The 115,343-nt window shown below is 41.8% G+C and carries 112 protein-coding genes, 5 pseudogenes and 4 riboswitches (2 of these 121 running past the window's edge); of the genes and pseudogenes, 69 read left to right on the top strand and 48 right to left on the bottom strand.

The annotated features are described in order from the left end of the window. From paaC to paaX, 10 genes are all read left to right on the top strand, one after another. Positions 1-391: the end of a 1,2-phenylacetyl-CoA epoxidase subunit PaaC gene (gene paaC / locus BW986_RS09945; RefSeq protein ID WP_076367472.1), read on the top strand. The gene continues 410 nt to the left of window position 1, outside the view; 391 of the gene's 801 nt are visible here — the last part of the coding sequence; its start codon lies off the left edge, out of view; the stop codon is at positions 389-391. A 24-nt stretch (positions 392-415) separates the two neighbouring features. Beyond that, a complete protein-coding gene (gene paaD / locus BW986_RS09940; RefSeq protein WP_076367470.1) occupies positions 416-913 on the top strand; it encodes a 1,2-phenylacetyl-CoA epoxidase subunit PaaD in 498 nt (165 codons plus the stop codon). Between the two features lie 20 nt (positions 914-933). Continuing rightward, on the top strand, positions 934-1,239 hold the full coding sequence (locus tag BW986_RS09935; RefSeq protein ID WP_076367468.1) for an EthD family reductase: 306 nt from the start codon (positions 934-936) through the stop codon (positions 1,237-1,239). Continuing rightward, positions 1,236-2,012 carry an enoyl-CoA hydratase/isomerase family protein gene (locus BW986_RS09930; RefSeq protein ID WP_076367466.1) on the top strand — a complete coding sequence of 259 codons (777 nt, stop codon included), beginning with the start codon at positions 1,236-1,238 and terminating at the stop codon, positions 2,010-2,012. Before BW986_RS09935 ends, BW986_RS09930 begins: the two co-directional genes overlap by 4 nt. A 10-nt stretch (positions 2,013-2,022) precedes the next feature. Beyond that, positions 2,023-2,796: an enoyl-CoA hydratase-related protein gene (locus BW986_RS09925; RefSeq protein WP_076367464.1), complete on the top strand. Its 774-nt coding sequence runs from the start codon at positions 2,023-2,025 to the stop codon at positions 2,794-2,796. A 23-nt stretch (positions 2,797-2,819) separates the two neighbouring features. Continuing rightward, the gene (locus BW986_RS09920) at positions 2,820-4,340 is read left to right on the top strand and encodes an aldehyde dehydrogenase family protein (protein ID WP_076367462.1); all 1,521 of its coding nucleotides are present in this window, start codon (positions 2,820-2,822) and stop codon (positions 4,338-4,340) included. Between the two features lie 117 nt (positions 4,341-4,457). After that, positions 4,458-5,330 carry a 3-hydroxyacyl-CoA dehydrogenase gene (locus BW986_RS09915; RefSeq protein ID WP_076367460.1) on the top strand — a complete coding sequence of 291 codons (873 nt, stop codon included), beginning with the start codon at positions 4,458-4,460 and terminating at the stop codon, positions 5,328-5,330. Next, entirely contained in the window at positions 5,327-6,538 is a 1,212-nt protein-coding gene (locus tag BW986_RS09910) for an acetyl-CoA C-acyltransferase (RefSeq protein ID WP_076367458.1), read from the top strand. Before BW986_RS09915 ends, BW986_RS09910 begins: the two co-directional genes overlap by 4 nt. Positions 6,539-6,600: 62 nt before the next feature. Continuing rightward, the gene (locus BW986_RS09905; protein ID WP_076367456.1) at positions 6,601-7,380 is read left to right on the top strand and encodes an enoyl-CoA hydratase-related protein; all 780 of its coding nucleotides are present in this window, start codon (positions 6,601-6,603) and stop codon (positions 7,378-7,380) included. Between the two features lie 85 nt (positions 7,381-7,465). Then, positions 7,466-8,347, top strand: a complete 882-nt coding sequence (gene paaX / locus BW986_RS09900) for a phenylacetic acid degradation operon negative regulatory protein PaaX (RefSeq protein WP_142244574.1) — start codon at positions 7,466-7,468, stop codon at positions 8,345-8,347. Between the two features lie 76 nt (positions 8,348-8,423). On the opposite strand, the gene BW986_RS09895 is transcribed toward paaX, so the two are convergent. Beyond that, positions 8,424-8,936 (bottom strand): gamma carbonic anhydrase family protein, encoded by a 513-nt coding sequence (locus BW986_RS09895; protein ID WP_076367452.1) that lies wholly within the window; start codon positions 8,934-8,936, stop codon positions 8,424-8,426. An 80-nt stretch (positions 8,937-9,016) separates the two neighbouring features. Here BW986_RS09895 and BW986_RS09890 point away from each other — a divergent pair, with 80 nt between their 5' ends. Together BW986_RS09890 and BW986_RS09885 are read left to right on the top strand one after the other, a co-directional pair. Beyond that, a complete protein-coding gene (locus BW986_RS09890; RefSeq protein WP_142244562.1) occupies positions 9,017-9,982 on the top strand; it encodes an NAD(P)H-dependent flavin oxidoreductase in 966 nt (321 codons plus the stop codon). A gap of 315 nt (positions 9,983-10,297) precedes the next feature. Next, complete coding sequence (locus tag BW986_RS09885; protein WP_076367448.1) at positions 10,298-10,909, top strand: DedA family protein; 612 nt, start codon at positions 10,298-10,300, stop codon at positions 10,907-10,909. A gap of 45 nt (positions 10,910-10,954) precedes the next feature. Here BW986_RS09885 and BW986_RS09880 read toward each other — a convergent pair whose 3' ends face one another. After that, entirely contained in the window at positions 10,955-11,098 is a 144-nt protein-coding gene (locus BW986_RS09880; protein ID WP_076367446.1) for a YjcZ family sporulation protein, read from the bottom strand. A 216-nt stretch (positions 11,099-11,314) separates the two neighbouring features. Here BW986_RS09880 and BW986_RS09875 point away from each other — a divergent pair, with 216 nt between their 5' ends. From BW986_RS09875 to BW986_RS09860, 5 genes are all read left to right on the top strand, one after another. Beyond that, positions 11,315-12,058 (top strand): metallophosphoesterase family protein, encoded by a 744-nt coding sequence (locus BW986_RS09875; protein ID WP_076367444.1) that lies wholly within the window; start codon positions 11,315-11,317, stop codon positions 12,056-12,058. 99 nt (positions 12,059-12,157) lie between these two features. Next, a complete protein-coding gene (locus BW986_RS30645; RefSeq protein WP_260320808.1) occupies positions 12,158-12,292 on the top strand; it encodes a hypothetical protein in 135 nt (44 codons plus the stop codon). A gap of 209 nt (positions 12,293-12,501) precedes the next feature. Then, complete coding sequence (locus BW986_RS09870; RefSeq protein ID WP_076367442.1) at positions 12,502-13,428, top strand: cation diffusion facilitator family transporter; 927 nt, start codon at positions 12,502-12,504, stop codon at positions 13,426-13,428. Positions 13,429-13,702: 274 nt separating this feature from the next. Then, complete coding sequence (locus BW986_RS09865; RefSeq protein ID WP_076367440.1) at positions 13,703-14,392, top strand: response regulator transcription factor; 690 nt, start codon at positions 13,703-13,705, stop codon at positions 14,390-14,392. Further along, positions 14,382-15,812 (top strand): HAMP domain-containing sensor histidine kinase, encoded by a 1,431-nt coding sequence (locus tag BW986_RS09860; protein WP_260320832.1) that lies wholly within the window; start codon positions 14,382-14,384, stop codon positions 15,810-15,812. Before BW986_RS09865 ends, BW986_RS09860 begins: the two co-directional genes overlap by 11 nt. Positions 15,813-15,866: 54 nt before the next feature. On the opposite strand, the gene spx is transcribed toward BW986_RS09860, so the two are convergent. Then, positions 15,867-16,262: a transcriptional regulator Spx gene (gene spx, locus BW986_RS09855; protein ID WP_034314875.1), complete on the bottom strand. Its 396-nt coding sequence runs from the start codon at positions 16,260-16,262 to the stop codon at positions 15,867-15,869. Positions 16,263-16,509: 247 nt separating this feature from the next. Between spx and modB the strand changes: the two genes are divergently transcribed. The 3 genes from modB to BW986_RS09840 all read left to right on the top strand — a co-directional run bounded on the left by modB (position 16,510) and on the right by BW986_RS09840 (position 18,161). Next, positions 16,510-17,163 (top strand): molybdate ABC transporter permease subunit, encoded by a 654-nt coding sequence (modB, locus tag BW986_RS09850; RefSeq protein WP_076367436.1) that lies wholly within the window; start codon positions 16,510-16,512, stop codon positions 17,161-17,163. Between the two features lie 110 nt (positions 17,164-17,273). After that, positions 17,274-17,765: a hypothetical protein gene (locus BW986_RS09845; RefSeq protein ID WP_076367434.1), complete on the top strand. Its 492-nt coding sequence runs from the start codon at positions 17,274-17,276 to the stop codon at positions 17,763-17,765. A gap of 198 nt (positions 17,766-17,963) precedes the next feature. Continuing rightward, the gene (locus BW986_RS09840; protein WP_028393295.1) at positions 17,964-18,161 is read left to right on the top strand and encodes a cold-shock protein; all 198 of its coding nucleotides are present in this window, start codon (positions 17,964-17,966) and stop codon (positions 18,159-18,161) included. 41 nt (positions 18,162-18,202) lie between these two features. On the opposite strand, the gene BW986_RS30135 is transcribed toward BW986_RS09840, so the two are convergent. The 4 genes from BW986_RS30135 to BW986_RS09825 form a co-directional block, all read right to left on the bottom strand. Beyond that, positions 18,203-18,370 (bottom strand): hypothetical protein, encoded by a 168-nt coding sequence (locus BW986_RS30135; RefSeq protein WP_179086038.1) that lies wholly within the window; start codon positions 18,368-18,370, stop codon positions 18,203-18,205. A 120-nt stretch (positions 18,371-18,490) separates the two neighbouring features. Beyond that, positions 18,491-18,910 carry a flavodoxin domain-containing protein gene (locus BW986_RS09835; protein WP_260320807.1) on the bottom strand — a complete coding sequence of 140 codons (420 nt, stop codon included), beginning with the start codon at positions 18,908-18,910 and terminating at the stop codon, positions 18,491-18,493. After that, positions 18,900-19,952: a ribonucleotide-diphosphate reductase subunit beta gene (locus BW986_RS09830; RefSeq protein WP_034314867.1), complete on the bottom strand. Its 1,053-nt coding sequence runs from the start codon at positions 19,950-19,952 to the stop codon at positions 18,900-18,902. Before BW986_RS09830 ends, BW986_RS09835 begins: the two co-directional genes overlap by 11 nt. A gap of 45 nt (positions 19,953-19,997) precedes the next feature. After that, positions 19,998-22,295 carry a ribonucleoside-diphosphate reductase subunit alpha gene (locus tag BW986_RS09825; RefSeq protein WP_076367430.1) on the bottom strand — a complete coding sequence of 766 codons (2,298 nt, stop codon included), beginning with the start codon at positions 22,293-22,295 and terminating at the stop codon, positions 19,998-20,000. Positions 22,296-22,433: 138 nt separating this feature from the next. Beyond that, positions 22,434-22,614, bottom strand: a riboswitch (cobalamin riboswitch). A 292-nt stretch (positions 22,615-22,906) separates the two neighbouring features. Between BW986_RS09825 and BW986_RS09820 the strand changes: the two genes are divergently transcribed. Then, positions 22,907-23,836 carry a manganese-dependent inorganic pyrophosphatase gene (locus BW986_RS09820; protein WP_076367428.1) on the top strand — a complete coding sequence of 310 codons (930 nt, stop codon included), beginning with the start codon at positions 22,907-22,909 and terminating at the stop codon, positions 23,834-23,836. A gap of 97 nt (positions 23,837-23,933) precedes the next feature. Here BW986_RS09820 and BW986_RS30130 read toward each other — a convergent pair whose 3' ends face one another. Then, on the bottom strand, positions 23,934-24,077 hold the full coding sequence (locus BW986_RS30130) for a hypothetical protein (RefSeq protein WP_179086037.1): 144 nt from the start codon (positions 24,075-24,077) through the stop codon (positions 23,934-23,936). Between the two features lie 85 nt (positions 24,078-24,162). Then, the gene (locus tag BW986_RS09815) at positions 24,163-25,620 is read right to left on the bottom strand and encodes a SulP family inorganic anion transporter (protein WP_076367427.1); all 1,458 of its coding nucleotides are present in this window, start codon (positions 25,618-25,620) and stop codon (positions 24,163-24,165) included. Between the two features lie 387 nt (positions 25,621-26,007). Between BW986_RS09815 and BW986_RS09810 the strand changes: the two genes are divergently transcribed. After that, the gene (locus BW986_RS09810; RefSeq protein WP_076367425.1) at positions 26,008-26,343 is read left to right on the top strand and encodes a hypothetical protein; all 336 of its coding nucleotides are present in this window, start codon (positions 26,008-26,010) and stop codon (positions 26,341-26,343) included. A 536-nt stretch (positions 26,344-26,879) separates the two neighbouring features. Continuing rightward, positions 26,880-27,050 (top strand): hypothetical protein, encoded by a 171-nt coding sequence (locus BW986_RS30125; RefSeq protein WP_179086036.1) that lies wholly within the window; start codon positions 26,880-26,882, stop codon positions 27,048-27,050. Positions 27,051-27,267: 217 nt separating this feature from the next. Beyond that, a riboswitch (cyclic di-GMP riboswitch) is annotated at positions 27,268-27,358 on the bottom strand. Positions 27,359-27,546: 188 nt separating this feature from the next. On the opposite strand, the gene BW986_RS09800 is transcribed toward BW986_RS30125, so the two are convergent. Continuing rightward, positions 27,547-27,795, bottom strand: coding sequence for a hypothetical protein (locus BW986_RS09800; RefSeq protein ID WP_142244561.1), 249 nt, complete (start codon positions 27,793-27,795; stop codon positions 27,547-27,549). Between the two features lie 48 nt (positions 27,796-27,843). Continuing rightward, positions 27,844-29,048, bottom strand: a pseudogene (locus BW986_RS09795) (MFS transporter). A 201-nt stretch (positions 29,049-29,249) separates the two neighbouring features. Here BW986_RS09795 and BW986_RS09790 point away from each other — a divergent pair. Both BW986_RS09790 and BW986_RS09785 read left to right on the top strand, forming a co-directional pair. Next, the gene (locus BW986_RS09790) at positions 29,250-30,557 is read left to right on the top strand and encodes a CitMHS family transporter (protein ID WP_076367419.1); all 1,308 of its coding nucleotides are present in this window, start codon (positions 29,250-29,252) and stop codon (positions 30,555-30,557) included. Positions 30,558-30,725: 168 nt separating this feature from the next. After that, the gene (locus BW986_RS09785; protein WP_076367417.1) at positions 30,726-31,358 is read left to right on the top strand and encodes a superoxide dismutase family protein; all 633 of its coding nucleotides are present in this window, start codon (positions 30,726-30,728) and stop codon (positions 31,356-31,358) included. Between the two features lie 300 nt (positions 31,359-31,658). Here the strand turns inward: BW986_RS09785 and trhO are convergent, their stop codons facing one another. Further along, entirely contained in the window at positions 31,659-32,624 is a 966-nt protein-coding gene (gene trhO, locus BW986_RS09780; RefSeq protein ID WP_076367415.1) for an oxygen-dependent tRNA uridine(34) hydroxylase TrhO, read from the bottom strand. A gap of 140 nt (positions 32,625-32,764) precedes the next feature. Between trhO and BW986_RS09775 the strand changes: the two genes are divergently transcribed. Both BW986_RS09775 and BW986_RS09770 read left to right on the top strand, forming a co-directional pair. After that, entirely contained in the window at positions 32,765-33,781 is a 1,017-nt protein-coding gene (locus BW986_RS09775; protein ID WP_081395561.1) for a nitronate monooxygenase, read from the top strand. A gap of 17 nt (positions 33,782-33,798) precedes the next feature. Further along, positions 33,799-34,254: pseudogene (locus tag BW986_RS09770) on the top strand (GNAT family N-acetyltransferase). A gap of 263 nt (positions 34,255-34,517) precedes the next feature. On the opposite strand, the gene BW986_RS09765 reads toward BW986_RS09770, so the two are convergent. Then, on the bottom strand, positions 34,518-35,096 hold the full coding sequence (locus BW986_RS09765; protein WP_076367413.1) for a GNAT family N-acetyltransferase: 579 nt from the start codon (positions 35,094-35,096) through the stop codon (positions 34,518-34,520). 103 nt (positions 35,097-35,199) lie between these two features. On the opposite strand from BW986_RS09765, the gene pdxR reads away from it, so the two are divergent. Next, the gene (pdxR, locus tag BW986_RS09760) at positions 35,200-36,591 is read left to right on the top strand and encodes a MocR-like pyridoxine biosynthesis transcription factor PdxR (RefSeq protein WP_076367411.1); all 1,392 of its coding nucleotides are present in this window, start codon (positions 35,200-35,202) and stop codon (positions 36,589-36,591) included. 68 nt (positions 36,592-36,659) lie between these two features. On the opposite strand, the gene BW986_RS09755 is transcribed toward pdxR, so the two are convergent. Both BW986_RS09755 and BW986_RS09750 read right to left on the bottom strand, forming a co-directional pair. Next, positions 36,660-37,079 carry a MarR family winged helix-turn-helix transcriptional regulator gene (locus BW986_RS09755; protein WP_076367409.1) on the bottom strand — a complete coding sequence of 140 codons (420 nt, stop codon included), beginning with the start codon at positions 37,077-37,079 and terminating at the stop codon, positions 36,660-36,662. A 355-nt stretch (positions 37,080-37,434) separates the two neighbouring features. Continuing rightward, positions 37,435-37,638, bottom strand: coding sequence for a hypothetical protein (locus tag BW986_RS09750; protein WP_081395583.1), 204 nt, complete (start codon positions 37,636-37,638; stop codon positions 37,435-37,437). Between the two features lie 128 nt (positions 37,639-37,766). Between BW986_RS09750 and ytvI the strand changes: the two genes are divergently transcribed. Then, positions 37,767-38,810, top strand: coding sequence for a sporulation integral membrane protein YtvI (gene ytvI / locus BW986_RS09745; protein ID WP_179086035.1), 1,044 nt, complete (start codon positions 37,767-37,769; stop codon positions 38,808-38,810). 339 nt (positions 38,811-39,149) lie between these two features. Here the strand turns inward: ytvI and BW986_RS09740 are convergent, their stop codons facing one another. Then, positions 39,150-40,502 carry a hemolysin family protein gene (locus tag BW986_RS09740; RefSeq protein WP_076367405.1) on the bottom strand — a complete coding sequence of 451 codons (1,353 nt, stop codon included), beginning with the start codon at positions 40,500-40,502 and terminating at the stop codon, positions 39,150-39,152. 615 nt (positions 40,503-41,117) lie between these two features. On the opposite strand from BW986_RS09740, the gene BW986_RS09735 reads away from it, so the two are divergent. From BW986_RS09735 to uptA, 4 genes are all read left to right on the top strand, one after another. After that, positions 41,118-41,690 (top strand): YitT family protein, encoded by a 573-nt coding sequence (locus BW986_RS09735; RefSeq protein ID WP_311316538.1) that lies wholly within the window; start codon positions 41,118-41,120, stop codon positions 41,688-41,690. 93 nt (positions 41,691-41,783) lie between these two features. Further along, a complete protein-coding gene (locus BW986_RS09730; RefSeq protein ID WP_076367403.1) occupies positions 41,784-42,497 on the top strand; it encodes a FixH family protein in 714 nt (237 codons plus the stop codon). Between the two features lie 92 nt (positions 42,498-42,589). Then, the gene (locus tag BW986_RS30120; protein ID WP_179086034.1) at positions 42,590-42,754 is read left to right on the top strand and encodes a hypothetical protein; all 165 of its coding nucleotides are present in this window, start codon (positions 42,590-42,592) and stop codon (positions 42,752-42,754) included. 162 nt (positions 42,755-42,916) lie between these two features. Continuing rightward, complete coding sequence (gene uptA, locus BW986_RS09725; protein ID WP_076367984.1) at positions 42,917-43,546, top strand: undecaprenyl phosphate transporter UptA; 630 nt, start codon at positions 42,917-42,919, stop codon at positions 43,544-43,546. A gap of 56 nt (positions 43,547-43,602) precedes the next feature. Here the strand turns inward: uptA and BW986_RS09720 are convergent, their stop codons facing one another. The 4 genes from BW986_RS09720 to BW986_RS09705 form a co-directional block, all read right to left on the bottom strand. Next, complete coding sequence (locus BW986_RS09720) at positions 43,603-44,934, bottom strand: hemolysin family protein (RefSeq protein WP_076367401.1); 1,332 nt, start codon at positions 44,932-44,934, stop codon at positions 43,603-43,605. A 281-nt stretch (positions 44,935-45,215) separates the two neighbouring features. After that, entirely contained in the window at positions 45,216-46,325 is a 1,110-nt protein-coding gene (locus BW986_RS09715; RefSeq protein WP_076367399.1) for a histidine kinase N-terminal domain-containing protein, read from the bottom strand. Positions 46,326-46,560: 235 nt separating this feature from the next. Next, positions 46,561-47,448: a cation diffusion facilitator family transporter gene (locus tag BW986_RS09710; RefSeq protein ID WP_142244560.1), complete on the bottom strand. Its 888-nt coding sequence runs from the start codon at positions 47,446-47,448 to the stop codon at positions 46,561-46,563. Between the two features lie 433 nt (positions 47,449-47,881). Then, positions 47,882-48,406: a universal stress protein gene (locus tag BW986_RS09705; protein WP_076367395.1), complete on the bottom strand. Its 525-nt coding sequence runs from the start codon at positions 48,404-48,406 to the stop codon at positions 47,882-47,884. Between the two features lie 315 nt (positions 48,407-48,721). Here BW986_RS09705 and BW986_RS09700 point away from each other — a divergent pair, with 315 nt between their 5' ends. Further along, positions 48,722-50,740, top strand: a complete 2,019-nt coding sequence (locus tag BW986_RS09700) for a transglycosylase domain-containing protein (protein ID WP_260320806.1) — start codon at positions 48,722-48,724, stop codon at positions 50,738-50,740. A gap of 192 nt (positions 50,741-50,932) precedes the next feature. Here BW986_RS09700 and BW986_RS09695 read toward each other — a convergent pair whose 3' ends face one another. Beyond that, positions 50,933-51,241 carry a hypothetical protein gene (locus BW986_RS09695; RefSeq protein WP_061461953.1) on the bottom strand — a complete coding sequence of 103 codons (309 nt, stop codon included), beginning with the start codon at positions 51,239-51,241 and terminating at the stop codon, positions 50,933-50,935. 193 nt (positions 51,242-51,434) lie between these two features. Between BW986_RS09695 and iadA the strand changes: the two genes are divergently transcribed. The 7 genes from iadA to BW986_RS09660 all read left to right on the top strand — a co-directional run bounded on the left by iadA (position 51,435) and on the right by BW986_RS09660 (position 60,504). Next, positions 51,435-52,610: a beta-aspartyl-peptidase gene (gene iadA, locus BW986_RS09690; RefSeq protein ID WP_076367391.1), complete on the top strand. Its 1,176-nt coding sequence runs from the start codon at positions 51,435-51,437 to the stop codon at positions 52,608-52,610. 481 nt (positions 52,611-53,091) lie between these two features. Then, on the top strand, positions 53,092-53,556 hold the full coding sequence (locus tag BW986_RS09685; RefSeq protein WP_076367389.1) for a hypothetical protein: 465 nt from the start codon (positions 53,092-53,094) through the stop codon (positions 53,554-53,556). A gap of 400 nt (positions 53,557-53,956) precedes the next feature. Further along, entirely contained in the window at positions 53,957-55,045 is a 1,089-nt protein-coding gene (gene pdhA / locus BW986_RS09680) for a pyruvate dehydrogenase (acetyl-transferring) E1 component subunit alpha (RefSeq protein ID WP_076367982.1), read from the top strand. Then, complete coding sequence (locus BW986_RS09675; protein ID WP_076367980.1) at positions 55,045-56,028, top strand: alpha-ketoacid dehydrogenase subunit beta; 984 nt, start codon at positions 55,045-55,047, stop codon at positions 56,026-56,028. Before pdhA ends, BW986_RS09675 begins: the two co-directional genes overlap by 1 nt. Before the next feature lie 29 nt (positions 56,029-56,057). Then, entirely contained in the window at positions 56,058-57,332 is a 1,275-nt protein-coding gene (locus BW986_RS09670; protein ID WP_076367387.1) for a dihydrolipoamide acetyltransferase family protein, read from the top strand. Next, positions 57,333-58,757: a dihydrolipoyl dehydrogenase gene (gene lpdA / locus BW986_RS09665; RefSeq protein WP_076367385.1), complete on the top strand. Its 1,425-nt coding sequence runs from the start codon at positions 57,333-57,335 to the stop codon at positions 58,755-58,757. It abuts the gene before it with no gap. A 367-nt stretch (positions 58,758-59,124) separates the two neighbouring features. Beyond that, positions 59,125-60,504, top strand: coding sequence for an amino acid permease (locus BW986_RS09660; RefSeq protein WP_076367383.1), 1,380 nt, complete (start codon positions 59,125-59,127; stop codon positions 60,502-60,504). 93 nt (positions 60,505-60,597) lie between these two features. On the opposite strand, the gene hisC is transcribed toward BW986_RS09660, so the two are convergent. Continuing rightward, a complete protein-coding gene (gene hisC / locus BW986_RS09655) occupies positions 60,598-61,710 on the bottom strand; it encodes a histidinol-phosphate transaminase (protein WP_142244559.1) in 1,113 nt (370 codons plus the stop codon). A 173-nt stretch (positions 61,711-61,883) separates the two neighbouring features. Here hisC and BW986_RS09650 point away from each other — a divergent pair, with 173 nt between their 5' ends. Continuing rightward, positions 61,884-62,351, top strand: coding sequence for an Lrp/AsnC family transcriptional regulator (locus BW986_RS09650; RefSeq protein ID WP_076367379.1), 468 nt, complete (start codon positions 61,884-61,886; stop codon positions 62,349-62,351). Between the two features lie 91 nt (positions 62,352-62,442). Here BW986_RS09650 and BW986_RS09645 read toward each other — a convergent pair whose 3' ends face one another. Next, positions 62,443-62,838 (bottom strand): carboxymuconolactone decarboxylase family protein, encoded by a 396-nt coding sequence (locus tag BW986_RS09645; RefSeq protein ID WP_076367377.1) that lies wholly within the window; start codon positions 62,836-62,838, stop codon positions 62,443-62,445. 118 nt (positions 62,839-62,956) lie between these two features. Here BW986_RS09645 and BW986_RS09640 point away from each other — a divergent pair, with 118 nt between their 5' ends. Beyond that, positions 62,957-63,385, top strand: coding sequence for an Lrp/AsnC family transcriptional regulator (locus tag BW986_RS09640; protein WP_076367375.1), 429 nt, complete (start codon positions 62,957-62,959; stop codon positions 63,383-63,385). Between the two features lie 154 nt (positions 63,386-63,539). Further along, positions 63,540-64,472 carry a catalase family peroxidase gene (locus BW986_RS09635; RefSeq protein ID WP_076367373.1) on the top strand — a complete coding sequence of 311 codons (933 nt, stop codon included), beginning with the start codon at positions 63,540-63,542 and terminating at the stop codon, positions 64,470-64,472. A 257-nt stretch (positions 64,473-64,729) separates the two neighbouring features. On the opposite strand, the gene BW986_RS09625 is transcribed toward BW986_RS09635, so the two are convergent. Both BW986_RS09625 and BW986_RS09620 read right to left on the bottom strand, forming a co-directional pair. Beyond that, positions 64,730-66,400, bottom strand: a complete 1,671-nt coding sequence (locus BW986_RS09625) for an ABC1 kinase family protein (protein ID WP_076367369.1) — start codon at positions 66,398-66,400, stop codon at positions 64,730-64,732. A gap of 15 nt (positions 66,401-66,415) precedes the next feature. After that, positions 66,416-66,718: a phasin family protein gene (locus BW986_RS09620; protein WP_076367367.1), complete on the bottom strand. Its 303-nt coding sequence runs from the start codon at positions 66,716-66,718 to the stop codon at positions 66,416-66,418. A 243-nt stretch (positions 66,719-66,961) separates the two neighbouring features. Here BW986_RS09620 and BW986_RS09615 point away from each other — a divergent pair, with 243 nt between their 5' ends. Beyond that, positions 66,962-67,711 carry a glucose 1-dehydrogenase gene (locus BW986_RS09615; protein ID WP_076367365.1) on the top strand — a complete coding sequence of 250 codons (750 nt, stop codon included), beginning with the start codon at positions 66,962-66,964 and terminating at the stop codon, positions 67,709-67,711. A 1-nt stretch (position 67,712) separates the two neighbouring features. On the opposite strand, the gene BW986_RS09610 is transcribed toward BW986_RS09615, so the two are convergent. Then, the gene (locus BW986_RS09610; protein ID WP_222620127.1) at positions 67,713-67,919 is read right to left on the bottom strand and encodes a hypothetical protein; all 207 of its coding nucleotides are present in this window, start codon (positions 67,917-67,919) and stop codon (positions 67,713-67,715) included. 87 nt (positions 67,920-68,006) lie between these two features. After that, positions 68,007-68,798 carry a TIGR00266 family protein gene (locus BW986_RS09605; protein WP_076367363.1) on the bottom strand — a complete coding sequence of 264 codons (792 nt, stop codon included), beginning with the start codon at positions 68,796-68,798 and terminating at the stop codon, positions 68,007-68,009. A 191-nt stretch (positions 68,799-68,989) separates the two neighbouring features. Here BW986_RS09605 and glpK point away from each other — a divergent pair, with 191 nt between their 5' ends. Together glpK and BW986_RS09595 are read left to right on the top strand one after the other, a co-directional pair. Then, positions 68,990-70,480, top strand: coding sequence for a glycerol kinase GlpK (gene glpK, locus BW986_RS09600; protein ID WP_076367361.1), 1,491 nt, complete (start codon positions 68,990-68,992; stop codon positions 70,478-70,480). Between the two features lie 74 nt (positions 70,481-70,554). Continuing rightward, entirely contained in the window at positions 70,555-71,022 is a 468-nt protein-coding gene (locus BW986_RS09595; protein WP_076367359.1) for a CBS domain-containing protein, read from the top strand. A 53-nt stretch (positions 71,023-71,075) separates the two neighbouring features. Here the strand turns inward: BW986_RS09595 and BW986_RS09590 are convergent, their stop codons facing one another. The 4 genes from BW986_RS09590 to BW986_RS30115 form a co-directional block, all read right to left on the bottom strand. Continuing rightward, entirely contained in the window at positions 71,076-73,190 is a 2,115-nt protein-coding gene (locus BW986_RS09590) for a peptidoglycan D,D-transpeptidase FtsI family protein (protein WP_081395558.1), read from the bottom strand. A gap of 354 nt (positions 73,191-73,544) precedes the next feature. Then, the gene (locus BW986_RS09585; protein ID WP_076367355.1) at positions 73,545-73,898 is read right to left on the bottom strand and encodes a hypothetical protein; all 354 of its coding nucleotides are present in this window, start codon (positions 73,896-73,898) and stop codon (positions 73,545-73,547) included. Between the two features lie 74 nt (positions 73,899-73,972). Further along, entirely contained in the window at positions 73,973-75,091 is a 1,119-nt protein-coding gene (locus tag BW986_RS09580) for a DUF2515 family protein (protein ID WP_076367353.1), read from the bottom strand. Between the two features lie 84 nt (positions 75,092-75,175). Beyond that, positions 75,176-75,349 (bottom strand): hypothetical protein, encoded by a 174-nt coding sequence (locus BW986_RS30115; protein WP_179086033.1) that lies wholly within the window; start codon positions 75,347-75,349, stop codon positions 75,176-75,178. A gap of 515 nt (positions 75,350-75,864) precedes the next feature. On the opposite strand from BW986_RS30115, the gene BW986_RS09575 reads away from it, so the two are divergent. The 3 genes from BW986_RS09575 (at position 75,865) to BW986_RS09565 (ending at position 80,012) form a co-directional block, all read left to right on the top strand. After that, the gene (locus BW986_RS09575) at positions 75,865-77,616 is read left to right on the top strand and encodes an ABC transporter ATP-binding protein (RefSeq protein ID WP_076367978.1); all 1,752 of its coding nucleotides are present in this window, start codon (positions 75,865-75,867) and stop codon (positions 77,614-77,616) included. After that, positions 77,613-79,631 carry an ABC transporter ATP-binding protein gene (locus tag BW986_RS09570; RefSeq protein WP_076367351.1) on the top strand — a complete coding sequence of 673 codons (2,019 nt, stop codon included), beginning with the start codon at positions 77,613-77,615 and terminating at the stop codon, positions 79,629-79,631. The genes BW986_RS09575 and BW986_RS09570 overlap by 4 nt, the downstream gene beginning before the upstream one ends. A gap of 132 nt (positions 79,632-79,763) precedes the next feature. Continuing rightward, entirely contained in the window at positions 79,764-80,012 is a 249-nt protein-coding gene (locus tag BW986_RS09565) for a type B 50S ribosomal protein L31 (RefSeq protein WP_076367349.1), read from the top strand. An 86-nt stretch (positions 80,013-80,098) separates the two neighbouring features. Here the strand turns inward: BW986_RS09565 and metC are convergent, their stop codons facing one another. Both metC and BW986_RS09555 read right to left on the bottom strand, forming a co-directional pair. Next, complete coding sequence (metC, locus tag BW986_RS09560; RefSeq protein WP_076367347.1) at positions 80,099-81,280, bottom strand: cystathionine beta-lyase; 1,182 nt, start codon at positions 81,278-81,280, stop codon at positions 80,099-80,101. After that, positions 81,277-82,389: a methionine biosynthesis PLP-dependent protein gene (locus tag BW986_RS09555; protein WP_076367345.1), complete on the bottom strand. Its 1,113-nt coding sequence runs from the start codon at positions 82,387-82,389 to the stop codon at positions 81,277-81,279. The genes metC and BW986_RS09555 overlap by 4 nt, the downstream gene beginning before the upstream one ends. 85 nt (positions 82,390-82,474) lie before the next feature. Continuing rightward, positions 82,475-82,588: riboswitch (SAM riboswitch) on the bottom strand. Between the two features lie 324 nt (positions 82,589-82,912). Here BW986_RS09555 and fumC point away from each other — a divergent pair. Together fumC and BW986_RS09545 are read left to right on the top strand one after the other, a co-directional pair. Beyond that, positions 82,913-84,295 carry a class II fumarate hydratase gene (fumC, locus tag BW986_RS09550; protein ID WP_076367343.1) on the top strand — a complete coding sequence of 461 codons (1,383 nt, stop codon included), beginning with the start codon at positions 82,913-82,915 and terminating at the stop codon, positions 84,293-84,295. A 108-nt stretch (positions 84,296-84,403) separates the two neighbouring features. Beyond that, positions 84,404-84,646: a hypothetical protein gene (locus BW986_RS09545; protein WP_076367341.1), complete on the top strand. Its 243-nt coding sequence runs from the start codon at positions 84,404-84,406 to the stop codon at positions 84,644-84,646. 152 nt (positions 84,647-84,798) lie between these two features. Here BW986_RS09545 and BW986_RS30640 read toward each other — a convergent pair. The 3 genes and pseudogenes from BW986_RS30640 to BW986_RS09535 form a co-directional block, all read right to left on the bottom strand. Continuing rightward, positions 84,799-84,938 (bottom strand): annotated as a pseudogene (locus BW986_RS30640) (transposase); the annotation flags it as partial. 378 nt (positions 84,939-85,316) lie between these two features. Beyond that, positions 85,317-86,462 carry an ABC transporter ATP-binding protein gene (locus BW986_RS09540; protein WP_076367339.1) on the bottom strand — a complete coding sequence of 382 codons (1,146 nt, stop codon included), beginning with the start codon at positions 86,460-86,462 and terminating at the stop codon, positions 85,317-85,319. A gap of 124 nt (positions 86,463-86,586) precedes the next feature. Then, positions 86,587-87,474: a PucR family transcriptional regulator gene (locus BW986_RS09535; protein ID WP_260320831.1), complete on the bottom strand. Its 888-nt coding sequence runs from the start codon at positions 87,472-87,474 to the stop codon at positions 86,587-86,589. Positions 87,475-87,652: 178 nt separating this feature from the next. On the opposite strand from BW986_RS09535, the gene BW986_RS09530 reads away from it, so the two are divergent. Beyond that, positions 87,653-88,717 (top strand): NAD-dependent epimerase/dehydratase family protein, encoded by a 1,065-nt coding sequence (locus BW986_RS09530; protein WP_076367335.1) that lies wholly within the window; start codon positions 87,653-87,655, stop codon positions 88,715-88,717. A 99-nt stretch (positions 88,718-88,816) separates the two neighbouring features. Here the strand turns inward: BW986_RS09530 and BW986_RS09525 are convergent, their stop codons facing one another. The 3 genes from BW986_RS09525 to BW986_RS09515 are packed head-to-tail and all read right to left on the bottom strand — an operon-like array spanning position 88,817 to position 91,364. Beyond that, a complete protein-coding gene (locus BW986_RS09525) occupies positions 88,817-89,638 on the bottom strand; it encodes a MetQ/NlpA family ABC transporter substrate-binding protein (RefSeq protein WP_076367333.1) in 822 nt (273 codons plus the stop codon). A 54-nt stretch (positions 89,639-89,692) separates the two neighbouring features. Beyond that, complete coding sequence (locus BW986_RS09520) at positions 89,693-90,361, bottom strand: methionine ABC transporter permease (RefSeq protein ID WP_076367331.1); 669 nt, start codon at positions 90,359-90,361, stop codon at positions 89,693-89,695. After that, complete coding sequence (locus BW986_RS09515) at positions 90,348-91,364, bottom strand: methionine ABC transporter ATP-binding protein (protein WP_076367329.1); 1,017 nt, start codon at positions 91,362-91,364, stop codon at positions 90,348-90,350. Before BW986_RS09515 ends, BW986_RS09520 begins: the two co-directional genes overlap by 14 nt. A gap of 68 nt (positions 91,365-91,432) precedes the next feature. Next, positions 91,433-91,537, bottom strand: a riboswitch (SAM riboswitch). A gap of 295 nt (positions 91,538-91,832) precedes the next feature. On the opposite strand from BW986_RS09515, the gene BW986_RS09510 reads away from it, so the two are divergent. After that, entirely contained in the window at positions 91,833-92,657 is an 825-nt protein-coding gene (locus tag BW986_RS09510; protein WP_076367327.1) for an MBL fold metallo-hydrolase, read from the top strand. Between the two features lie 102 nt (positions 92,658-92,759). On the opposite strand, the gene BW986_RS09505 is transcribed toward BW986_RS09510, so the two are convergent. The 6 genes from BW986_RS09505 to BW986_RS09480 all read right to left on the bottom strand — a co-directional run bounded on the left by BW986_RS09505 (position 92,760) and on the right by BW986_RS09480 (position 98,310). After that, positions 92,760-92,948, bottom strand: a complete 189-nt coding sequence (locus BW986_RS09505) for a hypothetical protein (protein WP_076367325.1) — start codon at positions 92,946-92,948, stop codon at positions 92,760-92,762. An 85-nt stretch (positions 92,949-93,033) separates the two neighbouring features. Then, positions 93,034-93,237, bottom strand: a complete 204-nt coding sequence (locus BW986_RS09500) for a YheE family protein (protein WP_076367323.1) — start codon at positions 93,235-93,237, stop codon at positions 93,034-93,036. Between the two features lie 63 nt (positions 93,238-93,300). After that, positions 93,301-94,497: a YheC/YheD family endospore coat-associated protein gene (locus tag BW986_RS09495; protein ID WP_076367321.1), complete on the bottom strand. Its 1,197-nt coding sequence runs from the start codon at positions 94,495-94,497 to the stop codon at positions 93,301-93,303. Further along, a complete protein-coding gene (locus tag BW986_RS09490; RefSeq protein ID WP_076367319.1) occupies positions 94,494-95,861 on the bottom strand; it encodes a YheC/YheD family endospore coat-associated protein in 1,368 nt (455 codons plus the stop codon). Before BW986_RS09490 ends, BW986_RS09495 begins: the two co-directional genes overlap by 4 nt. 3 nt (positions 95,862-95,864) lie before the next feature. Then, entirely contained in the window at positions 95,865-96,935 is a 1,071-nt protein-coding gene (locus BW986_RS09485; RefSeq protein ID WP_076367317.1) for a YheC/YheD family endospore coat-associated protein, read from the bottom strand. 16 nt (positions 96,936-96,951) lie between these two features. Next, the gene (locus BW986_RS09480; RefSeq protein WP_076367315.1) at positions 96,952-98,310 is read right to left on the bottom strand and encodes a YheC/YheD family endospore coat-associated protein; all 1,359 of its coding nucleotides are present in this window, start codon (positions 98,308-98,310) and stop codon (positions 96,952-96,954) included. Between the two features lie 165 nt (positions 98,311-98,475). Between BW986_RS09480 and BW986_RS30635 the strand changes: the two are divergent. The 5 genes and pseudogenes from BW986_RS30635 to BW986_RS09460 all read left to right on the top strand — a co-directional run. Continuing rightward, positions 98,476-98,620, top strand: a pseudogene (locus BW986_RS30635) (DUF445 domain-containing protein); the annotation flags it as partial. 232 nt (positions 98,621-98,852) lie between these two features. Next, a complete protein-coding gene (locus BW986_RS09475; protein ID WP_081395556.1) occupies positions 98,853-99,035 on the top strand; it encodes a DUF445 family protein in 183 nt (60 codons plus the stop codon). Between the two features lie 73 nt (positions 99,036-99,108). Then, positions 99,109-99,465, top strand: a complete 357-nt coding sequence (locus tag BW986_RS09470) for a YlbF/YmcA family competence regulator (protein WP_076367313.1) — start codon at positions 99,109-99,111, stop codon at positions 99,463-99,465. A 146-nt stretch (positions 99,466-99,611) separates the two neighbouring features. Further along, on the top strand, positions 99,612-100,478 hold the full coding sequence (locus BW986_RS09465) for a Cof-type HAD-IIB family hydrolase (protein ID WP_076367976.1): 867 nt from the start codon (positions 99,612-99,614) through the stop codon (positions 100,476-100,478). Between the two features lie 115 nt (positions 100,479-100,593). Next, positions 100,594-100,866 carry a transcriptional regulator SplA domain-containing protein gene (locus BW986_RS09460; RefSeq protein WP_260320802.1) on the top strand — a complete coding sequence of 91 codons (273 nt, stop codon included), beginning with the start codon at positions 100,594-100,596 and terminating at the stop codon, positions 100,864-100,866. A gap of 473 nt (positions 100,867-101,339) precedes the next feature. Here BW986_RS09460 and BW986_RS09455 read toward each other — a convergent pair whose 3' ends face one another. Beyond that, positions 101,340-101,789, bottom strand: coding sequence for a DinB family protein (locus BW986_RS09455; protein WP_076367311.1), 450 nt, complete (start codon positions 101,787-101,789; stop codon positions 101,340-101,342). Between the two features lie 237 nt (positions 101,790-102,026). Here BW986_RS09455 and BW986_RS09450 point away from each other — a divergent pair. From BW986_RS09450 to BW986_RS09440, 3 genes and pseudogenes are all read left to right on the top strand, one after another. Then, positions 102,027-102,644: pseudogene (locus BW986_RS09450) on the top strand (urease accessory protein UreH). Positions 102,645-102,813: 169 nt separating this feature from the next. Beyond that, positions 102,814-103,209: a hypothetical protein gene (locus tag BW986_RS09445; RefSeq protein ID WP_076367309.1), complete on the top strand. Its 396-nt coding sequence runs from the start codon at positions 102,814-102,816 to the stop codon at positions 103,207-103,209. Positions 103,210-103,308: 99 nt separating this feature from the next. Beyond that, positions 103,309-103,794 (top strand): HIT family protein, encoded by a 486-nt coding sequence (locus BW986_RS09440; RefSeq protein WP_076367972.1) that lies wholly within the window; start codon positions 103,309-103,311, stop codon positions 103,792-103,794. A 129-nt stretch (positions 103,795-103,923) separates the two neighbouring features. On the opposite strand, the gene BW986_RS09435 is transcribed toward BW986_RS09440, so the two are convergent. Then, positions 103,924-104,802, bottom strand: coding sequence for a dimethylarginine dimethylaminohydrolase family protein (locus tag BW986_RS09435; protein WP_179086032.1), 879 nt, complete (start codon positions 104,800-104,802; stop codon positions 103,924-103,926). Between the two features lie 387 nt (positions 104,803-105,189). On the opposite strand from BW986_RS09435, the gene BW986_RS09430 reads away from it, so the two are divergent. Together BW986_RS09430 and BW986_RS09425 are read left to right on the top strand one after the other, a co-directional pair. Further along, the gene (locus BW986_RS09430) at positions 105,190-106,806 is read left to right on the top strand and encodes a long-chain fatty acid--CoA ligase (protein ID WP_076367307.1); all 1,617 of its coding nucleotides are present in this window, start codon (positions 105,190-105,192) and stop codon (positions 106,804-106,806) included. 92 nt (positions 106,807-106,898) lie between these two features. After that, the gene (locus BW986_RS09425) at positions 106,899-107,696 is read left to right on the top strand and encodes an enoyl-CoA hydratase (RefSeq protein WP_081395555.1); all 798 of its coding nucleotides are present in this window, start codon (positions 106,899-106,901) and stop codon (positions 107,694-107,696) included. A gap of 340 nt (positions 107,697-108,036) precedes the next feature. Here BW986_RS09425 and BW986_RS09420 read toward each other — a convergent pair whose 3' ends face one another. Then, positions 108,037-108,225, bottom strand: a complete 189-nt coding sequence (locus BW986_RS09420) for a YhzD family protein (protein ID WP_034314725.1) — start codon at positions 108,223-108,225, stop codon at positions 108,037-108,039. Between the two features lie 333 nt (positions 108,226-108,558). Here BW986_RS09420 and cysK point away from each other — a divergent pair, with 333 nt between their 5' ends. The 5 genes from cysK to BW986_RS09395 form a co-directional block, all read left to right on the top strand. Next, positions 108,559-109,482 carry a cysteine synthase A gene (gene cysK, locus BW986_RS09415; protein WP_076367305.1) on the top strand — a complete coding sequence of 308 codons (924 nt, stop codon included), beginning with the start codon at positions 108,559-108,561 and terminating at the stop codon, positions 109,480-109,482. 177 nt (positions 109,483-109,659) lie between these two features. Further along, on the top strand, positions 109,660-110,871 hold the full coding sequence (locus tag BW986_RS09410; protein ID WP_076367304.1) for a metallophosphoesterase family protein: 1,212 nt from the start codon (positions 109,660-109,662) through the stop codon (positions 110,869-110,871). Between the two features lie 21 nt (positions 110,872-110,892). After that, positions 110,893-113,922: an ATP-binding protein gene (locus BW986_RS09405; RefSeq protein ID WP_076367302.1), complete on the top strand. Its 3,030-nt coding sequence runs from the start codon at positions 110,893-110,895 to the stop codon at positions 113,920-113,922. A gap of 31 nt (positions 113,923-113,953) precedes the next feature. After that, positions 113,954-114,361 carry a hypothetical protein gene (locus BW986_RS09400; RefSeq protein WP_260320801.1) on the top strand — a complete coding sequence of 136 codons (408 nt, stop codon included), beginning with the start codon at positions 113,954-113,956 and terminating at the stop codon, positions 114,359-114,361. Positions 114,362-114,689: 328 nt separating this feature from the next. Continuing rightward, positions 114,690-115,343: the 5' portion of an ABC transporter ATP-binding protein gene (locus BW986_RS09395; protein ID WP_076367298.1), read on the top strand. 171 nt of this gene lie beyond the right edge of the window; the window shows 654 of its 825 coding nt (coding positions 1-654); its start codon is at positions 114,690-114,692; its stop codon lies off the right edge, out of view.

Here is a 115,343-nt window from a genome sequence, read left to right as displayed (position 1 = left end):
AGTGGCACAAAAGGTACAGATGGAACTTTACTATCATTTGATGCACTGGAAAACATGGTTCGTCCAATTGCTGGGATCTGGCCACTTGGAAGCGGTTTCGAGAATGAAAGCGGCGATTGGGAAAACGATGCCGGATTTTGCCGGCGTATTTTCACTTGGACAATATGGAGAGGAAATGGTGGAGCTTGGCTTGATAGAAGGCGAAGCTGATTTACAGAAAAAATGGATCGAGGCTATCACCCCGATTTTTGAAAGTGTGGGCTTAGCAACAACTATTGAAATAGGCATGGCAAGAGGTGATGGTCGTAATGGCCAGCATACGGAAGATTTGGAAAAGGCTCTTGAAACGTTAAGTGAAGTGTACGCAACCGATAAAGCAGCTTCATGGTGAATCAATGGAAAGGGGAGGGGTACCATGTCGACCATACAGTTAAACACAGAAGAAATTTATAAGCTCCTGGAAGACGTTAAAGATCCCGAAATCGATACAGTAAGTATCCTGGATTTGGGGATGGTTGAAGACGTGACGATTTCGGGCAAGGACGTTTCGGTAAAAATGCTGCCAACTTTTCTTGGGTGCCCGGCATTGTCGATCATCCAAAAAAATGTGGAAACAGCCCTTCGTCAGCTGCCTGCCGTAAAAAATGTAAATGTGGAATTTTTACGTTCCCCTTCGTGGACATCCGATCGAATCACGGAAAAAGGGAAAGCTGGATTGAAGGTTTTCGGAATCTCCCCTCCTCCTCGACAAATGAAAAGTGATGGATCATGGCACGTGGATTGCCCATATTGTGAATCGACATATGTCACGATGGAGAATATCTTCGGTCCAACGGCCTGCCGCAGCATTTTATATTGTAAAGCATGCAAAAATCCGTTCGAAGCGATGAAACCGATGATAAAAATAATCTAATATAATGGAGGTTCTATAAAATGGTAAAGTTAATCGCCCTATACAAACAACCTGAAAACAAGGAAGAATTCGATGAGCACTATTTCAATGTACATGGTCCGATAACGGAAAAAATTCCAGGTCTTCAAAAAATGGAGGTCACTAAAATTGTAGGGACCCCAATGGGCAAAGACTCCGAGTATTACATTCTTTGTGAAATGTATTATGAAGACCACGAAGCATTGCAGCAAGGAATGCGTTCACCGGAAGGAAAAGCATCAGGGAAGGACCTAATGGGCTTTGCCGGGAAACTTGTAACGATGATGATCGGCGAAGAAATAAGATGAATGCCCTTCAATTCATTGAAACGTCAATCGCGGAAGGCATTGGTTATATCTTCTTAAATCGGCCGAAGCAACTGAATGCCCTTAACAGGAAAATGGTTAGGGAAATAGTTTCAACCATGGAAGAATTCGACCTGGACCCACAAGTGAAGGTGATCTTGCTATCGGGTAATGGAAAAGCATTCTCCGGTGGAGCTGATATTGACGAGATGGTGAACGACAATCCAATCAGTATGGAGTTAACGAACCAATTTGCTGATTGGGACCGAATAAGCTTAGTCAAGAAGCCTGTGATTGGTGCAGTGAAAAGTTTTGTATTCGGTGGTGGTTTTGAACTTGCTTTATCCTGCGATTTCCTGATTGCCGCCAGCGATACCCAGTTTTCCTTTCCGGAAGTGACACTAGGGGTCATGCCTGGTGCAGGAGGAACCCAAAGGTTGACCAAATTGGTAGGCAAGACGAAGGCACTTGAATGGATATTGACGGCAGAAAGGATAAAGGCAAAGACAGCCCTGCAATATGGTTTCATTAATAAGATCGTGGCACCTGAATTGTTAATGGAAGAAACGGTTGATTTTGCTAGAAAGATAGCAAAGCAACCCCCGTTAGCGGTGAGGCTGATCAAAGAATCTGTTAATAAGGCAGTTGATTATCCCTTAAATGAGGGCATGCAATTTGAACGGAAGAACTTCTATATTCTTTTTGCATCAGAGGACCAAAAAGAAGGAATGAAAGCATTTGTTGAAAAAAGGGAGCCGAAATTTACAGGCGGATAAGGGGTGCTCTATGTACGAAACGATTAAATATAGGGTTGAAAATGGAGTGGCTTGGCTTACTTTGAACCGTCCTGATAAACTTAATGCCTTTACGTCCCAAATGAATAAGGAAATACGGAAAGCGATCAAAATATCTGCGGGGTCAGATGAAGTACGGGCCATTATCATTACAGGGGAAGGCAGGGCCTTTTGTTCGGGGCAAGATTTATCGGAAGTTGATGAGGACATGAATTTAGGCCAGATGCTGCGCGAAGACTACGGTCCGATGATGGAGCAATTAGCAAGCTGTGAAAAACCGATCATTGCAGCAGTCAATGGAGTGGCTGCAGGGGCTGGCTTCAGCCTGGCACTGGCATGCGATTTCCGGCTTGTTTCTGAAAAAGCCAGTTTTGTAAATGCTTTTGTCAATATCGGCTTGATACCTGATTCGGGGAATCTGTATTACCTTTCGCGAATCGTTGGTCATGCGAAAGCCTTGGAATTATCTTTATTAGGGGAAAAGGTTCCGGCTAGCGAGGCGAAAAATATCGGGCTCGCTACAAAAGTGATCGGTGTGGAAGAATGGAACGAGGAATTGAAAGCCTTTGCAGAGAATATCGCGAACAAGCCAACTAAAGCAATCGGGTTAATTAAAAGATACTTAGAGGCGTCCTATCACCTTTCATTGGAAGAATACTTAAAAGAAGAAGCGGAGGGGCAGCGAATTGCTGGCTTAACGAAGGATTATGCAGAAGGTGTGGCAGCATTCATTGAAAAAAGGAAGGCTCAATTCATAGGCAAGTAATATAGAAAAGGGAGTGGGATTACATGGTAAGAGTTCAAGAGGCGGCATTTGAAAAAGCGGAAATGAAGCGTGATTATTATCATCTGATCATAAATGGAGAAAGAGTGGAAAGCTCTGGTGGTTCCACGATTGATGCGTACAATCCTGCGACGGGTGAAATCATTGCCAAAGTTGCAAAGGCAACAAAGGAAGATGCAGAAAAAGCCGTTCAAGCTGCACGTGAAGCATTTGATAATGGGAAATGGAAGAGAACTCCGATTAATAAACGTTCTCGTGTATTGAACAAAATTGCAGCAATCATGCGTTCACGCTTTAATGAATTGGTTGAATTGGAAGTTCTGAACAGCGGCAAATCCATTTCTGCAGCACAAGGTCAAGTCATGCAGGCAATTGAAGATTTCGAATTTTATGCAGGCGCTTTAGTTGCACACCGCGGATCTGTCAATAATGTACCTGGTCAATTCCATAACTATACGGAAAAAGAGCCAGTAGGTGTTTGTGCTCAAATCATCCCTTGGAATTACCCTATGATGATGGCGGCGTGGAAAATTGCACCTGCAATTGCAGTTGGCTGTTCTGTCATTGTTAAGCCAGCTTCGTTAACGCCATTGACGGCAATTGTATTAGGGGAAATCTGTTTAGAAGCCGGTGTTCCTTCCGGCGTGGTCAATATCATTCCAGGTCCAGGATCGGACGTAGGGAATTACCTTGTCGAGCATCCGAAAGTGAATAAGGTTGCCTTCACGGGTTCTACGCCAATCGGCAGGGATCTCATGGGCAAAGCTTCACAGACATTAAAAAGGGTGACATTGGAGCTTGGCGGGAAGTCCCCTAATATTGTCTTTGAAGATGCGGACCTTGAAGCAGCCATCGATGGATCATTATATGGCATATTCTACAATACTGGACAATCCTGCGAAGCTAGATCCCGTTTATACGTACATGAAGACATATACGACGAATTCGTTGCCAGATTCGTGGAAAAAACGAAAAAATTGAAATTGGGCAATCCACTCGACAAAGAAACACACGTCGGTGCAGTCATCGATCAAGGGCAATTGGATGTCATCGACAATTATGTGCAATCTGCCATTACTGATGGAGCGAAAATCCTGACAGGGGGTAAGCCAGCTGTCATTGAAGGTTTCGAAAACGGTTTTTGGTATGAGCCGACGGTCATAGCGAATGTCAATCATGAAATGGATGTAGTGAAAGAGGAAATATTCGGACCGGTCGTTGTCATAATGAAATTCAAAGATGAAAAAGAAGCCGTGAGACTCGCAAATGATACGGAGTTCGGTTTGGGTTCAGCCCTATGGACAAAAGATGGCGGGCGTGCGACTAGAGTGGCCAATCAAATAGAAGCGGGAATCGTCATGGTGAATTGCCCATTCTCCGCATTTCCTGGAACACCTTTCGGAGGGTATAAACAATCAGGATTCGGCCGGGAACTTTGTATTGAGACACTTGATCTTTATACAGAAACGAAAAGCATCATTTCCTATCATGGAAGCCGTCCCTTAAATCCCTTTGGAATTCAATAAAACATAAAATAGGCGGCTGGCTGAATCGGTATGTCGGAAAAGTAATTCAGGAATGGATGAATGCTGATCTGATTCATCGTGGCCAGCCCTATTTATTTTTGAAGGAGGAATGAACGAATGATTAGAAATCTGGTGATTGTCGGATCTGGTGTCATGGGCAGGGGAATAGCTTATGTAGGAGCAACAGGAGGCTTTAATGTAGTACTGGTGGATGTGAATCAGGATGCTTTGGAAAGTGCAAGAAAAGAGATCGATGAAATTTTTGAGAAGGGTGTACGCTACCAAAAAATCACCCAGGAAGAAGCGGCAGCTGCAAAAAGCAGATTCTCCTATTCTTCCAATTTGAAAGAATCAGCAGCATATGCGGACTTGATCATAGAGGCAGTTCCGGAAAAGGCGGAAATTAAGAGGGCAGTCTTCGAAACGATTGAAGTCCATGCAAAAGAAGACTGTTACTTTGCAACCAATACTTCCACGATGAGCCCTACTGAAATTGGTTCTTATGGAAAGCGTCCTGAAAAAACGATTGCCATGCATTTTTTCAATCCTGTACAAAAGATGCCGCTCGTCGAAATTGTACGTGGTCTTGAAACCAGTGATGAAACGGCAGCCGTAATAAAAGAGGTAGCCGGAAAAATGGGGAAAGAAACCGTGGTCATTAATGAATTCCCTGGTTTTGTAACCAGCAGGATCAGCTGTTTGGTTGGTAATGAAGCGTTCTTTATGCTTCAAGAAGGTTTAGGTACACCAGAAGAAATCGATAAGGCAATAAAGTTAGGGCTGAATTACCCAATGGGACCATTTGAGCTAGGTGATTTGGTGGGATTGGATGCCCGTTTGAATAATTTAAAATATTTACATAGTAAACTTGGTGAGAAATACCGCCCGGCCCCTCTTCTTGAACAGTATGTTAAAGCTGGCAGGCTCGGCCGCAAGACAGGTAAAGGTGTGTACGATTATACAAAAGATGGCGAGTTGGTGAAGAAGTGAAGGATGTTGTGATTATTGATGCTGTGAGAACACCAATCGGAAGATATAAAGGAGCTTTGAAAAGCGTTCGTCCGGATGACCTCGGTGCAATTGTAATCAAGGCGCTGACCGATCGCAATCCAGAGCTGCCGCCAGATCAAATTGAAGATGTCATCTTCGGGAATGCAAATCAGGCAGGAGAGGATAATCGCGATGTGGCCAGGATGTCCGCCCTTTTAGCTGGTCTTCCGGTAAATGTGGCTGGAACGACAATAAATCGTTTGTGTGGATCAGGATTGGATGCCGTCATGTATGCTGCACGCTCCATTGCTGTAGGTGAAGGCGATATTTATATCGCAGGCGGTACCGAAAGCATGACAAGGGCGCCGTACGTCATGGCCAAACCTGAGAGTGAATTTCCGCGGGGTTCAATGGAGCTTCAGGATACAACGATCGGATGGCGCTTCACGAATGAGAAACTTAAAGAAATGTATGGCACGGATTCGATGCCTCAAACGGCTGAAAACGTTGCCCGGCGTTTTTCGGTTTCAAGGGAGGATCAAGACCAATTCGCGTATCAAAGCCAGCAAAAAGCAAAAAAAGCAGTGGACAATGAGCGTTTCATTAATGAAATCGTACCTGTTCGATATACGGATCGTAAAGGGAATGAAGTCATTATCGAGAAGGATGAACACCCTCGTCCTGACACGACGATCGATAAGTTGGAAAAACTCAAACCGATCTTTAAAGATGGCACTATAACGGCCGGTAATGCTTCAGGCGTAAATGATGGAGCCTCGGCATTACTTTTGATGAGTGCAGAAAAAGCACGGGAGCTTGGATTGAAACCCCTTGCCAAATATGTTGTAGGGGCGGTAGCGGGCTTAGAACCGTCCATTATGGGCCTTGGCCCGATTCATGCCACTAAAAAAGCATTGGAAAGGGCAAACTTGACGATTGGAGACATCGGGCTAGTGGAATTGAATGAAGCATTCGCTTCCCAATCCTTGGAGTGCATCCGCCAATTGAAATTGGATCAGGAGAAAGTGAATGTCAACGGCGGGGCAATAGCGTTTGGCCATCCGCTAGGTGCAAGCGGGGCGCGCATTTTAACAACGCTCGTCCACGAGATGAAAAAGCGGAATGTCCGTTATGGACTTGCGACGATGTGTGTAGGCGTTGGCCAAGGCATTTCAGCCATTATAGAAAATATTGAAAAAGAATCCTGATGGGGCCGGCCCTTATTAGATTTATCTGCATAAGGGTCATTTTTTTTAGGGGGAGAAGACTCATGTCCAAGATTATTTATAAAGTGATAAATCAAATCGGTTATGTAACAGTGAATCGGCCCGACGTATTGAACTGCTTCGACTATGAGACACTATGTGAACTGCAGGAAGTCATCGATGCGGTTTATTATGACGGCGATATCCGTGTCGTCATTTTCACCGGTGCAGGGGAAAAGGCCTTCAGCGCGGGCGCGGATTTGAAAGAAAGGAAGTCTTTGAATGATGCGGAAGTAAGAAGGAACGTTAAAGCGATTCGCGATGTTTTTAATAGTATCGCAGGGCTTCCGCAGCCAACGATAGCTGCCGTCAATGGATATGCATTGGGGGGAGGATTTGAATGGCTGCTTTCATGTGACTTTGCAATTGCTGCTGCCGAAGGTGTTTCTTTGGGGCTCACTGAAACTAGCTGGGCCATTATTCCTGGGGCAGGCGGTACTCAGCGGCTGCCGAGATTGATTGGGGAAATGAAAGCGAAGGAATTGATCTTCACTGCTAAAAAATTGACTGCAGAAGAGGCATGTCAATTAGGGATCCTTTTGAAGGTCGTGCCAAGGGATCAACTGATGTCAGCCTGTGAGGAATTGGCAGCCAATATCATGAAAAATGGGCCGATTGCAGTCAAACAAGCCAAATATGCGATTGACCAAGGACTGAATACGGATTTGCAAACCGGAATGGCCATAGAGGGAAAAGCCTATGAATTGACCATCCCGACTCAAGACAGATTGGAAGCGCTCCTGGCATTCAGTGAACGGAGAAAAGCACGATTTACTGGTGAATAATATTGCGCTTTCTTTTTAAAAAGATATAATAATTATTATGTCTTCCGTGTGAAAATAGTAACAATGTAAGGGCGAGGTGAGAAAGATAGGTACTAACACTCAATCCATGATTTTTACGATATACGGCGATTATATCCGTAACTATGGAAATAAAATCTGGATAGGCAGTTTAATTCGTTTATTAAAGGAATTCGGCCATAATGAGCAGGGCGTACGTGTTGCCGTTTCACGAATGGTCAAGCAAGGATGGATTCAGTCAGAGAAGCAGGGAAATAAAAGCTATTACTTTTTGACTGATCGCGGTGTGCAGAGAATGGATGAAGCGGCAAATCGCATATATAAGATGAAACCGAATGAGTGGGATGGTAAATGGCGTATCTTAATGTACACGATCCCTGAAGATAAGCGGCAATTACGGGATGATCTCCGTAAAGAATTATTATGGAGCGGGTTTGGCAGTTTTTCAAGTGGTTGCTGGATTTCACCTAATGATTTGGAGAAACAAATCAATCGCTTAATCGAGAAATATGACATCAAAGAATATGTTGATTTTTTCATTTCGGAGTACAAAGGTCCAAAAGAAAACCAATCGCTTGTAGAGAAAAGCTGGCATTTAGAAGAGATTGAAAATAAATATGAAGAATTCATCGAGAAATACAGCAAACAATTCATCGTTCATCAAAGCATCATTAACAGGGGCGAAATGTCCGATGCCGATTGTTTTGTGGAACGAACGAACTTGGTGCATGAATACCGTAAATTTTTATTTATCGATCCGGGCCTGCCAAAGGAACTTCTGCCTTCAAAGTGGAATGGGAATCATGCTGCTCTTTTATTTAGCCAGTATTATCAAGTCTTGGCTGAACCAGCAAGCCGTTTCTTTGAAAGCGTATTTCAGGAAAACAATGATTTATGCCGGAAAGACGAAACCTATGATGCCAAGGACCATCCACTTATCATTAAGTGAAAAAGAGCTTCAGCCAGTCGCTAATGACGACTTGCAGAAGCTCTTTTCACATTATCATTTTCGACTTCTGCAATAATTAATCAAGTATCCCTTTGAAGTCTTTCCCTTTTTGAACATATGTATCGATAGAAAGTTGGATCAATTCAAGGTCTTTATTATTCAATCTGCGAACCACTTTCCCAGGGGAACCAATAACCAGTGAACGTGGAGGTATGATTTTGCCAGAGGAAATCAATGTGTTCGCTCCGATGATGCATTCTTCGCCGATCTCTACATTATCCAATATCGTTGAACCCATTCCAATAATGGACCGTTTGCCTATTTTACAACCATGCAGGATAACATTGTGACCAACCGTCACTTCGTCTTCAATTACAACTGGGCATCCTTCGAATAAATGAATGGTGGAGTTATCTTGTATACTGCATTTTTCTCCTATTGTAATTGAATCTTCATCACCGCGCAGTACTGCATTAAACCAAATGGTAGAGTCTTTCCCAATCGAAATATCACCGATTAAATGAGCGCCAGGTGCCACGAAAACAGTATCATCAATGGATGGTTTTTTATTATTATACGGAATAATCATAGTCTCGCTCCTTTTTGAAAAGTCAGAATTGTTTTTCTAATGAATATAGTATAACATTAAATTGACAGGGAGGGATGAAAGTGAAATATATTTGTGAACTTTTTGCGATAAAATATCCCATTATACAAGGCGGCATGGGGAATATAAGCAATGCAAGTCTTGCAGCTGCAGTATCCAATGCAGGGGGACTAGGAACAATTGGGTGCGGTACCATGAATCCTGAACAGGTAGAAGCCATCATTCTCGAAACTAAAGATAAAACCAATAACAATTTTGCGTTGAACATTCCAATAAACGTTAGTCCATATACTGATGAGTTAGTGAATCTTGTCCTGAAGCATGATATACCTGTAGTTTCCTTATCTGCAGGAAATCCTGCGCCTTTCATTCCACTATTACAAAAAAAGAATGTGAAAGTGATCGCCATCGTTGCGTCGGTCAAGCATGCGCAAAAAGCTCAAGCCGCAGGGGCTGATGTGTTGGTCGCAGAAGGGTTTGAAGCTGCCGGCATCAATTCGAACCTGGAAATGACGACCTTTACACTCATTCCGCAAATCAGCAAGCATGTGACGCTTCCAGTTTTGGCTGCTGGCGGGATAGGAAATGGACAGGGTTTGGCAGCGGCATTGATGTTGGGGGCTTCAGGAGTCCAATTAGGGACCAGGCTGATCGCTACACAAGAAGCACCGTTCCATCCGTCATATAAACAGAAACTAATCGAAGCGATGGGCAATGATACGGTAATTCTGGGCAGAACATTTGGCCAGGTCAGAAGAGTATTGAAGGACCCATATTCCGAGAAGGTCCTGGATTTGGAAAAACAGGGACTGTCTCCTGTAAATTATCGTGAAATGACCTCTGAAGTCCATCATATTAATGGGGCGATGAACGGCGATGTTAACAATGGATTCATGAACAGCGGCCAGGTCGCTGGATTGATTGACGATATACCCACGGTAAAGGAATTACTTGATGGCATGATGAAAGATGCGAAAAAACAAATGGAGGATGGATTGAGCAGGCTCTCTGCCCCTTTTATGATTTGAGAGCGGAGGGAGCCAATCTTGTCATTAGTTCATGGGTCTATTCCTTTGTAAACTACCGAAAGCTTGAGGTCAATTTGTCCTCAAGCTTTTTTCCTTTCTGGACCTTCTGAAATTATATGATCATTTTTCAAATCTATAGCCCGAAAACATAAAATGGACTCCATGAGGTACATTGTTTTAGGATAACATTTTGGGAAAATGTGATTGAACTTGTGATACAATGGAAAATGTCCTATTTGAAATCAAGGGGTGCCCAGAATCAGTCTGGGAGCACCCCTTTTATATGTAATAAAAGTTAGAAAAGGGGAAACCTCTATGGAAACTTTAATAATGGATATGATTGAAGCGTTTAAATCTTTATCCTATTTCGGTGTGTTGCTAGCTTTGACTTTTGAATTCATTCCTGCTGAAATCGTTTTGCCACTGGCTGGATACTGGGTTTATCAAGGTGATATGAATTTATACTTGACGATCCTTGCCGGTTCGTTTGGTGGGGTAACGGGCCCATTGACGCTATATGCTTTAGGCAAGTATGGAGGGAGACCGCTTGTATTAAAGTTCGGGAAATACTTTTTGATCAAAGATGAGCAGTTGAATAAGGCTGACCGATTCTTTGAAAGGTTTGGTGGGGGAATTGCCTTTTTTGGACGATTTGTACCAGGCATTCGTACCGCCGTTTCGCTACCATGCGGAATATTGAAAATGAGTATTTGGAAATTCATTTTATATACCTATATGGCGATGCTTCCTGTTACAAGCGTTTATGTTTATCTTGGGTACAAGTTAGGACCGAGATGGGAGCAGGCAGGAGCCATCTTTTCACAATATGCGAATTTCTTGCTTATCCCCATCGCACTTATAATCATTTGGTTCATTATGAAGACTCAAAAACAAAAGCAAAGACAAAAATTAAAAGTCAATTCATAACAAAGAAGGCGCCTTGATCAGGCGCCTTTTTGATTTATGTCATTTTTAGCAGCATCCACCGAAGCCGCCGCCGAATCCCCAACTGCATCCGATGATGATCAACAAGATGAATAATACGATCAGCAATGCAAATCCGTTATCGAAACCGCCGAAGCCGCTGTCGCAACAATCGTTACAATTTCCACCCATTTGATTTCCTCCTCAATACATATTATGAATTACATACCTAGCAAAACATCTTTACCGGGAATACTTCATACTATGTATTCTAGGCCGAAGTGTTTGCTTATTCATAAAAAATGGGCAAGGATAATAGGGGGAAATAAGCCCGAATATTTTTTTGATTTCGTTTTAAATGTTATAATATACCATGTGTATTGTGGGGGAAGGGAGCTGAACTAATTCATGAAAGTTGCCATTATTACTGATGTGCATGGAAATGCTTCAGCGTTAAAAGCCGTTCTTAGGGATATTGATCAAAGGGAAGATATAGATCGTCTCTATTGTTTGGGAGATATGGTCGGGATTGGCCCTGATACAAATGAAGTCCTTGAACTTTTATTTTCAAGAAATGATTTATCGATGATAACTGGAAATCATGATGAAGCTGTCCTGGCCATAATTAACGGGGAGCCGCATCCGGACGGTCATATTCATGTAAAGGAGCATCATGAATGGATAGCTGAAAGAATGCAGCGGAAATTCATAAATGAATTGGAAAAATTGCCTCGAACCATACATCATATCATTAATGATCACTCCGTTTACTTCGCCCATTATCACTTGGAATCGAAGAAATTGGATGAGCACATAAGCCAAAATCCTTTTAGTAAAATAGTTGAACCGAATTTAAATAACTTAGAAATGCTTTTCAAAGATCAACATCACGATTTAATAGGATTTGGACATCATCATCCTATCCACCTCTTTAAAAATGACCGGACGATATTCCTGAACCCTGGTTCTCTTGGCTGCAATGGTGAACCAATTGCTCCTTATGCCATTGTTACGATTGAAAATACCGGTATACAGGTAAAGCTTGAAAAAGTCGCCTATGATAATACGTCGTTCCTGTTATCGTATCAAAGTTTACAAGTTCCAGAGCATGAATTCATTATACGTGCCTTCCATGGCGGGCAGCATGCTTAATACGTTTATAATTGCTGAAGTATGGGAAAATGTTGAGCATAAAGGTACATGCCTGTGGATACGATAATAGGCAAAACATCATGATGCTGGAGGTAGGTTATGAAGGAAAAGGAACTGAAACAGGTAAGTCAAGAGCAGGAAGAGATGGAACGCCATAGTCTTGTCTGTAATGATGAATTGTTTAATAAGGATCTGCACGCAATTGTCGATGATACGATGCAAGAGGATAGATAAACGGGGAAAACGCTGCAGGAAATGTCTGTAGCGTTTATTTTTACCTTGGAATGGGTTGAAGGCAGAATTTTGGTTTTTCGCACAAGGTCTCGTCCTGCTTGTTTCCATAACCCTTTTTCTGCCAGGGAATCCCGGAAAGCAATCATTTGAAACCATTCTGGATTTATCCCATACTATATATAAGTTTCAAATCCGAGAGGAGGGATGGCATGGGACATCATCATGGTCACGCCCATGATCATGGGCACGGACACCACCACCATTCTAACAATAAAAAAGCATTGTTGGCATCTTTCTTATTAATCTCCACATTTATGATAGTCGAGGTCATTGGTGGATTCTTGACAAATAGTTTGGCTTTACTGTCGGATGCAGGTCACATGCTTAGCGATGCAGCAGCTTTAGGACTTAGTTATACAGCGATAAGGTTAGGGGAGAGGAAAGCGACATCTTCCAAATCATTTGGATATAAACGGTTTGAAATCATTGCAGCTTGTTTGAATGGATTGACATTGATCGTCATATCCGTATTCATTTTCGTAGAGGCAATTAAGAGGTTCCTGGATCCACCTGAGGTGCAAAGCTTGGGAATGCTGATGATTTCAATCATCGGCTTACTTGTTAATATCATTGCGGCCTGGATTTTAATGAGCGGAGATAAGGAAGACAATCTGAATGTACGGAGTGCTTTTTTACATGTTATTGGTGATATGCTTGGATCTGTGGGTGCCATTGCGGCAGCACTCTTGATTTATTTTTTCGATTGGGGAATTGCAGATCCGATTGCGAGTGTCATAGTCGCGATTTTAATTATTATAAGCGGTTTTAGGGTAGTGAGGGATTCTTTCCATATCTTGATGGAGGGAACGCCGGACCAAGTCGATATGGATGAAGTGAAAGCATCCTTGATGGGATTGGTCGGAGTATCCGATGTCCATGATCTCCATATCTGGACGATCACTTCTGGTTTTTTGACAATGAGCTGCCATGTTGTCATAGATGAGAGCGGTAATCACGATTCAGTTTTGGCAGAAGCGCAAAAACTACTTCACGATCGGTTTGGGATCGAGCATAGCACGATCCAAGTGGAAAGACAGGAAGCGGGCTGTCCCAATCCACACGAGACATGTAATTGAAAAGGGCTGGCTCATTATAGAGCCAGCCTCTTAAAAGTTTAATAAGAAGAACATGGTCTTTCTTGGATGATTTTTACGACCATTTAGCTGCATTCCTGTTAAAATGAATCGAGATCACTTGCACATAATTACTAAGTGAAAATATCGGTTAATTTTACTGCGAACATAATCCTGACACATAAAAAGGGTAAGATTGAGGGAAAATGCTTGGTGTTTTTAATGGTTAGCATATACAAAATGATTCCACTATAATTCAGGAAGGAGGAATCCATAAATGAAGAAAATTCTTGTAGTAGAAGATGAAATCGCCATCTCGATGGTATTGAAAGCATATTTGGAGCGGGAAGGTTTTGATGTTGTACAAGTTTACGATGGGCTAAAGGCCATTCCGGTGTTTGAAGAAACCAAGCCAGACCTTGTCCTGCTTGATGTCATGCTGCCGGGTAAGGAAGGCTGGGATATATTGAAGGAAATTCGGGAGGACGATGCATGTCCGGTTATCATGCTGACTGCACTGACAGATGTCGATTACAGATTATCGGGATTTAAGTCAGGTGCGGATGATTACATCTCCAAACCCTTCGTTGCAGAAGAAGTCGTGGCCAGGGTGCATGCCGTTTTAAGAAGATCCTCATCGGTAGTTACGGAAGATGGTCATGTACATGAGTTTGGGAGTTTAACCATCGATGATTTGTCTTATATGGTGCATTTGAATGGGGAGGAGATAAACTTGACGCCGCGTGATTTGTCGCTGCTCGTTTTTTTCGCTAAGCACCCTAATCAAATTTTCACGAGAGAACAGCTGCTCGACCAAGTGTGGGGCATGGATTATGACGGCAGTGACCGTGCAGTGGACCTGGCCATCAAACGAATCAGGAAGGCGATAGATGCATGGCCTGTAACTGAGGGGGAAATAAAAACATTGCGTGGATTGGGGTATCAATTGAGTGTCTATGAAAACTAAAAAAAGAACCACTTTACAACGCTATTGGACTAAGAGATACGTATTGACCTTGATTTCCGGTTTGATCTTATTGTCTGTTTTTTCCTTATGGTGGATGGAAAAAACGGCTTTGGAATATCGGCTTAGCCTTCTTAAGTACTTAGCTGATGAAACATCCGATCGGGCAATTAAGGAAAATGGTCAGATTGTCGTTGGACCGATCCTTTCGGAAATTGTAGAAGAAAGGGAGAAAATCCTTCATCTGAACCAGCAGCCAATCATCTATATCGTCGATCCCGATGCCACCATCATATATACGATGCCACAATTGTATATAGATCCGGATGAAAATAAACTCCCGGACGTCATCATGAAAAATACGGAGTTAATCCAGAAGGTCAAGATTTCCGACAACAAAGTATATGTCGTCAAATCCCCCATTACGTTTAATGATGAGACGAGAGGCTGGGTGGTCATTGCACAGGAAGAAGGGGCATTGAAGGAAATCAACCAAGATCATGGCTTGTTGGCGATCATGATTGGAGGCCTACTGATTCTGGGAACGGGAGTCATTTATTTTCTTTCCAGGCAGATTTCACGTCCCATCCAAGATGTGGCTAACGCCGCTGTCCAGGTTCGTGAAGGCAACTATGACATTCATTTCAAAGAGGAAGAGGAAATCAAGGAAGAAGAAATTTATGAACTGATAGAATCATTTAAGGAAATGACCAATCGATTGAAGGTCATGGAGAAGTTGCGGGCGGAATTGCTTGCAGGCGTAACCCATGATTTGAAAACGCCAGTCACTTCCATTAGCGGACTGATACAAGCGGTTAAGGATGATGTCGTCAAGGGAGAGCAAAGTAAGGAATTCCTCGATATTTCCTTAAAGGAAACGCAACGTTTACAAGGTATGATAGAGGATTTACTCAATTATAATGCCATATCGGCAGGCGCTTTTAAAATTCGGCTGCAAAAAGAGAATATCAATATATTCATCAAGGAAATCGCCTATCGCTGGCAGGTGACCCAGGATGATGATCAAGCGTTCGCTTTTGAGATAAAAGTTCCTGATGAACCGGTCTTTGGTCAAATTGATTCATTGCGGATGCAGCAAATCGTCATTAACCTATTGAATAATGCCAGACATGCACTTGATGGCAAAGGGAAAATAGCGATTCACCTTTATGAAAAGGATGAAGAACGAATCTGCATTGATGTACTGGACAGTGGCCGGGGGATTCCAAAACATGAACAACAATTTGTGTTCGAACCATTTTATCGAGGTGAAAACAAAAAGTTGAAGGTACGTGGTTTAGGTTTGGGACTGCCATTCAGTAAGATGCTCGCAAAAGCGCAAAAGGGTGATTTAGTGCTTAAGGATAGCGATGAACAAGGCACCACCTTCACGATTGTCATAGAGAAAGCGGATCAGGTATAAAAAAGGGTTGTCCGATGTAATGGACAACCCTCTTATTATGCGTGAAGCTAACTATTAAGCCAATTGGCTGATTGCACGCCATAATTGTACATGACGGACCTTCCTTGGAAGGAAGCGTCCCATTTCTTCTTCATTATATCCTGCATGCAAGTTCTTATGGTCGAAAATGATTGGCCGGCGAAGTAAATCCGGGTTATCTTGGATAAGCTTGCAAAGATCATTAAGTGGTGTATTATTTATATCGATATTCAGGCTTTTGAATTTTTTGGAACGGGTTGAGATGATTTCATCTGTCCCGCCTTCCGTTTTACGTAAAATCTCTTTTATTTCTTCTATAGAAAGAGGTTGGGAATATAGGTTGCGTTCATTAAAGGAAATTTCGTTCTTCTTAAGCCAAGCTTTTGCTTTACGACATGCTAGACTGCTTGGAGTAGTATAAATTGTTACCATTAAAATCGACTCCTTCAAAGTTTTCAAGTTTATTGGAATGAAATTATTTTTATATTTGTGATACTCTTACTTTAACGTTTCTTTGTGTCAGCAAGATGTCAAGAAAAATAAACTTAAATGTAATTTTAAAAAGAAAGGGAGAAAATGAAATGAAATCTGCCTTTAATGAAAAAGAAGCCGTTTGGGTAATGATGACGAACAAGGACCTACATAGGCCGATATTTAACAGTGATGTGCGGATAGTATCATGACAGGAGATTTTTGGTCACCAGTCAGGCTATCGATACAAGTAGCGGGACTATCGGGTATCCTTGTTTTCATTTTAGGAATTATCATGGCGCGAATGATGGCTAAAAAGCAATTCAGGGGAAGGGTCCTGTTGGAAACAGCGTTTTTATTGCCGCTTGTATTGCCGCCTTCCGTCGTTGGGTTTTTATTGATTGTGATTTTTGGCAAGAGTGGAGTGCCGGGACAATTCATTGAAAGGGTTTTTGATCAGCCCCTGATGTTCACGTGGTGGGCAGCGGTCATTGCATCTACTGTGGTAGCGTTTCCGCTTATGTACCAATCCGCTAAAACTGGCTTTGAAGGTATTGATGAAGAAATCGAAAATGCAGCAAGAGTTGATGGGGCCGGCGAGTGGAGATTGTTCCTGAATGTATCCCTTCCATTGGCGGTGAAATCCATCATCACAGGTGCCATCTTGAGTTCTGCTCGTGCGCTGGGGGAATTCGGAGCTACACTCATGTTTGCCGGAAACATTCCCGGACAGACACAAACCATACCGACTGCGATATATATCGCCATGGACTCCGGGAATATGACATTAGCCTGGCTATGGGTTGCTGTAATCATTGTCATTTCATTTTTTATGCTTTTTATCGTGACCTACATAAAATGAAGGCTGTTTCTCCATTTCCGTACTTAATAATGGAAGAGGGAGATTATTGTTTCTAATCAGTCTGTGTTATAATCTACAAACAATATGAACTAATGAAATGAGGAAGAAATTTGTTAACATTTGAAGAAAAATTGAGCATCATTGAAACTTTTCCGGAATTACAGCGAAAAGATGTTTCATTGGGACGTGTGAACTTTCATTATCCAGATAGTGTCCAGGAGAAAAAGATCGTCGTTCAGCACTTGCATCCCAATGGAAATGGATTCGTTTACGCAGGGCATATGAGAAAAAAAGATACTGACCGTAAAGGTTTTATCAATATTCGTGACTATAATGAAGCGGAATTAAAAGAATTGATCCAAAAAAGCGTCGATTACCTATCTGAACCTCCGGTTGAATTCGAAGAAGAGGAAAACGAGTTCGCTAGGTTGGAAGGGACATGGATCGGCCCTGAAAAGCAAGAGCTTACACTTGAAAGGGAAGACCTGCTTTGGAATGTGTATTCAGGTTCGAACCTTGAGGAGTGTTTCGAAAGTCCAGTAGAGGCGGAGCGCTACTTATTGGACGAAGGCTTCCGACAAAGCAAGAAGAGGAATATGTAGAATTTTAGGATAATTTGTCGGGTGATTTACTGCGATAATCTTGTTTTTTTAGGAATTCCCATGATATAATATAAGTAATTATTTTTGTTCGGAATAAGTTTGATAGAAGGATTTACTGTAATAGGATTCCTCTTGAAACATTATCCAGAACCAAAAATAGTAATAAAATGGATTTTTCCAAACACAGGAGGAACTATCATGGTACAAGGTAAAGTAAAATGGTTTAACGCAGAAAAAGGTTTCGGTTTCATCGAAGTTGAAGGCCAAGACGATGTATTCGTACATTTCTCAGCTATCCAAGGCGAAGGCTTCAAAACGCTTGAAGAAGGCCAAGAAGTTTCTTTCGAAATCGAGCAAGGCGCTCGTGGACCACAAGCAGCTAACGTTCAAAAATAATTGAACGCATATAAAAAAAAGACTCCGATTTTGGAGTCTTTTTATTTTTCCTTTTTTTCGGCCATTTCCTTTAAAGCTTTATCCAATTTTTCTTCGATCCGTTTAGAACGATTAAAATGCCCTGCCAGGGAAAATACGATGAATATAACGAATGCGACAAGCACTAGCATAAAAAGGATAGGCAGGAACTGGGTTATATTTTCAGTCATTGGATATTATCTCCTTTTTTCTTCCATTATACTTCATATTTACCGCTGCTATGATATAGGGAGCCAAGTTTTATAAAAAACACTGAAAGGGGATATGCGTAAACGCATATCCCCTTTCAGTCAGTCCTGGAATAGCCAGGCGAACTTTTGAAGTCTGGGCAAGTCCGATTCTTGATACATCTGTTCTATCTTCAATGTCACCAATAACTGGCTCTTGGCAAATAACATGTCCCGGAAATGATCGACCGCCCCACAAAAATGATGATAGTTGGTTTCGCCAGTTCCGAAGACTCCCGTTTTCAGATGAGCGATAGGTAACTGTTCCAGTTCTTTATAAAAGGCTGCTGACTTAGCGGGAAGCTCCCCATTGCCCCATGTATAGGTGCCGACGATCAATGCATCGTAATCCGGCAATGTATGTAAGTCGAATTCATTCATTCGATATAGCCCAGCTACAGGTAAAAGGGAAGCGAGGGCTTCAGCAAGCGCTTTTGTATTGCCTCCGGCAGAATGATAGACAATGGCAACTTTATAGTTCATCGAACCCATTGCTGGCATTTACTTGACTGTATGTCCTTGACTTTTGTTCGAAGAAATCGGTTTTGGTAAGTCCGATGGATTCATCATCGAACGTTTTGATCCATGGCATCGGATTCTCGCCATACTCTTTATACAAATTTTCAAGGCCTAGCATACGTAACCGTTTGTTGGCGATATATTCGATGTACTCATTGAATTCTTCCAAATCGAGATCGGCTTTGGTTTGGATATCTTCGAGCATATATTCAGACCATTCTTTTTCGAGTTCGACTGCTTTTTCAATCGTTGTATAGATAAACTTCGTGTTTTCTTCATTATTTAACTCAGGGTATTCATACATCAAGATTTGAACGAGCATTCCAATGAAATCGAAATGGACCATTTCATCGCGATGAATATAGGATATCATCGTAGCAGAACCGGTCATTAAATTTTGTCGTCCTAAATTATAATAAAAGGCGAAAGCCAGATAGAAATATATCCCTTCAAGGTTCGTTGAATGGATCAGTGCCTCGAATAAATGCTGAGGGCTGGGATCGTCCACGAACGTTTGATAAGCATCAACGATCGGTTGGTTGCGCTTAATCACTTCAGGATGTTCTTTAATGCGGTCAAAAAGCTGTTTTTGTTTGCCTACAGGAATCAAGGAAGCAAGGATATAGGAATAAGATTCATTATGGATCGATTCCTGCTGGGCCATGTTGGCCAGGATAGCTTTTGCCGCCGGATCTTTGATGTACCGAAGGATTTCTACTAAAGTGGGTGTTTGAAGACTGTCCATTCCAGCAATCATCGTAAGGATATCGAGAAAAGCGTCCTGGATATCTTCGTCCAATTCGCCCCACTGTTTTTTATCCTGAATCATGTTCACGCTCGAAGGCTTCCAAAAGTTATTGATGAGCTGTGTATACGTATCATAGAATTTTTCATACTGAATATCGTTCCAAAGGAGGAAGCCTGAAGCTTCTCCTTTGAAAACACCGGTTGCCTTGGTTGGATGGGTAGGTTCGAGCATCCGAATCTTTTTGATATGATTGGTCATTCGTGAAAACTCCTTTAAGAATAGATTACTGGTTTATGATTGTCGTTAACTTGAACAGCTTTCGCAGGCATTATCATATTCGGAAGAAGTCGAACGAACATAATACGTTGATTTCAATCCGCTTTCCCATGCCGTTAAATGGATATCCAATAGGACCTTCGCTTTGATTGTATTGTGTACATACAGATTAAAGCTGATTGCTTGGTCAATATGGCGTTGGCGGGCTGCATTTTGCCAGATGCTTTCCAGTTGGTCCAAATTAAATCGCGTCTTTTTATAATATTCATACGTATTTGGCGTCAAGCCAGGCGCGGTCACCTTGAATTTGAAGTTTTTCTTTTCCTCGTAAAATTCAATTTCATACAAAGGATCGATTCCATCCGTGGAATTACCGATTTTAGCTGTCGAAGAATTGGGGGCAATGGCCATTAAATATCCATTGCGGGTCCCGTGTTCCTGAACGTCTGCTTTTAAATCCATCCATTTTTGATCTGTATAGTCACGCAGTTCGAAATAGTCCCCTGTATGCCAGTCAGATCCTTCAAAATATGGGTATGATCCTTTTTCCTTGGCCAATTCGTTGGATGCCTTGATTGTTAAGTAAGCGATCTTTTCGTATAAAGCATCTGCATAGTGAACAGCCTCATCGGATTCCCAATAAATATTCTGCGTGGCAAGTAAATGATGCCATCCAAACGTTCCCAAACCAATTGCCCGGTAACGTTTGTTCGAGATAGATGCTTGTTTGACAGGAAGATTATTCACATCAATGACATTATCCAGCATGCGGATCTGAATGGGAATCAATCTTTCCAGAACATCGCTGCCAACTGCCCGGGGCAAGTTAATGGATGAAAGGTTGCAGACTACGAAATCGCCGCTTTTACGAACCACAACAACATCTCCATCTTCTGTTTCGTATTCATCCGTGATCGTCGAAGGGCTTAGGTTTTGGGCAATCTCCGTGCAAAGGTTGGAACAATAAATCATACCTTTATGTTTATTGGGATTCTTCCGATTCACTTCATCGCGGTAGAACATATACGGTACGCCTTCTTCTAATTGAGAAATCATGATGCTTTTCATGATGTCCATCGCCTTGATTTTTTCAAAGCTATAGTTTGGAAGCTTGCCATTTTCTGCAGCCTCGACAGCAAGTGCATAATGATTCCTGAAGCTTCCTTCGCCTTTCTTCTCGTCATAAAGATCTTCAAGCGAAAATCCAAGGGTTTGCTTAACGGTATGCGGATCGAAAAGATACCATTCTTTTCTGTCGCGTACAGCTTCCATGAATAAATCGGGTATGCATACACCTGTAAAAATATCATGGGCTTTTAATCTGTCATCCCCGTTTTGTGTCTTCAAATCGAGGAAGCTCATGATATCTTTATGCCAGGCATCCAAGTAAATCGCGATGGCACCTTTACGTTGACCCAGTTGATCGACACTTACGGCTGTCTGGTTGAATAGTCGAATCCAGGGAGTCGTGCCGGAACTGTTTCCAGAGAAACCCCGGATATCGGAACCAAGCGAGCGGACCTTACCGACGTAAAGACCGACACCGCCGCCAAATTTAGATACTTTTGCTGCATCGTAGTTTGATAGGTAGATTCCGTCAATGGAATCTTCAATTGCGTCGATAAAGCAAGAGCTTAATTGTCCATGTGTTTTACCTGCATTGGATAGTGTAGGAGTCGCAACGGTCATATAAAGATTGGACATGGCCCAGTATGCTTCTTTTATAAGTTGCAGGCGGTGCTCCGTTTTTTCCAATCTCATGATTTCCATCGCGATGATCATGAAACGTTCTTGTGGCAGTTCGTAGACCTTGTCCTTTTGTGGGCGGGCCAGATAGCGGTCGTTCAATAAGTAGATGCCTATGTAAGAGAATAATTTATCTTTTTCCGGGTCGATCACGGAACCCAATTCCTCAATTTCCGCTTTCGTATACGAAGATAGCAGTTCTGATTTATAAATGGGATAACGCTGACCTTCCGAAAGCTGGGAGAGTTCCGTGATCAGCTCATAGAATGGGCCATAACTCATGCCTTCATAACCTCGATTGGCTTGTGCATCCCTATACATTGTATTCAACAGTTCTGCTGCAGCAACGAACGTCCAATCCGGAGCATCGATATCCACACTTTCAAGAGCGAGCTGAATCAGTTTTCTTGATGCCTGTTCTTCGGTTGAGTCACTTTTGCGATCTAGCCATTTTGTAAAACGCTTTTTGAACTTTTCCATATCGAGATGGCCTTCGAATTCCTTTGATAACATCTCGAGCTGGATGGATTTCGTTTCTGTGACATTTTCACTTATGGTAGAGTTATATGTTTGAGTCATTAATGATCCTCCTTGTTAACTTCCGCTAAAATAAAAAAGCCGCCCAATGAATTGAGCGGATCAAACGATAGAATAAAAGAGCCATGAAAAAATAGCCGTTAAACTATCGTTTCATCATCTCAATCCCCGAAGAATAAGAAACGTGAAAAATTCAAGGCAGGTCTCCTGACTCATGATCATCCTACTTTGAGTCCTTCCCGTATAGAGAGCTATACAGTGGGTTTCTCATTTCGTCACATTTACAGTTGCGGGGACAGTTCCGGGTTTACACCGGATTCCCTTTTCAGCCATCACTGGCACCTTGGATTATAAAGAATTCTATATATAGTTATTGTTAATGTTTGTATAATCAATATCTAGTATTTCTGCTTATATTATCGTAAGCCATATACGATGATAATTCAACTAATATATTTGAAAAAAACCAACCCTTATCTATTGACAAAGTGATGGCAGAGTGTGGGGGAATGAAAGATTTTATTGGGGAATGGGTAATTCAAGCGCTGATTTTACGCGTTTTTGTGTTAAAATAAAGTGTCTAGTAAAGGTGGCTCTCCCTTATTGCGGTGAGGGGATTCGCGGAAAATATTTAAGAAAAAGGGGATAAAATCTTGGAAAAAGTATTAGTTTTTGGACATAAAAACCCGGATACAGACACAATCTGTTCAGCAATCGCTTATGCAGACCTGAAAAAGCAGTTAGGTATCAACGCTGAACCAGTTCGTCTGGGTGAAGTGAATGGTGAAACTCAATTTGCATTGGACCAATTCAAATTCGAAGCTCCCCGCCTTGTGGAAAAAGTTGCAGGGGAAGCTGAAGGCGTAATCCTGGTCGATCATAACGAACGCCAGCAAAGTGCTGAAGATATTGACCAAGTCCGTGTGTTGGAAGTTATCGACCATCACCGTATCGCTAACTTTGAAACAAGCGATCCTTTATATTACCGTGCGGAACCAGTTGGCTGTACGGCAACCATTTTAAATAAAATTTATAAAGAAAACGGCATTGAAGTCCCTAAGGCAATCGCAGGTCTTATGCTGTCTGCCATCATTTCCGATTCGTTATTGTTCAAATCGCCTACATGCACGGAGCAAGACGTTGCAGCAGCAATGGAACTGGCTGCCATTGCGGGAGTCGACGCTGAAACATACGGCTTGGAAATGTTGAAAGCCGGAGCTGACTTGAGCGACAAAACGATTGCCCAGCTTATCACTCTTGATGCAAAGGAATTCTCCATGGGAATGGCTAAAGTGGAGATAGCACAGGTCAATGCAGTAGATCCGAACGAGGTCCTTGCTAAGCAAGCAGAATTGGAAGCGGCGATTGAAGCGGTCATCGCTGAGAAGGAATTGGACTTATTCCTATTTGTCGTAACGGATATCTTGACTAATGATTCTGCTGCTTTGGCTCTTGGTAAAGCAGCTTATGCAGTGGAAAAAGCATACGACGTTTCATTAAACAATAACATCGCCGTCTTAGAAGGCGTTGTATCGCGTAAAAAACAAATCGTGCCGGTCTTAACGGGCGTATTCAGCAAATAATACAGAAAAAGGGGTGTTCATTAAAAACATGGGCATCCTTTTTCTTTACATGCAAAAAAAGACTCAACCACCATTAAGTGTGTTTGAGTCTTTTTTCTTAATTCAATTCCTTTTCTTTTTCATAGGCAATGACAATCAGTTCTTTGTTGGCTTCCTCGCCAAGTCTGTTTTCAAAGCTTTTCAGTTCATTCAATAAATCCGGTGACAGATTTGCTGCCGTATAATCCTGCTCGGGTGTCATGCTTTTCGCTCCTTTCAAAAGGAAATAATTCATGTTATCTATTTTGTCGGTTTGAAAGGTTTCTATTCAGCAAAATTTTACTTCTTCAAGATATTTTACTTTCTGAGGTGGCGAGTCTTTCAAGCAATAACGAACTTTCTTCATCGAGTCCTTGCACTTGGACAGGTATTCCCAGAAGCTGATATTTAAGGACAACCGTATCAACAGCACCGACTGCTGAAGCATCCCAGATTTTAGAATGGGAAAAGTCGATGACGATTGAATCGGCTTTTTCCTTGAAGTCGAACTTCGAAACAAAGTCCTGGACAGAAGCGAAAAATACTTGCCCGCTGATATGATAAATGATTTTCTTAGCCTGGATATCTTCCGTTTTCTCTACAGCCACTTTAGAAATTTTAGCCGAGAAGAAAATCATGCTCAAGAGCACTCCGGCAAATACACCTTTTGATAAATCATGTGTATAAAGGACAATGAGGACCGTCACGATCATCACGGCTGCATCCGACTTTGGAGCTTTTGTGAGCCTCTTTAGGGAAGACCAGTCAAAGGTCCCGATTGAAACCATGATCATGACTGCGACAAGTGCAGCCATCGGGATTTTTATAAGGACATCATTCAATACCACGATTAATACCATAAGGAATGCGCCAGCTACAAAAGTGGAGAGCCGGCCCCTTCCTCCCGATTTAATATTGATACCGGATTGGCCGATCATCGCACATCCCGCCATGCCGCCAAAGCATCCGGCAATGATGTTCGAAATCCCCTGGCCTTTGGCTTCCTTATTTTTATTACTGTCCGTGTCAGTCATCTCATCGACTATTTGAGCTGTCAATAATGATTCAAGCAGCCCAACAAATGCAAGGGCGATGGAATAAGGGAAAATGATCGCCAAAGTTTCGAAGGTCAAAGGGATATCTGGAAGCATGAACATCGGAAGCGCTTCGGTCAATTGCCCCATATCCCCAACCGTCCGCACCGTAGCCCCCGTGGCAACTGCAACGATCGTCATGAATATGATGGCGACAAGTGGTGAAGGAATGACTTTCGTGATCAGTGGAAAAAGATAAATGATAGCTAAAGAAACGGCTGTCATGACATACATGATCCATGTTTCGCCCACGAAATGGGTGAGCTGTGCCGTGAAAATCAAGATGGCTAAAGAATTCACAAAACCAGTCATGACCGGCTTCGGTATGAACTTCATTAAATTCCCAATTTTTAAAACCCCTAGTAAAATTTGCAGCAAACCGGTCAATATTGTTGCAGCAAGTAAATAGTTCAAGCCATGATCTTTTACAAGATCGACCATGACGAGTGCCATTGCGCCAGTGGCCGCCGATATCATTCCCGGCCTTCCGCCGACAAAAGAGATGACGATGGCAATGCAGAATGAGGCATAAAGACCAACCATCGGGTCAACGCCGGCAATGATCGAAAAGGCAATCGCCTCCGGAATCAATGCCAAGGCAACGACTATACCGGATAGAACATCTCCTCTAACGTTGCCAAACCATTCCTGTTTGTATCCAGATGTATTCAAAGAAACACTCCTTCTTTCTTTTATATATGTGTGCTCATTTCTTTTAACGCACTAAATTATAGCATGAGTCCCTTCTTTCTATCTATATGGATAATATAAACGACAAATCGAGGGCTATTCATTTCGTATTATAGGCGAATGAAGGTAAAAGGCCTAAAGGGAGAACTTTCAAGAATTGCCTATGGGCAACATCCAATAATGAAGGGGGAAAATTTCCAAAGCCTTCTGAATCGCTTTCGCTTCCATGATTCAGATTTTTCTGTATGTAAATGTGTTATTCTTTAATTATGAATGAAAATGGGGGTTACTCCTTTGAATAAGGGCGAGAAAAGAACGAAACTAGTATAAAAGATTGAGAATCATTTAAGACTGACTGCAAGAAATTTAGTGAAATTCGATACAATCCAAGAAACATTGGACTTTACGGTGGAATCATTTCAATTGGAATTTTCGTGGGACTTTGTGGCGATCGTATTGAGAGAGGATGATCGTTTATATCCAAAAGTATGGAAAGGCGGTTCGCTGCATTTTGCTGATTCCTTTCCCATTCACCTAGGAGAATGTTCCCCGGAAATTCTTGAAGAAGGGGTAAAGGACAGTTACATAACTAAATTGTTTGAAGAGAAAATAGAAGATAAAGAAATAGCCGAATATGCGACATTAATGAAAAATGATCTATACTTGCCACACCGGATTGCCGTTTTGGAACTGCAAGAGGAGTGACTTACCGACCATTCGAATCTGCTAGACAGAGAAGAGGAAAAAGCCACGGAATGCGGGATGATATGTTGATTTTGATGATACCGGTGGAAAGGGAAAATAAGCTCGCATTCTCGTATTGGGAAGGGATAAATCATTTCTTAGTGAACATCCGATATTAAAGAAGCTTTCCTTGATGATAGTATGGGGGTAGGGTTATTATTATGCCCACAAACAGGCCTTGCACGCTTATAATGTCAGCCGAAATGGATTTCCGAAAAATGTCTTGGCCATTTTTGACGAATTGGGCTCCTACACACTATTGAATAACCTCAAAGACCCTGGACTTGCCAAGTTATTACTTAAGAAATATTTTTCCTGGTTGATGGAATATCAAAAGGGAAGCGAAGTAGAGCTTATACGCTAAACTGATGATTTATATGAATCGAGCCAGTTATATGCCACCGCACATTCACTTTACATAGCAATGATAAAAGATCTTGAAAGGGTCTTTTTTTATTCGATTTTGAGTGTAATCTCGTTAAGAAGGCATGATGAAGATGGCTATTGTTACCGAAACAATAACTTCCCTTTTCAACATACATGGAAGTGGTGAGGGTGAAAAGGCCAGCACTATCAAAGTTTTTGGAGTAGGAACCCTCACGGTATTAAAAGGCTATTCTTTATCAATGATACTGGATTTACATTTAGGACATGTCACTTCTTTATAATGCTTGAACCTGATCTTTCGAAGGTCGCTTCTGGTCAACATTGCGAATACATTATACCTTGTGCCGCATGCACAAGTATTTTTATCTTTAACTATGTGTCTCTCATCCGTAGTAGCTGAATAAATGGTTGGAAAAAACATATATAACCCTCCTATTTTTAATTTTAGGCAAATTAAAAAGGGGCAAGTGATAATAAAGTGATCCATTCAAGAAAAATCTTGGCAGCCCGGCTGCCATGACAACTAAGATGTTGTGTTAGGCCCGTGGCTTTGCGTCTTTTACTTTCATAAAATTTGCCTAAAATAATCTTAACATAAAACATGATGCGCTATGAAGTGTTTATGGCTACGGCCAACCTTTCCCTTTTATAAAGTATCTACATCAATCAGCGGGATTGTCCCAATATAGAAGGAATATAGAGAAGAAAGATTTGAAACGGGTACTTTTTTAGTTGCTAGGTATATTAATTATTGAACTTTAATTTTTGAGAATCATTTTAATAGTGGAATAAGGCCAAAAGAGTCTCTTCGATTCGTACAAAAAGTATGAATGAAAGAGACCATTTTGGTACGCTATATACCATTAGACTTGGGAAACCATGTGCAGCAGCTGGTTTCCCATATTCCTTTTTCATGTGTGCAGGACTCTTGTTCGTTTTTGGCCTAACTGCCTCTATCGGAATACGACCGAAAAGAATTCCAGTTCCAGAAGTATCCAGCACCACAGCTGTATGAGCATTAAACATGAGAAAGCCTGCTTCCATCTGGAAGCAGGCTTTCTTGCAAAAGTGCGATTAATGTGATCTGGCCAATTCTGGATTGCGGTGCATCGCGAAATAGAGGACAAGTCCCGCTATGAGGAGTAACGTGCTGGTCGTGATGAAAACAGCGGAAAATCCGTAGAAACCAGCAACCATTCCGCCCATCGCGGGCCCAATGATATTGCCTAAAAAGCGCAGGCTCGTATTGTACCCAAGTACTTCCCCCTGCATTGCTACAGGAGCTTCCTGGCGAATGTAGGCAATCCTTACAGGGATGATGCCGCCTATTGCCATGCCAAGTATGAAACGTACCAATACAAGCTGCCAAAAATGATTGATGAAGGCACCTGGCAAGTAGACTGTAGCAGTCAGAAAAAGAAGCAGCACAAGAATCTTCACATGTCCATGACGATCACCTATCTTGCCCCAGTGACGCGCCATCAATAAATTCCCCAGGCCTGCTGCAGAAAAAGCGATACCTGAATAAAATCCAAGATTGGAAGTTCCATGCAGCTCACCAACGTATAAAGAAAGAATGGGCTGGATGCTGAAGTGGGCAACTTGAACAAGTGTCGAAATGAGCATGACATTGACTAGGATGGGATTCTATGCGATAGAACCTCCCTGCTTGTATAGCTCGACTTTGTTCCCTTCTGCCGTTCCATTCGGTACTCCTTGGTTGCAAAGACAAGAAGTCCAGAGATGAAAATGGTGATGGAGGTGAATTTAAAGGCGGTTGAATATCCGAGTGTGTCTGCAAGCAGGCCGCCAAGCAATGGTCCGAAAAGGGAACCGGTAATATTTCCCGTTTGCAAGGTTCCCAGTACGCGTCCGGCAATTTCTTTAGGGGTCTGCGTTGATATGAAGGCTTGTGACATGGAAATGAAGCCAGTGAATATTCCGGTGAACATCCTTAAGACGAATAACTGCCAAACATTTTCAACGAATCCCATCAGGAAAATGGACAGCCCCATCCCAAAGGCACAGGCAATCAAGATTTTCTTTCTGCCGTACCGATCACCAATTCGTCCCCAAATGGGAGAAAATAAAAAGGCAGTCACAAAAGTGATTCCAAATGTCCATCCGGACCAATGCTGGATATATTGAGTCGAATAATCTCCGAATGTACCAATGTATAAGGATATGAATGGGAGAACCATCGTCATGCTCCCGCCTATGAAGAAATTGGCGAACCACATGATGAAAAGATTCCGTTTAGCTATTTTATGAGCATTCATTTTTGATTCAACACTTCTTTCCTCCGAAAAAAACTTCGGGTTCCTAAATAATAGTATACATAATTTAACTAATTTATTAAACGAATTTGTTTTACAGGTTTTTTAATGAATAGGCAAATGGTATAATGTGAAAATATTGATTTTTCAGAAAAATCAAATTAAACAAAGGTATTCACTTTTCCATTTAAAGGGGTTTTTAACATGTTGACGATTTTAGGATTTTGCATGATTTTAACGTTTCTGGTCTTGGTCATCACAAAACGCTTATCAGTGGTTGTCGCTTTTATCTTCACGGCAATAGCTTTTGGTGTGATTGGTGGCTTTGCTTCGGAAATGGGAGATATGATGGTGGCGGGTATTTTAAAGGTGACTCCGACAGCAGTCATGATCGTTTTTGCTATTCTATACTTTGGTTTAATGATTGACGTTGGTTTATTCGAGCCCATGATAGCTAAAATACTCAGTTTTGTAAAAGGGGATCCGCTAAAGGTTGTAATGGCAACCGCCATTATAACCATGTTGGTAGGTTTGGACGGAGACGGTTCTTCCACATTCATGATCACCGTTTCAGCCATGCTGCCGCTTTATATCAAATTAGGGATGAACAGGCTCGTATTGGCCTGTGTTGTTGGTTTAGCCGCTGGCGTCATGAATATGATTCCTTGGGGAGGTCCTTTGGTCAGGGCGGCCGCGAGCCTTCAAGTTGAAGTATCGGAGTTATTCATTCCTCTCATTCCGGTCATGATTTGCGGTCTTTTATGGACACTTTTTTCGGCATATGTACTTGGCAAAAAGGAAAGGGAAAGATTAGGAGTCAGCTCGATGGAGACGAACATGCAACCTGGTATGGGAGAACAGGCTGCAGCTGTTGAAACCGCACCTAAAGGAACATCCAAGCTTTTTTGGTTTAATTGGTTCTTGACGATTTTACTGATGGTTTTGCTGGTGATGGAAGTGCTGCCGATCCAAATTTTATTTGCCACTGCTTTTGCGATTGCACTATTCGTTAACTTCCCGAACCCAAAAGAACAGCAGGAAAGGATTTTAAGTCATGCCAATAGTTTCGTTATGATCTGTACACTCATTTTTGCAGCAGGGATTTTTACGGGTGTATTCACAGAAACAAAGATGATGGATTCGATGGCTGCTTCGATCGTAACTGTCATTCCAGAGTGGCTCGGGGCACATTTGCCGCTGGTGGTAGCGCTGACGAGCATTCCGATGGGGTTCATTTTTTCACCTGATGCTTATTACTTTGGCATTCTGCCAATAATAAGTGAAACGGCATCGAACTTCGGTATTGCTCCTGTAGAAATCGGAAGGGCGGCTTTATTAGGCCATTCGACCGCAGGGTTCCCATTATCGCCATTGGTGCCTGCAACATTCATATTGATTGGCCTTGTGGGCGTGGATTTTGGGGATCACCAAAAATTCCTGTTTAAATGGGCATTTGGGACAACCATTATCATGACGATTGCAGCCATTACTTTTGGGGTCATCACTTTGTAAAATGTGAGCCCATTAAGCTATAATGCAAAATTCTTGTCTGTGAATTTAGTAAGGTGTTCACCCTCACGGTTTAATCTTTTTTCCTATTTATTCCGATTTCTGTTTATTCTTCCATAATGGTGGAAAGTAATAAGAGGAAGATACATATAAGAGAGTGAGGGAGTTTATATGAACTATAAACAAAAACTTGTGCTGCCTATGTGTGCTGCCCTTTTACTGTATGGATGTAATTCCGCGGATGATTCAAATCAGTCCGACAATGATGCCGAGGACATGACTACAGTGGGACAAGGAACAGAAACAGGGGTTGATCCGCAGGTGAAAGCGGAAGTTAAAGATGTAGAAGGTAAAACACTTGGGACGGTTAACTTTACCGCCGAAGAGAATACTGTAGTGATCGAGACCGCTTTGGAAGGCCTTGAGCCAGGCTATCATGGATTCCATGTCCACGAAAACGCAGTATGTGAGCCGGATGCTAAGGAAGGACCTTTCACTACAGCGGGAGGACACTTTAATCCAACTGATGAAACGCACTCTAAACATGCAGGGGATATGCCCCCTTTATATGTAAAAGAGGATGGGACAGCCAAATATACGGCGACATTGGATAACATGACGATAGACCAGCTGAAGAAAGAAGAGTTGGCTGTAATCGTTCATGCGAATCCAGACAACTTTGCCAATATTCCTGACCGTTATGAAGCCAATGGAGAAAAAGGACCGGATGTAGATACCTTGAAAACCGGTGATGCAGGCGATAGGCAAGCCTGCGGGGTTGTTGTAAGTGCAGAGGAAAAATAACATGAAAAAGAGCGATTCCCCTAAAGAGGAATCGCTCTTTTTCATGGAAGGTAAAACCGCTGACAGCTAAAATCTTAAGGCTGAATTCTTTTTACGTATTAAGAAGGTTTTTTCTATTGTGATATAGAAGTAAGAGAGTAAGTAATATTGGATTAGAAGCAGATGACATTAAAGGATCATAGTTAATTCTTGCAGTGGGATGTAGTCCAAGGCATAGGTTTAATATAGGAAAATAAGATTTGGTTTAAGTGGATAAAAAAACCCGAATAGGGATCATGTCCACTGATTCGGGTTTGCTTATCATTTTGCGGTAATGGTTTCTTCGATTAGCAGTAATCTCTCAGCCACTTCTACTTCAGAAAGATTATGCTCGACTACATAGCGGTTACGCGGATGCACTCGGCATTCGTGAGTACAGCTGCGCATATGTTTGTGCTCGTTCTCTTCACTGCAAAGGATTTTCTTGTTGCATTCAGGGTTAGCACAATTAACATAGCGTTCACAAGGTTCGCCGGAATAAATATCGCGACCGACAATGACATGTTCCTTTTGATTGATAGGTACGGCAATCCTTTCATCAAATACATACATTTGGCCATCCCAAAGCTCACCTTGGACTTCGGGATCCTTTCCATATGTTGCGATGCCGCCATGCAGTTGGCTTACATCTTCAAAGCCTTCTTCGACAAGCCAGCCGGAGAATTTCTCACAGCGGATACCGCCGGTGCAATACGTCAGGATTTTTTTGCCTTCGAACATTTCTCTATTTTCGCTGACCCAATCCGGAAGTTCACGGAAATTCGTGATCTCTGGCTTGATTGCACCCCTGAAATGTCCCAAATCAAATTCATAGTCATTTCTGGCATCAAGAACGATGGTATTTTCATCTTGCATTTGCTCGAAGAACTCCTTCGGGCTCAAGTATTTGCCTGTCGTCCGGTTCGGGTTGATGTCTTCTTCCAAACGAAGCGTTACAAGTTCATTTCGTGGACGAACATGCATTTTTTTGAAAGCATGGCCGTCAGCTTCATCTATTTTAAACACGATATCGGCAAAGCGGGGATCGCTTTTCATCATGTCCATATATTTGTTGGTTTGTTCGATCGTACCAGAAACTGTTCCGTTGATACCTTCTGCTGCCACCAAGATACGGCCTTTCAATTCAAGTGCTTTACATGCCGCAAGATGCTCGGCTGCAAATTCTTCGTGATTCTCGATGGGTACATACAAATAATAAAGTAATACTCTATATGGTTTTGTTTCCATTTTTATTTACCACCTATGTTTTATATTTGCAAGATATAAAGGGTGATCATTTAGACACTTTTCTCTTACAGATAATCATTATACCAAGAAAACGTAAAAATGATAAGGGCATGAAGAAAAATCAAAAGGAGTTGTATGGAATGTTGAAAGAGTTAATGAGATATCCAATCATTCAAGCACCGATGGCAGGAGGAGCTTCCACCCCGAAGCTTGCGGCTTCAGTATCCAATGCAGGAGGATTGGGCTTTCTCGCAGCTGGCTATAAGACTGCAGAAGAGATGAGGGGCGAGATAGGGCAGACCCGTCAGTTGACTGAGCACCCTTTTGGCGTGAATGTATTTGTGCCAGGCAACGAGTCGGTGGATGAAAATATATTATCTGCCTATCGTGAAAAGATCAAAAAAGAGGCCGAGAGCGTTGGGGCTGAGATTGGAAAAGCCGATAGTGATGACGATGATTGGGAAAATAAAATAATGGTATTGAAGGAGGCTGGGGTCGCTGTTGTCAGTTTTACGTTTGGATGTCCAACGGAAGATGTAATAAGGGAGCTCCAAGATGTCGGTTCCCTTATAGCCGTGACAGTAACCAACCTACAGGAAGCAGAAAGGGCGGCAGAAGCAGGTGCGGATGCGCTATGTGTTCAGGGGCTTGAAGCAGGTGGTCACCGGGGCAGCTTTGAAAACCGCACAGAAGATGATTACGGTCTATTAGTTTTGATACGCTTGATACAAGGTGAGCTGAACTTGCCGATCATTGCGGCGGGGGGATTGATGCATGGAAAGGATATCGCGGCCGTGCTCGAAGCGGGAGCAACAGCGGCACAATTGGGCACAGCTTTCCTTCGCTGTCCCGAAAGCGGGGCAAGCCCCGCCCATAAGGAAGCTCTGGGAAATCCCCGGTTTACCCAGACATCTATTACCCGAGCCTTCAGCGGCAGGAGGGCACGAGGGTTGGTGAATCACTTTATAACCGAATATGATGCCGTTGCACCAGTCGCCTATCCTCATGTCCATCACATGACAAAGCAAATGCGAAAAGCGGCTGGACAAAAAAACAATCCTGAATTGATGGCTTTGTGGGCAGGACAAGGGTATAGGTTGAGCAGGGAACTTCCCGCATCGGAATTGGTTGAACTTCTTGCAGAAGAACTAAAATGAGAAGGGGGTGGATGGAGATGGAGATAAGGGAACTATTCATGGATGAGCCACCGCCGATGCATTTATTGCTTTTGGCGGACCCTTCAAGGGAATTGGTCGAGGAATACTTGGGAAGCGGAACATGCTTTGTTGCCGTGTCTGATGAGCGGATGATCGGTGTTTATGTTTTACTGCAAAAAGCTCCAAAATTGATAGAGATAATGAACATCGCTGTGGATGAACGGCACCATGGAAGAGGAATCGGCAGGCAATTGATTGAACACGCCATAGGCCATGCAAGGGAACAGGGATATAAAACGATTGAAATCGGCACCGGAAATTCGGGGATAGGGCAGCTTGCCCTTTACCAAAAATGAGGTTTTAGAATCACTGGGGTCGATCGGGATTTTTTTAATAGAAACTATTCCGAGGCCATTTATGAAAATGGAATTCAATGCCAGGATATGATTCGCTTGTCACAAAGTTTAGACTAAGCAATGATCATCCAAGTTTGGAGGAAAAGTTTACAGACAAAAGTGCGCGTCGCATGGTCTAGGGGGAATGAACTTGTTCATTGGAGATATGATTTATCTTCTTTTTGCTTTTTTAATGCCGTTTTTATTTGCGATTGGCGTTTTATATTCATTCGATCAACGAAAAGGCAAAAGGATTTCTTATCGGATATTAATAAAGACTCACAGGAAAGATAGCAGCAAGAGAAAAAGAGTGCAAAACAACGGCACTCTTTTTCATATCTTCACCTTTTCAAAAAGGCTTCCAAATTCCTTTTCACATTGGGCCATTCATGCTCGAGAATACTGTAGACCACCGTGTTCCTTATCCTTCCATCTTGCAGTTTTTTCTCCATTCTCAAAATGCCTTCTTCCAGGGCGCCGAGCCTGGTTATTGCTGCCCGCGATCTTTTGTTGCATTCGTCCGTCCTGAATTCAACCCGTTTCATTTTCCACTTTTCAAAAGCATGCTGCAATAGCAGGTACTTACATTCTGTGTTAATGGCTGTCCGCCATTTGTCGGGATGATACCAAGTCGCACCGATTTCCAGGGATTGATTATGAAATTGAATGTTTCTTAAGCTCGTGCTGCCAACTATCGAATCATCAGTCTGATCGATAACGACAAATGGATGATGAAGTTCCTGTTCCCTTGCTCGAATGCCATCCTTTACATAGGAAATCGCCTCTTCATATGACAAAATTTTTGTTGCGCTCCATTCCCATATTTCAGCTGGCAGGGAAGCGGCGTAAAGCGGTTCGATATGATGATCCATCATCGGGGTGAGTATCACGTGTTTCCCGAACAATTCGATATGTTCCATATTATCCTCCTCTTGATTGATATCTTCATTATAAAAATATTCTGGTCCTGCAATAAGGACCAAAGCTGATATAATTTATGGAACCAGTTTGAAGGAGGACCAAATGTTTGAAATCACTCTAAACTTAGATAAAACGAATAAAGAAGCTTTATATGTCCAATTGTATAAATTCTTTATAAAGGAAATCCAGAATGGACAAATAAAGGCCGGAATGAAACTGCCTTCTAAACGAAAACTAGCTGTGCATTTAGGGATAGGCCTGAATACAGTGGATACGGCTTATCAGCAGTTGATGGCAGAAGGATATGTGGAAAGTCAATTAAGGAAAGGGTATTACGTAGCCGATTTAGAACCAATCTCACCTTTGAATGAGCCTATGCCTGTAACAGAAGGGATTATGTGCCCTCCGAATGAAAGAAATGAGATAGATTTCAATCATGGACACGTGGACGTGGATTCTTTCCCGCATGCCGTATGGAAAAAATGCTTGAACAATACATTGTATCTACAGGAAAGGGAAATGTTCATGAGCGGTGATCCTCAAGGGGAATGGGGGCTCCGGTTTGAAATCTCATCCTATCTATTCCAATCGAGAGGAGTTCGCTGCGGGGCTGATCAAATCATCATTGGGGCAGGTACCCAGTATTTCATCCATCTATTGCGGTTACTTCTTGGAAATGAGCGAGTGTTCGGATTGGAAGACCCTGGCTTTCATCGAGTAAGGGAGGTACTGAGGTTGGAGGGAGCGGATATGGCATACATACCCTTGGATGAAAGTGGAATGAGTGTGGACTCCCTGAAAGAGAGTGCCGCGAATGTTGCCTATGTCACTCCTTCCCATCAATTTCCTTCCGGTATGATCATGCCGATAACCAGAAGGGTGGAATTGCTGAATTGGGCAGTGGAAAAAAAGGGTTATATCATCGAAGATGATTATGACGGGGAATTCCGACATTCAGGCAAACCGATTCCGTCCCTGCAGGGGTTGGACACAAAGGGAAAGGTCATCTACCTAGGCACGTTTTCAAAGTCGCTCATCCCATCAATCAGGGTAGGATTCATGGTGTTACCTATGGAACTGGCTTGCCGCTATCAAGAGAAGTTAATTGGATATAAACAGACCGTCTCCAGACTGATTCAGGAAACGCTCTGTCTTTTTATGAAAAATGGACATTGGGAACGCCATCTGAATAAAATGCGAACGATTTATCGTAAAAAAAATAAGGTGCTGCTTAATGCAATCGAAGAGAGCTTCCATGATCGTGTAGCCGTAATCGGTGAAAAGTCAGGATTGCACGTTCTTTTAAAAGTAAAAAACGGCAGCAGTGAGGCAGAGCTCATTCATAAGGCTGCCAGTGTCGGGGTTAAAGTCCACCCGACTTCGGTTTATCATTCTAAGAATGTGAAAGATCCGACTGTTTTGATTGGGTACGGTGGCTTAACCGAAAAGGAAATCAAAGCAGGAATCCGACTTTTAAAAATGGCATGGCTATAGCTTGATGCGAAAAAATAAGGAAAAGGCCTTGATTCACACTTATTCAACAATGATATAAGGTACCCATTTTAGTTTCTTATATTATTGAGGATTTTAAGGACCGTCTGGAAAAATATTTCCTGTTCTTCCTCAGTAATGCCTTCCAGGGCTTTTCCTTCGATTTTTTCTGCAATCTTAAGACATTTTGTATGTACCTCTTTTCCCCGGGGCGTCAGTTCGATTCGTTTTTCCTGTTCATCTTTTCCAGGAACTTGTTTAATCATATTATTCTGTTCCATGCTGTTGACCGAACGTGTGATGATAACACTATCAACATCCAAGTAACTGCAAATATCGGGGATTGTGGAATATCCACAGTTCTTTAAATAATTCAGGATCGTCCACTGATTATGGTAAATTTCAAGGGCTGTAATTTGTTCATTCATTTTGCTGACTAATGATCTCGATACTTGTAAATATTGATGAAATAATTGAGTAGGGTTCGTCATATGATTCTCCTTTATAATGGTCGACCAGTCCATTATATTCTTTAATTCTTAAAAGTCTATTGTAAAGAATCATTTTTTTCAGTCAATGTTTATTTTTGGAAGTGAAGCAGGATTGGAGGGAATTCCGGCGATGCGAATGAATTATGGGAGAATTGGATTGTACTGAATTTTCAAAAAAAGAACAAAAGGGACCTTAATATGATGGCAAAAATATATTTTTTCCTTTAAAAGTTCCATGAGCAAGTATCAAAGTGCCGCCGAGAATTGGTAAAAGTCAATACGACACATCACTTTGAAGCTGAATGCAATTATATCTTGCAACCAAAAACCAGCCTCTAAATTGGCTGGTTTTTGGTTAAGCCCTCTCACTGGTGGAGCGGTGTTTTGTTTCTTTTTTATTTCGTTCTTCTTGTCGTTCATATTTAATTTCATCAATTGGTAAATCATCAATGGGCATGACCACTTGATCACGTTCCAGCTGTTTTTCCTGATCTTTCTTGAATGCCTTGGATTTATCATTACGCTCCTCAATATACTTTTCTTTATCTTTATTATCCAATGTCAATCCCTCCATCTCTTTATATCTCTTTTTCCCCTTATTGAGAAAATAAAACGTATAAGCGAAATATATGTGACCCCATTTCATAAATATAAGGAGAACAGGAAAGTGCAAGGAGGGTTTGTTCAGTGAATGTCGCCGTCTTTTTCCGTTGGTTTTGGAGAGGTATTCTCCTTTTATGCATATTAATCGTCATTCCCTATTCATGGGCTTTGATTTTAGCGTTGCTCACCGCCATTCTTTTGGATGGATTGGTACGCATGATTGGTGGAACGGCAAAGCTGCATCGGTTTTGGGCAGTATTGATTTCATTTGCTCTATATGTAGGCGGGCTTATGAGCATCACTTATTTTTCCTTTTCGGTATTAATCAAGAAGGTCATTATCTATTCAGAAGAATTTCCTGGTTTCGTACGTGAAGTATATTTGACGGCTATATTGCCAGTCATTAGGCAATGGGAACGGTATTCCCAAACGTTGCCGCCAAATCTCATACAGTCCATAGAACAAACGATGGAAAAGGGAGTCAGGGCATTAGAGGGGTTCACAGAGGGCTTTGTTCAGGATATGGTTCAGTTCGTTACACTCATTCCCGGATTTTTCATTGATTTTTTAATTTATTTAATCGCTTTATTCTTATTTAGTCTTGAATTGCCTAAGTTAAGAAAAAAGGCGGTCCTTTATTTAAAGACATCCACCTATCAAAAGATTTCGCTAGTTTATCAAGATTTAAGTATGGCAGCCGTAGGCTTCATCAAGGCACAAATCCTTTTGAGTTTAATAACGTTCATCATGGCTTATGGAGGACTATGGTTATTAAATGTGAAGTATACGATTCCATTGGCACTGTTAATAGTAGTCGTGGACATTCTTCCTATTTTGGGGACGGGATCTGTACTGGTTCCTTGGGCAGTAATTGTTTGGGCTCAAGGAAACCATCATCTAGGTGTTGGCCTCATCATCCTATTCCTGGTCATTACCATCATAAGAAGGACCATCGAACCGAAAATCTATTCAGCAAATATGGGATTGAGCCCATTGGCATCGCTGGTCAGCCTTTATTTAGGGTTTAAAATGCTTGGTTTCATCGGGCTTTTCCTTGGACCTTCGATACTGATTGTTTATGATACGTTAAAGAGGGCAGGTGTCATCAAACCCAACTTCAAAATATGAAAGATTATTAGATGTTTTTTGCCTGATTTCTTAAATTTGACATATCTTTTACAGCCTTACCTTGACCGTTGCAATGATTGCAGTCCCGGGAAAAGAATTGCAGATAGCGGGTTTTCCCTTTTCCTTTGCAGTGTTGGCAAATGGTTATGAGTTTCATGATTCCTCACTCCTTCAAAAAGTATCGCTTTTCTAACAGTATGAAACAATAAAGGTAGAACTATACTTCATGTAATCATTCAATGCTAAATGAAGCAGGTTTTATATAATATGTTTTTATTTCACTTCATGTACCAGCTGGAAAAAAATAACCCCCGCTCCAATTAGGAACGGGGGTTATTATCATGAAACGATTTCAGTTTGTGATATTATCGGGAATTCTTTTACTTCGCTTACGACTTTTGCTTGTTTGTATATTTCAATATAACGAATATGGTGATCTTCCATTTCCTTTATCCTAAAGTTATAGGGACCATAAGTCAGGATATCACCTTGTTTGGCCTCGTAATTCTCGGTAAGGATCCATCCGCCCATCGTATCAATATCCTCATCATTGATATCCAATCCAAGTAAATCATTCACTTCACTGACTAATACCTTGGCATCGATGATGTAGTGATCCTCTTTTAATTTGCGGACATCCGGAACTTCATCCAGGTCGAACTCATCGCGGATATCGCCCACGATTTCTTCAAGGATATCTTCAACGGTCACCAAACCTGACGTACCGCCGTATTCATCCATGAGGATAGCCATGTGGATGCGCTCCTTTTGCATTTTTAAAAGTAAATCGTGAATTGGAATACTGTCAATGACACGGATGATCGGACGAACATATCGTTGGATCGTTGATGCTGCCTGATTGTTCCTGTCTATCATTTCAGTGAATAGCTCTTTTATATTGACCATTCCGATAACATGGTCTTTATCTCCGTCAATGACAGGATATCGTGTAAAGTTCTCTTCCGCCATGACGGTGAAAAACTGTTGGATCGTATCATCTTTGGATACCGTTGCAATTTCTGTACGTGGTACCATGATTTCTTTTGCAATCCGATCATCGAATTCAAAAATTTTATTCACATATTTAAACTCTGATTGGTTAATTTCGCCACTTTTGTAGCTTTCGGAAACAATGATACGAAGCTCTTCTTCTGTATGAGCCAAATCATGTTCGGAAACTGCTTTTAATCCTAGCATTCTTGTAAGCGTCCTTGCAGAGCCATTCAGTACCCAGATGAATGGATACATGACTTTGTTAAAGGCAATTAAAGGTTTCGAAACCAATAATGTTACTTGCTCCGCTTTTTGAATCGCCAATGTTTTCGGTGCCAATTCCCCAACAACGACATGTATGAACGTAATGAAAGAAAAGGCAATTGCAACAGAGAGTACATGTGAAGCCGACTCCGGAAGATTTAATTGATTTAAAAGTGGTCGCAAAATGTTTTCAACTGTCGGTTCCCCAAGGAATCCAAGCCCTAAAGCAGTAATGGTAATTCCGAGCTGACATGTCGAAAGGTATTCATCCAGGTTGGAGATGACTTTCTTTGCTGAAAGAGCATTCGGCTTTCCTTCTTCAATTAATTGATCGACCCTCGTGCTTCTCACTTTAACAATCGCAAACTCCGTAGCTACAAAAAATGCTGTTAAAGCAATTAAAATGGCAATAAGAACCAAGTTTATTATGTCCAAATAGTCTCCCTTAACTCGCCTTCGAGACGAATAAGGAGTACACCTCCTACATTTTTAAAATATACAAGTATATTTTTTTTGCCGTGCTGAATATTATCGGGAGTTATTCAAAATGGCTGTGGTAATTGATGTCCAGCCGTTTGAACTCCCATTTCTTTAATTGATGAAGAGAATAATAGTATATGCCGATTGCCGATGCGTAGACGGGAAATAGAAGAATTTCTGTCTGAAGGAGTGCAGCCATTTTTCAATAGGATGCACATATCCATTACGCAAATCAGCGACCGCCTGTCAAAACGAACATCCTTTAATGCCCCATCAAATCACCTCAATCTAATTAATTTAAATACTTTCATTATAGAAAGAGTTAATCATTCAGTCAAATAGCTTCAGGCACCTTAAATCCGGTAAATTGCTTGTAAAGTATCAGTTTGAGCTAATAATTAGCTGTTTTTGACTGTTTTCTCTACTTTATTGTATAATATTATAGAATATTCAGAAAACTAGTGGCGGTTTCATAAAAAATTGGTCAGTTTCATTATTTTTTCGATGGTACATACATATTCTATAGAGTCCAAGACAAGTTTTAAATGCAGATTAAAGGGGGTGGCAGCCATGAAGATCATGGAAAGGATGGCAGCGATCATTGCCGGCAGCATGCTTGTAGGCGTGGGAATCAATTTTTTCCTGATACCTTATCATTTATTGGATGGTGGCATGATAGGGATTGGGCTGATTTTTCATTACTATATAGGACTTCCAACAGGCCTGGGTGTGATTTTGAGCAGCATTCCATTATATATATATGCTTGGTACTTTGAAAAGAAATTATTCCTGAACAGCTTGCATGGCCTGCTTTTTTCCTCTTTATGCATCGATATTTTTTCCGACGCTGTCACCGGATGGAATCTTCCCATATATGTAAGTGCGATGATCGGGGGAGGTTTGATTGGATTAGGAATCGGCTTAATGCTTCGGTATGGGACATCAACAGGCGGAACGGATATGCTGGCACAGATCCTATCCAGGAAGAGCGGATTAAATGTAGGTTTGCTGATTTTTATCATTGATGGATGCGTACTTCTATGCGGATTGAGTGTTGTGGGGACTTCAATCTTTTTATATTCATTTTTAACGATCATCGCGGTAGCCATGCTGACCTCAGTCACCGTGATGCGAACTATTTGATGTGAATCATGTATAAAAATCTGAAAAAAGGAAAGGATGGGCAATATGAAAAGGACAGATTTTTAGTCTAATAAATAGTAAAGGAAAGTTCATATGAAAAAACTCTATATGTTTACTGCGTTGTTAGTTATGCTGGCAGGGTGTCAAGAGTCTGAAATGCCAGAGGATAAGGAAGTGAACAGTGCTGTTCCGGAATCGATGGATGCATCAATTGTCATTAAAGGGAAATTGGAGCCTGGAAAAGAAGTCATTCTTGAAACGACTGTGAAACAGGGAAGCCAATTGGTGAATGAAGCAGATGAGGTAATGTTTGAAGTGAGAAAGTCAGGGCAGGATAAACGGGAAATGCTTGAAGCAAAGAATACTGGAAGTGGCATGTATCAGGTGATGCATACTTTTGAAGAACAAGGCAAATATATTGTAGTCTCCCATGTAACGGACAAAGGCCTTCATGTAATGCCTGAAAAAGAAGTTGTCGTTCCAGAACATGAAAGTGAAGGCGCATCGGTTCATCCTAGTACGGATGTATCCATCGAGTTTCAAAGTAACCCTGTAAAGGCAGGAGACAGTTCGAACTTTGAAGCGACCGTTGAATTGAATGGGAAGCCACTGACAAATGCAGATGTGAATTTCGAGGTGTGGAAGGAAGGCAGCGAAGAGAGCCATTTCACCAAAGCTGAAGAAGATGGAAATGGAACATATCTAAATAAGGTATCTTTCGAAAAATCCGGAACCTATAAGGTTCAGGTGCATGTTGAAAAAGACGAAGTGCATGAACACCAACTGCAAACCATTCAAGTCAATTGATTGTTTTTTGGAGCGAATTGTTTAAACAGGGTTTATCCTTTCGTTAAATGGGAAGTTAAAGGATAACGGTACAGCAGAAAGGGAGGGTAAGCATGAACAATCAAATAATCAACAAGTATAAAGATCTCGGGATTCATATTGAAAAAACGAAATCACGCCAGGAGATTTTCACTAATGTTACGCAAAATGATTCATCCTTGCTCACCACAGCTGTTTTTTCTCAATTTTCCCAAAAACGGGAGCTAAAAGAATATTGATGCAATGAGACCGGAGTACATATCAGCTGGTCTTTTTTTGTGCATTCCTAAATGGGATACAGAGTGAAACTGAATATGAAAAACGAATAGAACGTTATGAGCTGAAATAGGATAGAAGGACAAACAATTTGAAATTAGCGGTAAGGGGAGTCCGATAGCATGATATCACAGCTTATTATGACGATATTGAATTGGTTTGCGGAAATGGGATATATGGGGATTTTATTGGGGCTTATGGTTGAAATCATCCCGAGTGAGCTTGTTCTAGGGTACGGTGGTTATGTGGTCGGCCTGGGGAAAATGAATTATTGGGGAGCTGTTCTTGCAGGTGTGGCAGGCGGGACGATGGCACAACTATTTCTCTATTGGGCAGGTTATTATGGAGGAAGGCCCTTTCTCTTGAAGTATGGAAAATATATTTTAATAAAAGAAAATCATATTGTAAATGCTGAAGAGTGGTTTCAAAGGTATGGCGTAGGCGTGATTTTTACGGCTCGATTCATTCCAGTGGTTCGCCATGCCATTTCCATCCCTGCCGGAATTGCGAGGATGTCCATATGGAAGTTTATATTTTATACGGTTGCGGCTGTCATTCCTTGGACCATATTGTTCCTGACCTTAGGAAGGGTCCTCGGCGAGAATTGGCAGCAAATCCGGGAAATAACTAAACCTTATCTAATTCCGGCTGCTGGTTTTTCCTTTATCTTTATCATGTTGTATATTTTATGGAAAAAAAAGAGCACTCCCCCAATCGTAACGGTCAAAAAAATGGGACGGTTTCCCGATAAATGAACAAATCGAAAAAACAGCCACGTAAAAACACTATTTACGTGGCTGTTTTTTAATCATTATCCTTGAGGAAGGTCTTCTTCCAGAGGAAGCTGTACGACCTTTTTTGTGACCTCAATAGAACGAATGGCGTGATCTTCCATTTCAATCACTTTAAAGCAGAATCCGTCTTTTTCCATGATGTCCCCTACCTTCACATCATAATTTTCAGTAAGGACCCATCCGCCTATAGTATCGACATCATCTTCTTCTAAGTGAATGCCAAGTAGATCATTCACTTCCTTTACAAGAAGTTTAGAGTCTAAAATATAATGTCCCTCTTTAATTTTCCTGATCGAGGCAACTTCATCGATATCGAATTCATCACGAATTTCCCCAACGATTTCCTCGAGGATATCCTCGACAGTGACAAGTCCGGAAGTTCCGCCGTATTCATCCATCAAAATGGCCATATGAATGCGTTCTTTTTGCATTTTTAACAGTAAATCGTGAATTGGTATATTTTCCATCACCCGAATGATCGGACGAGCGTAATTTTCAATCGCTTTGATATGGATTTCCCGGTTCTTAATCAGATCCGAGAAAACTTCCTTTAAGTTCACTAAGCCGATGACATGGTCTTTATCACCTTCGACAACAGGATATCGAGTGTATTTTTCCAATTTGGCCACATCGACGAATTCCTGTACCGTTTCATCTTTGGATATGGTCATGATTTCTGTCCTTGGAACCATGATTTCTTTGGCAACCCGATCATCGAACTCAAAGATGTTATTTACATATTTAAATTCCGACTGGTTAATTTCTCCGCTTTTATAGCTATCTGACAGGATGAAACGTAATTCTTCTTCCGTATGGGCTATTTCGCTTTCCGATGCTGGCTTAAAGCCAAATAATCCGACAACGAATCGGGAAGAATGATTCAATGCCCAAATGAAGGGAAAGGCTATTTTATGGAAAAAAATCAGCGGGCTGGCAATTGCCAAGGCCACTTGCTCAGCCTTTTGGATAGCAACCGTCTTTGGAGCCAATTCACCTACAACCACATTCAGGAACGTAATCAGGGAAAATGAAATAACGAAAGTCAGAATGCTTGTGACTTCTTGAGGGATGTTCAATGCATTGAATAAAGGCCCAACCAATTTGAGGACGGTCGGTTGTCCTAGCCACCCCAATCCAAGGGCAGTTACGGTAATTCCAAGCTGTGTCGCGGATAGGTACTCATCAAGATCGGATGTAACCTTCTTTGCCGCAATGGCTTTTTTGTTTCCCTCTTCAATCAATTGATCGATCCGAGAGCTGCGAACCCTTATGATCGAAAATTCCGAAGCTACAAAAAAGGCGGTTAAAGCAATTAAAATAATGACAAATAAAAAACTTAATATGTCCAATTAGTGTGGGACTTAATTGAATCGCCATATGTTGAGAACGATTTAATTATCCCAGTCACCTCCCAAAACCAATTATGAATGAAATGATATTAGAATATAAAATGTTAGATGAAAAATAAGTCTCGTCTATCTCGTATGAAAATTTCTCTGGTTTTTATTTTCAATCTATAGGATCATTCACCTCGATTAGTAGTGGAACCTACCTATTAGTATAAGTAACTGGACGTCAATCAGTCAAAAATTTCACACTAAAAACCTAAGGAAAAAAGGATATTTATCCATTATTTAGTTTTTAATTGTATGGAAAAGGTCGTAAGGAAATCGGTAGAGTGACAGGATAAGGTTCCTTGATGCTTTAAAACGATTTCTTTACAGACGAATAATCCCAATCCCGTTCCTCTTTTTTTTGTGGTGATGAATGGTTCGAATATATTCGGCAAGACGTCATCAGGTATCTTCGGCCCATTGTTCGATATATTTAAAGTAAGAATGCCGGGTGGTGATTCAGAGCCTGAAATGTAAATGGATGGGGAAGGCATCCCTGCAACCACATCAAGAGCATTTAATATGATATTAAGTAAAACTTGACGGAATTCTTCTTTAGAACCGGAAATTACGGCATCCTCGGCAATATTACAAGTAATGGAAGCATTAACTTCCAAAATGCTTGGATATAAAAATTCGATCACCTCATTCACAAGCTGAGCAATGGAAAATAGATCAGGTGGTGATGCTGAAGTTTCCTTTTTGGAAATATTAAGAAATTGTGTGATCCGGTAATTGAGCTGATCCAATTCCTTCGAAATGATATCAAGGTATTTTATCTCAGGTTGTTCTGCCTGTAACAATTGTATGAATCCCATGATGGAAGTCAGTGGATTTCTGAATTCATGGACAAAGCTTGAGGTCATTTGGCCAAGAAGTGTCAAACGGTCTTTATGGTTTGGGCTTATGAATTGATAGCGTTCTTCAAGTTCCATCGTTTTCAACTCGGTATAATGGGATAATGCAAAATGAATGAGTTTATCGAAGTAAACGTTTACTTGCTTAATTAGATCCGATATTTCTTCTTTGGGTGATTCGGAATTCAAAACATGCTCTATGATGATGGATCTCCCGATGGTTGCAGTGGAAAAGAAATTTTCCATATCCAATTGCTTATTAACTCGATCAGACGCAATTTTTCCCCCTACGACCTTCAGTACATCGTCTATTTCAGTATCCGATTTTCCAAGCTGATCCATTAGCAGATTGAAAATATTTTCCACTTCTCCTTTAAAATACCCAAGATATCCGTCCGGTAAATGCAGCAACTCATCTTTCCATTTGGAAATGATACTGCTTTTTTGAGAAGATAAAAAGTGAATGGTCATTTCTCGATTAGATACCATTTTGCCCTCCATACTGTAGGAAAATGAATTTACTTTTGACCCAGAAATTGCTTTATTTGAATAAAGTTACAAAATATCAAAATAATTACATCTTGATTTCATGATAACAGATTAATGTCCTTTTAACATGTGTCAATTGGATAATATTCGGCAATCAATCAATAAATCCCTTTTTTTGACACAGTTTTATTACAGTAATTACAGGAATTAATAACAAAAAAAGGTATCCGCAAAGTTAATGTCGGTTACCTTTTTTTTTGAATGCATATGGTTCGATGTGAACGATCGCATGCTGGATATTATATTCCTTCAAAAGATTTTCTTCGATTTTAACCGTAATATCATGACCTTGAATGACGGTCAAAAGAGGGTTAACATGAACGGTAGTTTCGAGCAGGATTTCACTTCCATGCATCCGGGCTTTAATTTCACTCATGTCTTTAACACCTTCTGTCAATATAATGGTTTGTCCGATCTTTTGCAGGAGCTGCTCGTCGAAACCATCAGTTAAAGAGATGGAGGCATCACGAAAGATGTCCCATGCCGTTTTGCATATGATGACCCCCACGACTGCTGCAGCTATCGCATCCAGCCAAGGAATTCCCATCTTAGAACCGATTATTCCAATGAAAGCACCAATACTGACAAGGGCATCGGAACGATTATCCTGTGCAACTGCATAGATGGAAGAGCTGTTGATCTTTTTACTTAATGATAAGTTATAACGGTAGATTCCGTACATGAAAATTGCAGAGAAAAGAGCGACATAACCGGTCACCATACTGGGAACGGTTGTTGAATCTTGGTGAAAGAAGGATTCAATGGCACTGAATACTACCTGGAGGCCCACGGTGATCATGATGAAGGCAGCTACCAACGAGGCTACGGTTTCCGCCCGTAAATGACCATATGAATGATTATCATCAGGAGGTCTCTTTGATATTTTCAAACCGATCAATACGGCTAAGGAAGCGATGATATCGGTCGTATTATTTAAACCATCAGCCCAAAGCCCTTTAGAATCACCGAAATAACCAAATGACAATTTAAGAGCAGACAAGAATATGTAAGCGGCAATGCTTATGTAGGCGCCTTTTTCAGCTGAAATCGAATGTTTATCCATATCCATTCCCTCCCCTATAGAAAATTGTCGTATTTAGCCATCTAACTTGGTTAATGGCAGGTGTAATGAAGGTCTGTAAAGAAGTTGGTTAAACGAAAGAATACCGCCATAAAATGGAAATGGCAAATTGAGATGATATGTACTTTTTCTTTAATTGTCATTTGTAGAAACTAATAGTATATTCTAACCGATGATCGAACATTAAATACTTCCGTAAGTGGAGCCAAATGGCTGAGAGTGACACTTTGAACCTGATAGTTAGCACTGGTGTAGGATGTGGTTTTGGGCAGATATTAGTGCCCCGGTGTTTTTTCGGCTGCTCCAAATGTATTATTGAAAAAAACCTATTAACAAAAAGGCCGGATTCTATAGGGATCCGGCCTTTTTCGGAGAATGCTTTACTTGAGCCATACAGGGCGTACCCGCTCAATCTTCATTTTGCAATGAATACCGAACAGGGCGCGTTTTTCGCAATGGAACTACTTGTACTGCCAAGGAAGAATTTTTCCAAACCGCTTTTAGCGCTATTGCCGACAACGATAAGATCGGCTGAAGTTCTTGCTGCAAAGGCACATACGCTATCTGGCGCATACCCTTCCAATATTTCGAATTTTCCCTCGACTTGACATTCACTTAACAATCTCAACGTATTCCTTTCTGCGTTCTGAATGCTATTCTCGACGGGAGAAGGGGTGTCATTTACCTTTTGAGGTCCTGGCTGATCGACTTCAATAACGGGATGTGTCTGGACTGGATCCACATAAAATCCGGCAGCAGGTACGAACCCCGGAGCCGATGCGTCTCCCATGATACGTTGTTCAACCTTATCATTCAGGACATGTACTACTGTCAACTTGGCTTTTGGAAAGGCCTTTTTCAATATTGCTCCATATTCCACGGCCCGTTTACTCTCTTCATTTCCATCAAAAGCGACGACAATATGTTTTAAGTCTTTCATTAATATCATCTCTCCCCTTTATAAGACCTTAAAAGTGCTATACCCACTTTTAAATGGCATCACGCCTTAATCGGTATATAGATTGCCTTTTAAGGGTAAAGGATAGATACGAGCATAGTTAAAATGGTAGGATGAAATCTGGTCCTTCATTAGCTGGCATGCTCAGGCGATGAAGGGGTATCAGGCAGGGATGCCAATTCGCGAGTAAGTTCTACAAGAAAAGGATGCCTTTTATTAAACCGGCGAGTTTTCTTTAATAAAAAGGGTAAAATATTTTTAATGAAACATGTCTCAGATGGAAAAATGGGGGTACAAATGAAAGGGTTAGTGAAATTAGGTCTAATTATAGTATTGGCGATTGTGGTTTTAGGCGCAGGTTCACTATTGTATTTCAGGCAGGGTGCGGATATAAGTCATCTTGAAAATAGTCTTCAGCAACCGACAGGAATCTATGATCTGGATGGGAACCTTGCCAGTACGATCACTGCAAATAAATCCGAAGGGGTTGCGATAGATGAAATACCGGAACATATGAAACAAGCGGTGGTTTCCATTGAGGATCACCGTTTTTATGAACATCACGGCATAGATTATCAAGGGATTATGCGGGCTTTGGTTAAAAATGCGAAGGCTGGAAGTGTTGTTGAAGGCGGGAGCACTCTCACCCAGCAGCTTGTGAAAATCACGATGCTGGAATCGAATCGAACATTGAAGAGGAAGATAGAAGAGTTTTTTCTAGCCCAGGAAGTTGAAAATCAATATACAAAAGATGAAATTCTGGAAATGTACTTGAATCAAGTTTATTTTGGCCATGGGGCATGGGGCATCAAAAAGGCTGCAAATATTTATTTTTCCAAAGAGGTCTCTGAATTGACCGTTGCCGAGGGAGCTTTGCTGGCGGGTGTCATTAACTTGCCATCCAAACTTGATCCATACAAGAATTTAGACGGGGCAGTCAAGAGGCGTGATTTGGTTCTTTCGAGAATGGCGGAACATGGTTATTTGACGAAAGATGAAGAAGCAGCTGCAAAAAAAGATTCGGTGACACTTCTTATGGGGGAGAAGGAAACCGATCCATTAAGAGGTAAATATCCTTATTTTGTCGATCATGTTTTATCAGAAGCATCGAGTAAATATGGAATTAAGCTTGAGGAGCTGCTTTCAAAGGGCTACAAGATTTACACGACACTGGACCAATCCATGCAGCAGGCCACAGAAACCGTGTATGCGAATGATGCCAATTTTCCAGTGGGAACAAGTGCAGATGAACTGGTTCAAAGCGGATCTGTCCTCCTTGATCCTGAAACGGGGGGCATAAAGGCGCTTGTCGGTGGGAGAGGTAAGCATCAATTCATGGGATATAACCGGGCAACCCAGCTGACAAGATCTCCTGGTTCATCGATTAAACCGCTTGTCGTATACTTGCCAGCGGTTGAAGAGGGATACGATATCACTGACCCTTTAAAGGATGAAAAAATGAGCTTCGGTGAATATGAGCCAACAAACCTTAGTGGTGTATATAAAGGAGAAGTGCCCATGTATGAAGCGGTGATGAATTCCTTGAATGTACCAACGGTTTGGCTATTAAATGAGATTGGCATCGATAAGGGGCTTGATTCACTTGATCGGTTTGGGATTCCATATGAAAAGGATGATCGAAACCTATCGATAGCTTTGGGGGGGATGAAAAAAGGTGTGTCCCCGCTGCAGATGGCGGGAGCCTTTTCAGCTTTCGCCAACGATGGGGAAAGGATGGAAACCCATGCCATTGTAAGAATAGAAAATGCCGATGGGAAAGAGGTGGCAGCCTGGAAAGAGAAAAGCACCAAAGTGACCTCTGAAGGCGCCGTCGACAAAATGAATGCCATGCTGCTAGGAACAGTGGAATATGGCACAGGGAAAAACGCGGCTGTTTCCGGTTATGAAATAGCAGGTAAAACAGGTTCCACACAAGTTCCCATCGAAGGAATATCAGGGGTTAAAGATCAATGGTTCATCGGTTATTCTCCTTCGCTGGTCGGTGCTGTATGGGCTGGATATGATAAGACGGACGAAAAGCATTATCTAACGACACACAGCAGTCAGGGAAGTGCACTCATCTTTCAAAAAATAATGTCGCAAGCTATACAGAATCAAGCCGCCCAATCCTTTAAAGCTCAAGATATCGGTCCGCTTATAGCTGAACAACAGGCACAAGTAGCTGAGCAAAAGGCACAAGTAGCTGAGCAAAAGGCAAAAGAAGAAGAGGAGCAAAGGAGACAATATTGGATTGATAAAGGAAATGAAATTCGGGAAGGTTTGAATAAATGGAGGGACTGGGAGTTGCCGTGGTGATTCTTAGGAAAGGGAGCATGAACAAGCATTTGCTTAATTCAATCAACAAAAAAGACTGTCAATAATTGACAGTCTTTCATCGTTCTTAAAAAATGAGATTTGCTATTATGCCGATTACGACGATTGCGCCTATCACCATTAAAATGGTTCTCATATCTATACACCCTCTTCATGACGTAGTTGGAATTATTATTAAATATTGACGGTTTGGTTCGATTGGAAACCAAATGCACTTTCATCGTTTTCTTTACAAATAGCCTGTACTTTTTCTAGCATGGCATGTACATTCTCGCCTTCAAGTATGACTTTCATGGTTGCACACTCTTGAAGAATGAGCACAAAGGATACGAAAGTCGAAAGTTTCTTGGCATCGACCAATTTATGGTTGCAGATAAAATATATATTCCCTTTAAATTCTTTTGTAACTTGATATAGGTTCATGATTTGTCGCATGGATAATCTTTTATTTGTTTTAATATCAGAAGAAATCACTTTATTCATGTCGTTTACTCCTTTTGTTTTTATACTTTTTGAAAAGCATAATCAAGATGTCAATTCAGCTACAACTTTTTAAAATGAACAAGTATGTTTGGTCTTTTTTATGTAATTGTTAGCGGGTCATGTTGTATATTTACCCGAGTGAAAGATTTTGAAACCTATTTGAAAATTTCAATTTTGGGAGGGGAAACGAACAATGCTCACACTTATTAAAAATGGGGAGCTTTATGGTCCGGAATATATGGGCCAAAAAGATATCCTCTTGGTTGGAAAGCAAATTGGCTTCATTGAGGACAAGATTGATGTACCTGCCAATTTCGTTGAAATGAAAGTGATTGATGCGAGTGGTCAAATTGTGGTTCCGGGTTTTATAGATGCTCACGTACATATTATCGGCGGAGGTGGGGAAGGGGGCTTTAAAACGAGGACACCAGAAATCCAATTAACAGATGCGACTTTAGCGGGTATAACGACATTGGTAGGGGTCATCGGAACAGATGGAACGACAAGGACCATGCCAGCACTGCTTGCTAAAGCGAGAGCGCTTGAAGAAGAAGGAATTAGCTGTTTCGTTCAAACTGGTTCCTATCAAGTTCCAGTCAAGACGTTAACCGGTAAGATTGAAGATGATTTGATTCTTGTGGATAAAATTATCGGTGTTGGCGAAATAGCCATTGCCGATCATCGTTCTTCACAGCCGACTGCAGCTGAACTTGCTAAACTGGCCTCTCAGGCTCGTAATGGAGGTCTGTTGTCCGGGAAAAGCGGTATCGTCAACATTCATGTAGGCGACAGTCTGGATCATTTGCATGTAATTGAAGAAGTTGTCGAGACAACGGAAATACCGATCACTCAATTCTACCCTACACATATAAACCGAAATCCGCATTTATTCTATGCAGGTGTGGAATATGCAAAAAAAGGGGGGTATATCGATTTTACGACAAGTACGATCCAGAAGTTCCTTGAAGAAGGCGAGGTCAAAGCAAGTACAGCAATAAAAATGGCACTGGAAGAAGGCGTTGATATCGGGCAGATCACCATAACTTCAGATGGACAAGCCAGCCTGCCTGACTTCGATGGGGGCGGTAACCTGCGCGGTTTGAACATTGGTACATGCATGTCCTTATATGATTGTGTTGTCGATGCGATCATCGAGGATGGAGTGACAATTGCCGATGCCATACGAGTTGTGACGGAAAATCCGGCAAACATTTTAAAACTTTCTACAAAGGGGCAGCTTGCGGTAGGTAAGGACGCCGATATCATCTTGATGAAGAAAAAAACTTTAGAAATGAATAGTGTTATCGCGATGGGGCAGGTCATGGTCAAAGATGGTCAAGCAGTCGTGAAAGGAACATTTGAAAGATAGATCTTTCTAATTTTCGTTGGTAAGGTATTCCGGGAATGGATGGATTGCTGTTATGGCAGGAGCGATTTCCGGTGCGTGCCCCCATCAATCATGAAATGAAAAAAAAACATAATTATATTATAGTTCTTAGTTTGTCTACAAAAGGGAATTCGATTGATGTAATCCCAAACCCTTAATTAATAAGTAAACTTGGAATTGAATGAACCCTCAATGAATTGAAGAAATTTGCGACACTCCTGCCGAATAACTGACTAGCCGAAACCTCACAGGCGCTCGATTTGATGAGGCTTTGCAGACAGTCGGCGGAAAGGGAGCGGATTTCCGAAATCAACTGTAACATATTTAAAGAAAAAAACGGCAGGCAAACTCGCTCTTTATGTTTTTTTATTATATGAAACCCTCAAAGGATTGAAGAAAATTGCGACACTCCTGCCGAATAACTGGCTAGCCGAGACCCCACAGACGCTTGCGTCGAGGAGACTTGGCAGACAGTCGGCGGAAAGGGGACGGATTTCCGAAATCAACAGTAACATATTTAAAGAAAAAAACGGCAGGCAAACTCGCTCTTTATGTTTTTTTATTATATGAAACCCTCAAAGGATTGAAGAAAATTGCGACACTCCTGCCGAATAACTGGCTAGCCGAGACCCCACAGACGCTTGCGTCGAGGAGGCTTGGCAGACAGTCGGCGGAAAGGGGACGGATTTCCGAAATCAACAGTAACATATTTAAAGAAAAAACGGCAGGCAAACTCGCTCTTTATGTTTTTTTGTTATATGAAACCCTCAAAGGATTGAAGAAAATTGCGACACTCCTGCCGAATAACTGGCTAGCCGAGACCCCACAAACGCTTGTGTCGAGGAGGCTTGGCAGACAGTCGGCGGAAAGGGAGCGGATTTCTGAAATCAACAGTAACATATTTAAAGAAAAAACGGCAGGCAACTAGTCTAAGACCCATTTATTATATAATGGGTCTTTTTTGTGCGGGATACTTTTTGGATAGGTCTTGAATCGATCGAGCATATCAACAATTTGTAAGTAAGCAATTTGAAATTTCCCCATTAATGGTTCTTATTTTCAAAATGAAGGTAATGTATCAGAAAACATATTCTAAATAAAGGTAAACTGTGAAAAATTCATTCTATTTAACATATTATTAAAAAGATGGATGTATTATCCTTTTATATAAGGAAATGTAGTTTATGAAACAGCATTTAATCACAGACATAAAGACCAATAAATATATTTTGGGCTGTTATTTCATGACTGTTCAAAACCTTGGTAAGTTTGCGAAACAAATCTATCTTAAGGGGAGAAATGAAATGGAAAAGACGGGAAACCCAATAATGAAAGCGTATTCAAATGAGGTTGAGCCGGAAATATTTCGTGTATTGACTCCTGATGGGGAAATCATTGAAACGATTGATGGAAAAATCGATAAATCACTGATGTTAAAGATGTATGAGAGCATGCTCCTGCTCAGAACATTTGACCGAAAATCAATTAATCTCCAGCGCCAAGGCAGGATTGGAACTTATGCACCATTTGAAGGACAGGAGGCATCCCAGGTAGGAAGCGCTTTAGCGTTGTCGGCGGGGGATTGGATGTTTCCCACATACCGTGATCATGGAGCGGCAATCATTCATGGGCAGGAATTATACCGTGTTTTCCTATACTGGATGGCGCATTTTGATGGCTCGATTTGTCCAGAAGGAAAAAGGATATTGCCTCCAAGTGTTCCAATTGCCACTCAAATGGTTCATGCCGTTGGAACGGCTTGGGCAAGTAAGATTAGAGGAGAAAAGAATGTTAGTATTGCTTATTTTGGTGATGGAGCAACTTCTGAAGGGGACTTTCATGAGGCACTGAATTTTGCTGGCGTTTATAAAACCCCAACAATCTTTTTCTGCCAAAATAATGGCTACGCGATCAGTGTCCCTTTTGAAAAGCAATCTGCATCCAAAACAATATCCCAGCGGGCTGCAGCTTATGACATCCATGGGGTGCGAGTGGATGGAAATGATATTTTCGCAGTATGGCTGACTGTAAAGCAGGCTGTCGAAAGAGCGCTTAAAGGGGAAGGACCTACATTAATCGAAGCCATTACCTTTCGTTATGGCGCTCATACTACTGCAGACAATCCGAACATATATCGCGATCAGGACGAAGTTTCAACGTTCTGGAGGGAAAACCGGGATCCCATTACACGTCTTAGAAAGTATTTGATAAAAGAGGGTCACTGGAATGAAGAGCAGGAGGAATTGGCGTTAAAACAATTCAACGAACTGATTGATGCTCACCTTCAAAAAGCCGAAGGGTATCCAAAATCCGACCCGCTCGAAATGTTTAACCATGTATATGCCGAGGAGTCATGGCATTTAAAGGAACAGAAGCAGGAATTGAACCAAATCTTAAGGAAAGGCGGGAAGAAATAATGGGCAAAAATTTAACGATGCTCCAGGCAATTACGGAAGCGATGGACCAAATGCTGGGTCATGATGATCGCGTGATGATCATGGGTGAGGATATTGGAGTGAATGGCGGGGTTTTTCGATCGACGGAAGGACTTTATGAGAAGTATGGAAAAGATAGAGTCGTTGATACGCCATTAGCTGAATCGGGAATCATCGGCTCTGCCATTGGTTTAGCCCTTAACGGAATGCTGCCCATAGTAGAGATACAGTTTCTCGCCTTTATTTATCCGGGATTCGAACAACTCGTTTCCCATGCTGCCCGTATGAGGTATCGCACCCGTGGGCAATTTGGGGTTCCCCTTTTAATCCGTACTCCATATGGTGCAGGAATCAGGGGCCCCGAACTGCATTCCGAAAGTGTCGAAACCTTTTTTGCCCATACCCCGGGTTTAAAGGTGGTTGCACCAAGTAATCCATATGATGCAAAAGGGCTGCTCATTTCAGCCCTTGAAGATCCAGATCCGGTGATTTTTTTGGAACCGACTAAATTGTATCGGGCTTTCAAGGAAGAAGTTCCCGACGAGATGTACCGAATACCAATCGGTCAAGCAAAAGTGGTCCAGGAGGGAAGTGACCTGACCATTTATGCATGGGGGGCCATGTTAAGGGAGGCATTGAATGCCGCGAAGAAGATTGAAGCAGAAAAAGGCTGGAAGTGTGAAGTGGTCGATCTGCGAACATTATACCCTTTAGATAGGGATACGATCGTGCAATCCATCAAAAAGACAGGTCGTGCATTGATCGTCCATGAAGCCCATAAGACTGCCGGATTAGGTGCGGAGATTATCTCCATCATTAATGATGAAGCTCTTATTTACCTGAAAGCGCCGATTAAGCGTGTAACAGGATTTGATGTACCGGTTCCGCCGTTTACCATAGAAGATCATTATTTACCGACTGTTGACCGTGTAAAACAAGGAATTGTCGAAACGTTATCATTTTGATTGTGATAAGGGGAGAAGGAGGATGACGCATGATGGAATTTAAACTTCCTGATGTAGGGGAAGGGATGCATGAAGGGGAAATTATCCAATGGCTCATCAAAGAAGGGGAGGCGGTAAAACAGGACCAACCCATTGTTGAGGTGCAAACGGATAAAGTCAATGCGGAATTGACGGCTCCTGCAGCTGGAGTGGTGAAGAAAATATTTTTTTCCGAAGGGGATATCGTGGAAGTGGGAACCACTATATTCACAATTCAGGAAGAGAACGATGTGTCAGTTCCGGATAAAGGCATGATTGACGAAGAAATCCAAGGCGTGCAATCTGGTGATGTAAAAGTAAATGCAGAGCATATTACGACTAAACAGCATGTAATGCGTGCGTTGGCAACGCCATTCGTTCGTCAATTGGCGAGGGAAATGAAGGTTGATATCGAGAAGGTTAAAGGCTCCGGTCCGGCTGGGCGAATTACCGAAAGTGACCTGAAGCAGTTTAAAGAAAATAACTCGATTACACTGGAAAATGCCAAACATCATGATAACAAGATGGTTCAAGAGATGGCCCTGATGAAGGATGCCATCCAGGCAAAAGGAATGGAAAATGAGTGGGAAGAGAGGATTCCGCTTAAAGGCATTCGAAAAAAAATCGCTGAACATATGGTAAAGTCGGTTTCGACCATTCCTCATGTAACCCATGTAGATGAATTGGAAATGGACCAATTGAAGGAATTTAAAAATCAATTAAAAGAGTACTCCGATGATAAGGATATTAAGTTGACTTTTTTGCCATTTTTCGTTAAAGCCATTGTCATCGCCTTAAAGGAGTTCAAAACATTAAACGCTTCAATTGATGAAAAGACCAATGAAATCATCCTGAAGAATTATTATCATATTGGGATTGCGACGAATACAGAAGAGGGTCTTATAGTTCCAGTCATAAAACATGCCGATCAAAAGACCATTTTCCAACTGGCTGATGAAATCAGGCAATTGGCAGCCCAAGCCCGAGAAGGGAAGTTGAGCATAGATCAAATCACAGGCAGTACATTTACCATCAGCAATGTAGGACCGATCGGAGGGATGCACGCGACCCCGATCATTAACTATCCGGAAGCGGCCATACTAGCTTTGCATAAAATGGAACATCGCATGGTCGTTCGCGATTTGGAAGGTGTTATCCGTTTAATGATGAATATGTCTCTTTCATTCGATCATCGTTTGATTGATGGGGTAACAGCGGTGCATTTTACCAATAGAATCAAGGAATTGCTGGAAAATCCAATTCGTTTAGTTGTGGAGATGAGATAAATGGTAGTAGGGGAAGTTGCTGTAGAGACGGATGTCATCATCATTGGAGGAGGTCCGGGAGGATATGCTGCGGCTATCCGTCTCGGCCAGTTAGGAAAATCGGTCGTGCTGGTTGAAAAGGATAAGCTGGGCGGGGTTTGCCTTAATCGGGGCTGTATACCTTCAAAGGCATTAATTCACACAGCTGATCAATACCAAAGGCTTAACGATTTAGGGAAAATGGGAATCCGGCTATCCCAGGAAAGAACCACTATGGACTTGGGAGTCTGGCAGGATTGGAAAGCGGGCATCACATCTCAGTTGAGGCAAGGAATTGCCCATTTGTGTAAGGAGAATGGAGTGACAGTGGTTAAAGGTCAAGCAGCCTTTTTATCTGATGACCGTATTGGAGTTGAAACCGAGGGCGATTTTGAAACCTACAAGTTTGAACAGGCAATTATTGCCACGGGGTCCAGACCTTTCATTCCATCCTTCATAAAAGTGGATGGGGAATATATATTGGATTCAACATCATCTTTGCAGCTGCAGGAAGTTCCATCAAGCTTGTCGATCATTGGCGGTGGATATATCGGAATCGAATTGGGTATGGCATTTGCAAAGCTAGGTACTAAAGTGACCATCATTGAAATGGCCAATCGCATACTTCCCCAAATTGCTGAAAACCTGGTAAAGGAAGTCACCCGGAATGCCAAGAAGCTTGGGATGAATATCAAAACATCCACGAGGGTAGAAAAGGCGAGTGTAGTGGATGGTCATGTACACCTTCATGTATCCTCGGAAGAACAGGGGGCGGAAGTGGTCGTGAGTGAAAAGACTCTGGTTACAATTGGCAGGATACCTAACACTGAAGAAATTGGCCTGAATCGGGCTGGAGTTACAGTTGGTGAAAAAGGCCATATAGCAGTGGATATGGAATGTCGTACAAATGTGCCGCACATCTTTGCCATCGGTGACACTACACCTGGTCCAGCTCTTGCCCATCGAGCGTCCAAACAGGGAATAGTGGCAGCTGAAGTGATAGGGGGGTTGCCAAGTGCAGTTGACTCACCTAATGTTCCCTATGTAATCTTCTCGGACCCACAAATTGCTGGTGTTGGTTTAAGCCGTGAAGAAGCTGAACAACAGGGCTACAGCGTCAAAATCGGCAAATTTCCGTTCAGTGCCAATGGAAGGGCGCTTGCAACGAATGAAACGGAAGGATTTGCTGAAGTGATCGTGGATGCCGATAACCACATATTGCTCGGAATGCATATGGTAGGTGCTGATGCTTCCAACCTTATAGGTGAAGGGGTGCTTGCCCTTGAGCTGGCGGCTAGGGTCGAAGATATAGCCCTGATCATGCATCCACATCCAACTTTGACTGAGGGATGGATGGAAGCGGCTGAGGCAGTTTTGGGACATGCAATCCACATCGTAAATAAGTAGGGAAAGGTAAAGTCATGGGGATTGCCAATGTAGTCCCCGATTAAAGTGTTTTATTTGATGGAGGCAAAAACCTGGTAATTGGTCCCCGAAAGGCAAGGCAATCAGCAAATTCACTCCACTTCGAAAATCTGTCCCGGCGTTTGACCAAACAGGAGCCGTATTGGCCTGCGATTTTATTCCACTTGTAAAACGAACGGCATATTGATATCATTTTTACTTTGGGGAAGTATGAGAAAAGTTTTCAAGAAGGCTTTGCATCCTTCCACTCCTAAACCATAACGGTTGATGAGCTAACTTATCCATTCGCCATTCAACGATTGGGTTTAATTTTTTATATGAAATTTATGGAATGAAGGAGGCAAATGTAATGGAGTCAAATGGTGGGTCACTGCAAAAGAAATTATTGCCGCGGCATATTAGCATGATGGCAATGGGAGGGGCAATAGGTACCGGGATTTTTAAAGGAAGTGCCGAAACCATATCATTAGCAGGGCCAGGAGTTATATTCACTTATATTTTTGCAGGATTATTACTGCTTGTAGTCATGGGTGCTATAGCGGAAATGGCAATTGTCTATCCAAATACGAATATGAAAGGTTTTGTTCGGAAAGCATTCGGTAACCGCTTTTCATTCATCATAGGCTGGATGTATTGTTTCATGTGGCTATCCGTATGTGTCATTGAGGTAGTGGTGGCAGGAAGCTTTTTGCAGTATTGGCTCCCAGCAATCCCGCTTTGGATATTAAGTTTAGGTTGTGCGGCTTTCATCATTGGGATTAATATGATGAATGTCAAAAATTATGGTGAATTCGAATTTTGGTTTGCTGGCATTAAAATTACAATGATCATCGTATTCATCATATTGGGAGCCTGTATTTTATTTGGAGTCATCCCAAGCGGCGGATCTAATTATCTACAAAACTTCACCGGGCATGGAGGATTTTTCCCAAATGGGTGGATGTCCATCTTTTCGGCATTACTGATCGTCATGTTCTCCTATGGTGGTTCAGAGTTAATAGGGGTGACGGTAACCGAAGCAAAGGATGCGGAACGCATTTTACCGAAGGTCATTAAAAACTATATTTGGAGAGTCGTATTATTTTTCACCTTACCGATACTTGTAATCTGCGGTTTGATTCCTTGGAACGAAATTAGCGACCAGGCAAGTCCGTTTGTACAAGTTTTGTCAATGTCCGGTTTTCAGGGATCTGCACATATCATGAATTTCATTTTAATTACGGCCGTCTTATCTGCTGCTAACTCTGGAATATATGGGTGTACCCGCATGCTGCATTCTTTGGCTGCAGAAGGGGAAGCTCCCAAGTCGTTCTCTTATGTATCAAAAAATGGCGTTCCTTTGTATAGTTTGATATTAAGTGCATTTGTATTGGTCGTCGGCTCCATGGTTACTTTCGTTGCACAGGACAAGGCATTTACTTTATTAATGGCGTTTCCAGGTTTTGTAGTATCCCTTGTATGGATCAGCATCTGTTTAGCGCAGCTAAAACTTCGCAATTCATATCCCAAAGCCCCGAGTTTTAAATTGTGGGGATTTCCATATGTAACCTTGTTTGCCATAATCACCTTAAGCATCATTTGTGTAACGTTCGTGTTCAATGAACAGAATCGGATCAGTATCATTGCTTGCCTGATTGTCTTGGCTTCATTAATCTCGATTTCCATTTTTAAATTTAAAAGTGGGGATGAGCAGGAAACAACGATGATAGAAAAGGATATTGCTAAATAAATTCACGAAAAAGATACGACATGGGCAAAGGCGTCCATGTCGTATCTTTCATTAATAATCATCGATATACTGCAACTTCATTTCGATCGTCGTTCATGTACCTGACGTTTCATTGATTATATGTTGTAAGGAGGATATGAACCTCTCGTTTTCAAGTGGAGTGCCGATGGTCACGCGGATAGTATTTTCATAGCCTAGCAAATGACCGGAACGGATGATGACACCTTGAATTAATAACTTCTCAAAAATGTTCCTGCCAGGCTGGTTCAGTTTAACCATCAAGAAGTTGGCATGTGAAGGGAAGAATGTTAATCCTATCTTGCTTAGTTCGTTTTCTAAATATCTTCTTCCTTCCCCATTCTTACGAACACATTTCTCAACAAATGGATGGTCGTCGAGGGAAGCGAATGCCGCAGCCTGTGCTAAACGATTGGTATTGAAGGGTTCCTTCACTTTAACTAGCTCTTGTATGATGGAAGCATCCATTAAACCGTATCCAATCCTTAATGCAGCCAGTCCATAAATCTTTGAAAAAGTGCGTAAGATCACCAGATTTGAATGCATATTTAAAAGTGGCAAGGTTTCTAAATATTCTGCATCATCGACATATTCATAGTATGCTTCATCAATAATCAGTAAAATATGTTTCGGCACCTTCTCGATAAAAGAGCGTAACTTTTCTTTTTGAACGATCGTTCCTGTCGGATTATTGGGATTACAGACAAATATCATTCTTGTTTTTTCTGTTATGGCATCATACATCCCCTCCAGGTCATGTACACCATTAATAAGAGGTATCTTTACTGGTGTGCCGCCGTCAATCAATACATTCGTTTCATATCGTGGAAATGTCACATCAGCCATGATGACTTCATCATTTTGTTGGATATAGGTTCTTGTTAACAAACGAATCACTTCATCAGATCCATTGCCTAAAATGATATGATCTTTATTGATATTCAATTTCCTTGCCAACTTTTCAGCTAATGCAGGTGCCATGCCTTCAGGATAAAAGGAGGTTTGCTCCATTTCGGTAATCATGGCTTCTTTTGCTAGAGTTGAGCAACCGAATGGATTCTCATTGGATGCCAATTTAACGATCGTTTCAAGACCGAGTTCACGTTGCACCTCTTCAATTGGCTTGCCGGAAACATATGGGCTAATGCTTTCGATGTTTTGGCGAACCGGGATTTTCGTAAAGGTCAATGCAGGTTCCTCCCTTTGGTAAATTCTGAATTTTCTTTTTCTATTGGATTATTTTAATGATAGAATATTAACTGATAAAATTACATACAAAAAAGAATGTATTTTTCACTATCCATACAACATTTTAAAGAAATATAAGCTTATATTCCTTCATTATGAAAGGCGGTTGCTTCATGGATGAAATAGATGTCAGTTTACTGGAACTTTTACAAAAGGATGGACGCATTACGATTAGTGAACTATCGAAGAAATTGGCTCTCAGTCGACCTAGCATCTCTGAACGTATGTATCGCCTGCAAGAAAAGGGGATCATTGAGGGGTTCAGTGCAAGGGTATCACCTCTGGCAATAGGAAGAGGTGTACTTGTGTTCATTCAGGTGAGTGAACTTAAGGTTCCAGTATCCGATTTTGAGCAATTGGTGAAAAATGATTTAGACATTATCGAGTGCCATCGTGTAACAGGAACCGTTGGATATTTTTTGAAAGCGGCTTTGGCTGATATGGACAGCATGAGATTACTGATAGATCGATTAATACCCTATGGACATCTGAATACATCCGTGGTTTTGACATCCCCGGTACCTTCCCGCTCCATCCTTCCTAGGATCAATGAAATGGAGGATCATGGTGCGAAATACTAGGTGGAATTTCAACCGATCCTTGTAAATGGGTTTGCACATGAAGGTTTATAGAAAGGAACGAGGCACGGTGCCTGTTCCTTTTTTGGTGTTATTATAAATCCATCAAAGCCCCGAAATATTGCTGGGCTGTTGTAAAACAAATGAATGCCAATAGTTCAGAAATCTCTTCGTCACTGAATGCCTCCTTCAATACTTGGAAAAACTTTTCCTCCGTTTTTTCACGTTGTAAGAGGAACACTTCCGCAAAGGCTATTGCATAACTTTCTTTCATATCTTCAGGCTTTAGTGGAATCCCTTTTGCCTGACAATAGGAGCAGCCATTACCGTATGCCAGGACCCTTCTGACGTTTTCCTTTAACTTCTTTGAAAGTTTCCCATCTGCAGATATGCAATCTGAGAGGTCCGACCATTTATGCGAAATCTCTTCAGAATGAAATAATCTTTGAAATGGACTGGATCCCTGCGATGATTTTTTTATTCTTGTCATGAACATCTCTCCTTTGAGATAATCTTAATATAAAAATCCAGGAATTTTAATTCCATTTGTAAAGTATTATGGTTTAATAATGAATGAGTGTAAAGAAAAGAAGGGGAATTTTTGTATAATGAAAATTGATGAAAAAGACCAGAGCATCCTTGCTGAATTAACGTTGAATAGCCGAATATCCATGAGGGAATTGGCAAAGAAAGTAAAGCTCTCCGCCCCCACCGTTGCCGAACGGGTAAGGCAAATGGAGTCGTTCGGGGTCATTAAAGGGTATGTGGCCGAGATTGATCATAAAAAGATCGGTTTTCCAATTGAGTGTATCGTGGAAGCAACGATAAAAAATGGGGAATATGAGAAATTTAAAAAGTATATCTCCAAGGTGCCGAATGTTGATTTTTGTTATCGAATTGCCGGGCAGGCTTGCTTTATGCTAAAAATCCACAGTGAGAGCCTTGAAGAAGTGGAGGAATTCATCAATCGGACCATTCCGTTTGCGGCAACCGTCACCCATGTGATCCTTTCACAGGTGGAGCGGGAACCGGAATGAGTATTTTTTTCTAACATGATGTGTGCAGCGCCTGGATATTTCCAGGTGTTTTTTTGGGCGATCAATGCCTTCGGTGATTCAATAAGAATAAGCTATCGGAATAAGGGGTACATGTAATAATGGATTCGAATCTGAAAAGGTGGGGTGAGGTATCATGGAGGGAACGGACGACTTTAAACCTGAACTAGCCAGAGAAGCAGTTAATGTGATTGAAAAAGTAGCTGGAACATATCCTGGTTATCGGCGTGCGCATGCAAGGGGATATGTTTATGAGGGGGTTTTTACCCCAAACGGAAAAGCGTCCCCAATAACGGTGGCCCCGCATCTTCAGGATGAAGCTGTGCCGGTGATCATTCGGTTTTCAAATAGCTCGCCGATTCCAAGCCATCCTGATGCCATTTCCCCTGTAAAGGGCATGGCCGTCAAGTTTCAATTGCCGAATGGAGAGGAATCAGATCTCATTACTGTGACCATTCCGTTATTCTTTGCGAAAACACCGGAAGCGTTTATTGATATTGCTGACTTTTTCAAGTCTGCCAAAGAAGGTTTCCCCAATCTGAAAGAGCTTGCAAAAATCCTGTGGAAATACCCTGAAAGCAAGGCAAGCCTGCAAATGCTTAAAGAAATGCGTTCTCCAGCCAGTTTCTCAACTTGTCAATATTACTCCATTCATGCATTCTATTTCATTAACGCGGAAGGAAGGCGGCAGGCCATCAAGTACGAGTGGGTACCTGATGCCGGCCTTAGTATGCTGGAAAAAAGGGAGGTGGCCAAGCATTCGCCGGAGTATCTGGTTGAAGAAATGGAAGAGAGGCTCAAGCAAGGTCCGGTGGGCTTTAATTTGAACATCCAAATAGGAGGGGAAAATGACCCGACTGACGATCCAACCACGGCTTGGTCGGAAGATAAACAGGTAATCACGATAGGGCATTTAATGATTTCCAGAAAATCGGCAGTGTTTAAAGATACTTTAATGTTTGATCCAACCAGTATTACTGAAGGAATCGAATGCCCGGAAGACCGAATCTTGCATTTTCGCCATAGTGCGTATGCCGTCTCTTATGAACGTCGGATAAATAACGAATGAAATCAAGAAAAAGGGAATTCCCTTACTATAAGGGTCCCCTTCAGACTGTCGGCAAACTGCTTTACTTTCTTCGGACTGAGCCAAGCCTCTTCAAAGCATCCGCCCGTGGGGTCTTGGCAAGCCTGTTATTCGGCAGGAGTGTCGCAAATTTTCTTCAATTTTACGAGGGTCTCATTTATATAACAGTAAAAAACAATAAACTAGTCATGTTTTAAAATTATGGTTCGGTGGTCAATCCGAACCCCTTTTTCGTATGTTTACATTTTTCCGGATCTGAAAATGGTGTAGAGCATAAGTAAGAACATCAGGGTTGCAACGACAAATCCTATCTCGATGACCGGTATCTTCCATAGGATCAAGGTTTCCCCGCCTATTGCAGAGCCGATAATGAGACCGACCATGATTATGCTGAATGCTAGCAGGATAATACTGAAGGACAGCCGGTTCGAGATTTGATCAAGCTTATGTAAAAAAACTTGGAGTTCGGGAATGTTGATATCGAGCCGCAATTTCCCTTTTTTAATGATACCTGTCACTTCCTTGATATCCTTGGGCAATTCGGCAATGGCTTCGGCAGACTCGATGAATTGATTCCAGGCGTTCTTCGCAATGTTTTTGGGGTTGTAGCGTTCCTTAAAAAGCCTTTCCCCAAAAGGTTCAGCTGCCTTCATAATGCTGAAATTCGGATCTAATCCTTCGACTATGGCCTCCATGGTAAGCAAAGCCTTGCCGAGCATCGTGAATTCGGGAGGGATTTGGACTTGATGCCGATTGGCAACCGTGAACAGGTCATTGACGGCTCCGCCTAAGCTGATTTGGCTCAATGGGATATCATAATATTTATTTCGCAGTTCATCGATATCCCCTCTTAATGGGGCCATGTCGATTTCGTCCGTCAGGAGGCCCATCTCTGAAAGCGTCTTGATCAATCCATTGGTGCTGCCGCGTTTCAGATTGATGACAAGCGAGGCGAACTGAAACTTAGTTTCTTCCTCCAGCCGTCCTACCATTCCGAAATCCATGAGTGCGACGACATTCCCTGGCAAAATGATGATATTGCCAGGGTGGGGATCGCCGTGGTAAAAGCCATCGATCAATATTTGCTGAAGCATGGAATTCGCTAATCTTTCCGCGATTTTCCGGCGATCATAACCTTCATCATCAAGCTGTTTATAATGATTGATCTTAATTCCTTGAATGAAATCCATCGTCAGGACCCTTTTTGTGGAAAACTCCCAATGGATCCTTGGTACCTTAAACCCTTGATCATCGATGAATTGCTTGGCAATTCTTTCCCCGTTTCGGCCCTCGGAGTTATAATCGAGTTCTGAACGGAGTGATTTAGCGAATTCATCAATCATTTTTCTGATCTGGTAGCGTCTTGCCCAAGATATGCGTGCTTCCATCAGTCTTGCCAAATCATCGAGAATTTCCAAATCCGTTTCCACAGTCGGCAGGATATCGGGCCGCTGCACTTTGATTGCTACGACTTCCTGCGATGGAAGCCGTGCCGTATGGACCTGCCCAATCGAAGCGGTTGCCAGTGGGGTTTCATGAAATTCAAGAAAAATGTTTTCCAAAGAATCACCCAATTCGGCTTCGACAATTTTGCGAACCCTCTCAAATGGAAAGGGGGTGACCTGGTCCTGTAGCTTTTCAAGTTCGCGGACGATTTCGTCAGGAACGAAATCACGCCTCGTACTTGCAATCTGACCAAGTTTAATGAATGTAGGTCCCAAGCTTTGTAATATCGTATGCAGCCGCTCTCCAATTGAGCGGAGGTTCAGGTTTTCATCAGGTTGGAGTTTCGATGCAGCTTTGCTCTCGGATAATCCCAGACGATAGATGAAGTAACCAAAACCATTTTTCAAGAAGGCATTAATGATTTCTTGGTAACGATGTGCGTGTTTCAGTCGCTTGCGAAACATTCAAGTACCTCCTGATCAGGATTGTATGTTTTGGTTCTGTTTTTCCAAAATTGCGATACGGCGCTCCAATTCCTGAACTTCTTCTTTAGTTGCCAAGTTTAGGCCATTGAGCGCTTGGTTGACTTTGGCTTTGACGGAATCATCCAGCTGCCTTTGGGCTTGTTCCCCTTTTTCGACCCATTGCTTAATAAGGACCTTGGAGTCTTCTTTTGAGATATCGCCTTTTTTCACAAGAGAGTCCACTGCTTTTTCAATTTGCTCTTTTGTGGCAGCGGCAGCACCTAATCCTAAAGAAAACGCATTTTTTAATAAGTCCATTTTTACATTCCTCCAATATAAATTTTCACACTGTAAGAAAGCTAATGGCGGATGCCTTTCACCGTGGTTCATTCTTGTTGTTACTATCTATCATACATCACTTTAGGGCCGTACAAAAATATAAGGGTCCTGCAGATTTTTGATGATAATGAAAAGGATTAGTTGATCAGTCAAGGAAATGTTTGAAGTGAAGCAAATTGGATATTATGATAGGGACAAATCTGTGAAAGTGAGGATGGAATAATGGGATTCGCAAATAAAACGGTGATTGTAACAGGCGCTTCGAATGGTATAGGGAGAGGCGTGGCAAAGGGATATGCAGAAAGCGGCGCTTCTGTCGTTCTCGCAGATTTGGACGAGCGGGAAGGTGTTCTGTATGCGGAAGAGCTCAAAAGTAACGGTCATGAAGCCATGTTCGTTAAAACGGATGTACGTAAGGAGGCTGACATACAACATTTGATGGATGTAACTTTAAAAACATATAAGACCATTGATATATTAATCAATAATGCAGGAAAGGCATTGTTCAAATCGCTTTATGATCTGACGATTGAGGAATGGGACGATATGTTGAACACGAATTTGCGCAGTGTTTTCCTTTGTTCCCGGGCAGCGGCAGAATCGATGCGAAAAAATGAAAAGGGAGGTGCAATCATCAATATAGCATCAACCAGAGCGATAATGTCTGAGCCGGATTCGGAATCCTATGCCGCGACAAAAGGAGGGATCAAAGCACTGACACATGCACTTGCCGCTTCTTTAGGCAAAGAGAAAATTACGGTCAATTCGATTTCTCCGGGCTGGATTGAAACGGGAGAGTATGACTTGCTGAGGGAAAAAGATCATCAGCAGCATTTTTCCAATCGGGTTGGCAAACCGGGAGACATTGCAAGGGCCTGTCTTTATTTGACGGCAACGGAAAATGATTTCGTGACGGGTGCGGATCTTATCGTCGATGGAGGCATGACAAGAAAAATGATGTACGAGGAGTAACTCATTTTTTCCGATAGAGATATTGCAGTTCAGTTCCGAGCTCACGGTTGAGCAGCTGTTCCATTTCTTCAAGCTCTTTTATGCCGATAGGGGCATCGGCAGCTGTCCAGTGAACGGTATAAACAAAATAGTAATCTCTTATTTTTCGGAAAATAACAGGCGAATTCGGGAATTGATCAAAAATTGCCCTGATATTATAGCGTCTCATGTAGGACCACTTAACAAGCTGCATGTAGCTACCCATCCTTTTCAAAAGAGATCAATGACTGCCAGGAAGGCAGCCATTGGTCGGTTCTTATTTATCGTTGAATAAATTGAATAAGCCTCTAGCTACGCTGCCTTCTTCGGATGATCCTCCATTTTGCGGCGCTGCAGCAAATACACGGCTGGCAAGCCGGCTGAATGGCAAAGATTGCACCCATACGGTTCCGGGCCCTTTTAATGTTGCAAAGAATAAACCTTCGCCTCCGAATAAAGCGGTTTTCACGCCTTTTACAGTTTCAATATTATAATCTACCCCGCTAGTCATTGCCACTAAACATCCTGTATCTACGCGTAAAATCTCTCCGGCTGCCAATTCCTTTTTATGGATCGTACCGCCGGCATGAACGAAGGTCATTCCATCTCCTTCAAGTTTTTGCATGATGAAGCCTTCACCGCCAAAGAAGCCTGCCCCTATTTTTCTCTGAAACTCTATTCCGACCGAAACGCCTTTTGCTGCCGCCAGGAAAGCGTCTTTTTGACATATGATTTTCCCGCCTAGCTCGCTTAAATCCATCGGGATGATTTTACCTGGATAAGGCGAGGCGAATGAAACGTGTTTTTTATCACGTCCTTCATTCGTAAAAGCCGTCATGAAAAGACTCTCACCAGTCAGGAGCCGTTTCCCGGCACCGAATAACTTACCCATCATTCCGCTGTCACCATTCGAAGACCCATCGCCAAAGATGGTTTCCATCTTGATTCGATCTTCCATCATCATTAAACTTCCCGCTTCGGCAATCACCGTTTCCTGAGGGTCCAATTCCACTTCAACAAACTGCATGTCATCTCCATATATTTTAAAATCTATTTCATGGTTATTCATTTTCCATTCCTCCTATCCGCCTTATTTTCATTGTAAAAGATAAACTCTTAACCTGCCAATATTTTTCAGTTTTGCACCGTAATTTATATATTTTTTGTTTTCAAGGGTATATCTAGTAAAATGAAGAAAGAAAATACAGCATGACACTTAAGCTGAAATGAACCTTATCTTAAGTGTAGGGGGAGACAACCATGGAAACTTACATATTATCATTGGACCAAGGAACGACAAGTTCGCGGGCCATTTTATTTAATAAAAGCGGGGAAGTCTTGCATATTGCGCAAAAGGAATTCACCCAATATTTCCCGAATCCTGGATGGGTGGAGCATAACGCCAATGAAATTTGGGGTTCCATCCTATCGGTAATCGCCTCCTGTCTATCGGAAATGAATGTAAAACCGGAACAGATCGCTGGAATTGGCATTACGAATCAACGGGAGACGACCGTGGTATGGGATAAGAAAACAGGTCAGCCGATCCATCATGCCATCGTCTGGCAATCCCGGCAGACAAGCGAAATTTGCACTCAAATGAAGGATGAGGGTCTCGATGACTTATTTTTGCAGAAAACCGGTTTGTTGATTGATGCTTATTTTTCCGGTACAAAGGTGAAATGGATTCTCGACCATGTAGATGGGGCACGGAAAAAGGCTGAAAACGGAGACTTATTGTTTGGTACGATCGATACGTGGCTGATATGGAAACTTTCGGGTGGTAAAGCACATGTAACCGATTATTCAAATGCTTCAAGGACACTGATGTATAACATTCATGACCTGAAGTGGGATGAAGAGCTGCTGGGAATCCTGCAAGTGCCGCAATCGATGCTCCCGGATGTTCGCTCTTCATCGGAGATATACGGGAAAACAGCGCCACACCATTTCTTTGGACACGAAATCCCGATTGCCGGGGCAGCTGGAGATCAACAGGCAGCTTTGTTCGGCCAAGAATGCTTTGAAAAAGGAATGGCCAAGAATACGTATGGCACCGGATGCTTTATGCTGATGAATACAGGAGAAAAGGCAGTGAAATCAGAACATGGCCTATTGACCACGATTGCATGGGGGCTGAATGGAAAAGTCGAATATGCCTTGGAAGGCAGTATTTTTGTCGCAGGTTCGGCCATACAATGGTTAAGGGATGGGCTGAAACTCTTGCATGATCCGAAAGACAGTGAAAAGTATGCTTTGCGGGTCACTTCAGCGGATGGAATCTATGTAGTCCCCGCATTTGTTGGATTAGGTACCCCTTATTGGGATAGTGATGTCAAGGGAGCTGTATTCGGACTGACAAGGGGGACATCGAAGGAGCATTTCGTCCGGGCAACATTGGAAGCGTTGGCTTACCAGACAAAAGATGTCCTTAGCGCCATGGAAGCCGATTCAGGGATTAACCTAAAGGCATTGAGGGTCGATGGCGGGGTTGTCAAAAACAACTTCTTGATGGAATTTCAAAGCGGTCTCCTGAACGTCTCCGTCGAAAGACCGGTTATTACTGAAACGACAGCGTTAGGCGCAGCGTATTTGGCTGGACTCGCTGTCGGGTATTGGGAAGATCAGGAAGAGATTTCAAAGCTATGGGCAGTCGATAAGAAATTCGAACCCGGGATGGAAGAAGAGGAAAGGAAAGATTTATATACTGGCTGGAAAAAGGCAGTTCAGGCGGCAAGGGTTTTTAAATAGAGTAAGTAAGGGTATTATTAATAGAGGAGAGAGATGAATACAGAACGTCCAAACATAAAATAAGGGGTGGTAAGATGTTAGTTAAGGATTTCATGATAAGAGAAGTCTTTGTAGCCCGTCCTGATTTTACATTAAAGGAAATTCTGCGAATTTTAATTGAAAATAAAGTGGGCGGGGTACCGGTCGTCGATGAGCATGATAAGCTTTTGGGAATGGTCACGGACGGGGATATCCTTCGTTATTTGACACCTGCAGAAGAAGCCATCATGGGATATTTCACCTACATTACGGTTCTTCCCGGTGAAGAATTGGATGAAAAGGTTACATCCAAAATGAGTGATAAAGTCTCGCAAATCATTAAAAATAAAAGGATTACAAAGCTATCCCCCGAAGATCCGTTAGATGAATTGATAAAGGTCCTTTCCAAGCATCATTTCAAGAAAATCCCCGTCGTGGACAAAAATAATAAAGTCGTCGGCATCATCAGCAGGGGAGATGCACTTAGGGCTCTATATAAGGAATTCGTTCAAAAGCTGGAATAAATGAAGATCAAAAAAGGCCTGCTCGTAATCGAGCAGGCCTTTTTTTGTAATTATCATTGAGTGCTTTCTACTGCTTTATCTGCATCAGATTCACCTTTTGCTCTTTTTTCCTTCAATTTAAAGTAGGCGTCCATTACGTCCCGCCCGATCCGTTTGTTAATATCATCAGAGGGCTTTCCTTGATACACCCATGGCACGACGACAGAGAATGCCACTTCCGGATTATTGTGAGGTGCATAACCTACAAGTGTCAGATTGATAGTCGGGACTGGCGCGCTATATTGATTCCTCCGCGGTCCGTCGTAAAAGGCCTCGGCAGTACCCGTTTTTGCTGCCGCATGGTAGGACTTCCCGCCGAAATATTTATATGCCGTCCCGCCTGGCTCCTGGGCAACCTGCCTGAATCCTTCCTGGACACGCTGCATCCAAACGTCTTTCCCGCCTAAATCGTTTAACACTTTGGGACTCATTGTTTTAAAGACGCTGCCCAATTCATTGTGTTCGTTGGATGGATTCCTGATTTCCCTGACCATATGGGGCTCAAGCCTTTTTCCGCCATTTGCAATCGTCGAAACATACTGTGCCAATTGCATAGGAGTATATGTATCATACTGGCCAATTGATAAATCCAGCAGCAATCCGTCTGTTGACATATCGACTCCTTTAAACCCTACGGATTCATTTGGCAGGTCGATGCCTGTGCGGACACCCAATCCAAATTGGGCATAATGATTCCGCATGATTGAATAAGCTTCCCGGTTGATCCCTAACGGCCGGTTAGGGATATAATGACCGCCGGCAATTTTGATTGCCGTCATGAACATATAGACATTCGACGATTTCTTTAACGCAGAGACATCGGTTACATAACCCAAATCACTATAAGATCCTTTCATAGGGGCCCCTGCTAAAAGGAGTTTTCTGTCAAAAAAAGCTGACCCTGGTGCGATGGCTCCTGTCTGAAAGCCCGTGTAGACCGTAGCCCCTTTGACAGATGACCCCATCGTATAGGAGGTCGTAATGTTTCCAAGGGCGAAATCGTTCATTTCGGTCAATCCGGTCTTACTGTTGCGGCCGTATTGCCTGCCGGCCATTGTAAGCACCTCGCCTGTATTCGGGTCCATTAAAACGACAAAGGCACGATCCAATAAGTAGGTATTTCCTTTAGCTTTCGATTTCGACAATTCTCTCTCGATGATTTTTTCAACCTGCTGCTGCAGCTCCATATCAATTGTCAGAACCAAGTCTTTTCCGCTTTGCCCTTCAGTCAGGGTATTCGTATTGATGACTTCCCCTTTGCTCAGCACATTTTCAATCCGCGTCTTTTGACCGCGCAGGACATCTTCATATTGTTTTTCGATATAACTTTTTCCGACTCGGTCATTCCTGGTATAGTCGCGTGCCAGATAATAGTCGATATTTTCACTGGGAATGCCTTCTTCGGAAGAAGAGACCTTGCCAAGAACCGAGCGGAGGGTCTCATCATACTTATAGGTCCTTTCCCAATCCGTCGTTACATCCACGCCTGGCATTTCATCCAAATGTTCGCTGACCCTGGCGAATTCCTTAGTGGTGACATCTTTATTCTTCACGATCGACGGTGCGAGGGCATAGCCGCTATTGAATTCCCGGAAGATGGCGATCACTTCCAATTCATCCTTGGTGAATTCGTTGATATCCTCATCGGTTACCCGTTCCATTTGAAGTTTGTATAAATCTTTTTGTTCCAGTTTCTTTTCGATTACTTTCTTCTTCTCGGCCTTGGTGATCAAGGCTTCGGCTTCTTTCGGATGCTTTAAAATCCAAAAATCCTTTTTATCCGGCAGGGTTACCTTTTTGGTATCTTTTTCTATCAAGGTGGCAAGGACCTCTGCCGTCTTCACCATATCGGCCGTTTTCGTATTCGGGTATTTCGTATAGGTGATGGCATTACGTGGCTCATTATCAACGACCGGATTCAAGTTGCGGTCATACATCTTGCCACGGGGAACGGGGGTATTGGCCACATCGTTTTCCGTTCGGTCCACTTCTCGAAGGTAATCATCCCCATACACGATTTGGACGATGCCAAGCCGGATGATTAGGCTTGAAAATAAAATGAATATTAAAAAGAACAAAAAGTTCAGTCGGAAAGGAATTGGGGTTTTTTTCTTTTTTTCTTTGGCCATCAGTAACATTCCTTTCTAGTAAAAGTAAAAAATAAGAAAATTCCTATCTCCAATGATATATAAAATTAACTTATTTTTCTATGCTTTATCCGTAAATTTATCTATATTTCCAAAAGAATGTTTTGAAGTTATATCATTCCTCGTAATCTTATAATTAGGAAAATTGATATAAAGGCCAATGAGTCCGAAGGGGTTTAATAGATAAAGAGAGGGCGGAGCGGCATAGCGACCATTATGGGGAGAGAAATATATGAGTCGCTTTTGTGAAAAAGGGGAGCTCACAAAGTAAATGAATGAACAACCTTTGGAATCCATTCACAATGACTTTAGTACCATGAATTTTGATTTTAAGCATTAATTTGCTTCATATTTCTTAACGGGAGTTTGAGTCGCGACGCTGATAATCTCTTTGAAATATCCGCAAAGCTCAAGCCATTTTTCAGGGTATATATAGATGAAGCGTTCGATCGTTTCCAGAGAGTGAAGCACCAGGCAATCGATTTGACCCGTTTTTTTATTTTGTAAATTAAGTAGAAGCTCATGCGGGATGGTGTAATAAGGATGGATTTGATACGGATTCAGTATGACCGGGGAAATATTCTTTTCCTCTATATGCTTGTCCGTCATAATCTTTTGGATTGCCAAGCTTTCATCCGTATGTAAATCCCCGATTTTGTAATGTGGATTCAATAGTACAATGCCTCTCATTTGTTTCACCCATTCTTTTTGCTAACCATTCTTGCCAAATGGGGGATGGGATATTCAAAGTAAGAGGCTTGATGCTAGAAAATGGCTTTCATTCCGTTGAGGGTTTTCAGCTGCTTGACATTTTCGAGCACCTCGTTGGTCAGGTCCGCCTTTTTAATGATCGGTGTGCTTCGTAAATCTTCTATGAAGCTTTCATTCGTGAACCAATCAAAGGAATGGGGAGGAAAGAAAAGTTGATCATCCCATGCATCATGTAGAGTGGGGCTGTAGACTTTATCATCTTTTGACGTGGATGCATCAGAGGTATATATGCTTCCCCAGTAATCCTTTCTGGAACCAGTGTGGGGAATCTCTTTTGTAAATTGGCCAACACCGCGAAAAACCGCCGGATGCTGAAAAAGGAGCCCATATAATAATTTCCCCGTTTCAATCCGCTGTTTCGGGTCGGCAAAGCGTTCGATGGTAAGGCCTGTCAAGTTATGAAGCCCTTTTTGCTTGTTTGCATAAGGAAAGATCACTTTCATGAAGCCTAAGTACTCCTGAAGCTGAAAATCAAGCCTGCGGAGGATTTCACCATGACGGGTGCGCTTTAAGATCCTTTCCTGAAGCATTCTTTGTTCATTAATGATGAGGGCCGTTGTCAAAAGGGGTGAATGGGGATCTTCGATGAAAGATTCCCAAATCGGGGCCATGAATCTTGAAATGCGGAATACTGGAAAATACCTTCTTAGCGGAAGTTCTTTTTGTTTAGAATGTTCATATAAAAGAAGCTGGGGGAAGGCATCTGCAAATATGGCCGAATTGGCGCGCTCAAGGAACAGGAAAAATTTCTGCCGTTCGGCTCTGTCAAGGAGATGGGTCATGGTTGAACTTTTCAAGTCAGTCATATGGTATCCTCCATTCCTCGAAACCATATGTGCTAAAAAGGCCCAATGGACCTCTGGATTACGATTGTAGAAGGCAAGATATGCTTGTGTTCTTGTAATATTGTTCCGGTTCAAGGCAGCCGTCTCGGTTCGAATGCTTTTTATAAGGGCGGTTTCCTCAGGAAAAAATGCTTTCGACTCATCAAAAGGCTGAAAGAGCTCTTTTTGTAAACGGGATTTTAGCGTGTCATATCTTTCGGCATCGATGATGGGTTTTGTTTTGACAGGGTGTTTGTCCATCAGCTTCTGCAAATATTGGGAAAGCATACAATCACCACGAATGTTTTTCGATCATTATATGCAGAGCCGTCAAGAAAAGGGCGTTGCATTTGCAACGCCCTAAAGGTGATATCATCGGTTATTTTTCTTCTTCTTTTCCCAGTACAATAAAATATAATAAACGATCCAGAAAAGAAACACAGGAATGAAGGATAAAAATCTATATTGGACCGGTACGGCAAATAAGATGAAAATGGATGAAAATAAAAAGGGAACTGCTAGGAGTATATATTTTCTCCATTGCATATGCTGAACCTCCTTAGGTTACGTCATCCTTATAAGAATAAAGGATTATCCAGCAATAATCTAGAAAAGTCGCAATTGACAAAGCTATGTAAAACGTAGTAACCTTTAAATATAAGTTAAATATTACCAATAATTATTGAAAAAGGAGGCGAACGTCATGACTAAATCAGTTAAGCACAGTGATGTCACAATTGAATATCATACGTCCGCCTGCCCTGGGACCTTGTCTTTCTAGACAAAGGATTCAACGTAACGTGTTCATTGATCATTTTAAAGCGCAGGTGTGGAGTTTTCGCGGCCTGCGCTTTTATATGTGTTCATTACGCATCTAAAAAAGCTTCCGCTAATTGGCGGGGGCTTTTCTGCATTTGGGGTACAGGTGCATAAGCATCCTTTCCATATAAATGATAGGAGGAATTTTAAATGAGACGAAAGACAATGGAAAACTTATGGCAACCCGGAGATCCAGAAAGCGGTTAGCGAGTGAAAGGTTTGAACAAAAGGGAGGGGAATTCATGTTTGCGATTTTTAAAAAGCTGTCCTGGTTCTTTAAAGAACAGTGGCGGCGTTATACCTTGGCGATTTTATTTCTGTGCCTGGTGAATATCCTGGAGGTTATTCCGCCAAAACTCGTCGGGAATGCCATCGATGATATGAACAATGGCAGCATGACACAGGAAGGGGTCATGAAATACGTTATTTATTTGCTCATGGTACTGAGCGGCAGTTACCTATTTGGTTATTTATGGAGTTACTTGTTATTCGGCGGCGGTAACCTGGTCGAACGAAAGCTAAGGTCTGGATTTATGGGCCATTTGCTGAAAATGACGCCGACGTTTTATGAAAAAAACCGTACAGGGGATTTAATGGCAAGGGCAACCAATGATTTAAAAGCAATATCCCTCACTGCTGGTTTTGGGATATTGACGCTCGTTGACTCGGTGCTGTTCACCATTACGGTTGTGGTCATGATGGGAGCCACGATCAGCTGGGAGTTGACGATTGCGGCGGTGCTGCCGCTGCCGATCATGGCAGTGATGATGCAAATTTACGTGAAGAAAATTTACAAACGATTTACGGATGCACAAGCAGCTTTTGGTACTTTAAATGACAAGGTCCTGGAATCCATTTCAGGCGTCCGTGTTATCCGGGCCTATGTCCAGGAGCGGGAAGACGAAAAGCGATTTGATGAAATGACAGAGGATGTATATCGCAAAAATCTGGCCGTGGCAAAAATCGACGCACTCTTTGATCCGACAATCAGCATTATCATCGGCATCAGTTATTTAATCGGGTTAGGCTACGGGGCTTATCTTGTGTTTCAACAGGCCATAACGCTTGGCGGACTTGTTTCGTTCAATGTGTACCTAGGCATGTTAATTTGGCCGATGATAGCGGTGGGTGAACTGATCAATGTCATGCAAAGAGGAAATGCCTCGCTAGATCGTGTTCAGGATACCCTTTCATATGAAGCGGATGTGAAAAATTCATTGGGTTTGAAGAGTATTCAAAAACCGGGAAATATCCAATTCAATTCAGTGTATTTTACATACCCGTCCTCAACGGTTGTGAATCTATCCAATATTTCCGTTCAGCTTGAGCGCGGTCAAACATTGGGGATAGTGGGGAAAACAGGGAGTGGAAAAACGACATTCGTGAAGCAATTGCTGCGGGAATATCCTTTAGGAACAGGTGAAATCGCTTTTGCAGGCATGCCGCTGGAGGAACTGAACCTTGAAGATATTCGTAAATGGATCGGCTACGTTCCACAGGACCATTTCTTATTCTCGAAGTCTGTTAGGGAAAATATCTTATTCGGTAAAATGGATGCAACGGAAGAGGAACTGTCTGAAGCTATCTGGCTTGCGGATTTTGAGAAGGACTTAATGATGCTGCCCAACCGTCTTGAGACACTCGTCGGTGAGAAGGGTGTCGCCCTATCTGGAGGGCAAAAGCAGAGGATCTCGATTGCCAGGGCACTGATCAAAAATCCGGAAATCCTTATATTGGATGATTCCTTATCCGCTGTAGATGCAAAAACGGAAACGACAATCATCGAAAATATCCAAAATGAACGTGCAGGAAAAACGACGATCATCACAACCCATCGCTTATCAGCCGTTCAGCACGCGGACCGAATTATCGTGTTGGACAATGGAGAGATCATCGAAGAGGGGACTCATGCGGATTTACTGCAAAAGGATGGCTGGTATAGAGAGCAATTTGAACGACAGCAGGTTGACGAAGGGACGGAGGTGAAGGCATGAAGGTCGTAAAGAAACTTTTTAACTATGCTGCCTTTTATAAAAAATTGATCATTGGCGCCCTGATCATGTTGGCACTTTCGGTAGCGGCCGATTTAACGGGTCCTTTCGTTGCCAAGAAAATCATCGATTCACATATACTTGGCATCGAATCCACCTGGTATGAAGCGGGTGAAGGAAAAGATGCTGTTGAGTATGATGGAAATTGGTATAAACGGGCTGATTACTTTGCAAAAAGTGAGAAGAAAGGCAGGGAAGTCCATGTTCTGCAGGTAGGCAATCAATTTGTCTTCGTTAATGAAGCTGTCCCTATCGATGGGCGCAGAACCTTGGAGAACCAATCGTTGATCATTAAGAAAGACGGAGAAGAACAGCGTACGCAAGCAGTCAAATTGACGAATCAGGAAGTGATGCGGTTTTACCAACCGGAAATCCCGCGGATCATTAAGCTTGTGGCCTTTTATTTTAGTCTTGTCATCCTTTCCTCCATTTTTCAATATGGGCAGAGTTATTATTTACAGAAAGCGGCGAACCGTATCATACAGAAAATGCGAAATGATATTTTTACGCATATTTCCCGTCTGCCGATACGTTATTTCGATAATATGCCAGCAGGGAAAGTTGTAGCCAGGGTCACTAATGATACGGAAGCGATCCGGGAATTATACGTAACCGTGCTCGCCAACTTCTTCTCGAGTACGATTAATATTTTCGGGGTTCTGATTGCTTTGTATATTTTGGATCCGCGAGTCGGTACCATTGGTCTTTTACTTATTCCGATCATCGTTATCTGGACGATGGTATACCGTAAATTCGCCTCGAAATATAATCACATCATTCGGGAGCGGGTCAGCGATATTAATGGGATGATCAATGAATCCATTTCTGGAATGAGCATCATCCAGGCATTTGGGCGTGAAAGGGAGACGAAGCAATCTTTTGAAAATCTGAACAGGGAGCATTATTCCTATCAAAATAAAATGCTTCATTTGAATTCGTTGACGGGCGGAAACTTGATTGGTGTCATTAAGGTTTTGGCGCTAATGGCATTCGTCTGGTATTTCGGCGGGATATCCCTTACAGCGAGTTCAGCCATTTCTTTAGGGATGATGTATGCAATTGTTGATTTGATCAGCCGCCTGCTTCATCCGCTTCACGGGATCGTCAATCAGTTCGCTAACCTTGAACAGGCACTTGTTGCAGGGGAGCGGGCATTCAGTTTATTGGATGAGCAGGGAGTGGCAGTCAGTGATGAAAATATGTCCAGATACAAAGGAAATGTGCAATTCGAAAATGTTTCTTTTGGTTATAAAGATAATGAATATGTGTTAAGGGACATTTCCTTCTACGCTAAACAAGGGGAAACGATTGCTTTAGTTGGCCATACTGGGTCAGGAAAAAGTTCCATAATGAATTTATTGTTCCGTTTTTATGACAGCAGTGAAGGGCAAATTAAAATCGATGGCACGAATATATTGGATATCCCCCATCAGACCCTTAGGGAGCATATGGGAATCGTCCTTCAAGATCCCTATTTATTTACTGGCACCATCGCTTCCAATATCAGTCTGAATCATAAAGGCATCACAAGGGAAATGGTTGAAAAATCATTAAGGGATGTAGGGGGGGACAAAGTGTTGAAGCATCTTCCTTTAGGGTTGGATGAACCCGTGATCGAAAAAGGGGGAACGTTGTCTTCCGGACAGCGGCAGCTAATCTCTTTTGCTCGTGCTCTTGCATTCAATCCTGCCATTTTGATTCTGGATGAAGCGACAGCAAGCATCGACACTGAAACCGAGGCAATTATCCAGGAGGGAATGGAAGTGCTGAAAAAAGGGAGAACGACATTCATCATTGCCCATAGACTTTCCACGATAAAAAATGCCGACCAAATTCTTGTACTGGATAAAGGGAGGATTGCTGAGCAAGGTACACATGAAGAATTAATGGAGTTAAAAGGGAAGTATTATCAAATGTATGAACTGCAGGCTGGTCCGCATAAAGGCATGGCTGGCTGAACAAAGAATAAGGATGGATAATCAAGATCAAACTATTATGAGGGTGCCGTAATCGGTACCTTCAAGCGAAATTGTTGATAATAGTAATCATTACGTTTAAGATATACCTATACTGAAGATGAGGTGATAATAGTGAAACAAGAAATTCATCCCGATTATCGGCAAGTGGTATTCATGGATACCAACAGTGGGTATAAATTTTTGACAGGCTCCACGAAAACGTCAAATGAAACGATCGAGTGGGAAGACGGCCAAACGTATCCATTATTAAAAGTGGAAGTCAGTTCAGATACGCACCCCTTTTATACTGGAAAGCAAAAGTTTGCTGAAAAAGGCGGACGGGTGGATCGCTTCCTGGATAAATATAATATGAAGAAATGAGAGTCAGGCCATCGGGAAATCGATGGTCTTTTTTTATGAATGATGAAATAAAAAGGGTGCCAAATATGAGGCACCCACTACTTTAATTATTTTGCAGCAATTGCTTCCCCATTGGCAATATTTACGAGGGCCGCATCGAAGTCCTTGATTATATCGTCCGGATTTTCAAGTCCGACAGAGAGGCGGAGCAAGCTGTTCGTGATGCCTCGCTTTTCCCTTTCATCAGCAGGCATGGCAGCATGGGACATTTTGGCCGGGTAGGATAATATGGATTCGACCGCTCCTAGGCTTACGGCAAAAACAGGGAGCTCGACAGTGTTCACGAAGGAACGGAAGACTTCCTCACTTTCCAATTCAAATGATAGGACCGCCCCCGCTCCAAGTGACTGGGCTTTCTGGATGGCGTGCTGTGGATGATCGGAAAGGCCGGGATAATACACTTTTTTCACCAAGGGCTGTTCCTTTAAGTAGGCTGCAATCTTTTCTGCACCTTTTTGGGAGTGCTCCATTCTAACTGACAAGGTTTTCAGGCCTCTCATTACAAGCCAGGCATCCTGGACACCAAGGACCGCTCCAAAGGAGTTTTGGAGGGAACCGAGTTTTGCTGCCAATTCCGGATCTTTCACTACTGCAAGCCCAGCTACCACATCACTATGTCCGGATAAAAACTTCGTTGCGCTATGAAGGACAACATCAGCGCCCAGATTCAGCGGTTTTTGCAATGCCGGCGTCAGGAATGTGTTATCAACAAAACTTAAGGCACCTGCTTTTTTTGCGATATCACATACGGCTTGAATATCGGTCACTTTAAGTAACGGATTTGAAGGCGTCTCGATGTATATGGCCCTGGTATTAGGCTGAACGGCCGCTTTGACGCTTTCAAGGTCCGTCATGTCAACGAAAGTATGCTCAATATTGAAACGCGTCAATACACTAGTGACCATCCTGAACGTTCCGCCATACACATCTTCGGAAATGACGATATGGTCTCCGGCAGACAACAGCAAGAAAGCTGTTGATATGGCAGCCATACCTGATGAGAAGGCAAATCCGTGTGTGCCTTCCTCAAGTTCGGCAATGATATCTTCCAGCGCCTCGCGAGTTGGGTTCCCGCTTCTGCTGTAATCATATTTGCCGAATTGATCGATATCGGATTGATGGAAAGTCGATGCGTGCTGAATGGGGACGCTCACACCGCCCGTTGCCGGATCGAATTTATGTTGATTATGAAGTAATCTGGTTTCAAAGCTAAAATCATGATCTGTCATCGTAGTGCCTCCCTTTTTACATGTGCGAATGCTTGCTGTAAGTCCTGGATCAAATCATCGCTGTCCTCGATACCAACAGAGAAGCGGAGCAGGCGATTACAAACTCCATTTGCGGTTCTGACTTCAAGCGGTATATCGGCGTGCGTTTGTGTAGCAGGATAGGTGATGAAGCTTTCGACCCCTCCAAGGCTTTCTGCAAACGAAATTAATGAGAGCGATTGTAAAAATGGGTTGACCGCCGATTCATCAATGATACGGAATGAAATCATGCCGCCTCTGCCGGGATACAATACGTCCGTGACACAATCATGTTCCGACAAGTAATCTACAAGTATATTGGCATTCTTTTCATGACGCTCCATCCGCAATGCCAATGTTTTCATTCCGCGCATCAACAGCCAAGAATCGAATGGGCTCAAGACAGCTCCAGTACCATTATGATGGAAGGCAAGAGCATCACATAATTCAGCGCCGCTAGCAACGATCAGTCCGGCGAGCACATCATTATGACCACCGAGATACTTGGTTGCGCTGTGAATCACGATATCCGCTCCAAGCAGGATGGGTTGTTGAATAAGAGGCGTGTAAAAAGTGTTATCAACGATTAACAATAAATTATGTTGTTTAGCCAATGCGGCAACGGCGCTAATATCCGTTTGCTGCATAAGAGGGTTAGTGGGAGTTTCGATGAAGATGGCTTTCGTGTGAGGAGTGATGGCTTTTTCGATATCCTCCAAACAACAAGTGTTTACATAGTCACACTGCAACCCCCATTTTTTAAAACCTTGTTCTAACAGACGATATGTACCGCCATAAAGATCTTCGCTGACAATCCATGCATCACCTGATTTAAAAAGGGCGAGGATAGTGGAAATGGCGGCCATTCCTGAACTGCAGGCATAACCTTGGTCGCCTTTTTCCAGATCGGCGATGGAACGCTCCAATAATTGGCGTGTAGGATTACCTGTCCTTGTGTAGTCGAATCCCGTCGATTGGCCAATTCCTTCATGGCGAAATGCTGTTGAAAAGTATACCGGCGGATTGACTGTTCCTGTCGCCGTTTCGCTGCGATTTCCTAATTGAGCAAGATATGTTTCAGTTTTATACATGGTTTTCACTGCTCCTTTGAGTTATATAAAATAAAAAAAGTCTTCTTTAAGAAGAAGACTTTGATTAAGTAGGGACGAGTCATTCTTCTTATCTTCCAAGTTCATAAACTTGTGGAATTAGCACCTTTTCATTGGTTTGAAACAAATGAAGGTTGCTGAGGTGTCATCGGGCCATTCCCTCTACCTCTCTCGATAAGAGTTTAGATTATTCAATTTCTTTTGAATTTACTATATATACAAAATACTGTCAAGGGCATTTTGGGAGGATGATGTTTTGATGTTCATGGCCATGTCAATTGGAGCCTAGCGGTGTCTACACTTTATGTATCAAAAAAGAATATCCGAATTTTCATATAAACATGAATGGCCAAGGATTTTTCAGGAATATGGAAAGGGTCAGCCGGATATTTTTGCTTTAAAATAATAAAGTTTGTACAATGTATGGAGAGAAAGAATAATTCGACATTATTCATTTCATATGCAAAAAGTCTCATTGAATAGTGCAAACATAGGAGGAGAACACATGGAATACAGAATCGAACGAGATACGATGGGTGAAGTGAAAGTTCCTGCTGATAAATATTGGGGAGCACAAACCGAGAGAAGCCGTAACAATTTCAAAATCGGCAACGAAAAAATGCCGATTGAATTAGTTCGTGCATTTGCATACGTTAAACAAGCTGCTGCAAAGGTGAACTATGATCTTGGTGATCTTTCCGAAGTTAAAAAGAATGCCATCGTCAAGATTTGCGGAGAAATCCTTGAAGGTACGCTTGATGAACATTTCCCGCTTGTAGTTTGGCAAACGGGAAGCGGCACGCAAAGTAATATGAACGTGAATGAAGTGGTCGCTAACAAAGGAAATGAATGGTTAAAAGAAAATGGTGAATCGGAAACCCTTCACCCGAATGATGATGTTAACAAGGCACAAAGCTCAAATGATACTTTCCCGACAGCCATGCATATTGCAGCCTTTATGGAAGTCGCTGAAAAATTGGTTCCTGCCATCAAAGCACTTCGTGATACATTCGATACAAAAGAAAAAGAATTTTGGGATGTCGTGAAAATCGGCCGGACACATCTTCAAGATGCTACACCATTAACATTGGGACAAGAAATTTCCGGTTGGAAAGCGATGCTCGATAAAGATTTGGCGATGATTGAGGAAAGCAGCCAAAAATTATTGAACCTTGCTCTAGGCGGAACGGCTGTAGGAACCGGAATCAATACAAAGAAAGAATTCCCGGGACTTTCCGCCAAACAAATTGCAGCGGATACAGGATATCCTTTTGTCACATCTGATAACAAGTTCCATGCTTTGACTAGCCATAACGAAATCGTCTACGCACACGGTGCTTTAAAAGCATTGTCAGCGGATTTAATGAAAATTGCTAACGACGTCAGATGGCTGGCTAGTGGTCCAAGAAGCGGAATCGGCGAAATAGCCATTCCAGAAAACGAGCCAGGCAGCTCCATCATGCCAGGTAAAGTCAATCCAACACAAAGTGAAGCGCTTACCATGATTGCAACACAAATCGTGGGTAACGATGCTACAATTGGCTTTGCAGCAAGCCAGGGTAATTTTGAATTGAATGTATTCAAGCCTGTCATCATCTATAACTTCCTGCAAACGGTAAAATTATTGACGGAAGGCATTCATTCATTCAACAATAATTGTGCGGTGGGCATCACTGCAAATGAAGATAAAATCAAAGAAAATGTGGAACGTTCACTAATGTTGGTAACAGCATTGAACCCGCATATCGGTTATGAAAAAGCAGCCAAAATCGCCAAAACTGCATTCAAGGACAACTCAACATTGAAAGAAGCTGCGTTGAAATTGGATTTCCTGACGGAAGATGAATTCAAAGCATGGGTCGATCCTGCTAACATGGTTAATAAATAATTGAATGGAAGTGCCCTCCCTTTGTATTAGGGAGGGTGTTTCCATGTGTTAAAATAATGAAATCGACAAATACTGAGAGCATAAGTATCGGGAACAGGAGGAAAAACAATGTCTATATGCCCGCTTTGCAACGGTCTAAGAAAAATTCATGTGAAATGCCCGGAATGCGGCAGTGACCTTGAGGATAAAGGGAAATTCATGGATTATGCTGATGATTACAGTGCTTATATGGATATCGACATACTTAAAGAAAACGACGGATACCCTCAATCCCTTCAAAAAGGCCAATGCCCGCATCTCATGAAATGCCCGGAATGCGGACATGATGAAGTGGTATTGGTCCAGGAATGAAGTTACCCATATTGTGAATAAAGTGTAAAAAGACCCATTGTGAATGGGTCTTAGTTTTAGAAAAAAGGGGTTCGGATTAAAAAATTCTGCCCCTTTTGAAATTTCATTTAAATTTTAGCCTAAAGTTAGTGATCAAACAGGTCTGTATCTTAAAAGCGACGTTCATAATTTTTCCCGAATGTTGAGAAATGAGGCACTTTATCATGAAACCAAAGCCTAAGTACCAACGGTAAGCCATATTTGTTTCAACTTCTTCAATTGTTTTACGCATTGAATGAATACCGAATCTATATTAATGCAATGGCAGCCTCAATTTTACCAACCAAATCGTTCGCATGCACCAGCTGATCTAAAGTAATCATTTCAAGTTGATCTTGCTTTGTTTAGAAAGCATGCTCGTCCTCAAGTTTTAATAAAATTCTACTTTAAAACAATAAAGAATTTAGGCAGAAGGGTTCTATCTAAAAGTTAAAACAAAGTTGATTGGAGCGTAAGGTGCGAGACTCCTGCGTGAAAAACGAGTCCAGGGGAGACCCCGCAGGCGCAAAGGCGCCGAGGAGGCTCCCGGACCGCCCGCGGAAAGCGAGTGCCTGAAGTGGAAATCAACATTCAAATCTCACAAACCCCTAAAAAAAACTGTAGACCCATTATGAATGGGTCTTTTTTACGTTTAATTGGCAGATAACTTCATGCTTTCCTGCATCTGTTCATCTTCTTCAACTAAAATGCGATGTTCAGTCCCTTTATCAAAAAAGTGTGCTTTATTCATGTCGAGGGCAAGTTCGATGTTTTCGCCTGCCTGGATGATGTTCTTGGCATCGACCCTTGCAACGAAGTCCTGCCCCTCTAATGTGGAGTAGAGCATGATCTCCGCGCCCATGAGTTCGGCTACATCAATTTGGGTTGTGAATGCAGTGTTAGGGGACTCCGTGAAATAAGCTCCTTCATTATGGAAATCCTCCGGACGGATGCCAAGGATTACATCTTTTCCGACATATCCTTGATCACGAAGCATTTTCATCTTCAATTCAGGTATTTCAAGTGTTTGTTCGCCTATTTTAATTATGCCTTCTTTTAATGTTCCAGTAAAGAAGTTCATGGCAGGCGATCCGATAAAGCCGCCGACGAAAACGTTTATCGGTTTCTCATAAACGTCCTTTGGTGCACCGACCTGTTGGATGATACCATCCTTCATTACAACAAGACGTGTCGCCATGGTCATTGCCTCTGTTTGGTCATGCGTGACATATATCGTTGTGGTGTCGAGCCGTTTATGTAATTTAGCGATTTCCGCACGCATTTGAACCCGTAGCTTTGCGTCTAGATTGGATAATGGCTCATCCATCAAGAAAACTTTTGCGTCCCTTACAATTGCCCGGCCAAGTGCCACACGCTGGCGCTGACCACCTGAAAGGGCTTTAGGTTTCCTGTTTAGCAGCTCTTCAAGTCCGAGAATCCTTGCCGCTTCATTGACTCTTTGCTTGATTTCCGCTTTTGGCGTTTTCCTGAGCTTTAATCCGAATGCCATATTGTCATATACGGACATATGAGGATATAAGGCATAGTTCTGGAAAACCATCGCAATATCACGATCTTTAGGGGGGACATCATTGACCCGCTTGCCGTCTATATATAAATCCCCTTGGGAAATGTCTTCCAGTCCTGCAATCATCCTTAATGTCGTCGATTTGCCGCAACCCGATGGTCCCACAAAAACTATGAATTCCTTATCGGCAACACGAAGGTTGAAGTCTTTAACAGCGGTCACCTTTTTATCATAAATCTTGAATATATGATCCAACACTAACTCTGCCATGAAAAATCCCCCTTTTAAACTCCTGATTACTTGTACCAATTAGCTATAGTCTAAGCTATCGGATTTGAAAAAAGTATGGGCACATTGCACAAAAAAGGATGGAATTACCTGTTTGCGTTGAGAATTAATCATTCAGTAAAAGTATCAAGTATGCAGTAAAGGCATGATGGAAGTTTCTAATATCGAGACCAGTCCTTTCAGAGAATTTATCGATTCGGTATTGTAAGCTGTTCCGATGTATATAAAGCTGTTTGGCGGCATAGGTGGCATTTGAATTACATTCGATATACGTTTTAATCGTCTTGATTAGTTCAGTATCCTGCTTGGTCTTGCCAAGAATCTCATTGATATACCACTTTGCATCCTTATCGGATGGATCATTTATTAATGAGTAAGGGATGACGTCTGCCAAATCAGCCACCTTTAGATCTGGCAGATGCACCTGTGCCAAATCAAAACACTTTTTCTCCTGAGCCCAGTGCTGATGAAGGTCTTGATTTATAGGGTGAAAGCGCCCGGCGAACATACGGGTCTTTACATAAAAGTCACTTTCAAGCGTGGAAGAAATGGCGATTAGTTCTTTATTTGATAAAGATTCATCCTCGTCCGTTTCAATTAAGACTCCTGCCGTTTCATTTTCCCAGACAATAGCTGCGTCGGATGGAACGAAAGCGAGGAAGGCTTCTTCAAAATCGGAGTTTGAAAAATCAGCATGAGTCAGCTTGAAATGAAGAAATCGAACATTCTCCCAGCTCGTTAAAGGCAATGGTGCATTCGGTTTGGATAAAAAAGTTTTCCATGATGAGTCTGGATGTGCATTGAGGTTATTTGGGTCAATGGAAGGAGCAAAAAGCAGTTCCAATAAACGGATTTCTTCGGCTGTGATTTCTGAACGGTGAATGCCAAGCATAGTTCTGGAGTCTTCGAACCAAACATAGGCAGAAATTTCATCAGTATCCATTTTATTGTTAAGAGCGTTCGGGAATTTTTGTTTAAGATTTTCAAGCATCATTTCCACCTTCTTTCTCCTTTTCCATATCATTATAGCGAAAAAGAATAAAGTTCAAAAGATTAGGATATTGCTAGTTTTTCCGAGAAGGGAAAACCAAAGAAAAGTTGCAAGTATTATTAATTTCAGGAAAGGGTATTGCGTATGCTTTATGGAATATCGTTAAAGAGGAGGAGATATTATGAACATTTTAATATTGGGTGGTACACGGTTTTTAGGCCGGTATTTAGCAAAAGCCGCGATAGAGAAAGGGCATGATGTCACACTTTTTAACCGTGGAAGCAATCCTTATGTTTTTCCCGAAATAGAACAGTTAAAAGGGGACCGCGACGGGAATCTGGAAATGTTGAAAGGGAGACAGTGGGATGCAGTCATTGACACATCAGGATTTATCCCTCGAACTGTATCGAAATCGTGCAGATTGCTTAATCAAGTTAAACATTATACATATATTTCAAGCATCTCAGTTTATAGTGATCCAACCGAGCCAGGAATTGATGAAAATGGAGTGGTTCATACACTAAATGATGATAAAGCAGAAGAGATCACCCGCGGAACTGCTGGACCGATATACGGTGAATATTATGGACCGTTAAAATCATTAAGCGAAAAAGCAGCTGAAAAAGAACTGCCCGGGAAAATCTTGGCAATCCGTGCCGGGCAAATAGTAGGTCCATATGATTACACTGACCGATTGCCGTACTGGCTTAAAAGAATAGCGGAAGGGGGAGAAATTTTAGCTCCTGGACGCCCTGGACGTCCAATCCAAATTATCGATGCAAGGGACTTGGCTCAATGGATCATCCAAATGATAGAAAAAAGCATGACAGGTACGTATAATGCCGTTGGACCGGATTACACACTGACTATGGGGCAATTACTTGAAGGCTGCAAAAAGGTAACAAAAAGTAATGCTGCCTTTACATGGGTCTCTGAAAAATTTTTGAATGACAATAAAGTAGAGCCGTGGGGAGAAATGCCTTTATGGATACCAGAAAAATTCCCTTTGCCAGGAGGTAAGGAACCTTTGAATGGGTTTTTGGCTGTCGGCAACGATAAAGCCATCAATAATGGACTAACATTCCGTCCCCTATCAGAAACTCTCAAAGATATATGGAATTGGGAAAAGAGCCGTCCGGAATCTGCCGATAGAAAAGCAGGCATCCACAGACAACATGAAAGTGATCTTCTTGGATTATGGAAACAGTTGAAGGAAAAAGATGGTAAAAATCCCATCGTTTTTTAGTCCATGGATGGGCTTGCAAGGTTTTCCATGGCGGCAGCCACTTTTTCCTTAATGAAAGGCCTGTCCCCAATAAAAGGGAAGCAGGCCTCGATTATTTGATCAATTCATCCAGTCTGGTTTCCCGAATCCGGCAAATTTGTCATCGATGACTTTTTCAAACTGGTCGGATTCCACTACTGATTTTATATCCTTAGCAAATTGGGAGTTTACATCTTTTGTATTCACTGTAACAACGTTTCGATACATATCCGGCATTTTTTCTAAAACAAGGGCATCCTTGAGGTCCATTTTTGCTGCAAGAGCGAAATTGCCAGGGACCGCTGATAGGTCAACGCTGTCCGTTGCACGGGGCAATTGAGCGGATTCCAATGGTTTGAGTTGGATGTTTTTTGGATTTTTCGTTACATCCTTTTCAGATATTTTTAAAGGGTCGACATCTGGATCGACTTCAATCAACCCTTCATCCACCAGCACTTTAAGTGCACGTGCGAGGTTAACCGGATCATTGGGCACTGCAAGGGATGTACCGTCTTTAATTTCTTTCAATGATTTATACTTGTTCGAATATATGCCCATTGGTGCTGTTGGAACTATGATAAGGTCGGAAAGCTTTAAATCATTTTCTTTAGCGAAGTTATCCATGTACACTTTATGCTGGAAGAGGTTGGCGTCGATCGAATGATTGCCAAGGGACTTATTTGGCTGGATATAGTCGGTGAATTCGACGATCTCTATTTTGTAACCGAGATCTTCCAGACCTGGTTTGATGGCCTCTTTAACCATATCGGCGTAGGGCCCGGTAGTCGCCCCGATCTTCAATTCTTTTTTGTCTTCAATTTTTTGGGATGCATCATCGCTCCCGCATGCAGCCAAGCCAAGGGCAAGTGCACAGATTGATAATAGCGAAGCTATTTTCTTCATTTGAAATTCCTCCTGAGTAATGAAATGTATTGAATCATTGAAAAATGACTGATTCTATCGTTTGTTAACTATGTATGAGGCTTTGTCACCAACCATTTGAATGATTTGCACAAGGCAGATCAGCACGACGATCGTCGTGATCATGACTGTGTTGTCATAACGGTAATAACCGTACCGGATGGCCAGGTCGCCAATTCCGCCTCCGCCGATTGTCCCTGCCATTGCTGAGTAACCGATAAGTGAAATGGTCGTTAAAGTCAGTCCTTGAATGATACCCGGTTTTGCCTCTGGAAGAAGTACATCCTTAATGATCATCCAAGGAGTGGCACCTACGGCAATTGCAGCTTCAATCACACCTCTGTCTATTTCACGTAATGCCGTTTCAACGATCCTTGCAAAAAAAGGTATTGCTGACACAGACAGGGATACAGAAGCCGCTTTCGGCCCAATCGTCGATCCAGTTAGAAGATCCGTTAAAGGAAGGAGGGCGACCAAGAGAATGATGAACGGGATTGAACGTACAATATTGACTGCGAATCCTAGAGATCGATTCACGATACTATTTTCAAAAAATAAATTCCTTGTTGTCGTGAACAGCAATACCCCAAGCGGTAAACCAATCAGCAGGGCTACTGCAAGGGAAACGCCGACCATATAAATCGTTTCAAGAAAGGCTTTATTAAGATCAGGTAAAATATTGAAGATGGAATCAAGCAGTGACATGTTTTAACACCTCCACAGAACTGGAACGATTTTTAATATATTGCAATGCCGAATGAGTTTGAGCGGCATCGCCTATTAACTCGATGATTAAAATGCCTAAAGGGACATCCTGGATATACTCGATTTTACCGTGTAAAATATTACCCTTTACTGAATGGGATTGGAGAGCATCCGAAAGGATCGACTCACCGGCGGTTTGCCCTTCGAATTGAATTTTAATGATCGTACCTTTACTTTCTTCAATCAAGTGCGGAGGAAGTTCGAAATCCAGCACACTGCCAATGAATTGCCTCGTTAACTCCTGCTTAGGCTGTGAAAATATTTCATAAACGGGACCTTCTTCAATTACACGGCCATCCTGCATGACGGCGACACGGTGGCATAGTTCTTTGACCACTTCCATTTCATGTGTAATCAACACGATGGTGATGCCAAGCTTACTGCTTATCTTTTTCAATAATTGTAAAATCGCTTTTGTAGTTGTTGGATCAAGGGCTGAAGTCGCTTCATCACATAATAGGACAGTGGGGTCATTTGCCAAGGCACGGGCTATGCCTACCCGTTGCTTCTGTCCACCGCTAAGCTGCGCCGGATAGACATCTTTCTTATCACTGAGCCCTACGATTTCCAACAACTCCAATACACGTAACCTGATGTCATCCTTCGATCGATGCGCGGCCTTTAAGGCGAAAGCTACATTTTCATAGACGGTTTTTGAACTGACCAGTGAAAAGTGTTGGAATATCATTCCGATTTTTTGGCGTTGTTTACGAAGCTCTTTACTTGATAAAGAGGTTAAATCAATGCCGTCGATGATGATATTTCCACCTGTCGGACGTTCAAGCAAATTCAAGCAGCGGAGTAATGAGCTTTTTCCAGCTCCACTGTAGCCGACAATTCCATACACTTCGCCAGTTTGAATGGTTAAAGATATGTTATCCACTCCGATAACTCGGTTTTTCTTCGAGACGTATTCCTTTCGGACTGAACGGATTTCAATCATGAGCTTTCCCCCTTAAACATAAAAAAACTGCCTCTATCATTCAGAAAGAGGCAGCGAAATTATATCTCGTCTTATCTTTCAGAATGCAATCATTCTGCAGGAAGTGGCACCGTTCCCTAAGGGAGGTTGCCGGACATCGCAGGGCCTGATCCCTCCGTCACTCTTGATAAGTAAATTATTATTTTAGAATATTTCAAGTTTTTCTAATATAATCTATATTATTTGTAATATTCACCAATGTCAATCGTTTCCGTGATTTTGGGATGATTTTTTGTTAATAAAATTTAGGACGGTTCGTTAAAATGATTCTTGAAAAAAGGGCTATTATGCAATAATCTAGCATTTATGTCCAGGTTAATTATTCCAAAATTCCCTTGTCAAAAAGGTGAAGTGGTAATACATTTATTATAGTAAAGTTAAAAAAAGGAAGATGAAACTATTTCTGTGTAATGATGGGGAGGCAAATGAATGATAGAGATTAACACGATTAATGATGTGGTTTGTGTGAACGGGACTCCTGGCGGGAATAAATCGGGGATGAGTGTTTATGTCTTTTTAACGGATGGCCTATTGATAGATACTGGCGCACAGATTTTATTGGAAGAGCTTATTCCATTCTATGAGTCCGCAAACTTCGACTCAGTGGCCCTGACTCACTATCATGAAGACCATACCGGGGGCGCTGCATGGATACAGGAACATAAAAAGGTCCCGCTTTTCATTCACCCGATGTCGGTTGAGGTTTGTGCAAAGGATGCTGTATATCCTGAATATCGTAAAATTTTCTGGGGAAAGAGGGACGCCTTTAAAGCTGAGCCGGTAGGAAAGGCCATTCATTCACGCACCCAGACTTGGGAGCCGATTTTTACCCCTGGTCATGCAAAGGACCATATGGTGTATTTGAATCACAATAATGGCATGCTCTTTTCAGGAGACCTTTTCGTAACACCAAAAACAAAGCTTGTCTTACGGGAAGAGTCCGTCCCGGTCATCATCGATTCCATAAAAAGATTACTTCAATATGACTTCGGTGAAGTGTTTTGCTGCCATGCTGGGCATGTCCCTGATGGGAAGGACATGTTTCGGAAAAAGCTAGATTATTTGGAAAACCTTCAAGGTGAAATTTTACGCTTACATTCTCAAGGGCTGACCGTTCATGAAATCCAGCAGGTCGTTTTACCGAATCAATATCCTCTTATCGAGATATCTGGGCATGAATGGGATTCAGAGCATATCATTACATCGATATTAAATGAAAATATTTTAAGTGCGAGGGAGAATGGAACTACTTGAATGTTATCCGTTAGGGGGGAATGCAGTGCAAGCGGGAGATGAACGGGATAAGTAATAAAGGAGAGCTCTCCATAAGAGAGCCCACATAATTTATTTATTTATTTATTTATTTTCGTTGGGATCTGTTTCATCATAAAAGTCATGTGCTTCTTCGATGTTCTGAAGGTTAGCTACTTCATACACATTTCCGCCCGCCATTCCTTCATTGATGATACGGTCGATATCCAGGTAAACGGAGTCCTTGCCATCATATTCGGTATCCTTCAAAAATGTCATTTTTTCTTTATCCAAAATTAATCCCTCCTAGCCTTTTCTTTAGTTTAGGCAAAGGAGTTTTTTTTATTCTGTTTAGGGATTTCATGAATGTAAAGAGGGTTCATTCATATACATGGAAGATCATTAAATCATGTATCATGCTTTTGAGTTTGGTTTCATCTGTTTCGGAAGGCGGGTTGGCTGTCCACTCGATGGATCCATCTTTATGATACAAGGCTTGGACTGCCTGCTTGTTGAAATAAAAGGAAATTCTCCATCCTGGCAGATTTTTATGCAATGGTGCCCATTGAAAATGAGTGATCATATGTATTACCTCCATATATACAGTTTCTCATTTAAGTATAATGGAAAACGGCAGCTGGAGGTGTTATTTTATTGTCAGGTTGGGAAAAGTTAATTCAATGAAAAGATTTTTTAAATGCAAAAGCCTGTTTGTTTCAATTTCCACCTCATCGAATTGCATGGGCTTTGAGTTCACTTCATATATGAAGAGCGAGCCCGATTCGTCTTCACCTATATCAATGGAAAACTCTCCGAGAAATCCAATTTTTTTCGATAGTATCTCTCCGCATTTTTGGGCGATATTCGCTAATTTTTGATTCAGGCTTCTTGATTGCAGGTCTTGATAAGGAAAAAGCTTACCCCCTCGGGGAGTGTGGGTGGTGATTTCCTGAGTTTGTGACATCCTTACCGCTTTGCCGGTCACTTTATAAAAACCTTTTTCATAATGGACGAGAATCCGGTAATCATAACGATGTCCAAAAAGTTTTTTTGGTCTGATCGCCTGTTGAGCAAGATAGCTCCTTTTTAATAAATCCCTTTTTTTTGTTTCCCAGAATGATGCGAAATCCGGGAAAGGCTCACTATGCTTCAAGCTATTGAACAATAGTGTATCATCATCATTTTTGATTATGGTATAAATGCCCTTCCCTTGGCTTCCTTTGCAGGGTTTAAGGTATATATGCCTGTAGGTCTCCAGGAATGCATAAAGGCAATCGCTGTTTCGTAAGACCGCTGTGGGCGGAAGGTGTTTTGTGAGGAATCCATCTTCATTTAATGCTTCGAACATTACATATTTATCTATAAAACAGGGGTTGAATAGATTCATTCGGTAATCTTTAAAGTGTGTGATAAGATGTTGGAATTCCTCTGACGCCTCATAGCTCCTAGAGGGGATACGGTTATAGACGATGTCAGGGAAGGGTACTTTACATTCGATCCACTTGTTTGAAATGGAGGAAAAAACATACCCTCTCAACGAATCGGGATGAAGGGCATTTCCTGTGAATACATATGCCAATATTCCATGTTTTAATAAATATAATGATAGGTCCCGAAAAAGGGTCAGGTTTCCACCCAAACCTGATTCCTTTTTGGGATTGGATACAGTTAAAATTCCGATGGTGAGCATCCGGTTACCCGGATATATCGTGATTGGAATTAGGGGTTGATTCGAATGTTCCTTTTTATAGCTGATTTCCTCTTCGGCAGAGCCTGCGATAAGTTCAGCATTCTCATGATTGTGGTACCAATTTTCAGTGGGGCTATCGTAAAAAATGTTCATCGCGGCACACTGATTGATTTCGTGATCGTCTGTTCCGTAAGATAAATGGCATAATCAAGGCTTAGTTTTCTGGTCAGCAATTCGAAATCCTTGAGTTTTGGATGGGCGAATATGGAACGTCCAGGTTTGGAATTGGCTTCAAACATCCAAACCTGCCCTTTTTTATCCAATCCAAAATCAAATCCTATTTCTGCAATGATACCGTCCAAGTTCTTTTCAATACTGTCACTTAAAATCAGCGCGGCTTCCGATAGCTTTCGTTCGACTTCTTTCGCCTCATCGTCATCTCCATACAGTTCGGCAACCGTTTTGATGACACCCCCGCTTTTAATATGGGTCGTGACACTGCCGGCGCCGGCGATTTTTGCGGCAATCGCGGTTACCTGCCATTTTCCATTACTGTCCTTGTTCGTGTGGACCCGGAAATCCACTGGACGTTTTTTAAATCGAATTAATGGGATGCCCTGCTGCACGATAAGATTCTCAAGCGGTCGGTCGTGAAAAATATGTTTAACGATGGATTCCAATGTAGGAAATTTTTGCAGTTTATTTTCTTTTGCTTCATTTGTATAGCGACAATAGTAAACATCCTTATGCTTATCATAAAGAATTTGGTGAATCCCTAGACCGAGGCTGCCGTGAATGGGCTTTATATAAACTTGCCGGTAATGGGAAAGAAGGGTTTCCACCACGGACATGGATTGAAATGGATACGTTTCCGGCAAATAAGGCAGTGCCCGCTCATCTGCGCATAGCCTTTCATTTACATCCCATTTATTGAAAAATCCAGGATTATACCATGGTATGGTATATTTTTTTTGAAATTTCTGCTTCACTTCTTTAGGTCCATCGCGGTTTTCCGTCAACCGATTCGGGAGACGGTCATAGATGACATTAGGAAAAGGAAATTCATTAATGTGCCAGAAATCGTTATCAAACACATAGCCTTTGATTGTCTCCTCATCCCAATTGATTACATTCTCTCCAAAAACAAAGGGGATACAGCCAGTGGTCCTGCTAAGCGAAAGGAGTTTTGCGAAAAATTCCGATCTCTCCCCTAATGGTTTGTTTGAAACGCCAGTGAAGCCTGAGGAAAATATTCCGACAAGCGGTCCGATATGGATGCTCTTGCCGTAAATGAATAAATGAAGGGGAATATCGGTATGATTGAATATTAGTGATTCCGCAAGACTTTCCGATAGGACGATTGACTGTTTGACGTCTGGGTTTTGTTTGGCGATGGCAGGACATGAATGCCGTCCGAAATAAATTAATTCAATCTCTGCCAAATCTCCAAGCTCTGAAGGGTAGTAGAGAACATTGCCAGGGATAGCGGCAATTTCGGCAGGATAAGTCTTTCTCACTTTCTATTCACCTGCTTTCTGAAGATGTTCGGCTAAATACTGGCTATATTGAAACGGTGCGCGATGAATATCCTTCATGGTCTCCGGCTGTAGTGCCTGGATGATTTTCCTTCCGGGCTTCGAGTTAATGTCCATGATCCATAATTGGCCTTTTTTATCGATGCCTAAATCAATCCCCAATTCGAATAATCTTTCAAAGACAGCTTCGGTTTCTACGGGCAGGGTGCGAAGGATATGCTGAATCTTTTGTTCGACAGCAATTGAAATCGTTTCCGGGTTTCTTTTGTTGAAAGTCTCCAATGAAATGGCTTCCCCGCCTGTGGCAAGATTTGAAGTAATTGCGTCTTTTTGTCCTGTACGAATTCCGCGGCCCCGTTCCATCCATTGATTCTTCTCGTTTTTTTGAAGGAAAATCCGTAAATCGAATGGCTCGTTATTTTGGTTGCAAAGTTCCAAATATGGCTGGCAAAGGTAACGATATCGATTTAATAAATGCTGCAGCCATTTGTTAAGCTGAGATTTGGAGGAGAATGGGCGGTCATATTTGGTGCCCTTTTTCGTCATCGATACCAAAGTGCCATCTTCGGTTTTTGAAAGGAGATAGATTCCTGTACCGCCTGCACCGAATTCAGGTTTGATGATGATTTTATCCAGGCGTTCCAACTGAGCGGTAATATCTTCAGGTGTCGTCACTTGTAAGGTCTCTGGAAAGAATGCCTGCAGGTGTGGATGATTTTTTAGGATTTGGTACACTTCCCACTTACCAGGAAGGCCCAGCCCTAAGAAATTCGAGTTATCTTTTAACCAATCGATTTTGTGCCGCGTTTCCGTTGACTCACGGACTAATCCGTGAAAACAGCGATCATATACAAAATCAGGTAAATCAAAAGATGTGGCAATCCAAGTTTCATTCTCGGCATCAAAACGCTCGCCGCGCACTTTTTTCAGATCCATATCAATATTTTCAGGTGAGAATTTACAAACTTTCATATTAAATGATTTAGCGGTTTTGGCTATTTCGGTGAAGTAGTTGTTTTCATGTGTATCCGACGCGGCCATTAATCCTATTAACACGAGCTAGCAACTCCTTTTATGGATGTTTTTCGCGGTTAAGGGCAAGCATGAAATCTATGATGGATTTTACCGATGGACGAAAGGTTTCATAGTTGCCTTGAAATTTTTTCGAAGGTTTTGAATTCACTTCGATGATCCATGGATGTGTATCGGTATCCAGTGCTAAATCGATCCCTAACTCACCGAAATCGTCATGGTTTTCGACCAAGGCCTGGGCAGTATTTTTAGCCAGCCGTACGAGCTTTTGATATATGCGGCTGGCGTCCTGAAGGTCAAAAGCTTCCTTTAGAAAATCCGGCCCATTTTTCATCAATCCGCCTTGTGCAAGATTGGAAACAATAGTACCAGGGTCCCCAATCCGGGCAACCATTGATGAAACTTTCCATTCAAGCTGATCGTTCCGGTGAAGAAGTATACGGAAATCAACTTTTCTCTGATCGATTTCGAATAGGGAAATCCCTTTTTGAAGAATGAAGGATCGTTTTCTGGAAAATCTTTTTAACGTTTCGTACAACTTTTCATCCGTATCTGCAAAATGTACATTCTGAAGATGTCCGGATTGCTCGATTTTCCATATTCCAGCTACTTGCGTTAATCTGCAAATATTCCTGCCTTGGCTGCCTGCTGAAGGTTTAAAGTAGATTACCGAATGCTTTTCTATAAATGTCAAGAAAGATTCCTTTTCGTTAAAAAGGATCGTCTCTGGCAAATTTGCCAACAGTTCATCTTCTAAGATTAGCAGCTCATGTACATGATGTTTGGAGAGGAACCTTCCATTGAACATTGGTATCGACCGTTCTTCCAGTTCAGTTTTAAACAGCTTGAAAGAATGCGATTCCTCAAGTTTGCGTGAATGTATCCGGTTATAAATTACATCAGGAATGGGGAGGGGCAAGGTTTGCCAGCCATCTTGCCCTGGCAGGTAGCCTTCCACAACCCCATCTTGAAGAGACTGCAGTTTTACTAAATAGAAGGGGATGCCCTGCTGATTACAATATGATTTCATTTCCTGATAAAATTTTTCCATCTCGCCGAATGTCCCGTCTTGCAACGGAGTCTGGTTCATGAGTGAAGCGAAGAATGGGCCTATTTTAATTGACCTTCCTTCCGCATGGTATGAGACGGAGATTGGATCTAAAAAAACGGGTAAGGATAAAATTTGGTTCATATCATATGAAAGTTTCAGAGTAGGCTGGGATGACGGGAATGGCTGGACAAGTACCGGGACGGAACGGCATCCAGCCATTATCGTTAAGGGTTCTCCAAATTGAAGGCCCCATTCCTCAAATAGTTTTTCTTCGATAAACAGTAACGCCTTCTTTCTAGTTTCTGCGGAATTTACCGTAATGAAAACTTTCTGATGGTTAAGGTTCATAATAATTCCCCGTTTGCACTAAGTTTGATATCCTTTTATAAGTAAATGATGGGCAAATGTGGATAACACATTCTATGTTTTTATTATTAGAAGGTGTCATCAAGCCTTTATTTCAAGCAATTAAAGGAGAAATTTAAAGGGTGAGTTTGGGTGAAGATACTGTTTATGGCCGTCGTAGGCGCTGTAAAGGTTCTTCACTAATTTAGCTATCAGAATGCTGTTCAGACCTTATAAACCAATCTATTCTTTCGCGAAACAGCTGCCGTTGACCGCAGGGTTGATTCCGAAGCGGCTGGATGAATTAGGCAAATTAGGCAATATGTTAATGATGCCTCTATACAGAATATGAAAATTTTCGTGAAGGCAGAAGTAAAGAAAGCATTGCATACAGAAAAAAGTGCTGTACAATTGCTTGTTCCAATTGGGAATGAAGAGAGCTGGTTCGAGAATTGAAGCCAAATTCCGGGACACCACTGTCGAAAAGGGCGTCCCGGTCTTCGTGGAGTAAGGTGCCGATTACTTAATCACTTTTTTCAGCCGCTATTCCAAAAACTGCATTTGGAGATAACGTGGAAGAACAGGTTTCTTCATTTTCGGTGTCCAGACTTGAGGAAATGGTCGATTACATCACTAATGAGAAATTATCGGTGATCACATATCTTGGGGCTTTGCTTGGTGGAATCAACGGTTTATTTCAAGGATTCGTAATTGTTTTAATAGGATGACGTGTAATTCTCAATCGGATTTGTTATAGTGGAAAAGGTGTATGAATACAATGATTACCGGGAGGGGAAATAAATGAGTAACGTATATGATGCAGCGTATGAAATGGAGAAGGCGATTAGGGCAAGTAATGAATATGCCGATTTGCAACGCTTATATGATCTTGTCAATTCTGATGAAGCAACAAAAGGAATGTTTGAAAACTTCCGAAATCTGCAGATGTCATTGCAGCAAAAGCAAATGATGGGACAGGAGATTGCACCGGAAGAGGTTGAGCAAGCACAAAAGACGGTACAGCTTGTCCAACAAAACCCAACCATTTCACAATTGATGGAAGCTGAACAACGGATGAGCATGGTCATTGCAGACCTCAATAAAATTATCATGAAGCCGCTTGAAGATTTATATGGCTTGCCTGATCAACAGCAATAAGCAGTTGGAGACTCCCTTCTATAATGGTTGGGGGTTTTTTTGTTCCCTGAATGCACCGGTGCAAGGGTCGTGAACCACTATTTGTTCTATTCCCGAAATTTTAGTCATAAATTTGAAAGAGGATATTACAGATGGGGGAGATCAGCATGGTATATCGACTACTTGCGGTCAATATCGACGGGACATTGCTCCAGTCGAATGGCCGTTTAAATAAATCGACTAAAGAAGCAATAGATTATGTTCACCAAAAAGGTGTCCATGTTGCACTTGTGACGTCAAGAAACTATCACTCAGCAAAAAAAGTGGCCAAAGCCCTAAAAATAAATCCGATGATCGTTGCTCAGCAAGGAGCCTTTGTCGGAGCTTCCATAGAAAAGCCGATAATGGTAAAACGAATATCGGAAGAACTGACTGTAGAGCTCGTGCAAATGCTTGAAAAGACCACATGCCAAATATTGCTCATTCATGAAAAGTACTCGCTGGGCAATCGAGTGAACCTTCCGGAGAATTTGCTTGGTAAATCGGTTATGTATTTGAATGATCAAAATATTTATGCACAAAATTATGTCGACGATATCAGCGAAGAGCTTATTGACCAGCCGATGGCCCCTACGAAGATGGACGTAATATTTTCAGAAAAAACTGATCGAAATGATATATTGAAATTGATAAAGAAAATGTTCCCTGAGGTGGATGCGATATTACATCCAGGACATAAAATGACAATCGTTCCGAAGGGGGTTTCTAAATGGAGTGGTGTATTGTATTTAGCCGACCATTTAGAGGTGAGAAGAACGGAAATCGTCTCGATTGGTGATGGATTGGATGATATAGAGATGATTGCCGGTTCTGGTCTGGGAGTTGCCATGGGCAATGCTGATGAGGAAGTAAGGAAAGTGGCAAAATGGGTGACGCGCTCCAATGATCAAGATGGAGTTGCCTATATGCTGAGGGAATTTTTCCGGAAACAGCATCCAATCGAATTTTTACAAAAGATGAATATGCTTAAGTGATTGGCGGGGCCCCTTCATATAGAAGGGGCCCCATTCAGATAATGCCGCTTGCGAGGCCTGTTTTATTTCATAAATAATTATAAGCTTCTTTCCATAAACTAAAGGAAAATCAGTAATGGAAAGGAAGAATTCAATGGGTGTAATCAATGCAAAAGAAGTGCAAGTCGGTGATGAGGTGTTTGTGATTTATAATAATCCCCATGTTCCCACCGTTTCGAATATAAGGGCAGCGGAAATTGTCCCGCATCCCAAAGATCCCAATGCAGTCGCCTTGTTCCTGAACGATACATTTCATACGATTGAGGATGATGATGCTTTGTTCACTTCGGAAGCCGCAGCGGAAAAAGCATACAGTGATTATATGGGTAACCAGGACCAGATGACTTGAAAAGGCGTTTACGTTGCTTTACGGAAAGAGAATGAACAGATGAAAGCCCTCGCTTATAAAGCGGGGGCTCCTTTAGATTATATTTGCGAGTAAAAGCTCGGAATTCAAGAGTATTTGCTTAAAATTCACGAGTTTTTGCTCCAAACTCACGAGTAAAAGCTCGGAATTCACGAGTAAAAGCTCGAAACTCACGAGTAACGCTCGAATTCAAGAGTAATAGCTCGAAAATCACGAGTAACGCTCGAATTCACGAGTAAAAGCTCGGAATTCAAGAGTAATAGCTCGAAACTCACGAGTAACGCTCGAATTCACGAGTAAAAGCTCGAAATTCACGAGTAAGAGCTCGAAAATCACGAGTAACGCTCGAATTCAAGGGTATTTGCTGCAAACGTACCCATACTGTAAATTTCCGTCTTATATAAAAAAACTGCCACTCCTATTTCAAGAAAAACAGAGTGACAGTTACTTAAATCTCAGTTATTGGATTGTATGAATAGTTTCATTGCGTGAATTTGGCCTATATGATTGGTTTCGTGCAAGACTACAAAATTAATGAATTCTCCCACTGTTTCCATTCCGTTGAAAGGCTGTGCTGTTTTTTCTGTCAATCGTTCTTCCGGAATTTCAAGAAGTCGATCAAGTTGCTCATGCAACTGTTGCTTTAATACTTCAACGGTAGGTACGTCCCCGGTCCAGTCCGCTGGTTTTGAACCATATCCGAATAGCTGGCTGTAATTCGCTGGCAAATTGCTGCTGGAGTTCAATAAAAATTTTTCCGCTGCAGAAAGGACATGTCCAATGTGCCAATGGATTGTATTATTAAAACCTTCAGGCTGCACATCCATGAACTCTGGATTGATCCCCTCGATTTCTTTTAAAAGATTGCCGCGCATGGCTGTCAGTTGATTTTTTACATAATTCATTTTACATTCCCCTTTCAAACTTGTTTTTCTTACCGCACTCATGAAAATTATAGCAAGGATATTTCAATATTATCAAATTTTAGATAAGCCTTTTCAAAAGGGGAAGGCTTATCAAGTTACAATTTTAAGGCTTGTAATTGTCAGATAATTTATAGGGAAGTATTTTCAATTTGTGAGGACCTCTAGGTGGATCCAATTTTTTATCGTAAATATTAGTAAAGGGAAAGGCGGTGTTTTATGGAAATGAGTTTATTGTTTGTTTTAGCGATTGGGTTTGCATTAGGCATCAAGCCTGCTCCGGAACCCGATCATATCATTGCCGTTTCTACGATTGCGAGCCAAAGCAAGAAAATATGGAAATCTTCACTTGCAGGCGTATTTTGGGGAATCAGGCATCCCCTTACTCTTTTGGTGTTCGGTGTCATCCTGATTCTTTTGGAAAACGAAATTCCGGAAGCTTGGGCAATGTCATTGGAATTTCTTGTGGGAATCATGCTGGTCTATTTAGGCATCACGACGATTTTTCTTGGAAGCAAACGAAGCGGTATGACGGCTACATAACTGAAATCGATGTTATTGGGAATTGTCCACGGACTTTCCAGGCAGTGCTGCAATGGTCCTTCTCACTTTAAGTACGATAGATGCTGCGTGGCAGGGTGCGATCTACTTTATCAATTTGGTAGGTACTTGTATAAGCATGCTTCTGTTCACGACGATTTTAAGAATCGCTCTTCCTCCAAAAAAGTCAATCGCTTATTCATCCGATTGACAGGTGTGATAAGCACGCTTTTTGGAATCTATTATATGTACAATCTGGGCATCAACGAGGAACTATTTTCTGTATGGTTTGGTTGAAAGCAGGACATATACCCAAAGGATAAAGGTTCAAGAACCCTCAAGTCATAAACTTGAGGATTTTTTACTGTTAATAAATCGCCAAACATTCCTATTACTCTTTTGCATGGACTAGTATAATGAAAATATTGGATAATTAATCCATTAGGGTAAGAGGAGATGACAAATAATGAAAAGGAAACCGCTCCTGGTTGCACTTTGCTTATTATCAATAACGTTAGCTTCAGGTTGTACAACAAAGCAAGAACATATTTCCCTCCAAAAATATGAAGGTAAAAACTACAAATTCGAAGCATATAAACAAAAGATAGAAATGGGGAAAACAGAAAAAACAAAAGAAATAGTAAAGAATGCTGATTGGGAAGAAATTACATTGGAGAAGGATCATCCTAAGGCGGACTTCATCTTTTATTTTAATGATGAAAAAAGCGAAGGTAAAATAGCTGTATATTATGTTTGGGTTAATCCTGATGAAAATATTGTAGAATTGACGAAGGATGAACACAGCCAGTATGTACAGTTAAATAGAAAGGATTCTGAAACTATATTAAGGCTTCTGCATTAATGAAAAGGAGGAGAAAGGCAAGACCTGTACTTTCAAAAACCTCCAGACAAGCATTTAGAATTCACATGGCTTTTTATGGGGGACCTTATGGAGGGGCTTATGGGGAAAATTACTTTATCTAATGGAAAAATGGTGGAAGTTGAATGTTTAAGCTGTGCTCTGATAAGTGGGGAAGTAGAAGCCGAGGGTGGCGTAATAGTCGAATCTGAATATTTTCATGCTCACCAAGACGTTGCATACCCCATTGAAGGTTTAGTGATATTAGCTTCTAAACGCCATATTAAGTGCTTTGATGAATTAAATCAACGAGAAAAGGTTGATTACATAAACTTATTGACCAAGATTAGAAAAGCTCAAAGGGAAGTATTGGGGGTCAAACACGTTTATTATTTCTACAATGAGGATACTACTCACCATTTTCATACTTGGATGGTTCCTCGATATGAATGGATGTACGAGTTTGGACGTTCGGTGGAATCAGTTAGACCGGTTTTGCTGCATGCAAAAAACAGCTTGAATGATGGTGGAAACTTAAAAAGTGTAACGGATGGAATCGAGGCATTAAAAAAAGAATTAAACCGTTAATCCTTCCAGTTCCAAAGAAACAGATGAGTGATTTCCTATACAAAAATCTATAATAATGTTTGATAACACCCTGTTTAAAAAAGGTGAAAGAAACCGGACTTCCATACAAGCCCGGTTTCTTTCATCTGCTCAGGCTGAATCAGTCTTCTTATTCGTTGTCCTCAATAGTGGCATTGTGCAACACCGGAAAGAGCCACCGGACTTGATGATTTCGCTTATATCGACTTCAATGATTTCGTATCCGCGTTCACGAAGCTGACTATTCACGTTTTTATTACATGGTAGACTGAATAATTTTTTATTCCCAATTGAAAGCACGTTGGTACCTAATGTGAATTGTTCTTCTTTAGTCACTTCAATCAAGTCATAACGTGAAGCTAATAAATCCATCTCTTTTTTTGTAAAGGACTCTGGAAAAATAAGTGCCTCTGTCGGTGATATGATATTAAAAACACAATCTAAATGAAGGAATGTTTCAATGAATGGAATCGCGATGACATCGTATTCCGGTAATATGGTTTGAAGATGCTTGACGGATGATTCATCCGTTCTTTCACTGATTCCAATATAGATGGTCTTTCCGTCAATAAGGACATCCCCGCCCTCAATATGATTTTTGAGGAGGTTGAAATATGAGATACCATTCGATTCGAGCCAGGATTTCAATATTTGTTCTTCACCCTGCCTGATACCAGTTGCCAGCTCAGCTACGTAAACGGTATTGCCGAGAGTGAAACCGATATCCCTCGTGAAAACTTGTTCTGGATATGTAAATTGAGGCGTAAGTTTTATGACTTCAATCCCTTCATGTTCAAGAGCCTTTGTAAATTGGGCATGCTGCTCCAATGCAAGTGTTTGATCGATATTTTCTTCTTGAAACTCTTTTTGAGTTTCGTTAATGATCTCCCGGATTTCCATATAACGTGGTTCACAGACGATCACCCGTGTTAGCTTTGAATATTCACTCGAGCAATAAGCTTCCAGTTCTTCGTTTATTTTGTTTACCATAAATGAGCTCCTTCTAAATATAATTGTATCTTTACTATTTCCTCCTTTTTCTAGAAAGAAACATAAAAAATATGCCATGGAACTGCACCGCTAAATTTGGATGGGTTAAAAAAACTTCTCAGATTACGTTCCTAATAAATGATCCCGGTATAAGCGGGTTATATCCGTTCAATTCGAAGAAAGTTTTTTGCTAAAAAAAACATTCCAGTTGTTTTCAGAAATCCGCTCCCTTTCCGAATCCCCTCTCTGTCGTCAAACTGATTTAAAGATTTCATCTAGATTAAGCCGGATTCAAAATAATCGTAAACGGTACCTAGGGAAAAAGGATTATTTTTTTTCTGGTCGAATATATAATGAGCATGCTTTTAATATAAGGGGGAGATTGTAATGATGGATACTCCATTGATCATGACTCAAATCATTGAAAGAGCTGAAAAATATTTTCCGAAGAAAGAGGTAGTTTCGCGTACGGATGGTGGAATTCACACATTTACATATGCTGAGATTGCTGAGCGTACAAGAAGGCTGACCAGTAACCTTGAAAAATTCGGTATTCAAACAGGTGACCGTATTGGAACACTTGCCTGGAACCATCATCGGCATTTAGAAGCTTATTTTGCGATTCCTTGTCATGGTGCTGTCCTACATACAATCAATATGCGTCTGTCTCCTCAACATGTTTCTTATATCGTCAATAGTGCGGAGGATCGATTATTATTGATAGACCCGGATGTCATCCCCCTTTTGGAAGCAATTAAAGATGAGTTAACGACAGTGGAAGGTTATATCATAATGACGGATAAAGATGAGCTGCCTGAAACGACCCTTTCACCTATTTATCATTATGAAAAATTATTAGCCCAAGGGAATCCGAAACAGCCATTCATTCAAACCTTGGATGAAAATGCACCTGCCGGCATATGTTATACTTCCGCCACGACCGGGAATCCCAAAGGTGTGGTTTATTCACATCGCGGAATTTTGTTGCATGCGATTGCACTGGGGCTTGCCGATTCTACAGCAATAAGCGAACGTGATGTGGCACTTCCTGTAGTGCCCATGTTTCATGTGAATGCCTGGGGCATGCCTTTTGCCAGTGTTTGGTTTGGAACGAAGATGGTTTTGCCGGGACCTTATTTCACCCCAAAGATTTTGGCTGAGCTTATAGAAACGGAGAAGGTTACAATCGCAGCAGGGGTTCCGACGATATGGCTGGGCTTATTGAAGGAGCTAGAAGAAGGCAGCCATGATACGAGCAGCATTCGTGCTGTTTTATGCGGAGGGTCGGCTGCTCCGAAAAGCATGATTAAAACCTTTGAACAAAAGTATGGGATACCATTCCTGCATGCCTATGGAATGACTGAAACAAGCCCGTTAGTATTTGTATCCAAACCAAAAAGTTATCAGGAAGATCTCCCTGAAGAAGAACTTTATGAGTTGAAGGCCAAGCAGGGCCTTGTTTCACCAATGATAGAAATTAAAGTGATCGGTCAGGGTGGCGAAGTGAAGCCTGATGGAAAGGAAATGGGCGAATTGCTGATCAGGGGTCCTTGGATAGCCAATGAGTATTTTAAGGATGAGCGGTCAGAGGATACGTTTAAAGAAGGCTGGCTGTATACGGGGGATGTTGTCACGATTGATGAAGAAGGATTCGTGAAAATCGTCGACCGGACCAAGGACTTGATAAAAAGCGGCGGTGAGTGGATATCTTCCGTAGATATAGAGAATGCATTAATGGCCCATGAAGGTATCTTTGAGGCGGCGGTAATTGCAGTGCCTCATGAAAAATGGCAAGAACGGCCGATTGCCTGTGTTGTTTTGAAGGACGCATACAAGGGTCAAGTGTCCCAGGAGGACATCATCGAATTTTTAAAGCCGCAGTTTGCAAAATGGTGGCTTCCGGATGATGTGGTCTTTTTGGATGAAATCCCGAAAACTGGTGTTGGGAAGTTCTTGAAAAGGGCATTGCGTGATCAGCTTCAAGATAAATATCTCAATAAATAAGCTATATTTGTTTAATTATAACTTTTCTACCTATTCAGTTAATGGAAGAAAAATATATAATAGATTAATAGAACGAAAGAGGAGGAAATAAATTGAGTATTGAATCGACATCACCTGCTGGAACTGTTTTAATCACATATTCGGACAGGACGGCTACTGTTGCAATGAACCGTCCAGAGGCCATGAATGCCTTAAATCCGAAGATGCTGCATGATTTCGTTAATGCCCTTAAGGAAGTGAGTGAGAATGATGAAGTGGACGTCGTCATTTTAAAAGGGAATGGGAAAGCATTTTCCGCAGGTGGTGACATTAAGATGATGCTCTCGTCTGGAAAAGAAAACGCTTTCGATGAACTGATGGATGGAATCAGTGAATTGGTGACCACTCTATACTTCATGCCTAAATTGACCATCAGTGCCATTCATGGTGCGGCTGCAGGGCTTGGGTTGAGTATAGCTCTTGCAACCGATCACCTTATTGCCGATTCGGACAGTAAGGTTGCGATGAATTTTATCGGGATTGGATTAATCCCTGATGGCGGCGGACACTTTTTCCTTGAACGCCGTCTTGGTGAAGTGGGTGCGAAAGAATTGATCTGGGAAGGTAAAGTGCTTACAGCGCTTGAAGCAAAAGAAAAGGGCCTCATTCATGAAGTGGCAGAAGGAACCTTGGAAAATGCGGTAGAGAAGAAAGTGCAATCATGGCTGCAAAGCCCGGTTCAGGCCATGATTAAAACGAAAAAGATCCTTAGTGAAAAAAATCGCCCACTATTAATTAAGATCCTTGAGATTGAAAAAGCTGCTCAGATGAAAATGCGCCAAACAGCGGACCACCAAGAGGGAATAAAAGCTTTCGTGGAAAAAAGAAAACCGAACTTCATCGGAAAATGAATGAGAAAGGCCGTCACTTTCTAGTGACGGCCTCTGTTTGTAGAAAAATGGGATTCGGAAAACTTTTCTTTCATCAACGATGTTCCTGAACCAACTGAACCAAAGTAAAACCTTCAACTCCTCGAGTATGGTTTCTATCTAAAGATTATAACAAAGTTGATTGGAGCGGGTGCCTTGGAGCAGAAATCAACGTCTAAATTGTATAAGCATAAAAAAACCCAGGCAAACTTGAGTTTATCTACAGTCTGGGGGGCGGTCATGATATGTGACCGCCTTTTTTATATAAGGAATGTGTGGAAAACTTGATCATATTTTTAGGTGATTGCGCTTCCATTTCCAATCAGCGATGAAAAAGCAATAAAGCGCCTGAAGGTGATGTACAGCGATGTGTTCGATCTTGATAGTTTTTTTCCTTTAATAGATTTTGTCCCAATTCTTTTGCTTGTTCATCATTCTCGGCTGTAAATGATTCATCCAATAGTTTTTCCCCTGACGGTTCAAAAACGGTTAATTTGTATATTCTGCTCATTTTCAAAAACTCCCTTGTCAATAATGATGCTGTCTTTTATCTAAAGATAGGTACTGTTATAAAAATTTTATCATTATCTGTCAATTTTGACTATTGTTATGTAAGGGAATGTATTAAGACAGGGAATATTGATAAGTAGCTGAATATCTAGAAAAATGATGGAAAATATCTAAATCGAACTAATTTTACGGTTTCTTCCTTTAAGTTTGGAAACAATGAAAACAAAACCTATTTATACTAGAGGAATTCTCTCTTTAAAATGAAAAATCATAAATGATATAATAAACCTGAGTAAAAGGTAGGAAGTGTATGGATCGAAGGGGGATTTTTTGAATGACGGTAAAAATCGTTAATAATATCACTGAATTGATAGGAGATACACCTGTTGTAAGGATTAATCATTTAACAGCGGAGGGTGACGCTGATGTATTTGTGAAACTTGAATATTTCAATCCGAGCCGCAGCGTAAAAGATCGGGCTGCCTTTAACTTAATTAGGCAGGCTGAATTGGATGGTATCATTCAATCCGGGGCCACGATCATAGAACCAACATCAGGGAATACAGGAATTGGGCTTGCTATGAATGCCGCGGCAAAGGGGTATCGGGCCATTATGGTCATGCCGGATAATATGTCGAAAGAAAGAATCAATATCTTAAAGGCATACGGAGCGGAAGTTGTCCTAACCCCTGCATCAGAGCGGATGCCTGGAGCCATTCGTAAAGCTGAGGAACTTGCCGCGGAGATTCCTAATAGCTTTATTCCGCAGCAATTCGAGAACCAAGCCAATCCTGATATTCACAGAGTGACGACAGCAGTCGAGATTCTGGATCAGATGGATGGAAACCTGGATGTGTTTGTCGCTACTGCTGGAACGGGAGGAACGATAACCGGTACAGGTGAAGCCTTAAAAGAACATCTGCCGGAGTTAAAGGTTGTCGTTGTCGAGCCTAAGGGTTCCCCAGTTCTTTCTGGCGGAAAGCCTGGTCCCCATAAATTAGTGGGTACGAGCCCTGGTTTTATCCCCAACATTTTAAATACAGAGGTATTTGATGAGATCGTTCAAGCGGCAGATGAAGATGCGATTTCCACCATGAAGGATTTGGCCTCGAAGGAAGGTATATTGATTGGACCTTCAGGAGGTGCCTCTGTCTGGACCGCCCTGCAGGAAGCCCGTCGTCTTGGAAGTGGCAAACGAGTATTATGCATTGCACCGGATAATGGTGAACGATATTTAAGTATGGATATTTTTAAATGAAGAAAAAGACCGAATGCCGTGCATGAAACAATGTTCACGCCATTCGGTCTTTTTCCTGTTGAAATTGACAATACTGGAATAACCAGGTACATGATGCCGTATTAAAATAATAATGTATGGGAAAGTATGTTCTGTTTGTGTTAGAATTAAACGTTGAAAGAAATCGAGGTGATACTTTTGAGCGGTTTGAAGTTCATTCATGCGGCGGATCTCCATTTGGATAGTCCCTTTTCAGGGTTGAAGGATATGCCGTCATCTATATTAAAGGAATTAAGGGACAGTCCGTTTAAAGCTTTTAAAACTATCATTAATGAAGCAATTTCCCATCAGGTTGACTTTATCGTGTTATCGGGGGATCTATTTGATGGGGAAAATCGGAGTCTGCGGACACAGGTCCGCTTTCGAGCCGAAATGGAAAAACTCCAGCAGCATCAGATTCCTGCTTATATCATTCATGGTAACCATGATCATCTCGGCGGCTCATGGATCACTGTGGGGCTTCCGGATAATGTCCACGTATTTTCAGGGAAAACCGAAGTGAAAAGGTTTGAAAAAATCGATGGGACGACTGTCCACCTTTATGGATTCAGTTATCCACGCCGTCACGTAAGGGAGAGAATGATCGAAACCTACATAAAAGCTGAAGGGGCCGATTATCATATAGGTCTGCTTCATGGGAACTTGGAAGGCAATTCCGAACATAGCCCATACGCCCCTTTTTCATTGAAGGAACTAGCTGCTAAAGATTTCGATTATTGGGCATTAGGCCATATTCATAAACATCAGGTAGTATCAGAAGATCCACTAGTGATATACCCAGGAAATATTCAAGGCAGGAACAGAAAGGAGTCCGGCATTAAAGGGTGCTTGCTTGTTGAATTAGACGGGGACATGAAGCGTCATTCTTTTATTGAAACCTCTGAGGTGATATGGGAAAGCGAAACAATTGAAATATCCGCGGAAGGTGGATTTGATGCCCTGTTCAAGCAATGCAAGGAAGTAATCGAACAGAAGGGTTACGATGGGAGAAACTTTCTTTTGGAATTGAAGCTGGATGCAGGTGCCGCAGCAGGCCCTTCCGGGGATTATCTTGAAGAATTGACCCGGATCTTGCAGGAAGAGGACCAAGGGGAACCATTTATCTGGGTGTATAAAATCAAAGTCATCCAGTCCATGCCGATGATTAGGTCAAATGAAGGAATATCGCCCTTTATGGCTGAGGTATCGATGCTTGCATCTGAATTTGATGATACGGATGCTGCTCTGGCCCCGCTTTATATTCATCCGGGTGCAAGACGGTTTCTTGATTCAATAGGTCCGGAAGAGCAGAGGGAACTTTTGAATGAAGCGGAAAGATGGCTTTTGCAAGTTTTTGAAGCGAATAAATGAATGTAGGGAGGAGGAACGGATTTGATTATTAAAGACCTCCATGTTTATGGTTACGGCAAACTGGAAAATCAGCGTTTTCCTGAATTGGGACAGCTGCAGGTTTTCTTTGGGGAAAATGAATCGGGTAAGTCAACCATCATGTCCTTCATACATAGTATGCTGTTTGGTTTTCCGACAAAGGTTCAAAACGAACCGCGTTACGAGCCCAAAATGCATGCCAAATATGGGGGAAGGCTCAGTCTCATAACAAAAAATGAAGGGGAAATCGTCATTGAGCGTGTGAAGGGAAAGGCTACTGGTGATGTAAAATTGACCTTCGAGGATGGAAGGGTCGGCGGCGAGGAAGAATTGAATGAGATTCTCCATGGCGTTGATAAAAACTATTACCAAGCCATTTTTTCTTTCGACCTTCAAGGTCTGCAGGGATTACATACATTAAGTGAAGGGACCATGAGCAAATATCTGCTTTCAGCTGGGCTGATTGGGAATGATAAACTTCTTGAAGCCGAAACGAAATTGCAAAAGGAGCTCGATTTAAGGTTCAAGCCTTCAGGCCAAAAACCTTTACTGAATGTGAGATTGAAAGAACTTAAGGAATTGCAGAAAAAGGTGAAAGCATCGGAAGAAGAACAGCAGTCATATACGGCATTACTTCAGGAAGAAGCAAAACTCAAGGAGGAGCTCTCTAAAGTCACGATGGATATTCAAGAGATTGAAGAGGACCTTGTAAACGTGAGCACTTTTTTGCGAATTAAACCCTTGGTTGAAGAACAGCGGGAACTTGAAACAGAAATAAGTGAAATTCCGGAGGTGAGTTTGCCTGTTGATGGCTTAAAAAGACTTGAACAGTTTCAGGCAGTTGGAATGCCCATGAAAGCCCAGCTTGCGGCATTGACTGAGAAAATGGACAAACTTGAGGTAAAACTCACGGAAATCGAAATCAATCCGTTCATCAAGGAGCATAAAGAGCAGATTGAACATGCAATCGATCAAGGAACATTGCTGGAGAAGCTTGAGCTGGATATAAGAAAAGCGGAACACGAAAGGCTGTTGGAAGAAAAGAATATTGAAAAGGTGAAGCAGGAATTATTCTTGGATGTTTCTGATGATGAAATAAGAAAATTGGATATCAGTACATTCATGAAGGAAAAGGTGAAAAGGGCCGAGAGGGAAAAGCATCAACTCCAAAATGATAAAAAACAGCTTGATGAGAAATATGGGCTGCAAAAGGATAGTCTGGAAACTACAGAATCCCGCTTGAAGGAGATAAAGGCCCAGTTACTCCCAGATGAAAAAAGAATCGAGCTGGAGTCTTTATACAACAAGCAGAATAACATCGAATTTGAAGCGGCACAATCCCTTATTCTTGATGAACAAATACTCGAGCTTGAAAAGCAACTGGCCTTACAGAGGAAGAAGGAAGCGCATAATCGCAAGCGTTCACTTATCATGAATGGCAGTTTAATAGTACTTCTTTGTTTAGGTGCGATCGGAAGTTATTTCAGTGAACAGATTTTGTTGGGGATTATACTTCTAGCCATGGCTGTTCTGTTTGCCGTTTCCAGGCATCTCTTTAAAGGTGATGATATATTGTCCGGATATATCAGGCAAATGGATGAGATGAAAAGGAAAAGGGCAGCAATTGGCAGTGAAACCAATCGGGTGAGTGATGGAGAGTCGATGGGTAGGTTGCTTGAAATGGACCAACGTCTTCAACGGCGGTTTGAAAGTGAAATGTTTAAATATGAAGAAAGGGAGGAAGCGTTTGAATCGACCATTCAGGAATATGCTACTTGGGAAACTAGCAGGGACGGATTGGATAAAGAAGTGAGAAGCATCTTAAGCGGTTGGGGCCTGTCTTATCCCGGAATGGAAATCAATCTTGAATCTGTATTTGAACTTCTTGAGAAGTGGAAGGAAGCCGTTGACAGGAAATATGAAGCAATCAAGATGCACAATTTTCTGCATGCAGAGTTTGAGGGTAAATCGAAGGCTTTATTTCATTTTGCACACAGCCTTGATTTTGAACCATCCACATGGCGGGAAGCGATGGGCCTATTGAAACGGGAAATGAATAAAGCGGTTGAATACTCCGTTCAACTAATACAATGGATGCAGGAACGTAGTCATTTGACGAACGAAATCGAGCAGTTGACGATGGAAAAAGGCTATCTTGATTCAGAAATGGAAATGCTTTTTAAGTTAGCGAAGGTCAAGGACGAGGAAGAGTTCAGGCAAGACGCTGCATTGTCCGAAAAGAAAATTGCTTTACAAAAACAGCTCGATTTGATCACCATTCAAATTGGGCAATCCAGAATGCTGCCTGAACAAATACAAACTTACTTAAAACAGGGGATCAACACGTATACGTTTGAAAATTTAGAACGGAAACGTAAGGATTCAGTAAAGGTGAAATCCCTTTTATTAGAGAAACAGGCGGATGCGAAGCATAAGATAAAACAGCTTGAAGTTTCAGGGATTTATGATGACTTACTTCATCGTTTTTATGAGGAAAAAGCTGCATTTAACGAAGAGGCGAAGGAATGGGCGAAATTGGCAATAGCCAAAAGCTTATTGAATAAAACCTTGGACCGATATAAAAGGGAACGCCTACCGAAGGTCATCGCTGATGCAGAGCGGCATTTTTCCTTTTTAACGAATGGAAGCTATCATAAAATCATCCTTGATCAGTCGGGAGAAGGCATATGGGTCCAGCGCAGTGATGGTTTGAGTTTCAGGGTTGAAGAGGTCAGCCGCGGGACAGCAGAGCAAATTTATGTTTCCCTAAGGCTCGCACTTGCTGATCATACTTTTGAAAATGATTCATTCCCTCTCATCATTGATGATAGTTTCGTCAATTTTGATGCGGAAAGGACAAAACGGATGCTCAAGTTATTGGAAAAAGTTTCGGAAAAACGGCAAATTTTATTTTTTACTTGTCACCGATATATAATGGAGTACTTTAGAGAAAACCAAGTGATTCGTCTATCCAGCCCCGTATTGCGCCAAGATATGAATGATTTGATCATCCCGAAATATAATGGGTTATAAACTATAAATAAAGAGAGTGAAGTCATTGAAAATGAATGAGTTTGTAAGTCACCATGATTCTTCTTTGGAGCTAATAATCGAAAAGGAGTTTCCTGGTGAACGATGTGTTGGGGGAAAATATTCTGCCAAAGGACATAGCATCACTTTATATGAGAGAGATATCGAAATTCAGTGTGAACGCTCCCTAGGCTCGCTTGCAAGGCTTGAGGAATATTCATGGGTGATCCTCACACATGAGTTGGGCCACGCATTGGATCCCGAACTTGCTGTGCTTAGTGAGGAGCTATACACTACAGGAAAATCAGAAATCCTTTATCAAATAGAGGTCAATGCATGGAATATTGCAGAAGGATTAATTCCTTTCACCTTTCAGGATTTATTTACCTTCATTAGGGATGAATCCCTGGAACATTGTACAAATCGCCTGCTGGTCGGTTAAAAGGCTCTCCATATGGAGGGCCTTTTTATTTTCCGCTAAATGGAGCTTGGAAATTCCGATACGGTTTGCCTCGAGGGGGAGAATGGACTAATGAATCGTTCGGAAGCTACAGGAAGTGGTAAATGGTATGGCATGTTAATATAATGTACCGATTTTTTTCATTAATGTTTCCAAAGGAAGCTTCATATCTTTAAAGGGGTATTCACTTTAATGAATCGTTTAAGCGGAATGGGACATGGATTTTTTGGTTTATATTTTTTTTAAAAGATTGACAGTGAGAATCATTTTCATTAAACTAGTATTATTAGACTAAAAGGGGAGTATTTTAATGCGACCAGCTATTAACACACAGTCTTTATCGCTCGGTTATGGTGAAAAATTAATTATAAATGATATGAATATAGAAATACCCAAAGGGGAGATCACCGTATTCATCGGTGCTAATGGATGTGGAAAATCAACACTGCTAAGGTCGGTTGCCCGATTGTTAAAACCTCAATCCGGCTCAGTTTTACTCGAAGGCAAAGCGATTTCGACCATGTCATCGAAGGATGTAGCAAGAAAGATGGCGATTCTTCCACAATCCCCGGTTGCTCCTGAAGGACTTACAGTGTATCAACTTGTTAAACAAGGAAGATATCCTTATCAAAGTTGGTTGAAACAGTGGAGTTCCGTGGATGAAGAAAAAGTTCAAAAGGCGATTGAAGCAACGAACCTGACCGGTTTAAAGGATCAGGCAGTCGATGAATTATCGGGAGGCCAGAAGCAAAGGGCATGGATAGCAATGACGCTGGCTCAGGATACGGACGTCATTTTGTTGGATGAACCGACTACATATCTTGATATGACCCACCAAATCGAGATTTTGGACTTATTGTTCGACTTGAATGAGTTTGAGAACCGAACGATCGTAATGGTGCTTCATGATTTGAATTTAGCTTGCCGTTATGCGGATAATCTGGTGGCACTTAAAGATGGGGCG

Origin of the sequence: Peribacillus simplex, assembly GCF_900156045.1 — a bacterium.
In the GTDB taxonomy this organism is placed as follows: Bacteria; Bacillota; Bacilli; order Bacillales; family DSM-1321; genus Peribacillus; species Peribacillus simplex_D.
This window is presented reverse-complemented; position numbering and strand designations above follow the sequence as displayed.

What these genes read in the sequence shown, in the direction of transcription:
- BW986_RS09530 (WP_076367335.1), top strand. Translation starts at nt 87,653, where the DNA reads ATGAACATTTTAATATTGGGTGGTACACGGTTTTTAGGCCGGTATTTA.
- BW986_RS09915 (WP_076367460.1), top strand. Translation starts at nt 4,458, where the DNA reads ATGATTAGAAATCTGGTGATTGTCGGATCTGGTGTCATGGGCAGGGGA.
- glpK (WP_076367361.1), top strand. Translation starts at nt 68,990, where the DNA reads ATGGAAACTTACATATTATCATTGGACCAAGGAACGACAAGTTCGCGG.
- fumC (WP_076367343.1), top strand. Translation starts at nt 82,913, where the DNA reads ATGGAATACAGAATCGAACGAGATACGATGGGTGAAGTGAAAGTTCCT.
- BW986_RS09715 (WP_076367399.1), bottom strand. Translation starts at nt 46,325, where the DNA reads ATGGTATCTAATCGAGAAATGACCATTCACTTTTTATCTTCTCAAAAA.
- BW986_RS09650 (WP_076367379.1), top strand. Translation starts at nt 61,884, where the DNA reads ATGGATGAAATAGATGTCAGTTTACTGGAACTTTTACAAAAGGATGGA.
- BW986_RS09920 (WP_076367462.1), top strand. Translation starts at nt 2,820, where the DNA reads ATGGTAAGAGTTCAAGAGGCGGCATTTGAAAAAGCGGAAATGAAGCGT.
- BW986_RS09570 (WP_076367351.1), top strand. Translation starts at nt 77,613, where the DNA reads ATGAAGGTCGTAAAGAAACTTTTTAACTATGCTGCCTTTTATAAAAAA.
- BW986_RS09660 (WP_076367383.1), top strand. Translation starts at nt 59,125, where the DNA reads ATGGAGTCAAATGGTGGGTCACTGCAAAAGAAATTATTGCCGCGGCAT.
- BW986_RS09785 (WP_076367417.1), top strand. Translation starts at nt 30,726, where the DNA reads ATGAACTATAAACAAAAACTTGTGCTGCCTATGTGTGCTGCCCTTTTA.
- BW986_RS09470 (WP_076367313.1), top strand. Translation starts at nt 99,109, where the DNA reads ATGAGTAACGTATATGATGCAGCGTATGAAATGGAGAAGGCGATTAGG.
- BW986_RS09775 (WP_081395561.1), top strand. Translation starts at nt 32,765, where the DNA reads ATGTTGAAAGAGTTAATGAGATATCCAATCATTCAAGCACCGATGGCA.
- BW986_RS09535 (WP_260320831.1), bottom strand. Translation starts at nt 87,474, where the DNA reads ATGATGCTTGAAAATCTTAAACAAAAATTCCCGAACGCTCTTAACAAT.
- BW986_RS09585 (WP_076367355.1), bottom strand. Translation starts at nt 73,898, where the DNA reads ATGAGAGGCATTGTACTATTGAATCCACATTACAAAATCGGGGATTTA.
- BW986_RS30130 (WP_179086037.1), bottom strand. Translation starts at nt 24,077, where the DNA reads ATGACACCCGAGCAGGATTATACGGCAGCAAATCTGTCACCGGATTTA.
- BW986_RS09885 (WP_076367448.1), top strand. Translation starts at nt 10,298, where the DNA reads ATGGAAACTTTAATAATGGATATGATTGAAGCGTTTAAATCTTTATCC.
- BW986_RS09635 (WP_076367373.1), top strand. Translation starts at nt 63,540, where the DNA reads ATGGAGGGAACGGACGACTTTAAACCTGAACTAGCCAGAGAAGCAGTT.
- BW986_RS30135 (WP_179086038.1), bottom strand. Translation starts at nt 18,370, where the DNA reads ATGACTGAAAATATAACCCAGTTCCTGCCTATCCTTTTTATGCTAGTG.
- paaD (WP_076367470.1), top strand. Translation starts at nt 416, where the DNA reads ATGTCGACCATACAGTTAAACACAGAAGAAATTTATAAGCTCCTGGAA.
- BW986_RS09605 (WP_076367363.1), bottom strand. Translation starts at nt 68,798, where the DNA reads ATGAATAACCATGAAATAGATTTTAAAATATATGGAGATGACATGCAG.
- BW986_RS09555 (WP_076367345.1), bottom strand. Translation starts at nt 82,389, where the DNA reads ATGTATAAAACTGAAACATATCTTGCTCAATTAGGAAATCGCAGCGAA.
- lpdA (WP_076367385.1), top strand. Translation starts at nt 57,333, where the DNA reads ATGGTAGTAGGGGAAGTTGCTGTAGAGACGGATGTCATCATCATTGGA.
- BW986_RS09460 (WP_260320802.1), top strand. Translation starts at nt 100,594, where the DNA reads ATGGAAAGGAAGAATTCAATGGGTGTAATCAATGCAAAAGAAGTGCAA.
- BW986_RS09445 (WP_076367309.1), top strand. Translation starts at nt 102,814, where the DNA reads ATGAAAAGGAAACCGCTCCTGGTTGCACTTTGCTTATTATCAATAACG.
- BW986_RS09590 (WP_081395558.1), bottom strand. Translation starts at nt 73,190, where the DNA reads ATGGCCAAAGAAAAAAAGAAAAAAACCCCAATTCCTTTCCGACTGAAC.
- BW986_RS09860 (WP_260320832.1), top strand. Translation starts at nt 14,382, where the DNA reads ATGAAAACTAAAAAAAGAACCACTTTACAACGCTATTGGACTAAGAGA.
- BW986_RS09865 (WP_076367440.1), top strand. Translation starts at nt 13,703, where the DNA reads ATGAAGAAAATTCTTGTAGTAGAAGATGAAATCGCCATCTCGATGGTA.
- BW986_RS09645 (WP_076367377.1), bottom strand. Translation starts at nt 62,838, where the DNA reads ATGACAAGAATAAAAAAATCATCGCAGGGATCCAGTCCATTTCAAAGA.
- BW986_RS09930 (WP_076367466.1), top strand. Translation starts at nt 1,236, where the DNA reads ATGAATGCCCTTCAATTCATTGAAACGTCAATCGCGGAAGGCATTGGT.
- BW986_RS09455 (WP_076367311.1), bottom strand. Translation starts at nt 101,789, where the DNA reads ATGAATTATGTAAAAAATCAACTGACAGCCATGCGCGGCAATCTTTTA.
- BW986_RS09435 (WP_179086032.1), bottom strand. Translation starts at nt 104,802, where the DNA reads ATGGTAAACAAAATAAACGAAGAACTGGAAGCTTATTGCTCGAGTGAA.
- BW986_RS09540 (WP_076367339.1), bottom strand. Translation starts at nt 86,462, where the DNA reads ATGGCAGAGTTAGTGTTGGATCATATATTCAAGATTTATGATAAAAAG.
- BW986_RS09430 (WP_076367307.1), top strand. Translation starts at nt 105,190, where the DNA reads ATGATGGATACTCCATTGATCATGACTCAAATCATTGAAAGAGCTGAA.
- BW986_RS09595 (WP_076367359.1), top strand. Translation starts at nt 70,555, where the DNA reads ATGTTAGTTAAGGATTTCATGATAAGAGAAGTCTTTGTAGCCCGTCCT.
- pdhA (WP_076367982.1), top strand. Translation starts at nt 53,957, where the DNA reads ATGAAAGCGTATTCAAATGAGGTTGAGCCGGAAATATTTCGTGTATTG.
- BW986_RS09765 (WP_076367413.1), bottom strand. Translation starts at nt 35,096, where the DNA reads ATGGAACATATCGAATTGTTCGGGAAACACGTGATACTCACCCCGATG.
- BW986_RS09905 (WP_076367456.1), top strand. Translation starts at nt 6,601, where the DNA reads ATGTCCAAGATTATTTATAAAGTGATAAATCAAATCGGTTATGTAACA.
- BW986_RS09840 (WP_028393295.1), top strand. Translation starts at nt 17,964, where the DNA reads ATGGTACAAGGTAAAGTAAAATGGTTTAACGCAGAAAAAGGTTTCGGT.
- BW986_RS09620 (WP_076367367.1), bottom strand. Translation starts at nt 66,718, where the DNA reads ATGGACTTATTAAAAAATGCGTTTTCTTTAGGATTAGGTGCTGCCGCT.
- BW986_RS09510 (WP_076367327.1), top strand. Translation starts at nt 91,833, where the DNA reads ATGATAGAGATTAACACGATTAATGATGTGGTTTGTGTGAACGGGACT.
- BW986_RS09575 (WP_076367978.1), top strand. Translation starts at nt 75,865, where the DNA reads ATGTTTGCGATTTTTAAAAAGCTGTCCTGGTTCTTTAAAGAACAGTGG.
- BW986_RS09670 (WP_076367387.1), top strand. Translation starts at nt 56,058, where the DNA reads ATGATGGAATTTAAACTTCCTGATGTAGGGGAAGGGATGCATGAAGGG.
- iadA (WP_076367391.1), top strand. Translation starts at nt 51,435, where the DNA reads ATGCTCACACTTATTAAAAATGGGGAGCTTTATGGTCCGGAATATATG.
- BW986_RS09735 (WP_311316538.1), top strand. Translation starts at nt 41,118, where the DNA reads ATGAAGATCATGGAAAGGATGGCAGCGATCATTGCCGGCAGCATGCTT.
- BW986_RS09465 (WP_076367976.1), top strand. Translation starts at nt 99,612, where the DNA reads ATGGTATATCGACTACTTGCGGTCAATATCGACGGGACATTGCTCCAG.
- BW986_RS09545 (WP_076367341.1), top strand. Translation starts at nt 84,404, where the DNA reads ATGTCTATATGCCCGCTTTGCAACGGTCTAAGAAAAATTCATGTGAAA.
- BW986_RS09730 (WP_076367403.1), top strand. Translation starts at nt 41,784, where the DNA reads ATGAAAAAACTCTATATGTTTACTGCGTTGTTAGTTATGCTGGCAGGG.
- trhO (WP_076367415.1), bottom strand. Translation starts at nt 32,624, where the DNA reads ATGGAAACAAAACCATATAGAGTATTACTTTATTATTTGTATGTACCC.
- BW986_RS30120 (WP_179086034.1), top strand. Translation starts at nt 42,590, where the DNA reads ATGAACAATCAAATAATCAACAAGTATAAAGATCTCGGGATTCATATT.
- BW986_RS09675 (WP_076367980.1), top strand. Translation starts at nt 55,045, where the DNA reads ATGGGCAAAAATTTAACGATGCTCCAGGCAATTACGGAAGCGATGGAC.
- BW986_RS09515 (WP_076367329.1), bottom strand. Translation starts at nt 91,364, where the DNA reads ATGATTGAAATCCGTTCAGTCCGAAAGGAATACGTCTCGAAGAAAAAC.
- BW986_RS09935 (WP_076367468.1), top strand. Translation starts at nt 934, where the DNA reads ATGGTAAAGTTAATCGCCCTATACAAACAACCTGAAAACAAGGAAGAA.
- BW986_RS09875 (WP_076367444.1), top strand. Translation starts at nt 11,315, where the DNA reads ATGAAAGTTGCCATTATTACTGATGTGCATGGAAATGCTTCAGCGTTA.
- BW986_RS09495 (WP_076367321.1), bottom strand. Translation starts at nt 94,497, where the DNA reads ATGAACATTTTTTACGATAGCCCCACTGAAAATTGGTACCACAATCAT.
- BW986_RS09700 (WP_260320806.1), top strand. Translation starts at nt 48,722, where the DNA reads ATGAAAGGGTTAGTGAAATTAGGTCTAATTATAGTATTGGCGATTGTG.
- BW986_RS09800 (WP_142244561.1), bottom strand. Translation starts at nt 27,795, where the DNA reads ATGTTTAATGCTCATACAGCTGTGGTGCTGGATACTTCTGGAACTGGA.
- BW986_RS09880 (WP_076367446.1), bottom strand. Translation starts at nt 11,098, where the DNA reads ATGGGTGGAAATTGTAACGATTGTTGCGACAGCGGCTTCGGCGGTTTC.
- BW986_RS09625 (WP_076367369.1), bottom strand. Translation starts at nt 66,400, where the DNA reads ATGTTTCGCAAGCGACTGAAACACGCACATCGTTACCAAGAAATCATT.
- modB (WP_076367436.1), top strand. Translation starts at nt 16,510, where the DNA reads ATGACAGGAGATTTTTGGTCACCAGTCAGGCTATCGATACAAGTAGCG.
- metC (WP_076367347.1), bottom strand. Translation starts at nt 81,280, where the DNA reads ATGACAGATCATGATTTTAGCTTTGAAACCAGATTACTTCATAATCAA.
- BW986_RS30645 (WP_260320808.1), top strand. Translation starts at nt 12,158, where the DNA reads ATGAAGGAAAAGGAACTGAAACAGGTAAGTCAAGAGCAGGAAGAGATG.
- BW986_RS09755 (WP_076367409.1), bottom strand. Translation starts at nt 37,079, where the DNA reads ATGACGAACCCTACTCAATTATTTCATCAATATTTACAAGTATCGAGA.
- BW986_RS09710 (WP_142244560.1), bottom strand. Translation starts at nt 47,448, where the DNA reads ATGGATAAACATTCGATTTCAGCTGAAAAAGGCGCCTACATAAGCATT.
- BW986_RS09580 (WP_076367353.1), bottom strand. Translation starts at nt 75,091, where the DNA reads ATGCTTTCCCAATATTTGCAGAAGCTGATGGACAAACACCCTGTCAAA.
- BW986_RS09825 (WP_076367430.1), bottom strand. Translation starts at nt 22,295, where the DNA reads ATGACTCAAACATATAACTCTACCATAAGTGAAAATGTCACAGAAACG.
- BW986_RS09500 (WP_076367323.1), bottom strand. Translation starts at nt 93,237, where the DNA reads ATGATCACTCATTTTCAATGGGCACCATTGCATAAAAATCTGCCAGGA.
- BW986_RS09440 (WP_076367972.1), top strand. Translation starts at nt 103,309, where the DNA reads ATGGGGAAAATTACTTTATCTAATGGAAAAATGGTGGAAGTTGAATGT.
- BW986_RS09925 (WP_076367464.1), top strand. Translation starts at nt 2,023, where the DNA reads ATGTACGAAACGATTAAATATAGGGTTGAAAATGGAGTGGCTTGGCTT.
- BW986_RS09615 (WP_076367365.1), top strand. Translation starts at nt 66,962, where the DNA reads ATGGGATTCGCAAATAAAACGGTGATTGTAACAGGCGCTTCGAATGGT.
- BW986_RS09705 (WP_076367395.1), bottom strand. Translation starts at nt 48,406, where the DNA reads ATGAAAGACTTAAAACATATTGTCGTCGCTTTTGATGGAAATGAAGAG.
- BW986_RS09895 (WP_076367452.1), bottom strand. Translation starts at nt 8,936, where the DNA reads ATGATTATTCCGTATAATAATAAAAAACCATCCATTGATGATACTGTT.
- BW986_RS30115 (WP_179086033.1), bottom strand. Translation starts at nt 75,349, where the DNA reads ATGCAATGGAGAAAATATATACTCCTAGCAGTTCCCTTTTTATTTTCA.
- cysK (WP_076367305.1), top strand. Translation starts at nt 108,559, where the DNA reads ATGACGGTAAAAATCGTTAATAATATCACTGAATTGATAGGAGATACA.
- BW986_RS09830 (WP_034314867.1), bottom strand. Translation starts at nt 19,952, where the DNA reads ATGACCAATCATATCAAAAAGATTCGGATGCTCGAACCTACCCATCCA.
- BW986_RS09835 (WP_260320807.1), bottom strand. Translation starts at nt 18,910, where the DNA reads ATGAACTATAAAGTTGCCATTGTCTATCATTCTGCCGGAGGCAATACA.
- BW986_RS09870 (WP_076367442.1), top strand. Translation starts at nt 12,502, where the DNA reads ATGGGACATCATCATGGTCACGCCCATGATCATGGGCACGGACACCAC.
- BW986_RS09610 (WP_222620127.1), bottom strand. Translation starts at nt 67,919, where the DNA reads ATGAGACGCTATAATATCAGGGCAATTTTTGATCAATTCCCGAATTCG.
- BW986_RS09640 (WP_076367375.1), top strand. Translation starts at nt 62,957, where the DNA reads ATGAAAATTGATGAAAAAGACCAGAGCATCCTTGCTGAATTAACGTTG.
- BW986_RS09695 (WP_061461953.1), bottom strand. Translation starts at nt 51,241, where the DNA reads ATGAATAAAGTGATTTCTTCTGATATTAAAACAAATAAAAGATTATCC.
- BW986_RS09790 (WP_076367419.1), top strand. Translation starts at nt 29,250, where the DNA reads ATGTTGACGATTTTAGGATTTTGCATGATTTTAACGTTTCTGGTCTTG.
- pdxR (WP_076367411.1), top strand. Translation starts at nt 35,200, where the DNA reads ATGTTTGAAATCACTCTAAACTTAGATAAAACGAATAAAGAAGCTTTA.
- spx (WP_034314875.1), bottom strand. Translation starts at nt 16,262, where the DNA reads ATGGTAACAATTTATACTACTCCAAGCAGTCTAGCATGTCGTAAAGCA.
- BW986_RS09400 (WP_260320801.1), top strand. Translation starts at nt 113,954, where the DNA reads ATGAATGAGTTTGTAAGTCACCATGATTCTTCTTTGGAGCTAATAATC.
- BW986_RS09480 (WP_076367315.1), bottom strand. Translation starts at nt 98,310, where the DNA reads ATGAACCTTAACCATCAGAAAGTTTTCATTACGGTAAATTCCGCAGAA.
- BW986_RS09520 (WP_076367331.1), bottom strand. Translation starts at nt 90,361, where the DNA reads ATGTCACTGCTTGATTCCATCTTCAATATTTTACCTGATCTTAATAAA.
- BW986_RS09420 (WP_034314725.1), bottom strand. Translation starts at nt 108,225, where the DNA reads ATGAGCAGAATATACAAATTAACCGTTTTTGAACCGTCAGGGGAAAAA.
- BW986_RS30125 (WP_179086036.1), top strand. Translation starts at nt 26,880, where the DNA reads ATGGCTATTGTTACCGAAACAATAACTTCCCTTTTCAACATACATGGA.
- BW986_RS09525 (WP_076367333.1), bottom strand. Translation starts at nt 89,638, where the DNA reads ATGAAGAAAATAGCTTCGCTATTATCAATCTGTGCACTTGCCCTTGGC.